We start from the raw sequence: 112,763 nt of genomic DNA on the forward strand, positions 1-112,763 counted from the left end.
ACCAGATCATGCGCAATCCGAAGTCGCTGACTGGCAAATACCTCACCGGCGAACTCTCGGTCGCGATCCCGGAGCGGCGGCCGCCGAACCATCGCCGCACGCTGAAGGTCATCAACGCCCGCGGCAACAATCTGAAGAACGTCTCGGCCGAGATCCCGCTCGGCCTGTTCACCTGCGTGACCGGCGTTTCCGGCGGCGGCAAGTCGACACTCTTGATCGACACGCTCTACAAGGCGATCGCCCGCAAACTCAACAACGCCAGTGACGGCGCCGCGCCGCACGACCGCATCGATGGCCTCGAGCATATCGACAAGATCATCGACATCGACCAGTCGCCGATCGGCCGCACGCCGCGCTCGAACCCCGCGACCTATACCGGCGCGTTCACGCCGATCCGCGAATGGTTCGCCGGCCTGCCCGAAGCCAAGGCGCGCGGCTACGAGCCCGGGCGCTTCTCCTTTAACGTCAAGGGCGGCCGCTGCGAGGCCTGCCAGGGCGACGGCGTCATCAAGATCGAGATGCACTTTCTGCCGGACGTCTACGTCACCTGCGATACCTGCAAGGGCAAGCGCTACAACCGCGAGACGCTCGAAGTCCTGTTCAAGGGCAAGAGCATCGCCGATGTGCTCGACATGACCGTCGAGGAAGCCGCCGACTTCTTCAAGGCCGTCCCGCGCGTCCGCGAGACCTTCAAGACCCTGCACCGCGTCGGCCTCGACTACATCCATGTCGGCCAGCAGGCCACCACGCTGTCCGGCGGCGAAGCCCAGCGCGTTAAACTGGCCAAGGAATTGTCAAAGCGCGCCACCGGCCGCACGCTCTACATCCTGGACGAGCCGACCACCGGACTACATTTTCACGACGTCGCCAAACTGCTCGAGGTGCTGCACGAGCTGGTTGCCCAGGGCAACACGGTCGTGGTGATCGAGCACAATCTCGAAGTCATCAAGACGGCAGACTGGGTGATCGACCTCGGCCCCGAAGGCGGCGACGGCGGCGGCGAAATCGTCGCCTGGGGCCCGCCGGAGGATATCGTCAAGGCGCCGCGGAGCTATACGGGCAAGTTTTTAGCGCCGGTGCTGAAGAAGGCGAACAGCAAGCCAAGGAAGAGTGGCACGGCGAGTGAGGCGGCGGAGTAGTCTAGCAATGACGTGGGACGGGTGAGAGAGCTGTCAATATCCCTACCACGATCAGTTGACCGGGGCGCCGCGGACTTCACGATTTGGCGAGCAGGTCGATCTTGTTTAGAGCGGATTCGACGACCGATGCAGTCTGCTCCAAGGTCTCAATAACTGGACGACCCGTCACCGATGACTGTGGCCCAAACCGCGCGTTGATGATTGTCCGGAATTGCGAACCAAAGCTGATCGGCCCGGGGGCGCTGATCATGTTCATCGGGCGCGTCGCATCACCGCCGAACATGCAATTCTCCATAAACATCCCGCCGACCTGCCCATTAAAATTCTCAATCCTCACCATTGCAAGGGTTGGTATGAAGTCGGCGTGCTTGTTTTGATTGTTTGCTTTTCCAATCAACCCCCATAGCGCTTCATTTGGATCTTCCGCCGGCCGAATCTCGTTGAACAAGAGGTTCTTGAAACCCGGCAGCGCGCCTTCGATCGCCGGCAAGCTCTTAAAGCTAGGCAGATCCTTTCGCGGCGCAACAGGGAAATAGACGGACTCGCTTCCCCCCACGATGCGAGCAGCGACGTAGTCCAAGGCACTCCTGAGATTGCCCAGCGCATCGCCGACGATGTTAGCAAGGGGCTCGGCTATTGGCCCTTTAGGCTGATAGACAAGTTGGTAGCTCTGGCCTGTTTTGATCGCGGATAGGTCGTATAATGACCGGTCTAGTGGGACCGTTTTCTGCTTGAAACGTTCGATGTGCTCGCGCGCTCCGGCGAGCTTAATCCGAGAGGGGCCTAGATCCAGGGGCATCATGAAAAATCCAGTTTGGTGGCACCTTTAGCAACGACCGTTGGCAGGCTGAAATCGCGATAGTAGCACTATTCAGCTCGTAGGGCGGATTAGCAAAGCGTAATCCGCCACTGCTTTTGGTGCCAGCTGCTTTTCTCGCCGACCCCGGCGGGTTACGCTACGCTAACCCGCCCTACGCTTCGTTCGTCGCGTTAGCAGCGTGATCCAATCCTGAACGCGATCGGTAGACGATATAATGCCCCTCTCAGAGGCCGCCCGCCTGAATCTCCTGTCCCCACCCACCGGTCGCGTCCGCGTCGTTCTCGACACCGACACCTACAACGAAATCGACGACCAGTTCGCGATCGTCCAGATGCTGCTGTCGCCGGATCGCTTCGACGTCGAGGCGATATACGCTGCGCCGTTCTTCAACGTGCGCTCGGACGGTCCGGGCCACGGCATGGAGCTGAGCTACCAGGAGATCCTGCGGCTGCTGGCGCGCTTGGACATCTCGCCCGACGGCCTGGTTCATCGCGGCGTCACCGACTATGTCGGGCCCGAGAAGCAGGCGCGCGAGGCGCCCGCGGTCGATGATTTGATCGCACGCGCTCGCGCCGGATCGCCGGACAATCCGCTCTACATCGTCGCCATCGCCGCGATCAGCAACGTCGCCTCGGCGCTGCTCAGGGCGCCTGACATCATCGATCGCGTCGTCGTGGTGTGGCTCGGCGGCCATGCGCTGGAATGGCCTGACACGGCCGAGTTCAATCTCAGGCAGGATGTCGGCGGCGCGCAGGTGCTGCTCGACAGCGGCGTGCCGCTGGTTCTGGTGCCGTGCCGCGGCGTGACCTCACACCTTCACTCGACGGTGCCGGAGATCGAGCGTTACGTCGAACCGCACGGCAGCATCGGCGCGTTCCTAGCCATGCGCTTCAAGGAATATTCAGCCGATCATCTCGGCTGGGCCAAGGAAATCTGGGACATGGCACCGGTCGGCTGGCTGCTCAATCCACTGTGGGCACCGAGCGTGATCGTGCCGGCGCCCATCCTGACCGATCAGATGATTTGGAGCATCGATCGCCGGCGGCATGCGATGCGCTACGTGACATCAATGAACCGAAACGCGATCCTAAAGGATTTCTTCCTGAAGCTCGCGGCCTTCGCCGGGTCGAACTAGACTACACACCGTCATGGCCGGGCTTGTCCCGGCCATCCACGCCCACGCAAAAGACGTGGATGCCCGGGGCAAGCCCGGGCATGACGAACTGGGTTGCTTCAGCCTCATGTCATCGATCGTTTTCGATCAATCCTTGACCAGCCCAGCCACCGCTTCTTCGATCCCGATCTGCCCTTTGCGGACGATGGTGCCCGGCCGCCCGAAGGCGATCCAGCCCTCGTTGAAGCCATCGATCATCTGCATCCGCGGCAGCGGGTTGGTCATGCCCTGGCTGCGGAATATCTGCTCCCACTCGGCGCGGGGCACGACGTCGGCGCGCACCGGTCTGCCGAGCGCCTTCCCAAAGGCTGCGGCGATGTCATTCGGACTGACGCCGCCGGCATCGAGCTCGACCACGCGAACGCCCTCCCAGCTTTCCGTCAGCAGCGCGGCCACGGTGCGGCCGACGTCTTCCGCTGAGATCATCGACACCGGCCGGTCGAGCGGCTGCAGATAGCTCTGGATCACGCCAGTCTCTTTTGCAGCGGCGATATCGAGCGCGGCGTTTTGCATGAACCAGGCCGCCCGCAGGAAGGTGACCGGCAAGTCCAGCGTCGACAGCGCCTGCTCCAGCAGGCCGAGCTGGTTCAACAGGTTCGGCCGGGTCGCTTCGGCACCGATGGTGGAGAGCGCCACCACGCGCTTCGGCCGCGCGCTCTCCAGTGCCTTCAGCAATGTCGCGATCATCGCCCTCGCCTCGCGGAGATCCGGTGATGGATCGAACGCTGGCGGCAGCATCACGAATGCGGCTTCGCAGTCTTGCAAGGCGCTCGTCAGCGCGGCCGGATTATCGAGATCGGCAATCGCGGGCGCGCAGCCCCGCTCCGCCCATGGCTTGCCCTTCGCAGCGTCACGAACCAGCACGCGCAACGGCTTGCCCTCCGCCAGCAATGCGCGCGCTGCCGCGCCGCCGACTTTTCCGGTCACACCCATGATTGCGTACATCTGATCTCTCCATCTCTGTTTGATTGTCGGTGGCGTCGAGCAAGTCGCCGCTGTGGGTGGTCACCAGGGCAAGGTTTTGCCGTGGCGATCGATGAATCGAAGACCCGGTCTGCCGGCCCGGGCCTCGACCGCGGCGACCACGTGCGGGATGCTCTCCTCGATCGACAGCGCCGCCGCGTCCGTGCCCATCTCGGTGCGCACCCAGCCGGGCGCGACCAGCAGCAACGCGCGGCTGTCGCCGGCGTGGCGCTTCGAAAAGCACGCCATCAGCATGTTGAGTGCGGCCTTGCTCGAACTGTAGAGTTCCCAGGCGCCCCGATTGTGGGCAATGCTGCCGAGCTCTGACGACATCACCGCGATGACGCCGTTGCGCGACACCTGGTGCTCGAACAGCTCGACCACACGCATCGGGCCCAGCGCATTGGTCAGCATCATCGCGAGAAAATCCTGCTCGCGGACGTCCTTCGGCGTGTCGTCGCGCGCCAGGCAAATGCCGGCGTTGACGAACAGGGTATCGAGCGTCCGGCCCGCCAAGCGCTGCCTGAGCGCTTCGACCGATCTCACGTCGGTGATATCTGCAGTTTCAATCGTGAGGCTGGCCGGAAATCGTGCGGCAATCCGGTCGAGCGCCGCTGACGGCGAGCGCACCGTCGCAATGACGTGAAAGTCGCGCGCGCAATATTCCTCGGCCAACGCGAGCCCCAGCCCGCGCGAGGCCCCGACGATAAGCACGATGTTCCGCGTGGCCATGGAGAGCGCCTTCGCTGCGTTTGGTCCGACCCACAGAACGTCCCACGCCGGCTCTCATGACTGAAGCGCGCTTATGTCACCGTACTATTGACGAAACAGCATGAATTAGCGATGCGTCGCCGGTTCGCGGATCGCCTTCGAGACGAAGTCGACGAAGGCCCGGACCTTCGCCGGCTGGTGGTTGCGCGAGGGATACAGCGCGTAGAGCGGATAGGTCTCGCCGGACCAGTCCGGGAACAGATCGATCAACCGGCCGGACTCCAGCAGCGGCTGGATCCGGATCGCGAGCACCTGCGCGATTCCGGTGCCCGCCAGGCACTCGTTGACCATGGTGCCAACATCGCTGACATGGAGGCGGCTGGAGGTCGCCACGGGAACCACCTTGCGGCCGCGGTGAAACTCCCACTCGAACGGCCGCCGCGTCACCGGATCGAAGAACTGGATGCAGTGATGCCCGGCGATGTCGGACGGATGTGCAGGCCGTCCGTGCTTTTTCAGATAGCCTGGCGACGCGACCGTGAGCACCCGTGTCTCCATGAGCTTGCGCGCGATGGCGCTGGCCACGGTCGGCTCGCCGAACCTGACAGCGACATCGATCCCGTCGGTCACGAGGTCGCCGACATGATCGCGCGTCACCAACTCCAGCGTCAGCTCGGGATGCGCCCGCAGAAATCCGCCCAGCCGCCCCGAAAGCTGGCTGCGCAGGAAGTAAGGGTCGATGTCGACCCGCAATCGGCCGCGCGCGACGCCGCCGGCCCCCGACGCCGAGACCGCCGCCTCCTCGATGCCGACCAGCAACGGCGCGACCTGCTCGTAGAACAGCCGGCCCTCGTCGGTCAGCACCATCGACCGCGTGGTGCGGTCGAGCAGCCGCACGCCGACCCGATCCTCCAGCCGGGCAATCGCGCGGCTGACGCCCGAGGCCGTGATCCCCAGCACCTCGGCTGCGCGCGCAAAGTTGCGCGACTGGACCACCGCCGCCAGCACGCTGATTCCCGAAAGCAGCCGACCATCGAACGACATCGCAGAACTCCTGAGCCAATGTCGGGAATGATGGGAGATTGATGTCATTAGCGCAAGTATGTAGCGAAGCGGCTACTCCGTCCGCCTGAGAAACGCGCCGAACGCGCGCGGGCCGTCGCCGACCTTGATTTCGCCGACGACCTTCATCTCGACGGCGTCGATCAAATTGACCGTATTGCTCTCCCAGTTCGCGACCACGACACGCCGCCCGTCCGCCGTCGCCTCGATGCCTTCCGGATAGTCGCCGACCTTGATCCGCTTCAGCGGTTGCAAGGTTGCGAGATCGAACACGCTGACGGTGCCGTCATATTGGTCGGTGACAAAACCGCGGCCCTGCGCCAGCGCCACCGCATAGGGGCGCAACCCGACATGGACGCGGCCGATTTCGCGGGCGCTGGCGATGTCGATCACGGAGACGTCGTTCGAGCCGACATTGGCGGTGTAGGCGCGCTTGCCTTCGCCGTCGATGGTGACGCCGAACGGACGCGTTCCGACCTTCACCATCCCCTTCCGCTCGCGCGCCGATGTGTCCACGATCGACACGCTGTCGTCGTCGCGGTCCGCCGAGAGCAGCAGCCGCCCGTCCGGCGTCACCGCGAGCCCGGACGGCGATGCGCCTACCTTGATACTGGCGACGACACGCTGCGCTCTCGCGTCGATCACCCGCACCGCGGCAGCGTACCAGTCGGCGACATAGACCGTCGCCCCGTCGGGAGCGACGGCGATGCCGAGCGGACCGCCGCCGACATCGATCCGGCCAACGATTTTTCGCGCCGTTGCATCGACCACGGTCAACGCCTTGGCATCGGGGCTGGTCACATAGGCAAAGCGGCCATCCGGTGTGACGGCAACGCCCGCCGGCTTTCCGCCGATCGCAATCGTCGCGACCGCCTTCGATGTCGCGAGATCGACAATCATGAGATCATCGCTGAGCTGGTTGGTGACGAACGCCTCTTCGGCATGGGCGCCTGTGAGGCTGGCCAGCAGCGCCACCAGTGCGATTGCCTTCACGCTCTAGCTGCCGCTCTCGATCTTCTTCTTCAGCGCCTCAAGCCCGGCGCGATAGAGCCCACTCACCGCCTTGGTCGCGGCTTCGTCGTTCAGCTCCGGCGGCGGGTCGTTGTTGGGAAAACCGCGGTAGAACGCGCCGGCCCATTCCAGCTTCGCCTTGCCGTCCGGCGCCGGCGACACCGTCAGCGTCGAGGAATAATTGGTGACCGGCAGCACCTTCACGTCGACCGCCGTGATCCGGTACGAATAGCTCAACATCTCCGGTTCGTACTTGTAGAGCTCCTCGTCGATGGTCGCGCCGTCCGCCAGCGTCAACCGCCTGGTGGCGCCGATCTCGTTGCCCTTCTCGCCCTCGGTCTTGCTGACACCTGGCAGCCAGCTCATGTCCTGGAAATTGCCGATCGCCGCCCACACCTTGGCCTGCGGCGCGTCGATTTCGATCGATTCCCGCACCTTCTGGCGGGTCGGCCCGTGGGCCCAGGCGGCTCCCAAAACTGCCAACGCCGCCACCACGACGCCAGCCTTCGCGATCGTACCCCTCATGCCGTCTCCCCGACGTTGTGTTCGGTCTGCGCCACATCGCGTGCCGAAGCTTATGGTCGATATTCTGGACCAGATCGGGACCGGTTTCTTGCACCAGAGCGAAGTACCGGCCGTCGTCTTCCTCGGGAGGCAAGCCTGCGAGGCAACGGACCTCACTCCTCGATCGCGGCCTCGACGAACCCCCGCGGGTCATCACAGAACTCGCGCATGACCTTGTAGTGATCGGTATCCTTCAGATTCACCGGCTCGAGCCCATATTTCGTCAGCCGCAGCAGCGTCGCGTTCGGATAGGCCATCAGCATTGGAGCGTGGGTTGCCATGATGACCTGGCAGTGGCCTGACACCTCCATTCGGTTCAGCAGTTTCAGGAATTCGATCTGGCGCGCGGGCGACAGCGCCGATTCCGGCTCGTCGAAGATGAAGATGCCCTGCCTCTCGCAACGCTCGTTGAAGAAGCGCAGGAAACCTTCACCGTGGGAATAGGAGAGGAAATCTGGCGGCAGCGCTCCAACGTCTACCGCCGCCTCGTCGAGATATCTCGCGACCGAAAAGAAGCTCTCCGCGCGGAAAAACCAGCCACTTGTGATCCTGGGCAGCCAGCTTGCGCGCAGCGCCATCGCAAGCGACCCGCCCATCGTCTCCACGGCCGTGGAATGGTCAACCGGCATGTACCCCTTGCCACCGCCGGCTTCGTCATAGCCGGCCATCGCGGCGATGCCTTCCAGCAGCGTCGACTTGCCAGTGCCGTTCTCGCCGACGATGATGGTGATCGCCTTGTCGAAGCTGAGCTCGAAATCGTCGCGCAGCAGCGGTAGCACGAACGGATAGGCGTCGCGGTTGGCGATGCGGGCGGGGTCGAGCCAGACACGCCGGAGGTACGGCGCGGGCATGTTGATTGGGCGATTTCGTCTGGCCATCAGGACGGATCCGGGGGAAACAACAGGCAGCGCCCGTTGTTATACTGGAGCCGGCCGCAATCCTAGATGGCAGAGCGTCCATGCCCAGCGCCTCCTACGCCCTCTTCCGAACGGCCATCCTGACCGAGCAGCAGGTCGTCTGCATCTACGACGACCGGCCGCGCGAGCTCTGCCCGCACATCATCGGCCGCAACAAGAGTGGCGAACAGGTCGTGCTGGCCTGGCAGTTCGCCGGCGAGAGCTCGGGCCGCCTGCCGCAATGGCGCTGCCTGCGGCTCGCCCATGTCAGCGATGTCGAACTGCGCAAGGGCCGCTGGCACGAGGGCGGCTCGCACCGCTCTCAGCAGACCTGCGTCAGCGAGATCGACCTCGATATCAACATCCATGTGCGCAAGCGGCGGTGATCCGCCCCCTACATCTGAGTTGCCCGACGGCGCAAGCCCTCGCGATAAAAATATTTCGCTTTATCAGAAGCGCAACTCAGTGTATGAATCTGCCCGTCCCACCCGAACGAGGGGCGAGCGCACGTCACGAACGCGCGGTGGGATGCGGTGGACGCCGAGCGTGCGACTGACGAGAGCATGCAAGGCGGACGGTGAAGTCGTGCAGGCCTGACGCCCCAGTGGTAGGTGTCCTGTCCGCAAGAGACCAACGTCTCTCGCGGATGGCGGTGACAAGCAAACCTAGTCTCGCCGGGGAGAGCACGTATAAGCCGTAAAGCCATCGCGCAGGGAAAGCCGGAGTGCCTCCGCTGAACCTGTATGCTCGTGTGCGATTTGTTTTCTACCTTTGCACACGAGACCGCGGGTGCAGCGTGCACCCGGCTTTCCCTGCGCCCTCTGTTTCGCGAGGGCGGAACGAGATGCAAAGCTCGGGCAGATCATGTCGCGAGAACGCGAACGTATGACTCACAAGCCGCGCAACAAATTCGGTGTCGTCCCGGGCTTGACCCGGGACCCATAACCACAAATACCAATTGCTGCGCGACGCTGTGGCCCCAGCTCATCTCACAACACAACCCTGTGGTTATGGGTCCCGGCCTTCGCCGGGACGACGGTGGGGAGAGATTGTGCGTTGGCCCTACGGCCGCTCCGCCTCTTCCAGCACCTCCAGCACCAACTCCATCGTCATCAGCACCGGATTGTCGCCGCGCACCAGCCGGCCCTCGGCGAGGCCGCCGAGATAGTCGACCAGCGCGACGTCGAGGGTGGCGCGCACCCGACCATTGGCATCGGGGGCGATGCTGCCCGCCGTCACCGCAAGCTCGGTTGCAAACGGCACCACGCTGCTTCCGTCAGTGAAACGGGCGCCGATGGTCGAGCCGACACCGCCATGCAGGCGGGCGCGCAGGATGCCGTGCTGGCGGCAAAAGCCTTCCAGCGCGCCGGCAAAATCCTGGTTCGGCCGCAGCCGCAGCGCAAAGGCCCGGCTCGTCGTCTTCGCACCGGTCGGCGCGATTGCGACGGGGCCGAACAGCTTGAAATTGGTCTCGCTGTCGGGCTCGGCCAGGAACGTCGCACCGTCGATCCCGAAGGCATCGACCTCGAAGGGTTCGGCGACGACAGTCTCTTCCGGCAGCATGTGGCCGCCATTGACGCGGCCGCCCGCCTCGGTCCACAGCCCGTGGCAATGGAAGAACGGCGCGCCGTCGCGCTCACCGAAGGTCAGCGCCGCGAGCTTGAGCTGCGTCATGCCGACAGGACGAAAGGTGTCGCTATAGAACGCGGCGTTGCGGCCATCCCTGGACAGCGCCGGCATCACGTAAGCAAACGGCCCGAGCGCCCCACCTTTGGCGCTGAGCACGCCGTCCGAAAATCCTTCCGCCGCAAAGCCGCGGCGCACGGCTTCGAGCAAGGGAATGCCTGCTACCAGCACGAATGAAAAGGCACGGCCACGCGCCGCGACCGATTGGATGCGCTCGGGGATCGGAGCGCCGGGTTGAGCGATGCTGCGCATCGCGCTAGTTGCCCGTCGACTTGGCGATCACTTCGAGCAGGCCGCGCGCCTCGAGCTCGTCGCGGACCATTCGCTTCGGCACCTTGCCGTAGCCGGACTTCGGCAGCGCCTCCCAGAAGAAGAAGCGCTTCGGCATCTTGTAGCGCGGCAATTTCGGCGTGAGATACGCCGCCAGCTCCGCCTCACCGACCGGCTGCGCGCCTTCGCATGCGACGCAGACGGCGATGCCGACCTCGCCCCAGAAGGGATCGGGCACGCCGAGGACAGCGACCTCGCCCACCGCGGGATGGGTCAGGATCTTCTCCTCGATCTCGCGCGGATAGATGTTGGAGCCGCCGGAGATGTACATGTCGGAGGCGCGGCCGGTGATGTAGACAAAGCCCTCCTCGTCGATGTGGCCGAGGTCGCCGGTGCGGAACCAGCCGTCGCGAAACGCCTTCGCATTGGCCTCGGGGTTGTCGTAATAACCGGCGAACACGCCGGGACCGATCACGCAGATCTCGCCGGTCTCGTGCGGCTTCAGCTCGCGGCCGTCGTCTCCCTGGATCGAGACCTGCATGCCGGTGCGCTCGAAACCGCAGGTGCCGATCCGCGCATGCGGGCCATCCTCGGGATCGTGCAGGCCGGGCGGCAGCACGGTGATGTTGCCGGTGACCTCGCCAAGCCCGAAATACTGCACCAGCACGCCGCCGAGCTTGGCCAACGCCGCCTTCTGGTCCTCGCGATACATCGGCGCGCCGGCATAGATGATGTAGCGCAGCGAGGAGTGATCGTGCTGGTCGGCGGCGGGATGCTCGACCATCATCTTCAGGATCGTCGGCACCGTGAACATGTTGCTGACGCGGTATCGCGCGATCAGCCGGAACGCCTCCGCGATGTCGAACTTCTCCGACGGCAGCAAAATGGTCGGCACGCCACGCGCGGTCTGCACCAGCTGGTGGACGCCGGCGCCGTGCGACAGCGGCGCCACCACCAGCGAGGCATCCTGCTCGGTGGTGCCGGGCATCAAATCGGCGAGATGGTTTGTTATCACGAAGGCCATCTGGCCATGGGTCAGCACCGCAGCCTTGGAGCGGCCGGTGGTGCCGGAGGTGAAGAAGAACCAGCAGGGATCATCATAGTCGACGGCGGTGTTCTCGACCGCGGCACCGGCATGTTTGGCGATGACGTCACCGACAACAGCCTCGCCGAACGTGCCCTCCTCGCCGATCCGCCAGGTGAATTCGAGCGCGGGATTGGCCGCCGCTTTGGCATGGTCCGGGAAATCGCCGTGGCAAAGAAACGCCTTGGCGCCCGAGGCCGCCGCGAGATAGGCGACCTCGTCGGGCATCAGGCGGAAATTGGTCGGCACCCAGACCGCGCCGAGCCGGAACGCCGCGAACATCGACCAGAACATCTCGTCGCAGTTCTTGGAATGCACCAGGATGCGGTCGCCCTTGACGATGCCGCGGGCCGCGAGCGCCGCCGCCAGCGCCGAGACGTTCTGGTCGATATGGCGCCACGACCAGGCCTTCTCGGCCCAGATGAAACCGGGGCGATCGCCGTGCCGGCGGGCGTTCTGGGTCAGGATGTAGGCGAGGTTCATCACCCGGCGCGACACCCGCGCGATCCCGCCGCGCGGCGCAGTGCTCGCCACTTCGCTCATCGCCGGCCCACCAGCAGGACGACGCCAAGCAAGGTCAGGACGAGCTTCATCGATGTTTCCCCGGCTGCATCAGTTTTTTTGGTCGCGCCCGCGACGTTGATCCCTGCCGGTTTATCGTCATCGCGCGGGGTTCGGCAAGAGCTGCCGTATCAAGACCTGCCGTATCAGGCCTATCCCGGCTCAAACGGCGCGGTCGCGATCGACGGTCCCGGCATCAGGACGGTGCCGTTAGCGCACGCCCGTCCCCTTGCAACGCTGGCACTTCACCACCTTGTCGCCCTTCTTCAAAAGGCCCTTGCCCTCGCAATTCTTGCATTTCTGCTTCTTCTTGACGTTGGGGCCTTTTTCATTGGGCATGCTTTCCTCCAGGCAATGTTGCCGCTGGGTTCACCATGCGGCAGCCACGCAACCCCGTCTATAAGCACCGCACCTGATTTGGAAGAGCGGGATCGCCTGGAGTTTTGCCGGCTAGCGCGACGCCCCGAGGCGTTCCAGCGCTTCTTGCGCGGTCTGCAGGTCCGGGTGCAGTTCGAGCGCCTTGCGGAAATCGGCCGCCGCGCCCTGCTTGTCGCCAAGCTGCATCTTGGCCAGGCCGCGGTTGCTCCAGGAATAAGCGTCGCTCGGGTCGTATTGCAGCGCCTTGTCGTAATCGGCGACGCCGCCCTTGGCATCGTCCAGAAAAAGGCGGATCAGCCCGCGGTTGCGCCAGCCGCGCGGGTCCGTCGGCGCGATCTTCGCCGCCTCGCCATAGTCGGCCGCCGCGCGGTCGAACTGCTTGATGTCACGGTAAGCGTTGCCGCGGTTGATGTAGGCGAGCACATCGGGTCGGAGCTGGATCTGCGTCGTGTAGTCGGCGATCGCATGCGTCACGTCACGCTTGCGGAAATAGGTGAAGCCGCGATTGCCGTAGGCCGACGAAAGCTTCGGATTATGCTCGATCGCCAGGCTGAAATCGGCCAGCGCACGGTCGAGATCACCCTTGCTGAGCCAGGCATCGCCGCGATTGTTGTAGGCGAGCGCGAAGGTCGGGTCGACGCGGATCGCCTCGTCATAGTCGGCGAGCGCATGATCGAAATCCCTCCTGCTGGCCGAGATGCGGCCGCGATTGGTGTAGGCGCAGGCGTTAGCAGGATTGAGGTTGATGGCTTCGTTGAGATCGGCGAGCGCGGCATCGATCTCACGCGTCTCGGTCAGCCCGTACCCGCGGGCGCAATAGGCCGCGGCGAGCCGGCGGCCGGTCTCGGTCTTGCCATCGATCACGGCTTTGCAGGCGGTGACGCGATCGGCCGGCGCGGTCGCGTTGCCGATGCAGGCTTGCCAGTTCGGATCATCAGCAGCGGACGCGCGCGGGACCTGCGCCGCCGCAAAGGCCGCGCTGAGCAGAATACCGGTCAGACAGGCCGAAAGGCGCATCTCGTCAATCCACAAATGCCGATTTGTGGGTTGGTCGCGCCTTTGCACGGACCGGTTCACGGGCTTACATCAGTGCCCGTCAACCAATCGGGAATTTGCGATGGCCGCCGTCCGCGACAACAAAGCCCAAAACCGCTTCGAGCTCGATACCGACGGCGGCATGGCCTTTGCCAACTACCGGCTGACGCCATCAGCCGTCATCATCACCCATACCGAGACACCGCGGGCGCTGCGCGGCCGCGGCATCGCGTCAGAGCTGGTCAAGGGGGCGCTGGACCTGATCCGCGCCGACGGCCACAAGGTGATCGCCGGCTGCGGTTTCGTGGTGGACTACCTCGACAAGCATCCGGAATACGCGGATCTCGCGGGGTAGACTTTCGTTTTGACGCGTTTTGCTTACGCGAACCGGTATCCACTTCGCTTCAAAACGCTACAGTACCGCATCCGTCAGACGATCTTGATCGACATCTCGGGCAGGCCCTCGAGCTTGCAGAGCAGCACGTCGCCCTTGACCACCGCGCCGACATTTTCAGGCGTGCCGGAATAGATGATATCGCCGGCCTTGAGCTCGAACGCCTCGGAGAGCTTTGCGATCTGCTCGGCAACGCTCCAGATCATGTTCTTCAGGTCGGAGCTCTGCCGCACCGTGCCGTTGACCGCGAGCGAGATCGCGCCCGCCTTGAAATGGCCGGTCTTATCAGCCGGATGGATCGGGCCGAGCACCGCGGCGTGATCAAAACTCTTGCCGATCTCCCACGGCTTCTTCTCGGCGGCCATGCCGTTCTGCAAATCGCGCCGCGTCATGTCGAGACCGAGCGCGTAGCCATAGACGTGATCGAGCGCCGTCTCGGCCGGAATATTGGCGCCGCCGGATTTCAGCGCCGCCACCAATTCAACCTCGTGGTGATAGTTCTTGGTCAGCGACGGATAGGGATGATCGGCGACGGCGCCGACCGCGACATTCTGGATCGCATCGGTCGGCTTCTGGAAGAAGAACGGCGGCTCGCGGGTCGGATCGGAGCCGCGCTCGATCGCATGGGCTGCGTAGTTGCGGCCGATGCAGTAGATGCGGCGAACCTGGAACACCTCGCTCTCGCCGACGATCGGGATCGTGACAGCCGGTACCGGAAACATCGCCTTCGGCCCGGCTTGCGCCGATGCCGGCGCGGATTGCGCGGCGGTGCCGGCCAGCGCCAAGGCACTGGTCGTCAGCATGGTCCGGCGGTCGAGATCGGTCATGGGTACTCTCCTGGGCGTTCCCCTCGTTATTCCCCGATCTATAGATGTTCGCCGATCCATAAAAAAGGGCCCGCGCTAGCGCGGGCCCTGATCCGATCTGTGGGCGTTCCGTCAGTGCTTGATATCAGGGGGGAGCTTGCCGCCGTTGGCGGCGAGCTTGGCCATCACCTGCTTGTGCAGCCAGATGTTCATGCTGGCGGAATCGTTGGTGTCGCCGGTGTAGCCGAGCTCATGGGCGAGCTCCTTGCGCGCACTGAGGCTGGAATCGATGTCGAGCGCCTTCATCAGGTCAACGATCGAGGTTCGCCACTCCAGCTTCTCCCCCTTCGCGGCAACCGCCTTGTCGAGGATGGGAGCCACGTCGACGGTCTGCGCGGGCGCCGCAGCAGGCGCGGCGGCCGGAGACGACGACGATGCGCTGGCGGAGGACGATCCGCCGGCGGGAGCTGTGCTCGTGGCCGCTCCGCCAGCAGGCGTGGCGCTGGCGCTGCTGCCGAAGATCGCGCTCATGATTTTTCCGAAAATGCTCATCGTTCGCTCCCACAGGACTTGAGAAGGTGTGAAGGCCTGATGGCGCTGGGGCGCCCGGCCGCGGTCGCAGTTCAAGTGTATAGCCCCCTCCATAGCTTGCCAATGCGACATTCACTTAAGCGTGAGTGCGTGCTTTCGACGCGGTTTGGGAGTACCTTGATTACTCAGTTCGCGACACGGCCAGTTCCCTGCTCTGTCTTTCGCGTCTGGCCTTGCTTGTGATCGCTTCGAGAAGCGGCACGTTTGTGCCCGAACGCCGGGCGCAAAAATGCGGCCGTCCAGAGGGAGACAACGACCATGGCCACTCCATATCAAGGCAATGTCACATCTGTGACGCCGGGCGGACAAGGCACCGCGTCGGCGCCTGTGATCCGCACCATCGGCCTGTCCGATTTGCACCAAGCGCTGCGTCTCGGCTGGGAAGACTTCAAGGCGGTACCAAGCCACGCCATCGTCCTGTGCCTGATCTATCCCGTGCTCGGCCTCGTGCTCGCGCGCACGGTGCACGGCTATTCCGTGCTGCCCCTGCTGTTTCCGTTGGCCGCGGGCTTTGCCCTGCTCGGCCCGTTTGCCGCAATCGGCCTCTACGAGATGAGCCGCCGCCGCGAGAACGGCGGCGAACCGTCAGCATTGGATGCCTTGCAGGTGTTCCGCTCACCGTCCTTCGGCGCCATGCTCGGGGTCGGCACGCTGTTGTTCGCGTTGTTCGTGACCTGGATCGCGACCGCGCAGACCGTCTACACGGCAGTGTTCGGCTACGAGACCGCCGCCAACATCCCCGATTTCGCAGAGCGCATCCTGACCACCCAGCAAGGCTGGTGGCTGATCGTGGCCGGCTGCGGTATCGGCTTCCTGTTCGCGCTGGTGGCACTCTGCATCAGCGTGGTCGCATTCCCGATGATGCTTGATCGGCAGGCGAGTGCCGGCGAAGCGATGGTGACCTCGATACGCGCAGTTGCGCAGAATCCGGTGCCGATGCTGGCTTGGGGTCTCATCGTCGCGGCGCTGCTGGTGCTCGGCACGCTTCCGTTCTTCCTCGGCCTCGCCGTCGTGATCCCGCTATTGGGTCACGCCACCTGGCATCTTTATCGGGAGGTCATCGTCAAGGATCCCAATGCGCAGCCGGTCATTCCACAACCGCGCGAGCGCAAACCTGCCGCCGATTTCCCGGCCAACCTGTTCCCCTGGCGGCGCAGCGATCGCGGATAGATACCACCACGATCTCGAGCAATTCCGACGATGAGACAAACCGCCGGCTGATCCCCAGCCGGCGGTTTGCCATGCTGTCAGCAAAATCTGGCCACCAACGGATGCGTCGGTGCGGCATTTGCGTCAGTATTGGGCGAATCGATCGGTCGATCACCAGCCATGTTTTGGCCGCTGTTGCCACGAACATGTCAGCCGGGTTCCGCGACCAATGTCGATGACATCGCAGGCTCCGGAGTGAACTTCCATATGACTTCTCGCTTGACCTATCGCACGCTCGCCCTCGGCGCGTGGCTGCTGACATCGACGTTACCGGCGCTGGCCGCCCCCTGCGGCACGGGGACGTTCGAGGCCTGGCTCGACGATTTCAAGAAGGAGGCCGCCACCAAGGGCATTTCGCAAAACGCGATCCAGGCCGGCCTGACCGGCGTTACCGTCGACAAGGCGATCCTGGCGCGCGACCACTCGCAGCAGGTCTTCAGCCAGACCTTCGAGCAGTTCTCTGGCCGTATGGTGCCGCCACGTATGACTCGCGGCTCCAACATGATGAAGCAATACGGCTCGGTGCTGTCGCGGATCGAGGAGGCCTACGGCGTACCCGGAGAGATCCTCGTGGCCATCTGGGGGCTGGAGACCGATTTCGGCGTCAACACCGGCAAGTTTGCGACCATGCGGTCGCTGGCGACGCTCGCCTATGATTGCCGGCGCTCCGACATGTTCAAGGCCGAGATGATGGATGCACTACGCGTCATCGAGCGCGGCGATCTTGCGCCACAGGAGATGCGCGGTGCCTGGGCCGGCGAGATCGGCCAGACCCAATTCATGCCGTCGTCCTACATCAAGTTCGCCGTCGACTTCGACGGCAATGGCAAGCGCGACCTCTTGCACAATGTGCCCGACGTGCTGGCCTCCACCGCGAACTTCCTGAAGAGTTATGGCTGGAAGAAGGGCAAGGATTGGGAGCCGGGCAGCGAGAACTTTGCGGTGATCCAGCAGTGGAACAAGAGCGAGGTCTACGCGAAGACCATTGGCTATTTCGCCACGCAGCTCGCTCACGCCCCATAGATAGACATGTCAAAGGGCCGATCGCCCCAGGCGACCGGCCGCTATCGCCATGAGCAATGGCTTACTTCGCCATGCTTTCGTGCGCAGCCTTGCTGAGATGCATACCGCACGTACCCATCTTGCCGTTCAGCATCGCGTCCTGGGCGAGCGAGATTTCCTTCTCCGCCGCAAATTTGACTTCAGTGTCAGCCATAGCTTCGACTGCAGCTTCGGTCTTGCCGAGGTTGGCGCCGCTGCAGCCCATGCCCATATGGGCGGCCTGCGCGGGAACGACGGCGTAAGCAACCGCAGCCATGGCGGCTGCGCCGATCAATGTTTTGATCATGGGATTTTCCATCTTTTGTTCTTAGACAGATGCCAGCGTGATTGCGGAATCTGCAAAACGATTATTCGCTGTTCCTGTCTGCACTCAGAATGAAATTCGCGCGATGCGAATGTGATCGACGCTGCGCGCAAGTCGCACATGCGTTGCGTCGCATTTTCATTACGCGTTGGTAAAGAATCCATCCGCATCGACAGTTGATGCTGCAGCGCCACTTCGATTTAGTGGAAATTTGTTCGCAGTTGCAGCATTTGACAATGCACCTTGGGCGTTCAGCCGATCCGCAGCGCTCGAGCGATGCGGCTTCGACCTCATGCCGGTTCGTTCTGCACGAGCGATGCGAATTTCTCTCCTGCTCCGGAGGTAATCTCCACCACCGCGGCAGCTGAGATCGACGACGCTGCGGCTCGGTCGATCCAATGGGATCAAGACCCCGCGTTCCTCGCCACAAGTCCATCGACATATTGGAAACGAATCGGTCGACCATATAGTGAACTTAAAATCATTATTAGAACAAGCTTTGCATGCGAATGACGCATGGAAGACGATCGTGGCTGTTGCGTCGTAACGCGACAGTCCGACCTTGATTTCCCGGTCTCCAGTTACCAGCCACGACCTTGAAGAAGATCAGATTATGTCTATGTCAAGACAATGATATTACGTGATTTATTGCCTGAATTTGGACGAACCTGGAACCCGCTTCAGAGGGCGTCTTCAGGGCGTGCGAAAAGGTTAATCAGACCTTACCTGCGCTATGCGTCTTGAGATTAGCTGCATCGCAATATCGGAACTTCTGCACTGCACCATCTCATCTATATTCAGTTCAACGATGAGGCTCTAGGAAGAGCTGAATCAGAACTACTAGGAGACTACCAATGCTGCTCTCGCTCATCCGCATGATCCAGGCCTTCCGGGACTATCAGCGCAATGTTAGCGAACTGTCCCAGCTCAGCGATCGCGAATTGGCCGATATTGGCCTTGATCGCTCGGACATTCCGCGCGTTGCAGCCGGCACCTACAACGGCTGATCGCTCGTCGGCCATCTGATCGACGGATAACGCCCGCTCCTGAAGCGGGCGTTGTCGTTTCCGGCTCAGTTTCAGATGCATACGGCATCGAAACGCGCTAACGCTGCGCGATGACACCTCATCTTTCCTCTTCCCAACCCGTGCACATCGTGGGCGCGGGTCTCGCCGGCTCGGAAGCCGCCTGGCAGGTCGCCAATTCCGGCATCCGCGTGGTCCTGCACGAGATGCGCCCGGTCCGGATGACCGAGGCGCACCGGACCGAGGGCTGCGCCGAACTGGTCTGCTCGAACTCCTTTCGCTCCGATGATGCCGCCAACAACGCGGTCGGGCTGCTGCACGCCGAAATGCGGCGCCTGGGCTCGCTGATCATGCGCTCGGCCGATGCCAACCAGGTGCCCGCCGGTGGCGCGCTGGCGGTCGACCGCGACGGCTTCTCGGCCGCCGTCACCAAGGCGCTGCACGACCATCCGCTGATCGAGATCAGCCGCGAGGAGATCGCCGGCCTGCCGCCCGCCGATTGGAACAACGTGATCGTCGCGACCGGTCCCCTCACCTCGACGCCGCTGGCCGATGCGATCAGGCAGCTGACGGATGAGAGCGCGCTGGCGTTCTTCGATGCGATCGCGCCGATCGTGCACCGGGATTCGATCGACATGTCGGTCGCCTGGTTCCAGTCGCGCTATGACAAGGTCGGCCCCGGTGGGACCGGCGCCGACTACATCAACTGCCCGATGACCAAGGAGCAGTATGAGGCCTTCGTCGCGGCGCTGCTCGACGGAGAGAAGGTCGACTTCAAGGACTGGGAGACCAACACACCCTATTTCGACGGCTGCCTGCCGGTCGAGGTGATGGCCGAGCGTGGTCCGGAAACGCTACGGCACGGGCCGATGAAGCCGGTGGGATTGACCAACCCGCACAATCCGACGGTGAAGGCCTATGCGATCGTCCAGCTCCGCCAGGACAACAAACTCGGCACGCTCTACAACATCGTCGGTTTCCAGACCAAGCTGAAGCATGGCGCCCAGCAACGCGTGTTCCGCACCATCCCCGGCCTCGAGACGGCGGAATTCGCCCGCCTCGGCGGCCTGCACCGCAATACCTTCCTGAATTCGCCAAAGCTGCTCGATGCCCAACTGCGCCTGCGCGCGCAGCCGCGGCTGCGCTTCGCCGGGCAGATGACGGGCTGCGAGGGGTATGTCGAATCCGCCAGCGTCGGCCTGATCGCGGGGCTCTGCGCCGCCGCCGACGCGCACGGCCTTTCGCTGACACAGCCGCCCGCCACGACCGCGCTGGGCGCGCTGCTCGGCCATATCACCGGCGGTCACATCGAGACGATCGAGGCCGGGCCGCGCTCGTTCCAGCCGATGAACATCAATTTCGGCCTGTTCCCGCCGCTCGCCAATCCGCCGACCAAGAAACCCGACGGCTCACGGCTGCGCGGCAATGAAAAGACGATTGCCAAGCGGCAGGCGATCAGCGCCCGGGCGCTCACCGATCTCGACCACTGGATCGCAGAGCACCTGCGCGTCGCGGCCGCGGCCTGACCGTCATGAGCTTGCCGAAAGACGACGCTGCCATCCTGTCGGCGCGATGGAGCCAAGGCGCCCTGCTCAAGCGTGATGTGTTCTCGACCGTCGAGCGCGGTCGCTTCCGCGATGAAGATGGCGAGGTCGACGGCGTGCTGCGCCGGCTCGATCAGGTGCCGTTCTGGTCATTCGGAGTTGCGCTGCATCTGTTTTCGCGCGAGCGCCACGCGCTGACGCTCGCGCGCGATCTCGACGTCGGCCCAAAATTGCTCTGGGCCGGCAGGCGCGCGCTGGTGCGCGGCTTCATCGACGGCGCGGCGCTGCATCTGGCCAAGCCGCATGGCGACGTCGCCTATTTCCGCTCGGCCAAATCAGCGCTGCGCAAGCTGCACCGCGCCGGAATCTGCCACAACGATCTCGCCAAGGAACAGAACTGGCTGGTCGGCCGCGATGGACGCGCCTATGTCACCGACTTCCAGCTCGCCGCCTGCTTCAAGACCCGAAGCCGGCTGTTCCGCATCGCGGCCTATGAGGATCTGCGACATCTACTGAAGCACAAGCGCAGCTACGCCCCGGACGCGCTGACGCCGAAGGAGCGCAAGGTGCTCGCCAAGAAGTCGGCGTTCGCCAGCATCTGGCTCAAGACCGGCAAGAAGGTCTATCAGGGGATCACGCGCGGCATCTTCAATTTCACCGACCGCGAAGGCGGCGGCCGGCGGCTGGTCAACGATGCACCGGTGCTGGTCGACCTGATCCGCAGGAACCCTGATGTGCGCGACACCGCAATCGTCGCCTTTGCAGACCGTCGCGTCGGCGTCGGGCTTTACGCCTTCGTCGAGGCGGACCAGGCCGCACTGGAGACGACGCTGCGCAGCGAGCTTGCCGCGGCCAAAGGCGTCAAGCCGCCCGAACACATCCAGGTCGTGCACGCATTGCCGCGCGACGCGGCCGGCAAACCCCGCACCGAAATCCTGCAGCTTGTCGCCATGAACCAGATCGACCTGCTCGAGCCGATGATGCGCAGCGACGCCGACCGCGAATTCCTCAAGGACATCCTGGAGCAGCGCAAGAATCTGCGCGACCGTTTCAATTTCGAAGTGGCCGAGTTGGACCGTCCGTCACACTAAAGCGCCATGATTGCGCTTTGGAACGGCGACGTCGCGGCTCTCGACAAACGCGCCTCCAGGCTTCAATCTTGCGACGGGGAGCGCGCTCAAGGGACTAAGTTGATGCCACTAACTCGTGGCCGTATCGGGGGATACGATTCCGAACGGATGGCGTTCGGATTCACCATGCTGAACGGCGACCAGACGGTCGAATGCCAGATCAGCGATGCCGCAATGGACGAATTGGCGGGCACGCGGGGAACGCCGAGCATTGCGCGCCAGGGGCAGTTCGTCGCGCTGCGCGACGTCATCGAGCAGATCGCATCCGGCATCTTTGACAGCGGACCGCTGGTCAAGGGTGCGACGATCCGGATTTTCACCAAGCACATTCCGAAGCAGCGGAGCTAGAGCAGCGGAGCTAGCCGCCGAATTCTCTCGCGCGCGAGGCACGCCACAACGTCCACAGAATACGCAGGCGCGATGATGTTTTCGGGAGGAGCGGATCGATGTCGGACCGCGTCATCAGGTTCAGTTCGCGCCTGATATAAGCGAGCGGCAAAAAGATCGGCCTCACCTCGGACGGGACGTCCGCAAGCAGCGTGAAGGCCGTCTTGAGGTGTTCTTGCGCCTCACCCGTGAGTTGGTCGATGGCGGCACGGATATTCGGTGTCAGCTTGCCGGCATACACCTCCTCCTTGCTGCTGCCGTGCTGCTGAAGGAGTTGCAGCGGCAGGAAGAGCTGCTGCCGCGAGGCATCCCGCCCAAGCGTCGCAATCACCCGCGCCATCCCCTGCGCCAGGCCGGCATGTCGCGCCACGTGCTCGATCTCCTCCGACGGACGCGCCACCACCCGCGCGGCAAGCGAGAACAGCGCCGAAGCCGTGTCGTTGAGGTAGCCCTCGAGCGCAGCCATCGACGGCATCGGATCATTGTACAGATCGAACTGGTGTTCCTCGATCAGGCGCGACAGCGTCTCGGCCGGCAGGCGGTGCTTGCTGATCGTCTGCAGCAGTTCTGCCGCGACCGGATTGCCTTCGACACTGCCGTGCCCCGCCCCGGCCAGCATGTCGGTCCACCATTGCAGCCGCAACTCGCCGGGCAGCGGCTGGCTGACCTGCTCATGGACTCGGGAGATCTCGACGTTGAAGGCATAGATCGACAGCAGCGCCCGGCGTTCCGGGCCGGGCATGAACAGGGTCGAGGCGTAGCGCAGGAAATCGTGGGTTCGCACCAGATCGGCGCAGAAGGCCGCGCCGTCCTTCGGCCCATCCATGGTGCTCATGGCACCGCGATCAGCGCCGCCGCAACGCGCCGCCGCTCGCCCAGCATGACGTTATAGGTGCGGATCGCAGGGCCGGTCTGCATCGGATCCAGCACCACCTTCACCGCCCGCAAGGCCTCCCGTAGCGTTCTCGGCGGCACCCAGACCTCGGTACCGGTGCCAACGATCAGCGTGTCGATTGCATTCGCGGCCGCGAACACCCGTTCCAGTGAATATTGGTCGATCTCTTGCGGCCTCGTCACCGGCCAGGCCCAGATCGCATCCGGCAGGCACAGCAGCGAGCCGCGATGCGACATATCGGCAAACGCGAAGCCTCCCTTGCCGTAGGCTTCGATCGGCGCCGACCTCGGAAGATGGGGAGCGTCCGAGGGATTGGACATGGTCGACTACTTCTTGGCTGCCGCGTCCGGCTTCTTGGCGGACGCTTCCTGTGCCTCGCCCCGGGTGGTGTGAACGCCGAGATAGATCAGGATCGGCGCCGCGATGAAGATCGAGGTGTAAGTGCCGACCAGCACCACGCCGAACATCATCACCGCGGTGAAGCTGTGGATCGCGTTGCCGCCAAACAAGAGCAGCGCCAGCAGCGCCAGCGTCACGGTGACGTGGGTGATGATGGAGCGCGACAGCGTCGAGTTGATTGACTCGTTCAGCAGTTGCGGCATCGGCATCTTCTTGTAGCGCCGCAGCATTTCGCGGATACGGTCGTAGATGACGACGGTATCGTTGAGCGAATAGCCGAGAATCGTCAGCAGCGCCGCGATACTGGTCAGATCGAAATCCACTTGCGTGACCGACATGAAACCGATCGTCAGCACGATGTCGTGGACGTTGGCGATCATCGCGCCGAGCGCGAACTGCCATTCGAAGCGGAACCAGAGATAGATCAGGATCGACACGATCGCGAGCATCAGGCCGATCATGCCGTAGGCGAGTAATTCGCCGGAAACGCGCGGGCCGACCACCTCGACACGGCGATAGTCGACGGACTCACCGAGCGCGCCGCGGACCTTGCCTACGGCGTCCTGCTGCGCCTTATCGCCGCCGGGCTGTTCGGCAACGCGGATCAGCACTTCAGACGGACCGCCGAATTGCTGCAACTGCACGTCGCCGAGGCCGAGGCCGTTCAGGGTCGTACGCATCGCAGCGATATCGGCGGTGCCGGACTTGGCCCGCACTTCCAGGAGCGTTCCGCCCTTGAAGTCGATGCCGAAATTCAGGCCGTGGGTGAAGAACAGCGTGATCGCGACGATCGAGAGCAGCGCCGAGATCGGGAAGCTGATGCGGCGGAAGCGGGTGAAGTCGAAATGCGTATCGTCGGGCACGAGGCGCAGCGACGGCAGCAGGCCGAACACCGAGACCACGGTTAACACGGCAATCAGGATGCCCAGGCCGATGAGAACGAGATGAGTCACAATGGGCCTCTCAGATCGGCACGGTTTGCGGCCGCTTCCAGCGCACCCACCCGGCGACGATCAAGCGCGTCATGGTGAAGGCGGTGAACACCGTGGTGATGATGCCGATGCCGAGCGTCACGGCGAAGCCGCGCACCGGACCGGTGCCGATATAGAACAGCACCGCGGCAGCGATGAAGGTGGTGATGTTGGAGTCGAGGATGGTCGCCAGCGCCCGCTTGAAGCCAGCGTCGATCGCCGAGATCGCATTGCGGCCGCCGCGCAGTTCTTCGCGGATGCGCTCATAGATCAGCACGTTGGAGTCGACCGCGATGCCTACCGTCAGCACGATGCCGGCGATGCCGGGCAGCGTCAGCGTGGCGTTGAGCAGCGACAACAGGCCGAAGATCATCGCAACGTTGATCGCAACAGCGATATTGGCGAACACGCCAAACAGGCGGTAAGTGATCAGCATGAACACGATGACCAGGATCGAGCCGACATAGGCGGCGAGCTCGCCCTTCGCGATCGAGTCCTGGCCGAGGCCGGGACCGACCGTGCGCTCTTCGACGACCGTCAACGGTGCCGGCAGTGCGCCGGCGCGCATCAGAATCGCCAGATCGTTGGCAGACTGCACGTTAAAGCTGCCGGAAATCTGCCCCTGTCCCCCAGTGATCGGCTCGCGGATGACCGGCGCGGAGAGCACCTTGCCGTCAAGCACGATAGCGAAGGGCTGGCCGACATTCTCGCTCGTCGCCTGGGCGAATTTGCGCGCACCGGCCGAGTTGAATTTGAAGCTCACGATCGCCTCACCGTTGCGCTGGTCGAAACCGGGCTGCGCGTCGGACAACTCGCTGCCGGAAACCAGAACCTGCTTCTTGACGACAGTGGGAGGATTCGGCGGCGACGCGCTCGGGAGCAGCTCGGAATCCGGTGGCACCGCGCCTTGCAGGGCCTGGTCGGACGATACCGTGGTATCGACCATCCGGAATTCCATTTTCGCCGTCTTGCCGAGCAGTTCCTTCAACCGCGTCGGGTCCTGGAGGCCGGGGACCTGTACCAAGATACGGTCTGTGCCCTGCCGCTGGATCAACGGCTCGACGGTGCCGAGTTCGTTGACGCGTTTTTCGACGATCTGGATGGATTGCTCGATCGTCTTGCGCAGGCGATCGAGCGTCGCCGCCGGAGGCACGCTTAGGCGGATCACCCCACCGCTGGCGTCCGCGACATCGAGGTCACGTTGTCCGCTCGATCCCATGAGCCCGCCGATCGGTTGCGCGAGGTCGCGCAACTTGGACAGCGCCTGCGCCACATCGGCGTCCTTGGAGATGCGAACCTCAACGGCATCGTTGCGCGTTGCAAGGCCGGTATAGACGATCTTGGCCTCGCGCAGCACACGCCGCACGTCGTCGCGAATCGCCTCCAGCCTCTCCTTCTTCACATAATTCGAGTCGACCTCGAGCAGCAGGTAGGAGCCGCCCTGCAAATCGAGGCCAAGCACCATGCGCCGCTGCGCCCAGGCGGGCCAGCTCTTGACCTGCGCTTCCGGGAAGAAGTTCGGAACGGCGCACAGGCAGACCACCAGCGCCGTCAGAACGATCGCCAGCACCTTCCACCGCGTGAAATACAGCATCGAGTTACCCGTCAGATTCCCAAAAAGGCGGCGCGGCGATCAGTTCGCGGCCGCCTCGTCCTTGGCATCGCCCTTCGCCGGCTCGCCCTTGGCGCGCACGCCCGAAATCATCTGCCGCATCTGCCGCACGCGGACGCCGTCCGAAATCTCGAACTCGATCTGGTCGTCGTCGACGACCTTGGTGACCTTGCCGACCAGGCCGCCGGTGGTGACGACGGTGTCGCCGCGACGGATGTTCTTCACCAGTTCGGCGTGATCCTTCACCTTCTTCTGCTGCGGGCGCAGGATCAGGAAGTACATGATGACGAAGATCAGCGCGAACGGCAGCAGCGACATCAACATGCTGTTGGCATCGCCGCCGGCTCCAGCCTGGGCAAACGCAGGAGTAATCAGCATTCGAACAATCCTCGGGTAAGACGGGGAAGAACCGGCAGTGCCTGGGTGGCCCCTCAGGCGGTATGGCGGTCCGGACAAATTCGCGCGGACTATAGCGGCCGCGGTCCCAATTGCAACGTTAACGGACCCTCATTTAGGGCGCTTGCGGGAGGAGCGCCAGCCCGATAAGGCTGCGCCGTCAGGAACCGGAAAAATGCCGAAAAAAGCCAAGAAAAAAGCCGAGAAAACCGCCAGCAAAACCGCGTCCAAAGCAGCCGCCAAGACGCCGGCCAAGGCCGCGACAAAACGACCGGCGAAGGCACTCGACCGCGATACCGCCGAGCGGATCGCCGCCGCCCTGGAGACCATCGCCAGCAAGCTTGCAGCCGCCGCCCCGGCCCCGAATCCTGCCAAGTCGTTCGGCACGGCCGACGCCTTTGTCTGGCATCCGGATGGGCGGCTCGCACCCGTTCCGCATGTCAGCCGCGTCGAGATCGGCCTGCTCAAGGGCGTCGACCGGATGCGTGACATCCTGATGGAGAACACCGAGCGCTTCACCAATGGCCTTCCCGCCAACAACGCGCTGCTCTGGGGCGCGCGCGGCATGGGCAAGTCCTCGTTGGTAAAGGCCGCTCACGCCAGCATCAATGTCGACCGCAAGCCGGCCGATCGGCTGAAGCTGATCGAGATCCACCGCGAGGACATCGAGAGCCTGCCCGGCCTGATGGAGCTTTTGCGCAGCTCCTCATTCCGCTTCATCGTGTTCTGCGACGACCTCTCCTTCGACGGCAACGACGCGTCCTACAAGTCGCTGAAGGCGGTGCTGGAGGGCGGCATCGAGGGGCGCCCCGACAACGTCATCCTCTATGCGACATCGAATCGGCGGCATCTGCTGGCGCGCGAGATGATCGAGAACGAGCGCTCGACCGCGATCAATCCCGGCGAAGCGGTCGAGGAAAAGGTCTCGCTGTCGGATCGCTTCGGCCTCTGGCTCGGCTTCCATCGCTGCAGCCAGGACGAGTACCTGGCGATGGTGAAGGGCTATTGCGACCATTTCGGCATCAAGCTTGCCGACGAAGCGCTCGAGCGCGAGGCGCTGGAATGGTCGACCACCCGCGGCTCCCGCTCCGGCCGCGTCGCCTGGCAATTCACGCAGGAACTGGCGGGCCGGCTCGGCGTGCGGCTGGGCGGGAAGTAGCACGCGCGTACCGATGTCATCCTCCGCGAAAGCGGAGGATCCAGTACGCCGAGGCGTCTCGGGTCAAATGAAGGTCTCTGGAATACTGGGTCGTCCGGACAAGCCGGACGACGACAGCCTTGAACTCACGCGCCGTTGAGGAATTGCAGCGGATCAAGCGGCGACGAGCCCTTGCGGATCTCGAAGTGGAGCTGCGGCGAGCCGACCTCGCCTGATTGACCCGACTTGGCAATCACCTGGCCACGCTTGATGGTGTCGCCACGCTTCACCAAGAGCTCACTCGTGTGGGCATAAGCGGTGACATAGCCGTTGGGGTGGCGAACCAGCACGAGGTTGCCATAACCCTTCAGCTCGTTGCCCGAATAGGCAACGACGCCGTCTTCGGCAGCTTTCACCGGCGTGCCCTCGGGCACCGCGACATTGATGCCGTCATTGACCTTGCCGTTGGTCTTGGAGCCGTAGGCGGTGATGACCTTGCCGCGCACCGGCCAACGGAAGGTCGGCAGCGCGCCGGTTGCATCGCCCGACTTGACCGCCGGCGTATCCACCGCGGCAGCCACCGGCTGTTCGACACTCGCGGTCGGCTGGACCAGCCGCGCGCTCTGCTGCGGCAGCGCGGTTGCGACCACCTTCGGGGTGGGTGCGGCCGCCACAGCGGCAGGCGCAGGAGCAACGACCGGCGCAACCGCAGCGGCTTTCGCGCCGGGCACAGTGAGCTTCATGCCAAGGCTGAGCTTGGCCGACGGTTCGAGATTGTTGGCGTGAGCGAGCTCGGCCACGGAGATGTGGTGCTGGTGCGCGATGCTGTGCAGCGTGTCGCCGCGATTGACAAAGTGGACGCCAGCAGGAGCGACAGGCGCGGCGGCCACGGCAACCGGCTTGACGACCGGCGCCGCCACCGCGGGAGCGGCGGCCGTTGCGGTCGGGCGAGGAATGATCAGCTGCTGCCCCGGCGAAAGCGCGCGCGGCCCCTTGTAACCGTTGGCGCGCAGGATATCGGCCGTCGACACGTTGTAGCGCCTGGACAGCAATTCCAGCGTATCGCTGGTACCGACGATGATGGTGATGCCGCTGCGGGCCGCGGCGACCGAATGCGGAACGGTGCCGGTGGATTCAAGCTGCGGGCGCGCCGGCGGCGGAGCGTAGGACGCAAGCCCGCGCCCTCCTCCGGAGACGCCGCCACCCGAGACCGGATAGGACTGCGGCGCCGATACCGGCGGCGGCAACGGCTGCGATTGATACTGCGGGTTCTGCGAATATTGCTGCTGCGGCCGCGCATATTGCGGCAGCTCACGACGCTCCGGCGGCTGCTGCACCGCACCAGTCGGCTGCGGATCAAGCGCGAACGGATTCTGCGAGTAGGAATTTTGGGAGAAGCGGGACGACATGTCGCCGCTGCAGCCGGCAAAAGCAACTGACATCAGCGCCAGCACCGCCACTTGCGGCACGCGACGCGAGCGAAGCAACTCGACAATACCTGACATGGTTACTCACTCGTACGCAACAAAAGACCGTTTTGAGTAAACACGTGTCGAGTAAATAAGCGCTTAACCCTGGGAATAAGACGTTGGCGGCAAGCCGCAATCGGCGATCCTAAAGCTCGCGCGCAATTCCTGGCAGCGCCGGCACGAAGCGCACATCGACCAAATTCTTGCGCTCGAATCCGCTCTCGGTCCTGACCACGCGGACGAGCGTCTGGGCGCCCTGATGCGGCCCGACCGGCGCAATCAGAACACCGCCCGGCTCAAGCCGCTGCGTGAGCTTGTCCGGGATCTGTTCCATCGCCGCAGTGACGATGATGCGATCGAAATCGCCCGCACCGGCCGGCACATCGTAGCCGTCCCCGAGCAACACCTCGACATTGAAATAGCCGAGCTTTTCAAGCCGCTTGCCGGCGCTGTCGGCGAGCGTCCGGTAGCGCTCGATGGTCAGTACCTGCTTGCACAGCCGGGACAGGATCGCGGCCTGATAGCCGGAGCCGGTCCCGATCTCGAGCACGCGGTGCCCCTTCTGAAGCTGCAACTGCTCCGTCATGTAGGCGACCACAAAGGGCTGGCTGATGGTCTGCCCGCAGGCAATCGGCAGCGCGCTGTCGCGATAGGCATAAGCGCGGTCATGCGCCTCGACGAAAACCTCGCGCGGCACCTCCTCCATGGTCCGCAGCACGGCCTGGTCGCTGATCCCCCGCCGCCGCAGGGCGAGCTGAAACATCATTTTCTCGGGCGGATCTGGGTTCACGGCCATGCTCATCAGCGTCTCTGGAGCGTTTTCGAGCGAAGTGGATACCGGTTCGCAAATACAGGTGTCTCAGGCAGCTTCATGCCACTTGAATTCGAAATGTCGCGTTAAGGAAAAATTTCCCGTCGCTTTTGTTCCGAGTTCGGAACCGGAGCCCTGCTTCTCGTTGCCGCCGGGGCGACCGCCCCCCATATCATCGGGTGCGGCGCGCGATCAAAAGCACCGAGCACGACATCGGCCCGGGGCCCGGGCTGGCATAGAGACCGCGACTGGCTGTCGAGCAGAACCAAGCTCAACGAGGCCAACTCGGCGATAGAACGATTCGCGGTTACGCGCTTGGAAGTGCGGCAAATCTCCAACGTTTGCATTGCGCCTTTTGGTGTTATTTGCGAGCTTGGTTCCGGGACGGGCAAGGATTCCATCATGCTAGCGACACGGCCGGCGGGCTGTTCAGTTTTCCTCGTGGAAGACGAGGTCATGATCCGGATGATGGTTGCCGACATGCTCGAAGAGCTCGGCCACAGCGTCGCGGCCGAAGCCGGCGAAATCGGCGAAGCGGTCAAGCTTGCGCAATCCACCGATTTCGACCTCGCGATCCTGGACGTCAACGTCAATGGCAAGGTGATCACTCCGGTCGCCGAGCTGATCAACGCGCGCAACCGCCCCTTCATTTTCGCGACCGGCTACGGCTCCTCCGGCCTGCCTCCTGAATATCGCGACCGTCCGGCGTTGCAGAAGCCGTTCCAGCTGGAAACGCTGGCGCAGGTGATTGCCAGCGTGATGAAGCGCGCGCCGGTTTAGCTACCGAGATATGTAGCCCGGATGGAGCGCAGCGCAATCCGGGAATCCCAACGCGCTGAAAGTGCCCCGGATTGCGCTTCGCTTCATCCGGGCTACAAGTTCACTTCAGCGTCGCGGTCAGCGCTTCCGAAAACACCTCATCGGTCCGGTCGAGCCGCAGCGGCGTCACCGAGACGTAGCGCGCGGCGAGCGCGGCGAGATCGGTGCCCTCCGCCGGCGTATCCAGCATCGCGGCGCGCTCGAAGCCGATCCAGAAATACGGGTTGCCGCGGCCGTCGTGGCGGCGGTCGATCTTCAGGAAGCCGAGATTGCGCTTGCCCTGCCGCGTGACCCGGATGCCCTTGACCTCGTCGGGCATGCAGGACGGGAAGTTGACGTTGACGACCGTGTTCTTCGGGATGCCGGCATCGAGCGCCTTGCGCAGGATGTCGGGGCCGAATTTCAGCGCGGTCTCCCACAGCGGCTTGTCGCGCGTCTCCAGGCTGAACTCCTGGGAGAGCGCGAATGACGGGAAGCCCAGGATCGTGCCTTCCAGCGCGCCGGCGATGGTGCCGGAATAGACGACGTCCTCGGCGACGTTGCGACCCTTGTTGACGCCACTCAGCACCAGATCTGGCAGCTTCTCGCCGAGGATGTGGCGCGCGCCCATGATCACGCAGTCGGTCGGCGTGCCGCGCACCGCGAAATGCCGCGGGCCGACCTCGCGCAGGCGCAATGGATCGTTCAGCGACAGCGAGTGCGAGACGCCCGACTGGTCGAGCTCGGGCGCGACGATCCAGACGTCATCGGACAAGGCCCGCGCGATCTGCTCGACGACCTTCAGGCCCGGAGCATGGATGCCGTCATCATTGGTGCAGAGAATTCGCATCCGTCAAAGTGCCTTTTGTTCTGGTTCGGCGCGGTTTCGAGGTGGCCTCCCTGAGGCTCGCAAGCCGTCTTAACCGGCTAGGAGCGCGGAGGCAAACCCGGCAGATCCCCGCGCCAGCGCGTCAACCTGGCCCGCCACGGCTGGACGAATCTGCCTTTGCCGGCGATCTTGTGGCCGACCGCCGGCCAGAGCGGCTTGGGCCGTACGAGGGGTGCCGGATCGGCCGGCTGAACCACTGGTGTCGCAGGTGGCGGCGGCTCGGGCGGCTCAGATTCGGCCAATGCGGGCTTTGCCGGTTCGGCTTCCGGCGGAGCGGCTACAACCGCCTCGACTGGCTTTGCTGCTGGCGCGACCTCAGCCGTCTTCGACTTCAGCTTGGCCAGCAACTCCTCGAGCGCGGGCACCGCCAATGGCTCAAGAGCGCGCTTCACGGGCGGCACTGCGCTGGCTATGGCCGCAGTCGCCTCCGGTTCGAGCGGCACCGGCGTGCCTGGAGGCGCCGCATCGAAAAAACGCGCTCGCGCCAATTCGAGCGCCTTGTCAAAATCGGGCCTGTCGATCCACGCCTTGCCCTGCATCGACTGGATCAGGCCGGCTTCCCACAATCTGGAAACCGCGATGTCGTAATAGCCCATCTGCTTCTGATTGATCAGCTGCAGCCCGTGCCCCGTGACGGCCCATTGCCGACCAAGCCAGTGGATGTCACGGTGGAGTGGCATCACACTGGCCCCGCCTTACATGCCGTGCTCGATGACCTTGAGCCCGCCCATATAGGGCTGCAGCACATCGGGCACCGCGATCGAACCATCCTGTTGCTGATAGGTCTCCATGACTGCAATTAAGGCGCGCCCGACCGCCGTGCCGGAGCCGTTCAGCGTGTGCACGAAACGCGGCTTGCCGTCGGGGCCGCGATAGCGTGCGTCCATGCGGCGCGCCTGGAAATCGCCGCACACCGAGCAGCTCGAGATCTCGCGATAGGCGCCGCCATCGCCCTGCCCCGGCATCCAGACCTCGATGTCGTAAGTCTTCTGCGCGGAAAAGCCCATGTCGCCGGCACACAGCGTCATCACGCGGTAGTGCAAATCGAGACGGCGCAGCACCTCCTCGGCGCAAGCCAGCATGCGCTCATGCTCGTCCTTGCTGGTTTCGGGCGTCGTGATCGAGACCAGTTCGACCTTGTTGAACTGATGTTGGCGGATCATGCCGCGGGTATCGCGTCCCGCAGCCCCCGCCTCCGCACGGAAGCACGGCGTCAGCGCCGTGAGCCGCATCGGCAGCTCCTTGTCGTCGAGAATGGATTCGCGCGCGAGATTGGTGAGCGAGACCTCGGCGGTCGGGATGAGCCAAAAATCTTCCTTCGTAGGAGTCTTTTCTAGAAGCTCATCCACCAGCCCCTTAACAGAGCCCTTGCGCCCGCGCGCCTCGAACTCGGCGTCGATGTTCTGAAGAGCTTCTGAAAGCAAATCTGTTCGCACTGATATTCGAGAGGCAACAAACTGATCGTACTGGAACTTCGGCAATTGCCCCGTCCCAAACATGACTTCGTCGCGCACCAGAAGCGGCGGATTGATCTCGGTGTAGCCGTGCTCATTGGTGTGCAGATCGAGCATGAACTGCCCGATCGCGCGCTCGAGCCGCGCCAGACCCTTCTTGAGCACAACGAAGCGCGCGCCGGACAATTTCGCCGCCGCCTCGAAATCCATGTCGCCGAGTGCGGTGCCGAGATCGTCATGTAGCTTGGGCACGAAGCCGTAGTCGCGCCTCTTGCCGAAGACGTGACGCTGGACATTGCCATGCTCGTCAGTGCCATCAGGCACTTCGTCGAGCGGCAGATTGGGAATCGCGGCCAATTCCGTCGTCAGCTCTTCGTCGGCCGTTTTCGCGGTCGTCTCGAGCTGCGGCATCGTGGTCTTCAGCTCGGCAACTTCAGCCATCAGCTTCGCCGCGCGCGCTTCGTCCTTGGCCTTCTTGGCGTCGCCGATTTCCTTCGACGCCGCATTGCGGCGCGCCTGCGCCTGCTCGGACGCCAGGATCGCGGCACGGCGCCGCTCGTCGATCGCGAGCAGCGACGGCGACAACGGGCCCAGTCCGCGGCGCTTCAGGCCGGCGTCAAAGGCTTCTGGGTTGTCGCGGATCGCTTTGATGTCGTGCATGGGTCATTTTCCCGTCATGGCCGGGTTTATCCCGGCCATCCACGTCTTGCTGCCATGGTCTGTAAAAGACGTGGATGCCCGGGACAAGCCCGGGCATGACGGATAATCCCTATTCCGCGGGATCGGCCGCCGGCGGGGCGCCCGACGCGGCAGAAGCGGCGGCGGCCTTCTTCTCCACCATCCGCACCGCGATGATGGAGCCCTCGTAGAGCAAAAGCAGCGGGATCGCGAGCGAGGCCTGGCTCAGGACATCGGGCGGCGTCAGGACGGCGGCGATGATGAACGCGACGACGATGAAATAGCGCCGCTTCTCCTTGAGCATCTTCGAGGTGACGATGCCGATCCGCCCCAGTAGCGTCAGGATCACCGGAAGCTGGAACGCGATGCCGAAGGCGAAGATCAGCGACATCGTCAGGGACAGATATTCACCGACCTTGGGCAGCAGCTGGATTTGCGCGGTTTCTGCGCCGGCCGTCTGCTGCATGCCGAGCGAGAATCGAACCAGCATCGGCAGCACCACGAAATACACCAGCATCGAACCGAGCACGAAGAAGAACGGGGTCGCGATCAGATACGGCAAGAACGCGCCGCGCTCGTGCTTGTAGAGGCCGGGCGCCACGAACTTGTAGATCTGGGTCGCCACGATCGGAAACGAAATGAATCCGGCGCCGAACAGCGAAAGCTTCAATTTGGTGATGAAATATTCCAGCAGCGCCGTGTAGATGAACTTCGAATTCTCAGGTCCCGCCACCCAGACGAACGGCCAGACCAGGATGTTGTAGATCTGCGTTGCGAAGAAGAAGCAGAAGATGAAGGCCACGCCAAAGCCAAGCAGCGCCTTGATCAGCCGCGAGCGCAGCTCGATCAAATGATCCATCAAGGGGGCCTTGCTGGCCTCGATGTCTTCGGCGCTCATGACGCTCTCGCGTCCTTCAGCACTTCCGGCTGGGCGGGCGTGATCTCCTCAGGCGCCGATTGCGGCTGCGCTTCCTGGGTGATCGCGAGCGGTTCGCTGGTCGCAACGTGGGTCTCGGCCTCGACGAAGGTTTCCGGCGTCGGTGCGGCCGGTGTCGTGGGCGTGACCGGTGCATCGCTTGGCGATGTCACGGGTGCATCGATGGCGGACGCCACCTGCGCATCGACGGGCTTGTCGATCTGCAGGGAGTCAGTGACGTCCTTCTGCAGCGAAGTCATGATGTTGCCGCTGGTGAAGCCGGTGGCGGCTTCCTTGACCTCGTCGAAGCTCTTCTTGAGGTCGGCCATTTCGGCCTCGCGCATGGCCTCCTGGAACTGGCCCTGGAATTCGGAGGCCATCTTGCGGGCCTTGCCCATCCATTGCCCGACCATGCGCAGCACGCCGGGCAGTTCTTTCGGGCCGATGGCGATCAGCGCGACGACCGCGATGACAACCAGTTCACTCCACCCGATATCGAACATGAAATCTTCCGCTTAAAGCGCGCCACAATGACCCCAATCCTCCTAACAGGATTTGGGGCTGCCGACGCTTTTTCCCAATCGGCGTCCATAGCGCTTTCGAGCGACGGCGTCACCGTTCCGCACAAAGAAAGACGTCGAAATGGGCGTCAGTGCAACAGCCTCAGACGGCCTTGCTGCCGACATCCTGGCGCGCGGCCGACGGCGCGGCATTGTGATCGAGCGCCTTGGCGGGCTCGGACTTGTCGGCGACCTTGTCGTCGTCCTGCATGCCCTTTTTGAAGGCCTTGATGCCTTGGGCGACGTCACCCATGAGGTCCGAAATCTTGCCGCGCCCGAACAGCAGCAGGACCACTGCGATCACGACGATCCAGTGCCAAATGCTAAGCGAACCCATCCTGCAAACCTCCAGAAATGGCCGGCGAACCGACCTGAACTTTGTCGGAAGGTAGGCCCGCGGGGTGTCAAAAACAAGGACTTCAGCCGCGGCAAATCGCTGTCGCAGCTACGTAATATTGCTAGCCTTAACCGGGAATATTTCGGGCTATTCGCCCTTCTCCTCAGGCCCCGTGTCGCCACCCTCGTCGGCGCCGCTGGCTTCGGGCTCGGAGGCGTCCGGTGCGGAGGCTTCTGGCTCGAAGGCTTCTGGCTCGGAGGCCTCCGGTTCGACAGCTTCCGGTTCGGCCGCAGGCGCGAGCAGCAGTTCCAGCGTGTCGCCGGGCTCGAGCGGCTCCTCGTCCTCGCGCAGCGTCACATCGTCAGATGGCGAGGGAACGCTGAAGCCGGTCGGCAGACGCGAGTCGAGCAGTCCGGTGCCCTTCAACTCGTCGAGTCCCGGCAGGTCGCCGAGCGCCTCCAGGCTGAACTGCGACAGGAACCCGTCGGTGGTCCCGAATGTCAGCGGACGACCCGGCGTCTTGCGGCGGCCGCGCGGCCTGATCCAGCCGGTCTCCAGCAGCACGTCGATTGTTCCCTTCGACGTGATGACGCCGCGGATCTCCTCGATCTCGGCGCGGGTCACCGGCTGGTGGTAGGCGATGATCGCAAGCACCTCGATCGCGGCGCGCGACAGCTTGCGGGTCTCGGTGCTCTCCCGCGTCATCAGCCACGACAGATCGCCGGCGGTGCGGAACGTCCACTTGTTGGCAACGCGAACCAGATTGACACCACGCGGGGCGTATTCCGCCTGCAACTGCGCAAGCGCCACCTTGATGTCGACGCCGTCGGGCATCCGCTTGGCCAGCGTCGCCTGATCGATCGGCTCGGCCGAGGCGAACAGCAAGGCTTCCAGGAGCCGCAATTCTTCGGGACGCGCCATCGAATCCGCCGGAGCAACCTCCTCGGTCTCTTCTACGCGCTTTTCCGCCAGGCTTGCCATGGCTTGCTCTCCTTCTTCCACTTACTCAACCGAGAGATCCGGAGCAGCCATCGCGGCTTGCGCTGGACGCTTTCGGAAATAGATCGGCGCGAACGCCTGCTTCTGATTGATCTCCATCCCACCTTCGCGAACCAGCTCGAGGGCCGCGGCGAAGGTCGATGCGAAGACCGTCGCCTTCTGCGTGGGATCGGCGACGAATTTCAGCAAATACTCATCGAGGCAGCTCCAGTCCTCGGCGATGCCGACCAGCCGCTCCAGCGACGCGCGCGCCTCAGCCAGCGACCAAACGGTCCGCTTGGCCAGATGCACCGTGGTCAGAACGCGCGACTGGCGCTGCGTGGCATAGGCCGACAGCAGGTCGTACAGCGTCGCCGTGAATTTGGGATGGCGGATTTCCGCAATCGATTCCGGATTGCCGCGGGGGAAAATATCGCGCTGGAACTGCTGCCGGTTCATCAGCCGGTTCGCCGCCTCGCGGATCGCCTCCAGCCGGCGCAGCCGGTTGGCAAGCGCGGTCGCCATTTCCTCGGCGCTCGGCCCCTCCGCGCTCGGCGGTTCCGGCAGCAGCAGCCGCGACTTCAGGTACGCAAGCCACGCCGCCATGACCAGGTAGTCGGCCGCCAGTTCGAGGCGGATCTTGCGGGCGGCCTCGATGAACGAGAGATATTGATCGGCGAGCGCGAGGATCGAGATCTTTGACAGGTCGACCTTCTGCTGCCGCGCCAGCGTCAACAACAGGTCGAGCGGCCCCTCATATCCCTCGACGTCGACCACGAGCGACGGCTCGCCTTCCGCGAGATCGGCCGGCCGCCCGGTTTCGAACGATAGAATTTCAGCGGTCATGCCGTCCCTACCCGATCCATCAACGCATCCAGTTCCGCGCGTGCCGCCTGCCGGTCGAGCGGCTGCGGTGGCTTTCGCGCGGCCAGTGCCCGGTTGGCGCGCTCAAGCGCCGTGCCGGTCAATTCCGGCGTCTCGCGCACAACCTCGCGCATTTCGTCGATATTGCCGTTGCAGTGCAGGACCATGTCGCAACCGGCAGTAACGATGGCCCGGGTTCGCTCGGCGATCGATCCGGCCAACGCATTCATCGACACGTCATCACTCATCAACAAACCTTGGAACCCAATCACGCCGCGAATCACCTGCTCGATGATTGTCGCAGAAGTCGTCGCCGGTTGGGCGGGGTCCAGCGCGCTAAACACAACATGTGCGGTCATCGCCATCGGCAGGTCTGCAAGTGGTTGGAATGCGGCAAAATCGGTCAATTCCAGCTCGGATCTGGCCGTATCGACCGTCGGAAGCCGAAAATGACTGTCCGCCGTGGCCCTTCCATGACCGGGGATATGCTTGAGAACCGGAAGCACACCGCCCTGCTCCAGCCCCTCGGTGACGGCACGGCCGATGGCGGCGACCTTGCCCGGCTCGGTTCCGTAGGCCCGGTTCCCGATCACCGCATCGGCCCCGGCGATCGGAACGTCAGCCAAAGGCAGGCAATCGACGGTAATTCCGAGGTCGATCAGGTCGGCCGCGATCAGGCGGGAACTCAGCCTGGCCGCTGCCAGACCGAGCTTCGGATCGATGTCAAAGAGCTCGCTGAAGCTCGCGCCGGGCGGATAGACCGGCCAATGCGGCGGGCCCAGCCGCTGCACCCGACCACCTTCCTGGTCGATTAGGACCGGTGCATCGGCATCGCCAGTCGTATTCCTGAATTCTCGAACCAACGCAGCGACTTGCGCCGGGGTCTCGATGTTGCGCTTGAACAGGATAAAGCCCCATGGCCGCTCGGCGCGAAGGAATTCGCGTTCAGCGTCGGTGAGGACCAGTCCAGATACGCCCGTGATGAATGCGCGGTTCGCCATGCGGCCGATTAGGCCGCATGCGGTGCACGGGTCAAGGAAACGGCCGTTAATTCCGTTGGATTACGCACTGCGGCCCGCCGGCCGCCATCAAGCTCTTGCACAGTTGGGACGCTTCTTCCGAGGAAGCGAGCGGACCCGCAAGGGCGCGATAGAACACACCCTTCTCGCCGAGATCGACACGTTTCACCACCAGCGGCTGCGAGCCGAGCACGCTCCGATACTTGCCCTGCAGGGTCCGGTATGACGCTTGGGCATCGGCCTCGTTCCTCTGCGAGGACACCTGAACCAGATATCCGCCGCTGCTGACCGGGGCCGAAGCAGGCGTCGTCGACGCGATCCGGGTCGGCGGCGCGGCCGGAGCCGGATCAGGTTGAGCACCGGGAGCCAGCGACATCGGCGCATTGGCGCTCGCATTGGCCGAGGCCGGGTTGCCGCGCGAGACCGGAGGCTTTGCCCCGGGCTTGGCCGGCGCAGGGGCTGCGGCAGTCGCCGCCGGTGTGCCATCGGGCATATCGCCCTTGACCGACAGGGTTCGGATCTTGCGCGGCTCGCTGTTCGACAGCGCCCCGTTAGGTACGACCGGCGGGGGTGGCGCGGCCGGCGCAACGCTGGCGACCGGCGGCGGATTCGCATTCGCGTTCAGCGGCACGACACGGGGTCCGCCAGCCTTGGCGTTGACGTCAACAGGCGTTTCCTCGCGCGACACGATCTTCTCGGTGCCGTCACCCGCGGCCATCCGGTCCAGGGTCTTGGCCGGCGCATCGGCCGGGGCCGGGATCACCTTGGTCGGGGTGTTGTCGGCCTTGATGATCGGCGGGNCACTGCGGGGCGAGCCGACATAGGTGCGGTATGCGAACGCACCGCCGGTCCCGATCACCGCAAGCGCCAGCACCGCGGCAACCGTGATCAGGCCGCTCGAGCGCCTGCGCGGTTCGGGCTCGTCCTCGTAGCCCTGATAGGCATAGGGATCGTCAGGATAGGCCGGGTCGCGCTGGAGGTCCTGCTCGCCCGCTTCCAATTGGCCATACAACGCGTCGTCGTAGCGCGACGGATCGGCGTCGTGGTCGGCAGCCTGGTACTGCGGCTCTTCCTGATAGGTCTCAACCGGCTGATAGGTCTGGACCGGCTCGGGCGCCGACGGCACCTGCGGGGGCGCGTAGCGGTGCAAGGGATGCACAGCGCTCGGCTGATAATCCGGCTCAGGCTCTTCGTAGTCGATCTCTGGTGACGGCGGCGGGGCGGGCACGACAGCTTCCTGACGCGCGCGCTGCATCCAGGGCGGCGGGCCCGCGGGCGGCACATCTTCGTCTTCCACCGACGACTGAGAGGGCTGCGCCCGGACATTGGCGCGCGACTGCAGCGGGTGCGGCAGCGGCTTGTTGGCCGTGCCGAACGCGTCGGTCTGGCCGATCAGCCGGGCCAATTCGGCGAGCGGGTCGCTATCGGCCTTCGGCGCCGCATCGGGATGACCACGATCGTAGTCATCAGCGGCGGAAAAAGGTCGGTCCTGATATCGATCAGCCATCGTGTTGATGCATCCCCTTCGGGACAGCGCCAAATCGCCGGTACAGCCGGTACAAACGAATTGGCCCCTGCCAGATACCCCCACGAATCCCCACTCGTGAGAGCCAAATGCCCCTGCCTACCGCATCTCGGTTGGAGCCTGGACGCCTAGTACAGCTAAGCCCGATGCCAGAACCGAGACGACGCCCTGAACCATTGCCAGTCGCGCCCCCGTGATCTCTGCATCATTATTGATAATGAAGCGTAAATAGGGCAAATCGCGCCCCCTAGTCCAAAGCGCATGAAATTCGCTGGCTAAATCATACAGATAAAAAGCGATTCGGTGGGGCTCATGTGCGACCGCCGCCGCCTCGACCATCCGCGGATAGAGCGCCAGCTGCTTCAGGAGCTGGAGTTCGGCCGGGTCGGTCAGCCGGTCGACGGCCGCGTTCCGTAGGTAGACCAGCCGGGCATCGTCACCCTCGGGCAGATCCGGAACCGCCTCCTCCCGCGCGTTGCGGAAGATCGAATGGCCGCGGGCGTGGCCGTACTGGACGTAGAAGACGGCGTTGTCTTTGGACTGCTCGATCACCTTGGCGAGGTCGAAATCGAGCACCGCGTCGTTCTTGCGGAACAGCATCATGAACCTGACGGCGTCGGAACCGACTTCGTCGACGACCTCACGCAGCGTGACGAATTCGCCGGAGCGCTTCGACATCTTCACCGGCTCGCCATCGCGCAGCAGCTTCACGAGCTGGACGACCTTGACGTCGAGCGACGCCTTGCCTTCGCTCACCGCCTTCACCGCGGCCTGCATGCGCTTGATGTAGCCGCCGTGATCGGCGCCGAACACGTCGATCAGGTTGGTGAATCCGCGCTCGAACTTGTTCCTGTGGTTGGCAATGTCGGACGCGAAGTAGGTGTAGGAGCCGTCCGATTTGATCAGCGGACGATCGACGTCGTCGCCATAGGCAGTGGCGCGGAACAGCCACTGTTCGCGGTCCTCGTAATCCTCGACCGGCTTGCCCTTCGGCGGCGGCAGGCGGCCCTCGTAGATGTCGCCCTTGGCGCGCAGGAAATCGATGGTCTCGGCAACCTTGTTGTTGCCCGACGTGATCAGCGACCGTTCGGAGAAGAACACGTCGTGATGAATGTTGAGCGCGGCGAGATCGCCCTTGATCATCTCCATCATGTCGGCGATCGCCTTGTCGCGCACGATCGGCAGCCACGCGGCTTCCGGCATCGCCAGCAGCTTGTCGCCGTATTCCTTCGCCAGCGCTTCTCCGACCGGCTTCAGATAGTCGCCCGGATAGAGCCCTTCCGGAATTGCGCCGATGTCCTCGCCGAGCGCCTCGCGGTAACGCAGGAAAGCCGAGCGCGCGAGCACGTCAACCTGGGCGCCGGCGTCGTTGATGTAATATTCGCGGCAGACGTCGAAGCCGGCAAATTGCAACAGGCTGCACAGCGCGTCGCCGAACACGGCGCCACGGCAATGGCCGACATGCATCGGCCCGGTCGGATTGGCAGAGACGTATTCGACGTTGACCTTCTCATCCCTGCCGATACCGCTCTGCCCGTAGGCCGAACCGGCGGCCAGCACGGCGCGCAGCGCGTCGGCCCAGACCTGTGGCTTCAGCGTGAGATTGATGAAGCCGGGTCCGGCGACATCGACTGACGCCACCAGCGCGTCGGCGCGCAGCCGCTCCGCGATCTTGTCGGCGAGCTCGCGCGGCTTGGCCTTGGCATCCTTGGCAAGCACCATCGCGGCATTGGTCGCCATGTCGCCATGGCTGGGATCGCGCGGCGGCTCGACCACGACGCGGGCGAGATCGATGCCCGCCGGCCAGTTGTCCTCGGCGGCAACAGCGCCACAAACGGCGTGCACGCGCGCCAGCACGTCGGCGAAAAGATGTGATGAAGCAGTGGTATCGGCCATGGGGGGCGCCTAACGCAAATCCGGGGTCGAGTCAAAAAGCCTCTGGTGCTCGATCAGGGCGAAACGGTCGGTCATTCCAGCGATGAAATTGCCGATCCGCCTGCTCCGCGCGCCCTCGGTCTCCTGCCCGCTGCCCTCGATCCATTCGCCCGGCAGGTCGGCGGGCGATCGCCGGTAGCGTTCGAACAGGTCGCGCACCACCTGTTCCGCCTCCCCCATGACCTGCATCACCCTGACATGACGATACATCCGCCGGTACAGGAACGCCTTGATCGCCGCCTCCTGCTCGGCCACGTCAGGTGGAAACGCGATCAGCGGTGCGTGGTGATGGCGCACGTCGTGGGCGGACTGCGGCCGGGCGGCCTCAAGGCGCGTGCTCGCCTCGGCGAAGACAGCGCCGATGAAGTGGGAGATCAGCTCGCGCACCAGCTCGGCGCCCCGCCTGACCTCGTCGAGCCCAGGATAATGCCGGTCGATCTCGCCGATGATCTTGGCGGCCAGCGGCATCTCCTTGAGGTCGTCGACGGCGAACAGCCCGGCGCGCAACCCATCATCGATGTCATGGGCGTCATAAGCGATGTCGTCGGCGAAGGCCGCAACCTGCGCCTCGAGCGAGGCGTAGCTCCAGAGCTCCAAATCGTAGGTCCTGTTGTAGTCGGCAATCCCGACCGGAATGCCGGTTTCGACGTAGCGCCCGGCCGGCGCGCCGCTGCGCTCGGTCAGCGGACCGTTGTGCTTGACGATGCCCTCGAGCGATTCCCAGGTCAGGTTCAGCCCGCCGAATTCGGGATAGCGATGCTCCAGCGAGGTCACGACGCGCAGCGTCTGCGCGTTGTGGTCGAAGCCGCCATGGCCCTTCAGGCACTCGTCGAGCGCCCGCTCCCCGGCATGGCCGAACGGCGGATGGCCGAGGTCATGCGCCAGCGCCAGCGTCTCGGTCAGGTCCTCGTCGAGCCCAAGCTGCCGGGCCAGCGCGCGGGCAACCTGCGCCACCTCCAGCGAATGGGTCAGCCTGGTGCGGTAGTGATCGCCCTCGTGAAAGACGAAGACCTGAGTCTTGTGCTTGAGGCGGCGGAACGCGGTAGAATGGATCACCCGGTCGCAATCACGCCGGAACGGGCTCCGGGTCCGGCTTGGCGGCTCCGCGAACAGCCTGCCGCGGCTGCGATCAGGGTCGCAGGCATAAAGCGCGCGGGGGGCAGCCATTCCGACCGACACGGTATTTTAGTCCTTATCCATTTGATTCCATGGCCCGACGCACTTAACTATGTGGGGTGCGGGATACCAAGTGAATTGGGTATGACGCCTTCTACCGGAGACCGACCATGACCTCTGCCATCACCGTCAGCGAGCGGGCTGCCCGCCGCATCGGGCAAATCCTCAGCAAAGAGGGCGACGGCGCCAAGCTGCGCATTTCGGTCGAGGGTGGCGGCTGCTCCGGTTTCCAATACAAATTCGACGTCGAGCGCACCCAGGCCGTTGATGACCTCGTGATCGAGCGCGACAACGCCGTGGTGCTTGTCGACCCCGCCTCGGTCCCGTTCCTCGCAGGCTCGGAAGTCGACTTTGTCGACGATTTGATCGGTGCCTCGTTCCGCGTCGTCAATCCGAACGCCACCGCCTCCTGCGGCTGCGGCACCAGCTTCTCGATCTAACTTTTTGCACGGATAGGGCCTGCTCCGTCGCGACCACCTCGCGCAGCTGCACCGCGCGTGGTAAGCCGCGCGTGAAATTTTGCGGCTTCGATCCGGGTCCTTCGCATGCGCATTGCTACATGGAACGTCAATTCGGTCCGGCAACGGCTCGAACATCTCGTGAGTTGGCTGAAGGAATGTTCTCCGGACATCGTCTGCCTGCAGGAGATCAAATGCGTCGACGAGGCGTTTCCCCGTCTCGAAATCGAAGCGCTCGGCTACAACGTCGTCACCCACGGCCAGAAGACCTTCAACGGCGTGGCGCTGCTGTCGAAATTGCCGTTCGACGAGACCAAATCGGGGCTGGCTGGTGACGACGAGGACGCCCACGCCAGATTCCTCGAGGGCGTCGTCACGCTGAAGCAGGGCGTGGTCCGGATCGCCTGCCTCTATCTGCCCAACGGCAACCCGGCGAATACCGATAAATATCCCTACAAACTCAAATGGATGTCGCGGCTTCTTGAATACTCGAAGGAGCGGCTTAAGACCGAGGAGCCGCTGATCCTAGCCGGCGACTTCAACGTGATCCCAGCCGCCCGCGACGTCTACAATCCGGCCGCCTGGACGGACGACGCGCTGTTCCGCCCCGCGACCCGGGAAGCCTTCCAGTCGCTGCTCGGCCTCGGACTGACCGACGCGCTGCGCGCGGTCAACGACGACCCCGGCCAGTACACCTTCTGGGATTATCAGGCCGGCGCCTGGCAGAAGAACTGGGGCATCCGGATCGATCACCTGCTGATGTCTCCGCAAGCCAGCGACCGGCTGATCGATGTCGGCATCGACAGCTATGTCCGCGCCTGGGAGAAGCCGTCCGACCACGTCCCGGTCTGGGCCGATCTGGATTTCGAGACGGCGTGATCCTGTTAGAAGGTCAGCTGGACCTTCATCGAGCGCGAGCGGTCACTGGCGAGTTCGAAGGCATCGACCGCCGATTCGAACGGAACTGACGCCGACACCAACGGCTTCAGGTCGACCAGCCCCTCGCCCATCAGCCGCAGCGCCAGCTCGAATTCAGGATCGAACCGGAAGGTGCCGCGGAGCTGCAGCTCCTTGGCGACGATGGTGTTGATCGGCAGCGTCATCTCACCGCCGAGCCCGACCTGGACGATGACACCGCCCGGCCGCAACAGGTCGAGCGCGGACCGCAGCGCTGCCTGATTGCCGGAGGCCTCGAACAGCACATCGAGCTGGCCCTTGCCGGCTTTGTAAGGGTCGAGCGCGGCAGCATCCGTGGCGCTGTTGATCGCCAAGGTCGCCCCGAGCTTGCGCGCGATCGCAAGCGGCGCCTCGGCGATATCGGTCGCAATGATCTCGGATGCTCCACCATAGCGCGCGACGACCACCATCAGCGCGCCGATCGGACCACAACCCGTCACCAGCACCCGCTTGCCGAGCAGGCTGCCGGCCTGATGTCCGGCGTGAAGGCAGACCGCGAACGGCTCGGCCATTGCCGCTTCCGCGAACGACAGACGGTCCGCGATCGGGTTCGCCTGTGAGCCGTCGACCGTCACGAACTCACGAAAGCCGCCCTGCACGTGGGGAAAGCGCATCGCACTGCCGAGGAAGCGCATGTCGGTGCATTGGTTACGCATGCCCTCGCGGCAATAGGAGCACTGCCCGCAAGGCAGGCTCGGATTGACCGCGACCCGCATGCCGGGACGGAGGTGGGAAACACCTGCGCCGATATCGGCGATCGTTCCGGAGATCTCGTGCCCCAGCGCCATCGGCTCTCGAATCCGCACCGTGCCGAAACCGCCGTGATAGTAGTAATGCAGGTCGGACCCGCAGATGCCGCCGGCCGCGATCTTGACGCGCACCTGATGCGGCGCCGGCGCGGGATTCTCGAAACTGTCGATCCGCAAATCGTGGGGAGCGTGGATGACGACGGCGCGCATGGGCTACTCTCTCGATTGATGTCCGGCCGGATTGTCGCGGTCACATCGCCGCGAGCATTCCGCCGTCGACATAGATGATCTGTCCGTTCACGTAACTGGAAGCCTCCGACGCCAGGAAGATGGCGGCGCCGACCAGTTCGTCCGGCTTGCCCCAGCGCTTGGCGGGGACGCGCGACATCAGCCAATTGTTGAACTCGGGATTCGACATCAGCGCCTCGTTCATGTCGGTCAGCATGTAGCCCGGCCCGATCGCATTGGCCTGGATGCCGCTCACCGCCCACTCGACCGCCATCGCACGCGTCAGGTTGCGGATGCCGCCTTTCGCCGCCGTGTAGGGGGCGATCGTCGGCCGCGCCAGTTCGCTGCCGAGCGATCCGATATTGATGATCTTGCCGCGCTTGCGCGGGATCATCCGCTTGGCCGCCTCGCGCCCGATCACGAAGGCGCTGGTCAGATTGGTCTCGATCACCTTGCGCCACTCATCGGTCGTGAATTCGACCAGCGGCTTGCGATGCTGGATACCGGCATTGTTGACGAGGATGTCGACCGCGATGCCCTCGCGGTCGAAACGTTCGAAGGCGCCGACGACCGCCGGCTCGTCGGTGACGTCGAAGGCTGCGCCCTCAGCCTTGTGTCCGGCGGCACGGAACTCGGCAACCGCTGTTTCGACCCGTGCGGGGTCGACGCCGTTGATGATCAGTCGCGCGCCGGCCGCAGCCATGCCCTCGGCAATGGCGCGACCGAGGCCGCGGGAGGAGCCGGTGACAAGCGCCGTGCGGCCGGAGAGATCGAACAAAGCGGTGCTCATTTAGAATCCTCAAGCGTTGGAACGGCGCACGGTCAGGTCGGAACGGTCGTAGACGGCCGGAAGCAGATCGACGCCGAGCCCTGGCCCTTCCATCGGGTAGACATAGCCATCCTTGATCACAGGCATGGTGGTGACAAGCTCGTTGTACCAGCCCCTGTAGAACGCGCGCACCGATTCCTGGATCAGGGTGTTCGGTTGGCTGAACGACATGTGGATCGCCGCGATGAAGCCGATCGGGCCGATGCAATCATGCGGCGCGAACGGCCGATGATACGTCTCGGCCATCGCCGCGATCTTGCGACCCTCGGTGAGGCCGCCGGTCCAGCAGAGGTCCGCCATCACCACATGCATGGCATCGCGGTCGAGCATGTCCTTGTAGGGGAAGCGCGAGCCGAGCGTCTCACTGGCGCAGACCCAAACGTCGGTCGAGCGCGCGTATTCGGCCAGCGCCTGCGGCGAGTTCATGCGGATCGGGTCCTCGTACCAGGTCGGCTTGTAGGGTTCGATCGCGCGCGCGATCTGCTTTGCGGCCGGCAGATTCCACAGCGAATGGAGTTCGACCATGATCTCCATTTTGTCGCCGACGGCCTTGCGGATCTTTTCGAACGGCTCGAGCGCCTGCTTCATCTGGGCGGCCGTGATGTAGAGGCCGTTGTTCTCCTGCGCGGGCGGATCGAACGGCCAAATCTTCATCGCCGAGATGCCACTCTCGAGCAGGCTTTCGGCGAGTGCGTCGGCGCGGGTCATGAATCCATCGAGGTCTTCGTATGGACCCGCCGCCTCGCCGAGGTTCCAGTTCGACACTGGACGGATGTTGGTGGAGCGGACATATTTGGTGCCGGCGCAGGTGTTGTAGATGCGCTGCTTGTCGCGGCAGAGACCACCGAGCATCTGGTGCACCGGCTGGCCGCAGACCTTTCCGAACAGATCCCACAGCGCGATGTCGATGGCCGATGCCGCGCGATACTCGACACCGGTCGACGACTGCGCCATCGGCAGATTGAGCATGTCGCGGTGGATCGCCTCGATGTGCAGCGGGTTGCGCCCGAGCAGCCGCCCGGCAAACGTATCGTGGATCTGCGCTTCGACCGCACCGGCGCCGTAGAAGGTCTCGCCGAGACCGATCAGTCCGGTGTCGGTGTGGACGCGGACCCAGATCACATTGGCGAACTCTTCCGTGCGCAACGTCTCGATCGAGGTGATCTTCATCGTGATGTCCTCCCGGGGCACCGCTTCGCGCGGGGCCATGTTCTTGATTGCGCAGATTCTTGATTGCAAGTGCGCCCCCTCTGGCGGACGCCCTTTGGCTCGATTGATACGACCGCTTGTAATATTTCACAACATGTTTTAAGTGACGATCAGCAGGATCGGTCCGCGCGATGAACGCAGGCCGGCGGGAGGAAGCAAATGGTACGGCGCAAACGCGCGCTTGAAGTTGTGCGTCCCGACGACCGGGACGCGACACAAGGCCGGCGCAACCGCATCAATTTTTTCGAGCTCGCCTATCAGCGGATCGAGGAACTGCTGGTCAATTGCGCGCTCAGGCCGGGCCACTCCCTCACCGTGCAGGACCTGCAGGACCTCACCGGCTTCGGCCGCACGCCGGTGCACCATGCCGTCAACACGCTGGCCGCCGACACGCTGATCATCATCCGCCCCCGCCACGGCCTGCAGATCGCGCCGATCGATCTGGCACGCGAGCGTATGCTGCTGGCGCTGCGGCGTGACATCGAGCGCTTCGTCATTCGGCTGGCCGCCGAGCGCGCCAGCCTCTCGCACCGTAATCAGGCGCTGCACATCGAGCGGGTGATGAAGGACAAGCGGGCGACGCTGACGCTCGACGAGTTCAATCATCTCGACCGCCGCATCGACAGCCTGATCCTGGGCGCCGCCGGCGAGCCGTTCCTCGCCCACACGCTGCGGCCGCTCCACACCATCTATCGCCGCATCGGCTTCATCCATCACCGCCACATGCCCGGACAGGCCGACATGTCCGGGACCATCGACAACCATCTCGCCATCCTCAATGCGGTCGCCAACCGCCGCGTCGATCGCGCGATGGCGGCGAGCGATGCGCTGATCGATTACATGGACACGATGTTCGACGGCATGGAAGCCGGCATCGATCCGCGGCTGCTCGATTGCAGCATCGAGCCGCTGCTCGGGGCGTAACAAATCACAGGACACTTGTTTACAGGACACTTGTTTAAAGAACACTTGGGAGCAACGGCGATGTCGACAATGGCAATTCCACAGCAGCAGGCGGCGATCAACGGCGCGGTCCGCCACCTCGTCACCAATTACAGCCCCAAGGGCAACAAGGTCGGCTGGCTGATGATGGCCTCGATCCTGGTCGAGGCCTGGGATCTCTACTCGATCGCCTTCGTGCTGATCTTCATCAAGGAGCAGTACAATCCGGATCCGCTGATGCTCGGGCTCGCCGCGGCCGGTACGCAAGGCGGCGCCCTGATCGGTGCGCTGATCGGCGGCTGGCTGTCCGACAAGATCGGCCGCCGCGTGATGTTCATCGCGACCATGATCATGTTCATCGTGCTGGCGCTGGCGCAGGCCTTCGTGCCCAACGTGACCTGGCTGATCGTGATCCGCTTCCTGCTCGGCATTCCGCTCGGCAGCGATATCTCGACCGGCTACACCTACATCATGGAATCCATGGCCAAGGGCGAGCGCGAGGTCATGGGCAATCGCTGGCAGTTCATGTTCGCGGTCGGCGAAGTCCTGACGATCGGCGTCATCATCCTGTTCCTGCTCGCCGACATCAACCACGAGACGCTGTGGCGCGTTACGCTCGGCCTCGGCGCCCTGCCCGCGCTGATCATCCTGATCATGCGCCATGACGTGCCGGAAACGGCGGTGTGGCTGGTGCAGCAGGGCCGTTTCCGCGAGGCCAAGCAGGTGGCGCGGCAGATGTACAACGACGATCTCGCAATGCTGCCCGACCAGGACGCAGTGGTGCCGAAGCCGCGCACGACCGCCTTCATCGCCGACCTGCGCAAGGATCCGATCCGCTGGCGCGCCACGATCTACGGCTGGATCGCCTGCTTCGCCCAGGCGAGCGAATTCTCCACCTTCGCGTTCTATTTGCCGGTGCTGTTCGCGATGGTCGGGGTCTCGACGATCCTCGGCAACAACCTCGTGACCATGGCGCTGTTCGCGTTCGCCGCGGTGTCCGGCTGGGTCGGGCCGCTGCTGACGCCGAAGATCGGCCACCGCGGCATCAGCATCGCCGGCTTTTCGATCGTGCTGGTGTCGCTGCTGGTCGCGGCGGGTGCGCTCTACACCGACCACAAATACGTCCTGCCGTTCGCCGCCGCCGCCATGCTGTGGGGCCACTATTGGGACGCCTCGAACTGCATGACGATCCCGACCATGGTCGCCAGGCCGCAGTACCGCGGCACCGCGTCGGGCTTTGCCTACATGTTCGTGAAGCTGCCGTCGTTCCTGGCGATCTTCCTGTTCCCGTCGCTGTTCGCCGCGATCGGCCAGGCCAACGCGACGCTGTTCGTCGCGATCTTCCCGCTGATCGGGCTGCTCGCCGCAATCTTCATCCTGCCGGAGGTCTACGGCTACGAGCAGGACTGACGGGGATTAGTCACGACGGCCCTGCACCCAGTGCTCGAGCATCTGCAGCGCCATGGCGCGGTCGTCCTCGGAGGCCTTGGCCATCGCGCGGTTGTAGCCGTCCTTGATCCAGGCCTCGTCGGCCGTGGCGCTGTCGCGCGCCAGGGCGAGCCACATCAGGCCGCGCGCCCGCTGCGGCGGCACGCGGTCGCCATTGAACAGCATCTGGCCGAGCAGTGCCTGCGCCTGATGCTGGCCCTTCTGCGCGGCGAGACCAAGCCAGCGGGCGCCGTAGCGGAAATCATCCCGCGAGGCGTCTGGCGTCTTCAGGTACAGCCTGGCCAAATCGTACTGGGCATCGGCGTTGCCGAAATAGGAGGCAGCGTAGGAGAACATCTCCCGCGCGCGTTCGGTGTCCGGCTTGATCTTGGAATTGGGAATGCCGCTCAGATAGTAGCGGCCGAGCGCCACGAAGGCATTGGCCACGATCGAGGCCTGCGGCGCCGACGGCGAGTCCTCGGCATGCGCGTTGGCGATCCGGCTGAAATATTCGAACGCGCGCATGTCGTCCTGGGCGACGCCGTCGCCCTCGGCGTACATCTTGCCGAGCTTCCACTGCGCCACGGGATGGCCGGCCTCGGCCAGCGACATGACGCTCGAATTTGGCAGATCCGTTGGCGTGACGGGGGTCGCGGCCCGCTTCAGGGCTGCGGTCCCCGGCTGCGGGGCAACCACGGGAAGAGCGGTGTCTTGCGGGTTGACCGGGGCTCCGTCGAATCCGAATCCGGGTCCTGCGACCGGAATGGCCGCCAACGCAAATGCCAATATGGTACGCTTAAACGTCCGCATAACACTGTTTCTCGTACGCGCCACCCGGATGGGTGACTGCACCATCCACCGCCGGCCCCACTTGCTCGGCGTATTTCCACAGCGCACCAGATGTATGGTTGGTCGCGCGAGGGGCCCATTTGGTCTTACGATTTGCGAGCTCGGCGTCGCTCAATTTTACGTTAAGAATGCCGACGTCAGCGTCGATCTCGATGATGTCACCGTCCTGCAACAGGGCGATCGGCCCGCCGATAGCCGCCTCGGGCCCAACATGGCCGATGCAGAAGCCGCGGGTGGCGCCGGAAAACCGGCCGTCAGTGATCAGCGCAATCTTGCCGCCCATGCCCTGCCCGGTCAGCGCCGCCGTGGTCGACAGCATCTCCCGCATGCCCGGACCACCCTTCGGCCCCTCATAGCGGATGACGATGACTTCGCCTTCCTTGTAGGTGCGATTCTTGACGGCCTCGAAGGCGTCTTCCTCACGGTCGAAGCACCGGGCCGGCCCGGTGAACTTCAGATTGGACATGCCCGCGACCTTCACGATCGCACCCTCCGGAGCGAGATTACCCTTCAGCCCGACAACGCCACCCGTAACGGTGATCGGCTTGTCGGCGGGNGGGCCGCACCACATCCTGGTGCGGATTCCATTTCACGCCTTTGAGGTTTTCAGCGATCGTTCGGCCCGTGACGGTTAAGCAATCCCCGTGCAGGTGGCCATTGTCGAGCAGCGTCTTCATCAACAGCGGAATGCCGCCAACCTCGAACATGTCTTTGGCAACATAACGGCCGCCCGGCTTCAAATCCGCGACGTAAGGAGTCTTTTTGAAGATTTCCGCAACGTCGAACAAATTGAACTTGATTCCGCACTCATGCGCGATCGCCGGTAGGTGCAGTGCAGCATTGGTCGAACCACCTGAGGCTGCAACGACCGCGGCCGCATTCTCCAGGGATTTCAACGTGACGATGTCGCGCGGCCGGATGTTTTTCGCGATCAGCTCCATCACCTTCTCGCCGGCGGCGGTGCAGAAGGCGTCACGGATCTCGTAAGGCGCCGGAGCCCCGGCAGAATACGGGAGTGCGAGCCCGATCGCCTCGGAGACGGTCGCCATGGTGTTGGCGGTGAACTGGGCGCCGCAGGCGCCGGCCGAGGGGCACGCCACCCGCTCGATTTCGTCCAGGTCCGCGTCCGACATTTCGCCGACCGAGTGCTTGCCGACCGCTTCGAACATGTCCTGCACGGTGACCGGCTGTCCGCGGAAATTGCCGGGCAGGATCGAGCCGCCATAGATGAAGATCGAGGGCACGTTGAGCCGGACCATGGCCATCATCATGCCCGGCAGCGACTTGTCGCAGCCGGCGAGCCCGACCAGCGCGTCGTAGGCGTGGCCCCGGATCGTCAGCTCGACCGAGTCGGCGATGCATTCGCGGGACGGCAGCGACGAGCGCATGCCATCATGGCCCATGGCGATGCCGTCGGTGACGGTGATGGTGCAGAATTCGCGCGGCGTGCCGCCGGCCGAGGCGACGCCCTTCTTCACCGCCTGCGCCTGGCGCATTAACGAGATGTTGCAGGGGGCGGCTTCATTCCAGCATGAAGCAACGCCGACAAATGGTTGATGAATCTGGGTTGTCGTCAGCCCCATCGCATAGAGATAGGAGCGATGCGGCGCGCGTTCGGGCCCCTCCGTCACGTGACGGCTCGGCAGCCTGCCCTTGATGTTCGTCTTGGCGTCCATCGCAACCCTGCCCCAGCTGTCTCTCTCCCTCAACGTCCGGAGGCCTCAAAGGTCTCCCGTCGTCGCGAGCGCTGGCTCATTCAGATTTATGAACATGGTTTCATGGAGGGGTGTGGCTAAAAAGCGGCGCGAGTGCGAACCGGCTGCTCATAAGGTTAAATGTTCAGGAACTGTTGCGATAACGCAACAATCGTGGCCGCAGTGCAACCATCTATTATCGGTCCTTATGGGAACCTGACGGAACCCCGACCGAGACAGACAATAAATTGCAATCTCGCGACGGAACTCGCCCGAGTTGTGAGATCGATGGTGCCCTCTCTTTGACCAGAGGGCGCAGGGAAAGCCGGGTGCCGATCGCACCCATGGGCCCGGTGCAACAAAAAGCACCGGGGTAGGACCACAGGTGTAACCGGGAACGCCGGCTTTCCCTGCGCGATGGGTTACGGCTTATACGTGCTCTCCCCGGCGAGACTAGGCTTGCTTGTCACCGTCGTCCGCGAGAGACCTTCGCCTCTTGCGGACAAGACACCTACCACTGGGGCGTCAGGCCTGCACGACTTCACCGTCCGCGTCATGCGCACTCGTCTGTTGCGCAATCCGCGTCCACCGCATCCCACCGCGCGTTCGTGACGTGCGCACGCCCCTCAATCGGGTGGGACGCGCATATCTATACACTGAGTTGCCCTTCTGATAAAGCGAAATATTTTTGCCGTGAGACCTTGCGCCGTCGGGCAACTCAGCGCTAACGGCCCGACCGCGGACCGCGCCACATCCCGCGTCTCATTGCAGGGCGCGGTCTAACAACGCGGTTGGAGAGATAGCGACGCAAACCGCTGTGAAGCTCGGCTGTGGGTACAACAAGACGGCAGTATTCAAAGAAGAAATGGTCCCGCTGAAATCAGCATAGCGGCGACGATTGTTTTTGTAAGCACGGCGTCCCATGGTCGAGCTGCGGGCGCGATGGACGTATCGACATCGATCCACGGATTGCAAATAGAGGATCAGAAGGAGAGAATTCCAGTGAGACATATATTCCTGCCGATCGTCGCGTCTATTCTCGTCACGTCGATCATGCCGGGAGCGAGTGCCCAACAACTTCCCGAGCGCATTCAAAAGGCAGGCAAGGTGATCGTAGCCAACCAGCCGATCTACCCGCCGATGGAATTCAAGGATCCCAAGACAAACCAATTCACCGGTTTTGATGTTGATCTGGCGAATGCCCTGGCCAAGCAACTCGGCATCGTCGTTGAATGGTCGGAGACCTCCTTCGAGCAGATGACCAACTCGCTGAAGAGCGGCCGCGTCGACATAATCCAAAGCGCCATGTCCGATCTCCCTTCCCGACGTGAGGCCTTCGATTTTCTCGACTATGTAAAATCGGGCCCCCAGTTCTTCACGCTGTTCGAGCGTCGAAATGAATTCCAATCGATGGACGATCTCTGTGGGAAAAAGCTCGGAATGAGCCGCGTGACCTCCTTTCCGGCGGAGACCGCGCGGTGGAGCAAGGTCAACTGCGAGGAAAAAGGCAAGCCGGCCATCACAATCCTCGGCACCGAAGGTTCGGCCGACGCGCGCAATCAGCTCAGACAGCACCGCGTTGATGCCGCAGTACAGGGAGTCGAGACACTCCCCTACCTGATGAAGCAAGAGCCAGACACCTACTTTCTGATTGGTCCGCCATTTGCGACCGTCTATCAGGGCATTGCGTTCGACAAGGCGCACACTCAGCTACGCGACGCATATGCGACCGCGCTTAAAACCCTCATCGACTCCGGGACGTACAAGTCGATCCTTGAAAAGTGGGACCTCGGTTCCAATGCCCTTGATGGAGTCTACATCAACGGCGAGCCGGTGAAGTAGCCGATCCATGATGGACAGCTGTCGATCTCCACTCCGGAAGCGTCACGTCAATGAATCAAACTTCTCGTCAAAGTGAGACAATTCGCATTCTGGTCGCAGGAACCGGAGGTACGATCGCCTCTTCAGGCGAAGGTGAGACGGATGTTCACAACTATAAGCTTGCTTTAACCGCACAGCAGATATTGGCCGCAGTGCCAAGCGTGACGTCGTTAGCCGACATTGAGTGCGCCCAAATCGTCAATACCGATAGCTTCCGAGTCGACAATGCGACGCTTTTGACGATCGGCCGCAAGGTTGCGGCGTTTCTCGAGCGGAAGGATATCGGAGGGATTGTCGTGACACACGGCACCGATACTCTCGAGGAAACTGCTTACTTTCTGCACTTGACGATGCGCACCGAGAAACCTGTCGTTGTGGTTGGCGCAATGCGGCCATCTACAGCGTTGAGCGCCGATGGCCCTCTCAACCTTTACAATGCTGTGCTCACAGCGGCGCATGGAACATCTCCAGGGAAAGGTGTCCTCGTGGTTGCCAACCACCGCGTCTTCTCCGCCAGGGACGTTTCCAAATCGCATACCAGCGCAATCGATGCCTTTCGTGCGCCCGAAGTTGGAATTCTCGGAGAGATATCTGGAGACTATCTCAGATACTTTCACGCCCCAGTTTGTCGTCACACCCTCATGTCTGAATTCGATATTTCCCGAATCCAAGCTCTTCCGCATGTCGACATTCTGTTTGATCACCAATCTGCGGGAAGCCACCTTTACCGCGCCGCAATCGAGGCCGGCGCGAAGGGAATAGTCGTTGCAGGCGTTGGCAATGGCAGCTTGTCGCCCGGCGCTCGTGAGGGGGCCGCAATGGCTTGGGAAGCCGGCGTCGCCTTCGTGCGTTCAAGCCGGACGGCTTCTGGCACAGTTGCACCGCTGCACACGGACGCAAGCCTCGGGATTTTGACGTCTGGTTCTCTTAACCCGCAAAAGGCGCGCATCGTCGCGATGCTTGCACTTGCGAGCAATATGACTCCGACCGGAATGCAAGAGGCATTGCTTCAGTACTGAGCGATTGCGCCAGGGACCGACCGGATTGCGGTGACAGTCATGGACTGCACCCCATAAGTGAGACACGGTAATTTCGGAGCAAGCGATCAAGCCGCTTCGCGCTCCCTCTCCGACAGAGCCTTCTCGATTTGACGTCTGACAGCCGTGGTCGGACGCCCTGCTCGCTCAAGCTGGCGAAGCCGGTTCCACAATCTGATGATGCCCCGGTCTTTCTCGGCGTCCATGGCGACCTCTCGGAAGGTCCGCAAAATGAACGAAACGAGAACAAAATGCAAGCCGCCCGAGTGAAGGCTTCGCGCCTGGAACCACACAAGGGCCTCAAGATTGGTGTTCCATGAAGATGGCCAAGGCGATTCGACGGCAGGCGCTGACCGCGGAGCGGGTCGCAGCGACGACGGCCGACACCATTGTCGCCGGCGAGATGCGCTCGCTCGCCGAGGCGTTCAGGAGTCAGGCCGACATCCTGAAACGAAAGAAAAAGACGAAGAAAAAATGAGCTTCACCGTGAAGGCAAGATCCAAGCAAGGAGACATCGTCCATCGCCGCAGCACCTCGGATGCAGCCCTTCGAAAAGCCAGGGAGCTAGCGAGGGCGCATTGCTATGACATCCACATCGTGACGCCGGAGGGACGCGATTACGCCGCGTCCGAGTTCGGGGATCTGCCACGGACGCCGCGCATGCCAGTCACAGCGCGACCTATTCAGAAGACCGTTTAATCGATTTTGGGCTCGCGTCGTGCGGGCCCCGGAGCGACGTAACCGAGCGAGCGCTCGGGCAGACGCACGATGGAACCTCGGATTCCCTGAGTTCCACACCCTGTGTTCTACATTTCGCCGCCTTTTCCCTGTTGAGTTGCGCCGCCTTAACGCTTGCGAATCAAGGGTGTGATAATCTGCGGCCCGTTGTGCCGCGTATGACGTGATCTGTTTGTGCCTGATGGTTTCGCAGGGGGGGACCAGGGAATGAACCGTAGCCTACGTCTGCTGGCGTGCTTTGCCACTGTCGCCGCGCTCGCTTTGCTTCCGGTCCAGGCGGCCGCGAAGTCGCATCGCCTCGCTAAGGACCATGTCAAGGCCGCGCATGCGGCGGACAGCAAGGCGCATGGCGCCAAAGCGACGCGCGAGGCAGCATCTGGAAAGCGCCGGCATGCCAGGCGCGGCGCCGACGAGCACAAGTCCGCGAAGGCCAAATCGACCGAATCCAAATCAGCGGACTCCAGTAAGCATCCCGCAGCAGACGAGGCCTCCGGCCCGCAACTCACCGGCGATCTCGCCACGGTGAGGGATGCGATCCTCGCCGTACGCAGGGGCAAGACCAGCGACGCGACCGATATCCAAAACAAGATCACCGACCCGGTCGGCCGCAAGCTCGTCGAATGGTACCTGCTGCGCCACTCCGAGTCGGAGGCGAATTTCAGTCGCTTTGCCGCGTTCATATCAGCCAATCCGGACTGGCCGAGCATCACGCAGTTGCGCCGGCGGGCCGAGGCACGACTGTGGCAGGAGCGCAGCGACGCCGCCACGGTGCACGGCTTCACCCTCGATCAGCCGCTCAGTGCCAAGGGCAAGTTCGCGCTCGCCCGCGCGCTGCTCACCGAGGGCGACCGCGACGGCGCCACGCGGCTGGTGCGCGACGCCTGGCAATCGGAGGAACTGTCCGATCGCACCGAGAGCGACGCCTATGATGCGTTCAAGGACCTGCTGACCCGCGACGATCATCGCGCACGGATGGACAAGCGGATCGGCGCCAAGGACCTCGCCGGTGCCCGGCGCGCCGCCAAGCTGCTCGGCAGCGACGGGCTGGCGATCGTGAAAGCCTGCGGCGCGGTCCGCGGGCAATCGAACAAGGCGCAGGACGCGCTCGGCGATGTCCCGGCCGACGCGCGCGGCGATCTCGGCTACACGCTCTGCCGTATCCAGGGGCTGATGGCGCAGAACAAGATCGACGACGCGGCCCGCGTGACTATCGCCGCCGCCCCGGAGACGATGGCGCAGCAGGACACGGACGCGTGGTGGCGCGAGCGGCGCCTGCTGGCGCGCAAGCTGCTCGACCAGGGCAAGGTCCAAGCCGCCTATGACGTGGTCCGCCCGGCGGCGCTGCCGGACAATCCGTATTACCGCTCCGACCTGCATTTCATGAGCGGCTGGATCGCGCTGCGCTATCTCGACGACGCCAAGACAGCGGCGGCGCATTTCGCGCGGATCGACGAAGGCCAGAGCAATCCGACCGTGCTGGCACGCGCCGCCTATTGGCGCGGCCGCGCCGCCGAGGCGCTCGGCAACACCGTGGGGATGCGGGCCGATTACGAGGCCGCCGCACGCTATCCGACCGCCTATTACGGTCAGCTGGCGCTGGCAAAGCTGGGGCGTGACGGCGTCGACCTGCACGCGCCCTCTCCGGCCGCAATCGCCGGCAATGGGGCGGCGGACGAGCGGGTGCGCGCCGCCGACATGCTCTATGCGATCGGCGAGCCCGACGTCGTGCTCTATTTCGCCGCCGACCTCGCCGAGGAGAGTTCCGATGTCGCCATGCTGGAAGCGCTCGGCGAGCTCACCGGCCGCCACAACGACGCCCGCGCCATGCTGCAGATCGGCAAGATCGCGCTGGCGCGCGGCTTTGCGTTCGACCACTACGCCTTCCCGGTCATCGGCATCCCCAGGCACTCACCGATCGCCCCCGATATCGGGCGCAGCATGACCTATTCGATCGTGCGCACCGAAAGCGCGTTCGACCAGCGCGACAAATCATCCGCCAATGCGGTCGGCCTGATGCAGGTGACGCCCGAGGCCGGACGCGACACGGCGAAGCGTTTCGGTGTCAGTTACGACTGGGACAAGATGGTCTCCGATCCCGTCTACAACACCCAGATGGGCGCGGCCGAGCTCAGCGCGCTGCTATCAGAATATCGCGGCTGCCACATCATGACCTTCGCCGGCTACAACGCCGGCCGCGGCCGCGTCCGCGACTGGATCAAGGCCTATGGCGACCCGCGCGATCCCAAGGTCGATCCGGTCGACTGGGTGGAACGGATCCCGCTGTCCGAGACCCGCAACTACGTGCAGCGCGTGATGGAGAATTTCACGGTCTACCGCGCGCGGTTCGAAGGCAGCGACACTGCGCTGGTGGCGAAGAACGGCGAGCGTGTCGTGACGCAGGAGACGAATGCGGCGCCAATGGTAACGCTGCCGTCGCAGTAAGCGATGTCGCAGCGAGATAGGCTGTCGTCCCGGCGAAGGCCGGGACCCATAACCACCGATGGTTGTTGGTAGAAAGTCGTGGGCCGCGTGCCCTTTACGACGGCCGCGGCATATGGGTCCCGGCCTTCGCCGGGACGACGCCAATCAATCCACCTTCACGTTCGCGGCCTTGATCATCGGCCACCACTTTGCGATCTCGGCCTTCTGCCAGACCCCGAGCGCTTCCGGCGTGAGCTGGTCCTTCGGCGGCATCTGCAAGCCCAAATTTTCGAGCTGCTTGATCACGGCCGGATCGTTCAGCGCCGCGACCGCCGCCGCGTTGAGCTTGGCCACGATCTCCTTCGGCGTGCCCTTCGGCACCCAGAGGCCCGACCAGAGCGTCATGTGGAAGCCCGGCAGGCCGGCTTCGTCAACGGTCGGGATCTCAGGGGCGTTCTCGACACGTTTGGAATCGGTGACCGCATAGGCGCGGATGTTGCCGCCGCGGACCTGGTTGATCGAGTTCGAAGTCTGGTCGACGATGATGTCGATCTGGCCCGCGACGAGATCGTTCAGCGCGGGACCAGTGCCGCGATACGGCACGTATTGCAGCTTGATGCCGGAGACGCTCTCGAAATAGAGCCCGGCAATGTGGCTGCCCGATCCGGCACCGGCGGTGCCCGCGGTCGGCGGCGACGGGCGCGACTTCAACCAGTCCAAAAGCTCCTTCAGCGATTTCGCCGGCACGGCGTTCTTGCTGACGATGATCATCGGATTGCTCGGCAGCAGCACCACCGGCTCGAGATCGTCGACCAAATCGTAGCCGAGCTTGTAAATCGCGCCGTTGGCGACATGGGTGCCGAGATGACCGAACGAGATGGTGTAGCCATCAGGCGCCGCGCGCACCGCGCGGCCGACGCCGAGCGAGCCGCCGGCGCCCGTGACATTCTCGATCAGCAGCACCTCGCCGAGCGACTGCTTCATGCGCTCGCCGAGAACCCGCATCATCGCATCCGACGGCCCGCCGGCGGAGAACGGCACGATGATGGTGATGGGATGCGAGGGGTAGGTTTCGGCCAACGCGATGCCGGTGAAGGCGAGCATCGCCAGCACGGCGAGAAACAGCTTCCGCATCACGTCCTCCCGAAACGATCTCACCCTCGTCATTGCGAGGAGCGAAGCGACGAAGCAATCCATGCTTCCGCGGATGCGGCGCGATGGATTGCTTCGCTTCGCTCGCAATGACGATCTAGAATTGCGAATAGTCGATCGGCTTGTGACGATCCAGCGCGCGCGTCACCGGCGGCAACGGGTATTTCAGCCCGCTGGCGCAGTTGAACAGCATCACGCGCTCGTTCTTGGTGACGCGGCCGTCGGCGAGGCTTTGCTTGTAGGCGGCATAGGTCGCCGCACCTTCGGGGCACAGCAACAGGCCCTCCTCGCGCGCGACCTCGTTGAGCGCAGCCGATATCTTGTCGTCGTCGACAGCAATGGCAAATCCCTTGCTCGCGCGCACCGCGCGCAGGATCAAGAAGTCGCCGATCGCCTGCGGCACGCGAATGCCGGACGCAATGGTGTGGGCGTCTTCCCAGCGCGTCGCGTGCTCGGTGCCGGCGTCATAGGCCCGCACCATCGGCGCGCAGCCGGACGCCTGCACCGCGACCATGCGTGGGCGTTTTGAGCCGATGAAGCCGATTGTCTCGAGCTCGTCGAACGCCTTCCACATGCCGATCAGGCCGGTGCCGCCGCCGGTCGGATAGAAGATCACGTCGGGCACCTCCCAGCCGAGCTGTTCGGCAAGTTCGAGGCCCATCGTCTTCTTGCCTTCGATCCGGTACGGCTCCTTCAGCGTCGAGGTATCGAACCAGCCGACTTTTGCTTTCCCTTCGCCGACGATCTTGCCGCAGTCATCGATATAGCCGTTGACGCGGTAGACGGTCGCGCCCTGCAGCTCGATCTCGCTGACGTTCACCTCCGGCGTATCGGCCGGGCAGAAGATCGTGGTCTTGATACCGCAGGAGGTGGCGTAGGCCGCCAGCGCCGCGCCGGCATTGCCGTTGGTCGGCATCGCCATGTGCTTGATGCCGAGCGCCTTGCCCATCGACACCGCCATGACGAGGCCGCGTGCCTTGAACGAGCCGGTCGGCAGCCGCCCTTCATCCTTCACGATGATCTCGCCGCCGCCGAGTTTGTGCGAGAGCTTCGGCAGCTGGATCAGCGGCGTCGTGACCTCGCCGAGGCTGACGATGTCCCTGCATTTGCGCACCGGCAACAGCTCGCGGTAGCGCCACATGTCGGCCGGTCGCTGCGCCAGCGCCTCCTTGGTCAGCGCCTTCTTAACGCCTGCGAGATCGTAACGCACCAGCAGCGGCTTGCCGGCCTTGGAGAGGTTGTGCACCTGGTCGGCCGGATAATGATCGCCCTCCATTGCGCATTCGAGATGGGTCACGAAGGTCGGGCGTTCGAGGGTGAGGTTGTCGTTGTCTTTCACGAGGTGCGCTCTTTCTTTTTCTTGGATTCACCAATATCAAACCCGTCACCCTGAGGAGCGCGGCACGCGCGTCTCGAAGGGCGACAGGCCCCGCTACTCGATCCGGACCGTGCATCCTTCGAGGCTCGCTCCGCTCGCGCCTCAGGATGACGGGACTGCTATGCGCGGCTTTCCAGGCACCGCCAGTCAGATATTCAACACCCGCCCATACGCATCGAGCACCGCTTCCTTCATCATCTCCGACAGTGTCGGATGCGGGAATACGGTGTGCATCAATTCCTCTTCCGTGGTCTCCAGGTTCATCGCGACGACGTAGCCCTGGATCAGTTCGGTGACCTCGGCGCCGATCATGTGCGCGCCGAGCAATTGCCCGGTCTTCTTGTCGAAGATCACCTTGACCAGGCCCTGGTCCTCGCCGAGCGCAATCGCCTTGCCGTTGCCGACGAACGGGAAACGGCCGACGCGGACCTCGCGGCCGCCTTCTTTGGCCTTGGCCTCGGTGAGGCCGACGGAGGCAACTTGCGGGTTGCAATAGGTGCAGCCGGGAATCAGGTTCTTGTCCATCGCATGCGGATGCAGGCCCTTGATCGCCTCGATGCAGATCACGCCCTCATGCTCGGCCTTGTGCGCCAGCATCGGGGGGCCGGCGACGTCGCCGATCGCGTAGATGCCGGGGACGTTGGTCTTGCCGTAGCCGTCGATCACGATGCAGCCGCGGTCGGTCTTGACGCCGAGCTTCTCCAGCCCGAGATTCTCGATATTGCCGACCACGCCGACCGCCGAGATCACGCGATCGAACTCGACGCTCTCCGGCTTGCCCTTGCCGTCGTCGATGGTCGCAACCACGCTGTCGGCTTTCTTCTCGAGCTTCGTCACCTTGGTCGACGAGCGAATCTTGATGCCCATCTTCTCGAAACGTTTTCGCGCGAGCCCTGCGATCTCCGCGTCTTCGACAGGCAGGATCTGCGGCAGCACCTCGACCACGGTGACGTCGGCACCCATGGTGTGGAAGAACGACGCGAATTCGATGCCGATCGCGCCGGAGCCGACCACCAGCAGCGATTTCGGCATCCGCTCCGGCACCATCGCCTCGAAGTAGGTCCAGACCAGCTTCTTGTCGGGTTCGAGCCCCGGCAGCACGCGCGGTCGCGCGCCGGTCGCGACGATGATGTGTTTTGCCTGATAGGCTCCCTCGCCGAGCGTACCCTTGGGGCCCTCGACGTCAGACTTCGTCACGGTGATCTTGCCGGGCGCATCGATCGAGGCCGCCCCCCAGATGATCGAGACCTTGTTCTTTTTCATCAGGAAGCCGACGCCGTCATTGAGGCGCTTCGAGACCCCGCGCGAGCGCTGCACCACGGCTTTCGGATCGAACGAGACGTTGTCCGCCGACAGCCCGTAATCCTTGGCGTGCTGCATGTAGTGGTAGATTTCCGCCGAGCGTAAGAGCGCCTTGGTCGGGATGCAGCCCCAGTTCAGGCAGATGCCGCCGAGATAGGATTTCTCGACGATCGCGGTCTTGAAGCCGAGCTGGGCGGCGCGGATCGCGGTGACATAGCCGCCGGGCCCGGAGCCAACGATGATGACGTCGAAGGATGTGTCGGCCATTATCTATACTCCAGCCAAATTCCGCCCAGGATCGCAGTCCAAACCAGCGCCAGCGCGCCGGCGCCGATGATCATGATCCTGCACTGGGTCGTGGATACGAGGTCACGATTGAAGGCAAACAACGAGGCGATGACGACGGCAACGAGCAGGATGTACGGACCCGAGATCGCGTACATGGCCACTGCTCATCACACCATCATCATCACGGGATTCTCGATCAGCTGCTTGAACGCCCCGATCAGCTCGGCGCCAAGCGCGCCGTCGATCGCGCGGTGATCGCACGACAACGTCACGCTCATCATCTGCGCGATCTCGATCTTGCCGCCGCGCACCACCGGGCGCTCCTCCGAGGTGCCGACCGCGAGGATCGAGGCATGCGGCGGGTTGATCACGGCGGTGAAGTGGTTGATGCCGTACATGCCGAGGTTGGACACCGCCGTGGTGCCGCCCTGATACTCCTCGGGCTTCAGCTTGCGGGCACGCGCGCGGGCGGCAAAATCCTTCATCTCGCTGGAGATGGTGGACAGCGTCTTGGTCTCGGCCTTGCGGATGATCGGCGTGATCAGGCCGCCCGGCATCGCCACCGCGACGCCGACGTCGGAATGCTTGTGCTTGAGCATGCCGCCCTCGGTCCAGCTGACGTTGCAGTTCGGAATCCTCTGCAGCGCGACCGCCATCGCCTTGATGACGAAGTCGTTGACCGAGATCTTGTAGAGCGGCTTCTTTTCCTTGTCCTTTGGCGCCGATGCGTTGATCTCCTCGCGCGCGGCGAGCAGCTTGCCGATGTCGCAGTCGATGGTCAGGTAGAAGTGCGGAATGGTCTGCACCGACGCCGTCAGGCGCTGTGCGATGGTGCGGCGCATGCCGTCATGCGGCACGACCTCGTAACTGCCCGGCTCGAACAGCGCCAAAATCTGCTTGTCCGACAGCGACGGTGCGACGCTCGGCCCGGCTGCGGCGGGTGCTGCCGCCGGCGCCTTCAGGCCCTTGCCGGACTTGGCCTCCGCGACGTCGTGCGCGATGACGCGGCCGTGCGGGCCGGTGCCGGTGATGCGGGCGAGGTCGATGCCAGCTTCCTTGGCGAGACGGCGCGCCAGCGGCGACGAGAAGATACGGGCGTGGCCGTTGGCCTGCGCGGCCGGAGCCGCGGCAGCCTGCGGCGCCGACGCGGTGGCCGGTTTGGGCACAGGCGCAGCCGCAGCTACGGGAGCTGCCGCTGGCGCGGCAGCGGCGGGCTTCGGTGCCTCGGCTGGCTTTGGCGCCGCCGCAGCACCCGCGCCTGCTCCAGCGCTCGCCGCCTTCACATCCTCGCCGTCGCCGGCGAGGACAGCGATGATGTCGTTGACCGGCACGTCCTGGGTGCCCTCAGGCACCAGGATCTTTGCGATCGTGCCTTCATCGACGGCTTCGACTTCCATCGTCGCCTTGTCGGTCTCGATCTCGGCGATCACGTCGCCGGACTTGACCTTGTCGCCCTCTTTCTTGAGCCACTTGGCGAGGTTGCCCTTCTCCATCGTGGGCGACAGCGCGGGCATGAGAATGTTGATCGGCATGTCAGTGACCTTGTTGCGACCGCGGCATGGTTTTGCCCGTGTCGGTCGGCCGGGCGATTTCGGCTTCAAACATCTCGACGATGCGCGCAAGCGCCTCGTCCTCGGTGTATTCACTCTCGCGCGAATAAGCACGTGCAGCGTGGCGGGCGATGTCGACGAGCAGCAGCCCCCACATGTCCGGCTCCTCGAAAGCGCGCTGGAACGCGATCGACAACCCGCCATCGACGACGAAGGCGCGCAGCACCTCGATGGCGTCATCGCGGGCCATCACGTCGGGCGGCAGCGGCTGCTCCTTGGGACCGGCCATGACGTTACCGATAGGAAACGGCCTTGGCGGCAGCGACCACCTCGGCGACGGACGGCAAAGCGAGCTTTTCCAGATTGGCGGCGTAGGGCATCGGGACGTCCTTGCCCGACACGCGCGCCACCGGTGCATCCAGATAATCGAAGGCGTGCTCCATGATCCGCGACGCGACCTCGGCGCCGACGCCGCTCTGCTGCCAGCCCTCCTCCACCGTCACCGCACGGCCGGTCTTCTTGACCGATGCGATGATGGTCTCGGTGTCCATCGGGCGGATGGTGCGGAGATCGATGACCTCGGCCTCGATGCCTTCCTTGGCGAGCTCGTCGGCGGCCTTCAGCGCATAGGACATGCCCATCGACCACGAGATGATGGTGACGTCCTTGCCGGATCGCGCCACACGCGCCTTGCCGATCGGCACCACGAAATCGTCGAGCTTCGGCACCTCACCGGTGTGGCCGTACAGCATCTCGTTCTCGAGGAAGATCACCGGATTGGGATCGCGGATCGCGGCTTTCAGCAGCCCCTTGTAGTCGGCGGCCGAATACGGCGCGACCACCTTCAGCCCCGGCACCTGGGAATACCAGGCGGCGTAATCCTGGCTGTGCTGGGCGCCGACGCGCGCCGCGGCGCCGTTGGGGCCGCGGAACACGATCGAGCAGCCCATCTGACCACCGGACATGTACAGCGTCTTGGCGGCGGAGTTGATGATCTGGTCGATCGCCTGCATGGCGAAGTTGAAAGTCATGAACTCGACGATCGGCTTCAGGCCCGTCATCGCTGCGCCGACGCCGATGCCGGCAAAGCCGTGCTCGGTGATCGGGGTGTCGATCACCCGCCGTTCGCCGAATTCCTGCAGCAGGCCCTGCGTGATCTTGTAGGCGCCCTGATATTCCGCGACTTCCTCGCCCATGATGAAGACGTCGGGGTCGCGCCGCATTTCCTCGGCCATCGCGTCGCGCAAGGCTTCGCGGATAGTCTGGGTGACCATCTCGGTGCCCGCAGGGATTTCGGGATCCGGCGGGGCAACCGCGGCGGGCGCAGCCGGCGCGTGCGCGTCGGACTTGGCTTCGGGCTTGGGCGCCGGTGCTTCGGCCTTGGCGGGAGCGGCTTCGGCTTTGGCCGGCGCGGCCGGCGCCTTGTCGAGATCGGCGGCGCTTTCGCCGTCGGCCAGGATGGTCGCGATCGGGGTATTCACCGCGACATCGGCGGTGCCTTCCGGAACCAGTATCTTGCCGAGCGTGCCCTCATCGGTCGCCTCGACCTCCATCGTCGCCTTGTCGGTCTCGATCTCGGCGATTACATCGCCGGACTTGATGGTCTCGCCTTCCTTTTTCAGCCACTTGGAAAGGTTGCCCTTCTCCATGGTGGGTGACAGCGCAGGCATCAGCACTTGAATGGGCATATCAGCTCCCGAAAATCGGTCTTGAAATTTCTTCTGCGCGGGGTGAGGTCAGCGGTAGATGTCGGTGTAGAGCTCGGACGGATCGGGCTCCGGATCGTGCTGGGCGAAGTCGGCCGCGGCGTTGACGATCTCGCGCACTTCGGCGTCGATCGCCTTCAGCTCCTGCTCGGTCACCTTCTGCTCCAGCAGACGGTTGCGGACCTGCTCGATCGGATCCTGGTCGTGGCGGACCTTCTCGACCTCCTCGCGGGTGCGGTACTTCGCCGGGTCGGACATCGAATGACCGCGGTAGCGATAGGTCTGCATCTCCAGGATCATCGGCCCCTTGCCAGCGCGGCACCAGGCCGCAGCCTCGTCGCCGGCGGCCTTCACGGCGCGGACGTCCATGCCATCGACCTGCATGCCGGGGATGTTGAAGGAGGCGCCGCGCTTGGAAAAATCCTGCTGGGCGGAGGCGCGCGATACCGAGGTGCCCATAGCGTAACGGTTGTTCTCGATGACGTAGATCACCGGCAGCTTCCACAACTCCGCCATGTTGAAGCTCTCATAGACCTGGCCCTGGTTGGCCGCGCCATCGCCGAAATAGGTCACGCTCACGGCGTCGTTGCCACGATAGCGGTTGGCAAAAGCAAGGCCGGTCCCGAGCGACACCTGGGCGCCGACGATGCCGTGGCCGCCGAAGAAGTTCTTCTCCTTGCTGAACATATGCATGGAGCCGCCCTTGCCCCTGGAGTAGCCGCCGCGGCGTCCGGTGAGCTCGGCCATCACGCCCTTGGGGTCCATGTCACAGGCCAGCATGTGGCCGTGGTCCCGGTATCCGGTTATGACCTCATCGCCCGGCTTCAAGGCCATCTGCATGCCGACGACGACCGCCTCCTGGCCGATATAAAGATGGCAGAAGCCGCCGATCGCACCCATGCCGTAGAGCTGGCCGGCCTTCTCCTCGAAGCGCCGGATCAGGAGCATGTCGCGCAGCGCCTTGAACTCCTGTTCCCTGGTGAATTCCGGCGGGGAGCCAGCCTTCTCCTGCCCTGATTCTTTTGCGACGCTTTTCTTGGGTGCGGCCATGGCAATTCCGGGTGAGAGAAGTCGGAGAACCCTCTCTAACCCAACTCAAATCACCTTGGAAGGATTGCGTTCGCTGAATGGAATATTGCTATGCCGCACTGCAACGCGGCGCGACATTATTGTGATGACACGCGACAAATTTTGAAATTTGAGAACGCGTCAGTTCGCCTTGTTGATCCGAACCAGGTCCCGCGGATTGACGTAGTCGAGCTGGAAGCGTGCGCGCTCATCCAGCATATCAGGATCGACGCGATCCGAGCGCAACAACGACACCCGCTGTTCGCCCTCGGCCCGCTCCTGCTTCAGCCGTGCCAATTCCGAGGTCAGCGCGATGATCTCCTGATCGAGCTCCTGTCGCGCGTTGAGGCCGTATTTGCCGGTATAGGCATTGACGCCGAAATAGCCGACCATCATCGCCGCCATCGTATAGAGGGCGAGCCCGGTCAGGATCGATTTGAGACGGGTGCGGGAAACCATGGCCGCGAGCATGCGGCCATGGAGTTAATGGAAAGCTAAAATTGATTTAGCGGTTCTGCTTTTCGATAAAGGCGGCGAAGGCGTCGAGATACTGCACCAACACGGCCTTGAGCGACTCCTTGGTCAACTCGCCCTTGTCGTCGAAGCCGTCGCCGCAGCCGTTGAGGTAGGTTTCCGGTTGGCCAAGGATCGGGCCAGAGATGCCCGGCAGGATGTTCTGCAGGTGTTTTGCGGCGCTGACGCCGCCGAGCGGGCCCGGCGAGTTGGAGATAATGCCGGTCGGCTTTCCGAGGAACGAGCTCTTGCCATAAGGCCGCGAGCCAACGTCGATGGCGTTCTTCAGCACGCCCGGGATCGAGCGGTTGTATTCGGGGGTCACGAACAGCACGCCATTCGACTTCTGCAGCTTCTCGCGGAACGCCAGCCAGTCCGCCGGCGGGGCCGCCTCGAGATCCTGGTTGAAGAAGGAAATCCCGTTGAGCGTCGTGACGTCGAGCTTCAGCGACGCCGGCGCAAGCTTGGCCAGCGCATTGGCGATCTTGAGCGAGAAGCTCTCCTTGCGGAGGCTGCCGACAATGGTGACGATGTTATAGGCCATAGCAATTTTCCTCGCGGGGTTTGCTGGTGAAGCTAAACTGGCTGCCCTCACCTACCGGTGCACCGATAAAGATGCAAGTGCATGGACCGTCCAGTTCCGGAAACCCAGCGTTCGCGGATATTCCCTTGACCGCTCGATCGGGCTGCCGGGCGGCCCGATCGACCCGCGCGTCAAATCGTCGGATTCCAGGCCGACGGGATCAGACGATACTTCGAGCCGTCCTTCTCGACATGGCCGATCGAGGGGAAGGTGAAGTGGAAGCCGACCACGGTCGCCTTCTCTGCGGCCGCCATGTCGTAGAATTTGTGGCGCGTCTCTTGTGCCACCGCCGGATCGACGTCGAACAGGACATGCCAGTCCGGATTGCGCAGGAAGAACTCCGGAATATTGGTGACATCGGACTGGATCAGCACCTTGGAATTTCCTGACGCGACGGCAAAGGACGAATGTCCCGGCGTGTGCCCGGGTGTCGAGATCGAGGTGATGCCGGGTGCCACTTCCTTGCCCCAGTCATAGCGCGTCACCTTGGTCTCGATGCCGGCAAAGGTCTTCTTCACATTGGCGAAGTAGTTCTTCATCATCGGGTTCGACTGGGCCTTGGCCGCGTTCTCGTCGCTGGTCCAGAACTCCCAATCCTTGGCCGGCACCATGATCTCGGCATTGGGAAACGCGATCGAGCCATCGGCCGCGCGGATGCCGTTGGTATGATCGGGATGCAGATGCGACAGCAGCACAATGTCGATCGCCTTGGCATCGACGCCGGCGGCGGCGAGGTTCTGCAACGTGCGGCCGACGGCGCCCTTGCTCGGTTCGAGGTTCGCAACCCCGTTGCCGGTATCGATCAGGATCAGCTTGCTGCCGGTGTTGATGAGCTGCGGATTGAACGGGACCGTGACCATGCCCTTGGGCATGTAGGCGGCTTCGGCGGCGGCAAGCGCCTGCTCCTTCGGCAGGTTCTTCACAAAGCCATCCGGCATCGGGAACGTGTTGGCCCCGTCATTGATCGAGGTGCATTCGTAAGCACCGACCTTGTAGCGATAGAAGCCGGGCGCCTGGGCACCTGCGGTAGGCGCCGCGGCATCCGCGGTCGACATCAGTGGTGAAAGCGTTGCGGCGGCACCGGCAACAGCGGCGCCGGCCAAGAGATCGCGGCGACTTAAGCTCATGGAATCCTCCCCGTTGGCCCGGCGGCACTCCCGTCGCCACGGCGGCGGGAATGTTCTCCCGATGTCGAGAGAAGGCAAGCCGGACGAACGACTGAGCGCCCCGTCAAGTCTAAGGCCAATTCAAGTCTAAGGCCAATTGTCGACATGTTCGTTTCGCTATATTGCACGCAGATTCCTTGCATCATGCGGGCACCTCACGGGAAGCAAGACCATGACGGAGCGCAAGACACGGGTTGCAATCCTGTTCGGCGGGCGTTCTGCCGAGCATGACGTATCGAGGGCGTCCGCGGCAAACGTGCTTCGTTCCCTCGACCCTGACAAATACGACGCCACGCTGATCGGCATCACCCGGGACGGCCGCTGGATGGTTGCCGACACAGGGAACGGTGTCGGCACCGGTGCCGGCGCGCTGACCATTCCAGCCGATGGGCCGCAACTGGCGCTGCTGCCGGGAGGCCAAGGCCGCGCACTGGTTCTGGAAACCCGCGCTGCTGACATCAGGGAATTGCCCGCGTTTGATGTCGTCTTCCCGGTGCTGCATGGCCCGAATGGCGAGGATGGTACGGTCCAGGGTGCGCTTGAACTGTCCGATGTGGCCTATATCGGCTCGCGCGTGATGGGATCGGCCGCCGCGATGGACAAGGACGTCGCCAAGCGGCTGATGCGCGATGCGGGATTGCCTCTCGTCCCCTACGTCGCAATGTCGGCCGCGGCGCCAATCACCTATGACGATGCGGTCAGCGCCGTCGGATCGCCGGAGGTCTTCGTCAAGCCGGCCAATATGGGCTCATCGGTTGGCGTATCGAAGGCGCGAACCGCTGAAGAGTTCGAAACAGCTTGCAGATTGGCGTTTCGCTTCGACACCAAGATATTGATCGAGCGATGCGTCGGGCCGATCAGCGAAGTCGAGTGCGCCGTGCTCGAAGACTGCGATGGGCGCATCCGCGCGTCGCAGCTCGGAGAGATCGTTCCGTCCGACAAGCACGGCTTCTATTCTTACGACGCGAAGTATCTTGATGCGGATGGCGCCCTGCTTCAGGTGCCTGCCAAGGTGCCGCCTGCCCTTGCCGATCAGATCAAGGAGCTGGCCATCAAGACGTTCCGCGTGCTCGGTTGCGAAGGGATGGCGCGCATCGACTTCTTCGTCCACGGCGAGCAGGCGTTCGTGAACGAGGCCAACACCCTTCCCGGCTTCACTGATATCAGCATGTACCCACGGCTGTGGGAGGCCAGCGGATTGCCTCAATCCGAGCTGATGAATGTCTTGATCGGCCACGCATTGGCGCGTCACAAGCGTTCCAGGAGCCTGGTTTTTGATCGCGAGTGATTGGTCCGCCTCACCCTCGCCGCCCGGTTCAATGGTCCGGCTCAATGGTGGTGTCCCGCCGCCATCGGCGGCGGGAGCGTCTTGCCAGAGCGGACGCCGGTTCAGACCGGCGGATGTTCGCCCTTACCCTGCCTTGTTCGGATCTATCAGGAATTTCTCGCCGGTCGCGCGCTTGCCGTAGACCGCGATGTTGTCTGGTCGCAACGCCTCCTGCAGCGACACCACCCTGGTGTAGTGGCTGGCGAAGGTGGTCTTCAGCTCCGCCACCACGCGCTGGCGCAGCTTGTTGCCCGCCTCCGGACCGATCTTCATCAGGAACGGAAACAGCAGCCAGCCGCCGATGCCCCAGGCCATGCCGAAGCCGCGCGGCAACTCGATCTCCCTCGTGTCGAGGCCGCCATAGACATAGACCTGCTTGTGCACGTTCGAGCCGTAGCGGCTGTAGGCCTTGGCTGATTTGTTGATGGCGGTCTCCATCGCCACCAGTATCTGGCCCGCGAGCTTGCCGCCACCGATCGCATCGAAGGCGATGGTGGCACCGGTCTCGACCAGCGCATTGGTGAGATCATCCATGAAGCCGGGCGCGCTGGAATCGACGACATGTTTGGCGCCGATCTGGTGCAGGATCCCGGCCTGCTCCTTGTTGCGCACGATATTGACGAGACCAATGCCGTCCTTGAGGCAGATCCTGTTGAGCATCTGGCCAAGATTGGATGCCGCCGCCGTATGCGCCAGCGCCTTGTGACCTTCGCGCCGCATCGTCTCGGTCATGCCGAGCGCGGTCAGGGGGTTGACGAAGCAGGACGCCCCCTCCGCCGCCGTGGTGCCTTCAGGCAGTGGCAGGCATTCATTGACCCGCAGCGTGCGATATTGCGCATACATCGCACCGCCGATCATCGCGACCGTCCGGCCCAGCAGCGCCTTGGCGGCCTCCGAGGACCCGGTCCTGATCACGACGCCGGCGCCCTCATTGCCAACGGGCATGGATTCATCGAGCCGCGCGGCCATGGCGCCCATCGCCGCCTCTGGAACCCGGGCGGTGATGACCGGTAACTCCCTGGAACCGGAGACTTTCGCCGTCGACATGTCGGCCGGACCAATCAGCAAGCCGAGGTCGGACGGATTGATCGGCGCCCCTCCGACGCGGACCACGACCTCATCGGGGCCGGGCTCAGGCGTCGGGACGTTGACCAGCGATATCTCCAGTTCGCCGCTCTTCTTGAGCAGCGATCGCAGCTGCAGCCCATTTTTGCCGTCGCTCATCGCATGTCCTCCCTCGACTTCCCTTGTACTGCCCTGTGCATACTGCATGCCCGCGGGATTGCCGGAGCGCCCAAGGCCCTTGCCGATATGGGCCGGCTCGGCAATGATGTCCAGCCATCCGGCGATTTCAAAAAAAGACCGTTTCAAGAAAAGCTGCATTCCCGCAGACATTAGAAACAACAATTGCACATGCCGTCACTTGTCTTGGGGCTTCCCGGCCGGGATTCCCGTGCGGCCCGCCTCGTGTCATTGATCGCGATTGTCGGCGGTCTCGCCGTCCTGCGCGGGATCTTCGCTGCGATCGTCGATCTGCGGGTCGACGAAGCCTATTATTGGACCTGGTCGAAGGAGAACGTGATCTCCTATCTCGACCACCCGCCGCTGATCGCCTGGTGTATTCGCGCCACCACATTCGTGTTCGGCGACACCAATTTCGGCGTCCGATTCAGCGGCCTCGCCGCGATGCTGATCATGCAGCTGCTGTCTGCCGACATCGTGCGCCGCCTGGTGGACGACAGCCGTTACGTCGTCCTCGCCGTGCTGCTGCCGGAGGCCTCGCTCGACTACGGGCTCACGATGGCCAAGATCACGCCAGATATCGCGCTGATCCCCTGCGAGCTTGCGATGATCTGGGCGCTGGTGCGGCTGTGGCAATCGAACGATTTGCGCTGGTGGCTGGCGGCCGGACTGTTCGGCGGCCTGGCGCTGATGTCGAAATACACCGCCATCCTGCTGCTGCCGGCGGTGCTCGCCTTTGCACTCGTCCCGAGCTGGCGCAGGCGACAGCTCGCGAGCCCGTGGTTCTGGACCTCTGCCCTTATCGTCCTGATCGTGATCTCGCCGCTGCTGTACTGGAACGCGGTCCACGACTGGGCTTCATTCCGGTTCCAGCTCGACCGCGCGCCGCAGGCGGACGGCGTTTCGGGGCGCTTCCTCGGCGATTTCCTCGGTCTGCAATTCGTGATGGTCGGCATCTTGCTGCTGCCGATCACCTTGATCGGAACCGTGATGATGGCCGTCCGCGGCTATCGCACACGGGCCCCGGTTCCGATCCTGCTCTCGACAGCCATGATCGTTCCGTTCGGATTTTTCCTCGAGCATGGCCTCGACGCCCGGGTCGGCGACAGCTGGCTGTTGTTCGCGTGGCCGATTGGATTCATCTGCGCAACGGTCAACCTGAAACTCTGGCACACGGAGTCCCGCTCGCGACTGGCGCTGTCAGCACCGAACGTGATGATCTTCGCGATCGCCTCGGGCGTGGCCACCGTCGTCGCGGCCGGACTCTACTATGTCGTCGGAACCGCCAATTATTTGGGAAAGGACGATCCGATCGGCAAGGAAGCCGGCTTCGCCAGCGTCGTCGCCGCCGCCGAAGCCGAGCGCATCGCGTCCGGCGCGACCTGGTTCGTCACCACCGACTACCGGATGTATTCGATGCTGCGATGGCACCTGGACGACAAGGTGCCGGTCGCGCAGATCAACGAACGGACCCGCTATATCGGATTTCGCGACCCCGCCCTCGATGGCCCGGTCGGGCTGTACGTTGCCCCGAAGGTCGATCGCCGGCGCGCGCTCTTGGACAACACCGGCGCGGTGCTGCAAACCGTCGGCGAAGCCGACCTGACGTGGCGCGGCTTCCGTTACGATGTCTACGCGTTGCAAAGGCTGACCGGCTGGAAGCCCGTGCTATCGCCCCCGGCCGGCGACGCGTTCTACGTCGCCAGCCCCAACTAGAGCGTTTTCGAGCGAAGTGGACGTCGGTTCGCGTGAAGAAAACGCGTCAAAACGAGAGTCCAGAGATTCGGGCTCTGATTTAATCAGAGCCCGAATCTCTGAGGGCCTACGCCAGCGCCTTCAAGGCCGACCGGCCGGCATACTTCGCCTGGTCGCCGAGCTGCTGCTCGATGCGCAACAGCTGGTTGAACTTGGCGGTGCGGTCGGAACGCGACAGCGAACCGGTCTTGATCTGCCCGCAATTGGTGGCAACGGCGAGGTCGGCGATGGTCGAATCTTCGGTCTCGCCGGAGCGGTGCGACATCACGGAGGTGTAGCCGTATTTGTGGGCGAGCTCGACGGCTGCGAGCGTTTCGGTCAGCGTGCCGATCTGGTTGACCTTGATCAGGATCGAATTGGCGCGGCCGTTCTTGATGCCGTCGGCAAGGCGGGTGACGTTGGTGACGAACAGATCGTCGCCGACCAGCTGGCACTTGCTGCCGATCGCGTCGGTCAGCTCCTTCCAGCCCTCCATGTCGTCCTCGGACATGCCGTCCTCGATGCTGACGATCGGATAGCGGGAGACGAGATCGGCAAGGTACTTGACCTGCTCTGACCGCGAGCGCGTCTTGTTCTCACCGCCATAGACGTAGGCGCCTTCCCTGAAGAATTCGGTGGACGCGCAGTCGAGGCCGAGCATGACGTCGCCTCCCGCCTTGTAGCCGGCCTTGCCGATCGCGGTCATGACGAACTCGAGCGCAGCATCGGCCGACGGCAGGTTCGGCGCGAAACCGCCCTCGTCGCCGACATTGGTGTTGTGGCCGGCCTTCTTCAATTCGCCGCGCAGCGTGTGGAAGATTTCAGAGCCGCAGCGCAGCGCCTCGGCGAAGCTGGTCGCGCCGACCGGCAGGATCATGAATTCCTGGAAATCGATCGGATTGTCGGCGTGCACGCCGCCATTGATGATGTTCATCATCGGCACCGGCAGCGTCCGCGCCGAGGTGCCGCCGACGTAACGGTACAGCGGCATGTCGAACGATTCGGCGGCCGCCTTGGCGCAGGCCAGCGAGACGCCGAGGATGGCGTTGGCGCCGAGCCGGCTCTTGTTCGGTGTGCCGTCGAGATCGATCATGATCTGGTCGATCGCGACCTGGTCCTCGACGGAGTAGTCGTTGAGCGCTTCGAATATCTCGCCGTTGACGGCCGCGACCGCCTTCTGCACGCCCTTGCCGAGATAGCGCGATTTGTCGCCGTCGCGCAGTTCGACCGCCTCATGCGCGCCGGTCGAGGCGCCTGACGGCACCGCCGCACGGCCGATCGACCCATCCTCCAGCACCACATCGACCTCGACCGTGGGATTGCCGCGGCTATCCAGGATTTCGCGGCCGATGATGTCGATAATGGCAGTCATGAGAACCTCTTTTGACAGGGAGGGGGTCGGATGGCGGTGCTTCTACCGCAATGCATCGGAACGGAAAAGGCCGGGTGACGGCGGGCGCGACGAATTCGGAGCCCATTATTTCGACACCGCACGGCCGGCTGGCTGCATCAGATCGCGATGCCGGTCGCTGCAGGCCCATCTTCATGGCCGATATTTAATCCGCGGAATCCGAACCGGGGCGACGGCCCGCCGCGACGGACGAGCAGACCGCCGCAAGGCAAACCACACAACATGCGGGTCCGCGAAATGCCGTCATTCAACTTCGAGTCGATCGATGTCCCCGCCGCAGCGGGAACTTATACCTATATCGGCGTGACCGGCGTCGATGCTGCCGGCGATGCCGTCGGCTATTACGGCTATGTCGACGGCGACGACGACGCATATTGGCACGGCTTTATCGCCGCAACCCCCAACGGGGTCACCTTCGATCCCCCCGGCTCCACCAGTACAGACGTTAACGGCGTCACGCCCGGCGGCGAAATCTTCGGCGACTACACCTACCTCAACAAGGAGCATGGCTACGTCGACAACAACGGCGTCGTCACGACCGTCGACATATTTCTCGCCAACAGCACGACGGTCACCGGCATCACCGTATCAGGGGAGATTTACGGAAACTTTGCCGGCACCAGTGCAGTTTCCGGCTTCATCGACAACAATGGTAACTATTCCGTCGTCCAAGTTGCCGGGGCCGCCGCCACGACCGTGGCCGCCATCAACGCCGCGGGCGAGATCGTCGGGACCTATAGCGACTCGAACTATATCTCGCACGGCTTTGCCAGGGTCGGCAGCGTCACCACGACAATCAACGCCCCCAACGCATACTCGACCAGCGTGGTCGGCGTCAGCGGCAACGGCACCGTGGTCGGAAACTTCCAGGACCTATCGAACAACCAGCACGCCTTCATCGACAGCAACGGCGTCGTCACGCAGTTCGATATCGCCGGATCCACCGAAACTCAAATCAACGCCATCACCGACAGCGGCGAAATCGTCGGTTGGTACCTCGACGCATCAGCACATGTTCACGGCTTCACCGACCAAGGCGGAACCATCACGACGGTCGACGTTCCCGGATCAACCCAGACCAACATCACGGGCGTCAATTCCGACGGCGAAATCTTCGGGTATTACGACGATGCCAGCTTCCAGCAGCATGGCTTCGTCGGCAATCCGGTGCCGACTGTCATCGAAGCACTTGGGTCGACCAGCCTGGTCCAGGCTGGAAATGTCTATGATCTCGATCCCGTCGCCGGCGGCACCGGACCGACGCTGAAGTACCAGGGATCGGCGATCACGGTCGGCGAGTTCGCGGGTTGGTCGCCGATCGGCGCCGAAGCGACGTCAACTGGGTATGATGCGGCCTGGAAGCTCGCCGGCGCCGATGAGTATACGGTCTGGGCCACCGACGCCAACGGCAACGATACCGTCCAATTGCTCAATTCCGTCTCCGGCAGCAGCGCAGCGCTGGAAGCACTGGAGACGACCTTCCATCAGGATCTCAATGGCGATGGTGTGATCGGCATTCCCTCGACGACGATCGAGTCGCAGGGATCGACGAGTCTCGTCCAGTCCGCGAATGTCTATGATCTCGATCCTGTCGCCGGCGGCACCGGACCGACGCTGAAATACCAGGGATCAGCGATCACGGTCGGCGAGTTCGGGGGCTGGTCGCCGATCGGCGCTGAGGCAACCTCAACCGGATATGATGTGGCCTGGAAGCTTGCCGGCGCCGATGAGTATACGGTCTGGGCCACCGACGCCAATGGCAATGACACCGTCCAATTGCTCAATTCCGTCTCCGGCAGCAGCGCAGCGCTGGAAACACTGGAGACGACCTTCCATCAGGATCTCAACGGCGATGGTGTGATCGGCATTCCCTCGACGACGATCGAGTCGTTCGGATCGACGAGTCTCGTCCAGTCCGCGAATGTCTATGATCTCGATCCTGTCGCCGGCGGCACCGGACCGACGCTGAAGTACCAGGGGTCGGCGATCACGGTCGGCGAGTTTCCCGGCTGGTCGCCGATCGGCGCTGAGGCAACCTCAACCGGATATGATGCGGCCTGGAAGCTCGCCGGAGCCGATGAGTATACGGTCTGGGCCACCGACGCCAATGGCAATGACACCGTCCAACTGCTCAATTCCGTCTCCGGCAGCAACGCAGCGCTGGAAACGCTGGAGACGAGCTTCCACCAGGATATCAATGGCGACGGCGTGATCGGCGCAGCCGCGACCATCAACTCCGGTGCGACGCTCGAGATCACGGCTGCCAGCTCGGTATCGATCACATTTGGTGGCACAACAGGAAAATTGACCCTCGATCACGCCACGACATTCACCGGCGAGATCATCAGTCTCACCGGGACCGGCAATTTGGCGAGTTCAGACCAGATCGATCTCAAGGATATCGTGTTCGGCGCCGGAACGGTTGAATCGTATAGCGGCAATTCCGCCGGTGGCACCCTCACCGTCAGTGACAGTCAGCATGACACCGCCAAAATTACACTGGTGGGAAACTATACCGCTTCGACATTCACGCTCTCCAACGACGGTACCGGCGGCACGATGGTGATCGATCCGCCCAAGACGACCGCGAGTGGCGCCGCTCCCGCAGGCGGACAGCAGCAGGCGGACAGCTTCAATTTCAATTCCAGCCCCGCTCCTCAAACCGCGGCTCCGTCGCCCTCCGTGACGGTCGGAGGATCGGCCAGCGATCACTTCGTGTTTCAGCCCGGCAGTGGCGTGGACCATTCCGGAAATGCTCTCGCGTTCACCGACTTCTCTTCGGCGCCCGCCAACGAGCATCTCGCGGCACTTCAGCATGACGCGTTCGGGGGCGACCCGGGCAATTTCGTCGAGTTCGGCGATCACACCGACCTGACGGCACACCTGAGCGATCTCTCCAGCCACAACTTCTTTCACTAGTTTCTCACAGCCCGATCGCGTAAGAGCCAAAGTTGTCGTTCGCGACCGGTTTGCGAACGACAGCTTCGAATGTCATAATTCGCGCTCCACGGCCCAAGCCGGTGAGACACGTCGGACTCTGAGAGATCGCTGAAACGATGAAACGCCCCCTGCAGCTCGGCCGCGCGGTCGAATGGCCGCAAAGCCCCGAGAAAGCGACGCTTGATCGCGTGCCCAATCCGCAAGCCGGGACCGATTATCTGGTGCGTTTTGCGATTCCGGAATTCACCTCGATCTGCCCGGTGACGGGACAGCCGGATTTTGCGCATCTGGTGATCGACTACGTGCCGGGCCGCTTTCTGCTCGAATCCAAATCGCTGAAGCTCTACGCCGCGAGTTTCCGCAACCATGGTGCGTTCCACGAGGACTGCACCGTGATGATCGGCAAACGTATCGCAGGCGAGATCAAGCCGAAATGGCTACGCATCGGCGGCTACTGGTATCCGCGCGGCGGCATCCCGATCGACGTGTTCTTCCAGACCGGCCGGCTGCCGAAGGGCCTCTGGGTCCCCGACCAGGGCGTCGCGCCGTACCGCGGGCGGGGCTAGAAAGCGTTTTCGAGCGAAGTGGACACCGGTTCGCGTGAAGAAAACGCGTCCATTCGCCTAAGGCTTCACATCCGGCCGCGCGGCGGCATCGGCCGGCAGCCGCTGCTTGAGGAATTTGGCGCAGACGAAGCCGAGCACAATGATCACGGCCGCCGCGCACGTCAGCGTCGCCGACTTGCCGACATGCTGCAGGCCAAACCCAAAGGCGATCGGGCCGACGGTCTGGCCCATGAAAAAGAAGAACGAATGCAGCGACAGCGCGGTCGCGCGCGCTTCGACGGATAGCTCGCTGGCGAACACCTGCAGGCAGCCGTGGATCATGTAGAAGCCCCAGCCCATCACCAGCAGGCTCAGCATCTGCGGCTTCCAGGTCAGGCCGAACGCGACCGCGCCGAGTTGCATCCCGACCAGCGTGGCGCCGACGATCATCATGCCGCGCATCCCGAGCCATGGCAGCAGGCGCGCCACCGTCAGCGTGTAGAACAGCCCGCCGATGGCAAAGCCCGCGATGACGATGCCGGCGATCGACAGCGAGGTTTCGCCGAGTTCGAACAGGAACGCGGCGATGAAGGGAAACAGCCCGAGCACGCAGCAGCCCTCGATGAAGACCGCCGAATAGCAGATCCGCGCATTGGGGTTGGTGAAGATGGTGCGGTAGCCGTGCCGGAGCGCGGTGAGACTGGTCCGCGGCGGATGCGCCAGCGCTGCGCCGCGAAAGCCAGCCGCCACCGCAAGTGCTACGATGATCACGAGGCCGCCGAGCACCGCGAGCACACCGCGCCAGCCAAGCAGATCGCCGATCAGCCCCGAGGCCGTGGCGCCGAGCAGGTTGCCAGTCATCGAGCCGGCCAGCGTCCGGCCGATCGCAAGCTGCCGCTTGTCGGGTCCGACCAGATCAGAGGTCAGCGACAGCGCCACCGGAAACACGCCGCCCGAGCCGATGCCGGCGAGAATGCGGGTCACGAACAGCATCGGGAACGAGGTCGAGAGCGCGCCGAGGATGTTGGCGACGCCGAGCAGCACGAGGCAGATCGTCATCAGCCGTGCCTTGCCGAACAGGTCGGCGGCAGCGCCGATCGCCGGCTGGATGATCGCGAAGGTAAAGGCGAACACCGCGGCAAAGCTCGCGGCGGTCGCGATGTTGATGCCAAAGTCCTCCGCGACATGCGGCAGCACCGGATCGAGCGCACGCACCGACAGGCTCGCCGCGAACGTCGCCAGCGTGATGATGTTGAGGACCGGCGGCATGCCGCTCTTTGCGGTCACGTCGGCATCCGCCCCGTCAGGCCGCGGACTTGGCGAGCGCGTCGAATTCCATCAGCCGCCGGACCAGGGCTTCGAAGTCGCGCAGCGGCACCATGTTCGGGCCATCAGATGGCGCACGATCGGGATCGGGATGGGTTTCGATGAACACGCCGGCGACGCCGACCGCGACCGCCGCGCGCGCCAGCACGGGGACGAATTCGCGCTCGCCGCCCGACGACGCCCCCTTGCCGCCCGGCTGCTGCACCGAATGGGTGGCGTCGAAGATCACGGGGGCGCCGGTGGTGCGCGCCAGGATCGGCAGCGCACGCATGTCCGAGACCAGCGTGTTGTAGCCGAACGACGCGCCGCGCTCGGTGACGAGCACATTGGCGTTGCCGGCACTGGTGATCTTTGTGACGACATTGGCCATGTCCCACGGCGCCAGGAACTGGCCCTTCTTGACGTTGACGACCTTGCCGGTCGCAGCCGCCGCCAGCAGCAGATCGGTCTGCCGGCACAGGAAGGCCGGGATCTGCAGCACGTCGACCGCCTGCGCCACCTCGGCGCATTGGCTGGCCTCATGCACGTCGGTCAGCACCGGCAGCCCCACCGAGGCGCGGATCTCGGCAAAAATCGGCAACGCCTGCGCCAGGCCGATGCCGCGCGCGGCTGATCCGCTGGTACGGTTGGCCTTGTCGAATGAGGTCTTGTAGACCAGCCCGATCCCGAGCCTGACCGCGATCTCCTTCAGCGCGGTGGCGACTTCAAGCGCGTGCGCGCGGCTCTCGAGCTGGCAGGGACCTGCGATGATCTGTAGCGGCAGCGCATTGCCAAATTTGACCGACCCGGCGGCAACGACGGGTGCGGCGGCTTGCGCGGAAACGTGACTGGTCAAAATGCTGCTTCCTTTTGCCGGCGACCATGCAACCCCGTTGGTGATGGATCAAGCCATCTCGCGAAATACCGGGGTACGCCGACGCCGTGGGGTCTCTATGGCATCACATTCATGCCATAACCACCCTTATACGCTGCCCCGGAATGGTGGCAGGAGGGCTCAATGCGCATACCGCTAGTGATCGGAGCTGTTGTTGCCTTTTCCGCGATTTCGGGTCTGGCGCATGGTCAGAACGCCAGCCGACCCGGCGTCGTCACCGGTGGCGCCTCCGGCGTGATCGTCGATGGCAAGCCGGCCGCACGCAGCGGCGACACCACCAGCAATGGCGGTCCGCTCGTCGAAGGCGTGCCCAACGTCCTGATCAACGGCAAGCCGGCTGCGGTCGTCGGGGACCGTACGCATTGCGGTGGCAAGACTGTCACGGGCAGCCACGGCGTCTTCATCAACGGCAAACCGATGGTCCGCGAAGGCGATCAGACCGCAGGCTGCGCAAATGAGTAGCGCGATGCGATCGGATTCGGATCGTCATCGCGCCTTGATCGCGCCTTGGCGCCGCGTCACTTCACCGATGAGAACGCGGTCGGCACCAACAGCTGGTTGACGATGTTGAGAACGATCTGGCCGTCCTCCTCGGTCTTGGCGCGCGCGGTGATCCATTCCGGATCGGACGCGAACGCAGCCCACTTTTTGTCGCGATCGGCAAGCGATTCCCAGGCCAGCAGATAGGTCAGCTCCTGGTTGGATTCACCGACCAGCGTCGTGAAGAAGCCGGCCTGCTTGATGCCATGCTTTTCCCAAAGCTTCAGCGTGATGGTCTCGAAGCGCTTCAGCAGCGCCGGCAACCGGCCCGGCAGGCAGCGATAGACGCGGCTTTCGTAGATCATTGGTGGTTCTCCCTTGAGTGTTGTGCGGGGGCGGTTATAGCGAGCGGGTTCCGCACTGTCTTGAGGGGACGGCAACATGGCACCCTTGCTCGCCCGGCGGCGCCCCTGCTCGCCCGGCGGCAGCCTTGCTCGCTCCGCCGGGACGGTATCCCGCAATGCTGCCGCAATGTTACTGGCCCTAGAACGGACCGTTTCCGGAGCTGGATCTGACGACATGCGGATATTGCTGGTTGAAGACGAAGCCGAGATGGCGGCGGCGCTGTCGCAGGCGTTGAAGGGTTACGACATGGTGGTCGACCATGTGCCGACGCTTGCCGAGGCCGAAGAGGCGATCTCCGCGGACGTGCATGGCGCGGTGTTGCTCGACCGCCAGCTCCCCGATGGCGACGGGCTCACATTGATCCCGAAGCTGCGGGCCCGGGCCGAAGGCGTGCCGATCATCGTGCTGACGGCGCGCGGCGAGCTTGCGGATCGTGTCGCCGGCCTCGACAGCGGCGCGGACGATTATCTGGCAAAGCCCTTCGCCGTGGAAGAGCTGTTGGCGCGGCTGCGCGCGGTGCTGCGGCGTCCCGCCGGCCTGCAGCTCGAGAGCATCAAGGCCGGCCGCCTCGCCTTCGATTGCAGCCATCGCGAGGTGAGCGTCGACGGCCGCCCGCTCGACCTGCCACGCCGCGAGCTATTGGTGCTGGAAGCGTTGCTGCGGCGCATGGGCCGCACCGTGCTGCGCTCGGCGCTGGAAGAGGCGGTCTACAATTTCGACGACGAGATCCAGTCGAACGCGCTTGACACCCACGTCTCGCGTCTGCGGCGCAAGCTTGCCGAGGCCGAGGCCGGCGTCGAGATCCACAGCATCCGCGGCGTCGGCTATCTGCTGAAGCAGGTCCAATGAGCGCGCACGCCGAACCGTATTGCCTGCGATCGCGGCTGAGCTGGCGGCTGATTTCGCTGCAGGCCGGACTCCTGGTCGCGCTGGCCGCGCTCGTGATCGGCGCGGTGTGGAGTTCTGGCCTGCCGGTCATCGAACGCGACGAGGATCGCGTCATCGACGTCGTGCAATGGGCGCTCGAGCGGGACGCCCAGGGCAGCCTGTTCCTGCGTCCGACCGCGGATCTGAAGCAACTGCGGGAGGACTCGCCCGACCTCTGGTTCCTGGTGCGCGACCGGCAGGGCCACACGCTCTCCGAAGGCGCGGTGCCGGATGAATTCACCGCGATCGGCGACGCGCTCGACCACATCAGCCAAGCCCGGCTCGGCTGGCAGATGTTCGAGGACGATCCACGCAAGCCGCCGGTGCGGATGAAGCGCGTCAACACCGATGCCGGCAATTTGCAGATCATGACGGCCACGCAGGGACGAATGTCCGGCGCCAAGGCATTGTTCGGGACCTCGCTGACGTTACTCGCTATCGCCCTGCCCGGCCTGCTGCTGATGGCCGCCGCGACGCTGGTGGCGACGCCGATGGTGGTGCGGCGCGCCTTCGCCGGGCTCGATACGACCGCGGACCAGGCCCGCGCGATCGATTTCCGCCAGCGCGGCAGCCGGCTGTCCGCCGACCACCTTCCCCGTGAGGTCGCGCCGCTGGTTGCCGCCATCAACGATGCGCTGAAGCGGCTCGATGACGGCTATTCGCGCCATCAGCGCTTCGTCGCCGACGCGGCGCACGAATTGCGCACACCGATCGCGATCCTCAACACGCGGCTGGAATCGTTGGCCGACGGGCCGGAGAAGACGCGGCTGCTCGAGGACTCCGCCCGGCTCGCGACACTGGCCGAGCAATTGCTCGACATCCAGCGCGTCGACCAGTGCCGCAATCCGTTTACCCGCGTCGACCTCATTGCGATCGCACGCAGCGTCGCGGCGGACCTCGCGCCGCTTGCAATCGCCGCCGGCTATGAGTTGTCGCTGGAGACCGTGACCGAACGCGTCGAGACATCAGGCGACCGCGTCGCGCTCGAGCGCGCGCTGACCAATCTGGTGCAGAACGCGATCCAGCACGGCGGCCGACGCGGCACGATCACGATCCATGTTGGCCGGGCCGCGACGATTGACGTCACTGACGAAGGCGACGGCATTCCGCCCGACCAGCGTGCGCTGATCTTCGATCCGTTCTACCGGCTGGCGCCGCTCGATCGCGGCGCCGGTCTCGGACTCAACATGGTGCGCGAGATCGCGCGGCTGCATGGCGGTCATGTCGCTGTTCTCGACGGGCCGAACGGCGGTGCGTGCTTTCGATTGACGCTGCCCCCTGCTCCGCTTGTCGATTGATTCCGTCAGCAACCACGCAATGCTGTCGCAATGCTGACCCTGCAAAAGGGATCACGCCTCAGAGTCGGGGCGCGATCAAACTCTTTGCCGGGAATGCCAATGTCACACGACTTCCTCTCCTTCTTCACCGCCTGGATGGCGGCACCTGGCCGCGTCGGTGCGATCGCACCCTCGGGCGCAGCCCTCGCCGAATTGATCACGCGAGACATCACGGCCAACACCGGACCGGTCCTCGAGCTCGGTCCGGGAACGGGCGCGTTCACCTATCAATTGCTGAAGCGCGGGCTACGCCAGCAGGATCTCACGCTGGTCGAGTACGGCTCCGATTTCATGCGGCTGTTGCAGCTCCGCTTTCCCGGCGCGCGCGTGCTCTGGATGGACGCAGGCCGCCTGGCATCGGAACGGCTGTTCGAGGGCGCGCCGGTCGGCGCCGTCGTCAGCGGGCTGCCGCTGCTCAACATGTCGCCGCGCAAGGTGATCTCGATCGTCGGCGGCGCGTTTAGCTATCTCAGGCCCGGCGGGGCGTTCTATCAGTTCACCTACGGCATGCGCTGCCCGGTGCGGCGGCCGATCCTCGACCGGCTCGGCCTGCGCGCCACGCTGGTCGATCGCGCGATCCTCAACATGCCGCCGGCCGCGGTCTACCGGCTGACGCGGCGGCCGCAATCGCGGCTGGTCGGGTGGAACGCAGCGTCACAGCCTCCGGACCGGATCGGAGATCAGGCGGTCGAGACGCGACCGCGGAGTGCCGTCCCCGCCTGACATGGCCTTTGAGCCTTATTCGGGCGCCGGCGTGTCCTGACCTGCCGCGGCGGCAAGTTCGAGAATCCTGCGGCCATGGCGCTCGATCTCGTCGAGCGCGATCTGGACGTCGAGCTCGAGCTTCGCGTCCGCCACGAATTTGGGCCGATTCACCTCGCCGCAATGCGGGCAATGGCGTTCGCCGAGCGACATGTACTCGTAGCACGATTGGCACAGGCCCAGCCGCCCCCGCTTGCGCGGCTTGTCGTCCAGGCCGAGCGAGCGCGGCGCGCGCGACCCGTCCTCATGCTCCAGCCTGACTTCGAAACGGCCGACCGCGAATGGTTCGTCCGGCGCGTCCGCGACCTTCACGATTGTCTCGCGCAACCCGCGCCGCGCCAGCGTGGTCGCGCGGTAATAGCAATAGGGATTGTCGCCGCGGCGCCCTTCGAGGACGTGCGACACCCAGGTGCAGCCACCCCGGCACACATTCCAGTAGTAGCAGGAACCGCAGAAGCTTCGGCCGCGATTGCCATCGCGCCTGACGTTCCGCGACTCCAGCGCCTTGAGGGCTTCCTCGATCGTGCTGGTCCGCGTCTCGCCGCCCGCGAAATGCGATTTTGGCAGCGAAGGACAGCTCTTGATGGTGCCGTCGGCCTCCAGCCCCAACGTCGTCTCGCCGGCCGTGCAGCCGCCCCAATGGGTGACATCGTCGGTCAGCGACCGCCAGTAGGCTTCGTGCCGTCCGAAATACCCGATGCTGTTGCCGGGCAGCAGGCGGAGACCGACGTCGCGGCCCCGATGATAGAGCTCGGCGAGCTTGTCGACGACGTCGACGATCTGATGCGGCTGCAGCAGGATCTGGCTGTTGTCGACCGCGTTGCCCATCGCGACCGTGAGCTGGACCTGCCAGTATTTCGCACCGGCGGCGACGATCTCGTCGAAGATGCCGTCCAGTTCCGGCATCGAACGGAGATTGATCTGGCTGTTGACGCCGGGCTCGATGCCGACCTCGCTGACCCATTTGATCGCCTGGATCGCCTGGTCGTGACTGCCCTTCACGCCCCGCAGCTCGTCATGCAGGTCGCGAAGCCCGTCGACCGAAATGCCGATCGCACGGACTCCCGCTGCGTAGGCGGCAGCGATGCGTTCCCGGGTCAGCCCGCGCGCTCCGGTCTGCAATCCGCAATGCAGGCCGAGCCTTGCAATTTCGGCTGCGATCTCCAGCCAGTCCTTGCGCAGATAGGCTTCGCCACCGATCAATGTGATTTCGCGCGTTCCCGCCGCGGCGAGTTGCCTGACGACGTCGAGGCATTCGGCCGTCGAAAGCTCGTTCGCGCGCCGCTTTCCGGCGCGCGAACCGCAATGTCCGCATTTGAGATTGCAGGCGAGCGTGATTTCCCAGACCACATGGACCGGAACATGGGTCTTCCGATCGCGCGCGGATCGCACGCGAAGCGAGTGCGGGGCCGGCCTTTCGGCTGGCTCGGCGGCGACGCCGTTCGGATCGCGCATTCTCGCGCGCTACTTCTTTTTCTTGGCCTTCGCCTTGAGGTCGCGCTCGCGCCCCTTGATCTCTTTTTCCAGCGTCCGCAGCGAGCCCTTGAGATCGCCCTGCGACTGCAGCAGCGCGTGCGCGTGGTCGCGGAGAACCTTGAGGTCCTCAAGCTTGGTCCGCGGATTCTTCAGCGCCTGATTGATGGCGGTACCATAGGCAACAATGATCATGGCAATTCCTCCAAACATTTACAGGTTGTATAATTATCGTATGATTGCATAAGTTGAGAAGAGTGTCCAGCGAACGCGGATGACCCATCACCTTCCCGGAATCGTGCGAGCCTTTCACGAGGGAACCGAGGAACTCTCCGAGGCAGCGATCGAGCGCGCGCTGAGAATTGCGCGCGCGGGGCAACAGCCGGGCGGGCTCACCAGCCTGCTGCGTCGCTTTGGAAACCAGAATTTTTCGTTTGCCGGCACCTCGTTTCGCGAAATCCGCGAAATCGTCCGCTGTGTCGCACCTGAGCCCGGCAAGTTATTCTGCGATGCCGGCGCGGGCTACGGCCACGTGGTGTTCTACCTCGCCTGCGTCACCGACTGCCGCGTTCGCGCGATCGAGATTGTCCCGCAACGTTGCGCCGCGATGCTGCGAACGCAACGCCAGCTCGGCCTCACCGATGTCGATGTCGTCCACGGCGACGCACTCGCGGCGAGCTATCAGGACGTCAGCTATTTGTTTCTGAACAATCCCTTCTTCCCCGACCTCGCCCGGCAATTCGTGCGCAAGCTGGTCGTGTCGGGGGCGGCAGGGCTGACCGTGATCGCCATCAACAACATCGTCGATGTGCTGCGCGACCACACGGCGTTCACCGAGCTCAAAGTCGACGCCGATATTCCGAATTATCGGTTCGGCGTCTTTCGCCTCCGGCACCTTGCGCAGGCCAAGGCGCGGACCAGAGCCGCTACACCAGCCGCGACTGCACCACGGCAGCCTGAATGAACGAGGCGAACAGCGGGTGCGGCTCGAACGGCCGCGACTTCAGCTCGGGATGGAACTGGACGCCGATGAACCAGGGATGGTCCTCATACTCGACGATCTCCGGCAGCACCCCGTCGGGCGAGAGCCCTGAGAAGCGCAGGCCGTGCTGTTCGAGCCGGTCCTTGTAGGCGGTGTTGACCTCGTAGCGATGGCGGTGCCGCTCGGAAATCTCGGTCGCGCCACCATAGACCTGCGAGACGCGGCTGCCGCGGGTCAGGGCCGCCGGATAGGCGCCGAGCCGCATGGTGCCGCCGAGATCGCCGGCCTTGGAACGCTTCTCCAGCTCGTTGCCGCGTAGCCATTCCGTCATCAGGCCGACCAGCGGCTCCTTGGTCGGGCCGAACTCGGTCGAGTTGGCGTCCTCGATGCCGACCAGATTGCGCGCCGCCTCGATGACAGCCATCTGCATGCCGAAGCAGATGCCGAAATACGGCACGTCGCGCTCGCGCGCGAACTGCGCCGCACGGATCTTGCCCTCGGCGCCGCGCTGGCCGAAGCCGCCGGGCACCAGGATGCCGTTGACGTGCTCCAGGAACGGCGCCGGGTCCTCGTTCTCGAACACCTCGCTCTCGATCCAGTCGAGATTGACCTTCACCTTGTTGGCGATGCCGCCATGCGACAGCGCCTCGATCAGCGATTTGTAGGCGTCCTTCATGCCAGTGTATTTGCCGACGATCGCGATCGTCACCGCGCCTTCCGGATTGCGGACGCGCTCGTTGATGACGTTCCAGCTCTGCAGCGCCGGCGGGATTTTTGCGGTGATGCCGAATGCGGCCAGCACCTCGTCGTCGAGCCCTGCGGCATGATAGGCCTCCGGGACGGCGTAGATGTTGTCGACGTCGCGCGCCTCGATCACGGCGCTTTCGCGCACGTTGCAGAACAGGCCGAGCTTGCGGCGCTCCTCCTTGGGGATTTCGCGGTCGCTGCGGCACAGCAGGATGTCCGGCTGGATGCCGATCGAGCGCAGCTCCTTGACCGAATGCTGGGTCGGCTTTGTCTTGAGTTCTCCGGCACTTGGAATGTACGGCAAAAGCGTCAGATGAATGTAGACTGCGTGGTCGCGCGGCAATTCGGTCTGGAGTTGGCGAATCGCCTCGAAGAACGGCAAGCCCTCGATGTCGCCGACAGTGCCGCCGATCTCCACCAGCACGAAGTCGTACTCGTCATTGCCCGACAGCACGAACTCCTTGATCGCGTTGGTGACATGCGGGACCACCTGGATGGTGGCGCCGAGATAGTCGCCGCGGCGTTCCTTGGTGATGATGTCCTGGTAGATGCGCCCGGTCGTGATGTTGTCGGCCTTGGTGGCCGGCCGCCCGGTGAAACGCTCGTAGTGGCCGAGATCGAGATCGGTCTCGGCGCCATCGTCGGTCACGAACACTTCGCCGTGCTGATACGGCGACATCGTTCCGGGATCGAGGTTGAGATAGGGGTCGAGCTTGCGGAGGCGGACCTTGTACCCGCGAGCCTGCAGCAGCGCGCCAAGTGCCGCCGATGCCAGACCCTTTCCGAGCGAAGAAACCACGCCGCCGGTGATGAAGATATACCGCGCCATGGGGCTTAACCTTTAATCCGACTGCCGCGATTCGCAAAACGAATCGCGATCCCCCGGCAAGCAATCTGCCGGGCTGTGGGTGACGTTAAATTGAGAGCGATTTCAGAGAAGTAATGGGGGTTTCTGATGCAGGATGCGAGAGGTGCGTCCTGCATGGCCACCCTGCTTTATTGCGACCGCGGCGCCTGCGGGCCGCCAGGGGCCTGCGGAGGCTGCTGTTCGTCGGACTTCTTCAGCGAATCGAGGATGCCGCCCGAGGTCGGCGCACTGATCGGAGCAGACGGTCCGGCTGGCTGCGACTGCGCCGGCGCACCGGTGCCGATGATCGAGCTCGGCTGACGATTGTAGCCCGCGTACCAGGACAGGAACAGGCTGGTCACGAAGAAGCCTGCCGCCAGCACGGCGGTCGTCCGCGTCAACAGGTTCGCGGTGCCGCGGCTCGACATGAAGCCGGCGCCGCCACCCATGCCGAGGCCACCGCCTTCGGACTTCTGCAGCAGCACGGAGCCGATCAGAACGGTGACGATCATGAGATGAATAACAATAACGACAGTCTGCATCGCAAGCCTTCCGTCACAAGCCGCCAAGCGGCCAGACAAACGGCGCTATCGGCTTTGCGGGTTTCGTGAAGTCGCGCCCTGTTACACGATTGGACCGGGCGTTGTCACCCCCGAGATAGTCGCAGTGTTGACGATGGCAAGCAGCTCCGGCTGCTGACCATCCACACCTTGATCTTGGGCGTCGATTTCTATTATAATTGACAAATGGATGCTTTAGTAGACGACCTCAGCCAACGGCTGGCGCAGCGAATCAGGCTGGAACGCGACGGCAGGGGCTGGTCATTGGCTGATCTCGCCGAACATTCCGGCGTCTCCAAGGCCACGATCAGCAAGATCGAGCGCGCCGAGGTCAGCCCCACCGCGGTCGTGCTGGTGCGGCTCGCCTCTGCCTTCGACCTCACCTTGGCCGGGCTGATGCTGCGCGCCGAAGGTCAGGGCGAGCGGCTGTCACGGGCCACGCAGCAGCCGCTCTGGCGCGATCCCCAGACAGGGTATCTGCGCAAGCAGGTGTTCAGCCGTCCCGACCATCCGGTCGAACTGGTGCGGGTCGAACTGCCCCCGAAGCAGCGCGTGACCCTGCCCGCGTCGTCCTACGCCCATATCCGCCAATTGGTCTGGGTCTTGAGCGGCAGCCTCGTCATCACCGAAGGCGGCACGCGCCATGCGCTTGCGGCCGGCGATTGCCTTGGCTTCGGTCCGCCCGCGGAGACCACCTTTGCCAACGAAACCAATGCCGCCTGCACCTATGTCGTCGCACTGGCCCGGAGCTGATGTATGCCCTCTTTTGTGATCAAGCCGCTGCAAGACCTGCCGCAGATCCGTAACGCGCTCGGCGAATTGCTGGTCGAGACCGTCGCCAGCGGCGGCTCGGTCAGCTTCATGCATCCGCTGCCGCTGGATGACGCCCATGCGTTCTGGCAGGGCTCACTCGGTGCGGCCGCGCGCGGCGACCGCGTCGTGCTCGGCGCGTTCGACGGCGATGATCTGATCGGCACCGTGACGCTGCTGTTGAAGCTGCCGCCGAACCAGCCGCATCGTGCCGAGATCGCCAAGATGATGACACGCATCGCGTACCGCAAGCGCGGCGTGGCGACCGCGCTGATGCAGGCGGCCGAGCGGCTCGCGATCGACCACGGGCGCACGCTGCTGGTGCTCGACACCGCCGTCGACGACGGCGCCGCCCCGCTTTATGAAAGGCTTGGTTTCCAGCTCTCAGGGATCATCCCGGACTACGCGCTGAAGCCGCATGGCGGCCTTACCGGCACGATGATCTACTGGAAACGAATCGGCGCGGCTGCCTAACAGCCCGCCGCGATTGCCAGGAAGTCGACGGCCTTCAGGCTGGCGCCGCCGACCAGCGCGCCGTTGACATTGGCGACGCCCATCAGCTCGGCTGCGTTCGACGGCTTGACCGATCCGCCATAGAGAATGCGCATCTTGGCGCCCTCCCCGTTGAAGCGATCGGTGAGCACACCCCGGATAAACCGATGAACATCCTCGACATCTTTCGCGGTCGGGGTGAGACCCGTGCCGATCGCCCAGACCGGCTCATAGGCCACCACCAGATTGGCCGCGGTCGAGCCGTCGGGCAGCGAGCCCTTGAGCTGGCTGCCGCAGAGATCGAGGGTCTTGCCGGCATCGCGCTGCTCGCGCGTTTCGCCGATGCAGACGATCGCCGTCAGGCCTGCCCGCCAGACCGCCTCCGCCTTCTGCCGGACCAAGGCATCGGTTTCGCCATGGTCGGCACGGCGCTCGGAATGGCCGACAATGATGGCAGCCGCCCCCAGATCGGCGAACATCTCCGCAGACAGGTCGCCAGTGTGGGCGCCCGATGCCTTGGGATGGCAATCCTGGGCTCCGACCGCGACCTTGCTGCCGCGCGCCTTGTCGGCAAAGGCCCCGATCAGCGTCGCCGGCGGGCAGACCAGCAGATCGGCCTTCCCGGCCACGGCGGCAGCCCCCGCCAGCATCGCCTCGAACTCGGCCATGGCGGATTTCAGGCCGTTCATCTTCCAATTGCCGGCAATCAGTGGCCGAATAGCGTCGGTCATGTCAGGATTCCCATCGATCAAGCGTGCTCCATGCGCTAGCAGAGGTGAGCCTTGACTTCCAGAGACCGGCCCTGCATTGGCCGGGCGACTATTAACCGCTTCAATCCGTCCGCGGCCCCAGGTTGCGGGCGAACCGCCACCACTTTATGATGGCTTTTCAATTCGGTGACGCCCTGCTGCGGGACTTCAGTTTCCGCCTTGGGCACGACCCGGTTCCCCTCCTGTAAAACAAGTTGGACCCATGCTTCGAGGAATGCGGAAAGCCTCATCAAACTGGCTCGGCAAGACGATTATGGCCGTGGTGATGGGCGTTTTGATCGTCAGTTTCGGTGTTTGGGGCATTGCCGACATCTTCAAGGGCTTTGGCCAGTCGACGCTGGCCAAGATCGGCAGCACCGAGATTTCGGCTGAGCAGTTCCGCCAGATCTACACCGACCGCCTGCAGCAGCTCGGTCGCCAGTTCGGCAAACCCCTGAGCCCCGACCAGGCGCGGGCCTTCGGGCTTGACCGGCAGGTGCTGCAACAGACCCTGGCCGAAGCCGCGATGGACGAGGAGGCGCGCCGCATGGGCCTCAACCAGTCCAACGAAGAGGTGCTGCGCACGATCTACAACGATCCGAACTTCAAGGGGCTCAACGGCCAGTTCGATGCGCAACGCTTCCAGTCGGTGATCCGCAACTTCGGCTTCACGGAAGGCCGCTACATCGCCGAGCAGCGTCGCGTCGGCCTGCGGCGGCAGATCGCCAGCACCATCTCGTCCGGGGTCGAGCCGTCAAAGTCGATGATCGAGGCGCTGACGCGCTTCCAGAACGAACAGCGCTCGATCGACTACGTTAAGCTCGACGCCGCCCAGGCCGGCACGATCGAGACGCCCTCGCCCGAGGCGCTCGCGGCCTATTTCGAGGATCACAAGGTCCAGTTCCGCGCGCCCGAATACCGCAAGATTGCCTTCGTCGCGATCACGCCCGAAGCGATCGGCAAATGGGAAACCGTCTCCGACGACGACGCCAGGAAGCTGTTCGAGCAGCGCCGCGACCAGATCAGCACGCCGGAGAAGCGCGAGGTCTCGCAGATCGTGTTCCCGAACGTCGACGAGGCGCAGGCGGCGCGCACCCGCATGACGTCCGGCACCTCGTTCGACGACATCGCCAATGAACGCAAGCTCAATGTGTCCGACGTCAATCTCGGCCTGGTGACAAAATCGGCGATCCTCGATCCGGCCGTTGGCGATGCCGCCTTCGCGCTGCCATCGGGCGACATCAGCCAACCGGTGCAGGGACGCTTCGGCGTGGCGCTGGTCAAGGTCGGCAAGATCGAGCCCGGCGTGACGCCGAGCTATGAAAGCTTCGCCCAGCAGATCAAGAACCAGATCGCCAGCGAGCGCGCCCGCACCAAGGTCGCCGAGCTGCGCGACAAGATGGAAGACGAGCGCGGCGGCGGCGCCGGCGTGCTCGAGGCTGCCCAGAAGCTCGGGCTGACGCCTGTTACAATCGACGCGGTCGACCGTTCGGGCCGGCTGCCGGACGGCCAGCTCGCGCCGATCCCGCCCAAACTCGAATTGGTGTCGCAGGCCTTCAACAGCGACGTCGGCGTCGACAATGACCCGATCCAGTTCAATGCCGGCTATGTCTGGTACGACGTGCTTGGCGTTACGCCGTCGCGCGAGCGCAACCTCGACGAGGTCCGTCCCCAGGTCGAGGCGAAATGGCGCGAGGACCAGATCTCGACCAAGCTGCGCGCCAAGGCGACCGAGATCGTCCAGAAGCTCGACACCGGCGGCAAGCTCGCCGACGAGGCGACTGCTGTCGGCGCCAAGGTCGAGACATCAGCCAACTTCCAGCGCGACGCGTCGCTGCCTGGCGTGCCGGCCGCCGTGGTCACCGCGGCGTTCCGCACCGCCAAGGACAGTGACGGACAGACGCCTGCCGCGGGTGGCAGCGAATGGATCGTATTCCGCGTCACCGACGTCACGGTGCCGCCGGTCGACTTCGCCTCCAACGAGGTCAAGAAGCTCCAGGAAGCCGTGCGGCGCTCGTTGAGCGACGAGCAGGTCGCGCAATACGTCACGAAAATCGAGGCCGACATCGGCATGACCGTCAACGAGGCCGCCTTCGCACAGGTGACAGGCGCAAACAGCAATTGAGCATGCTCTCCGCGCAAACGCGTTCCGCGTTTGTCGCGCGAAGCATGCCCCAGCAACAGACCTGAGCCAGCGAATGGACGACCTGAAATCGATCATTGGAAAAGTCGCCACCGGCGCCACGCTGACGCGTGACGAGGCGGCGTCGGCCTTCAACAGCATGATGTCGGGCGAAGCCACGCCCTCGCAGATGGGCGGGCTCTTGATGGCGCTGCGCGTGCGTGGCGAAACCGTCGACGAGATCACCGGCGCCGTTGCGGCGATGCGCGGCAAGATGCTGCGGGTCGAGGCGCCGGCGGACGCCGTCGATATCGTCGGCACCGGCGGCGACGGTTCCGGCTCGGTCAACGTCTCCACCTGCGCCTCCTTCATCGTTGCCGGCGCCGGCGTATCAGTTGCAAAGCACGGCAATCGCGCGCTGTCGTCGCGTTCGGGTTCAGCCGATGTGCTGGCCTCGCTCGGCGTCAAGCTCGACCTCACGCCGGAGCGCGTCGGGCGCTGCATCTCGGAGGCCGGAATCGGCTTCATGTTCGCGCCCGCGCATCATCCCGCGATGAAGAATGTCGGCCCGACCCGGGTCGAGCTCGCTACCCGCACCATCTTCAATCTGCTCGGTCCGCTGTCGAACCCGGCCGGCGTCAGGCGGCAGATGGTCGGCGTGTTCTCGCGGCAATGGGTGCAGCCGCTCGCCCAGGTTCTGAAGAATCTCGGCGCCGACAAGGTCTGGGTCGTGCACGGCTCTGACGGACTCGACGAGATCACCCTCACCGGCCCGACCTTCGTCGCCAGTCTCGAGAATGGCGAGATCAGGACCTTCGAGGTGACGCCTGACGATGCCGGCCTCGGCCGCGTCGGCGGCGAGGCGCTGAAGGGCGGCGATGCCGATGCCAACGCGATCGCGCTCGCAAGCGTACTTCAGGGCAAGCCGAGCGCCTTTCGCGATGTCGCGCTGTTGAACGCCGCCGCCGCGTTGATCGTGGCCGGCCGCGCCAAGGATTTGAAGGAAGGCGTCGCGATCGGCGTGCAGTCGCTCGACAGCGGCGCGGCGGCGGCGCGGCTCAAGCATCTGGTCGCGGTTTCCAACAGCTAGGCATGATCCGATGTCTGACATCCTGAGCAAGATCGAGACCTATAAGCGCGAGGAGATCGCCGCCGCCAAGCGCGCGCGTCCGCTCGCCGAGGTCGAGGCGCTGGCGAAATCGGCCTCAGCCCCGCGCGGCTTCTTGCGTGCGATCAGAGACAAGCATGCCAACGGCGACTATGCGCTGATTGCGGAGGTGAAGAAGGCCTCGCCCTCGAAGGGGCTGATCCGGGCCGACTTCGATCCGCCTCTGCTCGCGAAGGCCTACCAGGCCGGCGGCGCGGCGTGCCTCTCGGTGCTGACGGATGCGCCGTCGTTCCAGGGCCATCTCGACTTCATGGTTGCGGCGCGCGCGGCGACCGATCTGCCGGTGCTGCGCAAGGATTTCATGTTCGACACCTATCAGGTGGCGGAAGCCCGCGCCCATGGTGCCGACTGCATCCTGATCATCATGGCCGCGCTCGACGATGCGGCGGCCAGGGATCTCGAGGACGCCGCGATCGCGCATGGCATGGACGTGCTGATCGAGATCCACGACCGCGACGAGCTCGCGCGCGCCTTAAAACTCCGCTCGCCGATGATCGGCGTCAACAACCGCAACCTCCGCACCTTCGAGACCACGCTCGCCACCAGCGAGGCGCTGGCGCCGCTGATCCCGCGCGACCGCCTGATGGTCGGCGAGAGCGGCATCTTCACGCCGGACGATCTCAGCCGCCTCGAGCGCGTCGGGATGTCGACCTTCCTGGTCGGCGAAAGCCTGATGCGGCAGCAGGACGTCGCTGCCGCCACGCGCGCGCTGCTGACACGGCCGGATACGCCGCGCGCGACCGGCACGCGCTGACGCGATGCCGCGGACCACCAGGCCCAAATCGTCAAAGACCAGCGCCGCCCTCACCCATATCGACGCCAGGGGCGAGGCGCGGATGGTCGACGTCTCGGCCAAGTCGGCGACCGAACGCACGGCGGTCGCCGAGGGCCGCGTCGTGATGAGCAAGGCAACGCTTACGCTGATCGAAACAGGCCAGGCGAAGAAGGGCGACGTGCTGGCGACGGCGCGGATCGCCGGCATCATGGCGGCAAAGCGGACCTCCGAGCTGATCCCGCTGTGCCATCCGCTCGCACTCACAAAAGTCACGATCGACATCGCAACCGACGCGAAACTACCGGGCTGCATTGTCCGCGCCACCGTGAAGGTGACCGGGCCGACCGGCGTCGAGATGGAGGCGCTGACCGCAGTGACGGTCGCGTGCCTGACGATCTATGACATGATCAAGGCCGTCGAGCGCGGCGTGCGCATCGAGGGCATCCATCTCATTGAAAAGATCGGCGGCAAGTCCGGGCATTATCGCGCGGGCGAATGATCGTTCGCATGGGCGCGCCGGGTTACTTCAGCGACGTGCTGATGTTGGTGAAGGTGGTGGAGAGCTTGGTGCCCACGCCCTTCACCGCGGTGATGATGGCGATCGCAATGCCGGTTGCAATCAACCCGTATTCGATTGCGGTGGCTCCGGTCTCGTCGGCGCAAAAATCGTGCAACAATCTTTTCATGTTTGACCCACACGTACTAAACCAACTCGGCGCGACGACACGCAAGTTGCTTGCCTTCGATCACATTGAATGAGGTCATAAGCGTAGATCGTAAAGCATTGATTGCACTGATCCGCGACACGGCAAACCTTGCCGCGCGACAGATCAACGCGGCAAATCTTGCAGTTCCCCACCAGGAACCATGTGTGCGAACTTAAAACAGCCCGCGTTGCCAGCACCGTTGCTGCGACCGTCGTCGCCGCGATCTTCGCTGTCGTTCGGCCGCGGAGGCGGACGTTTGCGCGCCGCGCAGCGTTTTCGCCACCACCAATAACCCTTCATTAACCAGCCTTGCTAACTGCAACTCCATTTCATTTCGGTACGACTTTCGCGGGCCGGAGGTGCACGAAACCTACCTCCGGGTGAGATGCCTGGAAGTGGTCGTATCAGATGAATTCAAGCGGCAGCGCCTCATTCAACATCACGTCGGTCCTGCGCAGCGGCCCGATCCGCTGGCTTGTCGTCGGCGGTGGGCTGTTGATGGCGGCGATCGCGATCGGCGCGACGCTGATGGCCGGCAATTTCCGCGAGCGCGCCCTGCAGAGCAGCGAGCGCGAGCTCCATAACGCCGTCCTGCTGCTGGCGCGGCATTTCGACCAGCAGCTTGAGGATTTCGAGGTCGTCCAGAACGACCTGATCGCATTCATCCGCGAGCGGGGAGCAACGACGCCGGAGAGCTACAAGCGGCTGATGTCGGGTGCGGACATCCATGCCATGCTCAAGTCCAAGATGGACGCGCTGTCCTATGTCGGCGGCCTGAACGTGTTCGACGCCGACGGCACGCTGATCAACAGCTCGAGCGCGTGGCCGCTGCCGCAGGCCAGCATCGCCGATCGCAACTATTTCCAGATCTTCAAATCGAGCCCCTATTCGCCCGACATGCAGGTCGCGCCGGTGTTCAGCCGCGTCACCGGGGTCTGGACCACCGTCATCGCCCGCAAGGTCACCGGTCCGAACGGCGAGTTCCTCGGCATGGTCGGCCGCGGCATCGAGCCTGCCAGCTTCGAGAAGTTCTTCGCCACCGTGGCGCTCGGCGAGGGCGCCGCGATCGCGATGCATCACCGCGACGGCACGCTGCTGGCGCGCTATCCCCATGCCGAGGAGCTGATCGGGAAGAATTTCCGCAGCGGCCCGGCGGTCCAGCAGCAGGTGTTCGAATTGCCGCAGACCACGTCGCGGCTGACGAGCCCCCTCGACGGCAAGGACCGCGTGGTATCGTCACGGGCGCTGGAGAAATTCCCCATCGTCATCGTGGCGGCAACGACCACGGCGGCAGCGCTGGCCAACTGGCGCGAGCAGATCAGTATCCTGATCGCGGTGACCGGCCTGTCGGTGCTTGCGATCGCCACCCTGCTGACGCTCGTGGTGCGCAAGCTGCTGCTGCAATACTGGGCACAACAGCAGCGCCTGACGCTGGAGAAGCTGCGGCTCGACACCGCCGTCAACAACATGACGCAGGGCTTGCTGCTGTTCGATTCGTCGCAGCGCCTGGTGGTCTGCAACAAGCGCTATATCGAGATGTACGCGCTGTCGGCGGACGTCATCAAGCCGGGCTGCAGCTTCCACGACGTCATCGCGCACCGCCGGCAGACCGGCTCGTTCAACGGCGACGTCGAGCGCTACGTCAACCTCGTGCTGCGCGACGTCGGCGTGCGCAACATGATGGTGATCGCAACGCCCGACGCCCGCTCGATCCAGGTCGTCAACGAGCCGCTGGCCGATGGCGGCTGGGTCGCGACCCATGAAGACATCACCGAGCGCCGCCGCGCCGAGGAGCGCATCACGCATCTTGCCCACTACGATGCTCTCACCGACCTGCCGAACCGCACCCTGTTCCATGAGGAGATCAGGCGCGAGCTCGCGCATGCGGCGCCCGACAGCCAGCTCGCGGTGCTCTATATCGACATCGACGAGTTCAAGGGCGTCAACGATTCGCTCGGCCACATGGTCGGCGACGAGCTGCTGAAATCCGTTTCCCGAAGCCTGAGCGGCGTGATCCGCAAAGAGGATTTCGTCGCCCGCCTCGGCGGCGACGAGTTTGCGATCGTCCAGACCGGCATCAAGGACACCGAGCAAGTCACCAACCTCGTGGCACGCATCTACGAGGCGATCCGTCCGCCCTATCAATGCCTCGGCCACCAGGTCACCACCGACGCCAGCATCGGGATTGCGCTCGCGCCGAAGGACGGCACCGATCTCGACCAGATCCTCAAGAATGCCGATCTCGCGATGTATGCGGCGAAGTCGGCCGGCCGCCGCACCTGGCGCTTCTTCGAGCCGACGATGGACGCCGAGGCCCGCGCCCGCCGCGGCCTCGAGGTGGATCTGCGAAAGACGATCGCCGCAGGCACCGGACTGGAAGTGTATTACCAGCCCTGCCTCGACCTGCAGACCAACGAGATCAACGGTTGCGAGGCGCTGGTGCGCTGGCGCCATCCCGAGCGCGGCATGATCTCGCCGGTCGATTTCATCCCGATCGCCGAGGAAAGCGGGCTGATCAACCAGCTCGGCGAATGGGTGCTGGCGACGGCCTGCAAGGAAGCCATGAGCTGGCCCGATCACATCAGTCTGGCGGTCAACGTCTCGCCGGTGCAGTTTCGGAGCGGTACGCTGGCGCTCAAGGTGATCGCGGCGCTGGCCGCGTCCGGCCTGCCCGCGAGCCGGCTCGAGCTCGAGATCACGGAAGCGGTGCTGATCCGCGACGACGAAGCGGCGCTGGCGGTGCTGCACCAGCTCCGCACCATCGGCGTGCGGATCGCGCTCGACGATTTCGGCACCGGCTATTCATCGCTGAGCTATCTGAAGCGTTTCCCGTTCGACAAGATCAAGATCGACCGCTGCTTCATCACCGATATCGCCGACCCGCAAGGATCGGCCGGCATCGTGGAAGCGGTCGTCAACATCGCCGCCGAGCGCCGCATGACGACGACGGCGGAAGGCGTCGAGACCGCGCAGCAGCAGCAATTGCTGCGCGAGCTCGGCTGCTCGGAAATGCAGGGCTATTTGTTCAGCCCGCCGAAGCCGGCGGCCGACATCAGGCAGTTGCTGATCGCGCACCGGCAGGGTCCGCTCGCAGCTGGGTCTGGCCGTCCCCGCAAGCGCAAGCCGATCGCACGCTCGGCGTAAAGGCAAGACCGCGCCTTCCCAAAACAGCCAGCCGAAACACGGTAGCGCGCGGGAGCTATTCGCCCTCGGATAAGGACAGCACGCCCCAACCGTGAGCCGGCACTTTGGCACATGCTGACGATGTGCCGGCATCACTGATGGAAACGGACCCAGCCAGTAGCCCCCAGGCGCCGGGCGCTGGCAGTATGGCTTCGCGATCATCGAGGTTGAGCGCGACGGCAAGGCTCTTCCCGTCGGCTTCCAGCTTCATGACCATGTGCCGGCTCTTGAGATGAACGATGCGAGTGCAAGCGCGGACGAGCCACGAATGACGCCGCCGCAACCCGATCAGGTCTTGATGGAGGCGGTAGATGCTCCAGCCGTCCGAAGGCAGGTCCTCGGCGCTTGCCGGAAAAGCGGGGCGAATAGCATCGTCGCCGCCTGCACGGTGCTCCTTGATGCCGCGAAATGCCTGTTCGTCTCCCGCATAGATACAAGGTGTCCCGCCAACGGTGAGAAGGATCGCCAAGGCATGGGCAATGTGCCGTTCGTCGTCGAGCTTGCTTGCCAGCCGCGTCACGTCATGATTGCCGACAAAGGTCAGCGGCGCGAATGTCTCAAGGTATCGGTTGTGGCGATCGAGCGCCCATGCCAATTCGAAAAGATTGCGATCGTTGAGGGCGCTCCAGATCGCCTTCCAAAGCTCATACTGCGTGACGGCATCGACGCCGGACTCGCGAACAAATGCTGCATAGTCGCCATGAATCACTTCGCCGAAGACGTAGGCGTGCGGGTGCCGGCTCTTCACTTTCGCCAGCACAGTGGCCCAAAATCTGCGGGGCATGGCGTAGGCCGCATCGAGCCGCCACCCCGAGATTCCGCGATCCAGCCAATGGTCCATCACCCGGATCACATATTCGGATACTTCGGGATTATCGTGGTTGAGGGTGATCAATCCCGGATGCCCTTCGAAAGTGGCGAAGGCCGGTTCGCCTGAACTGTCTGTTCCCTGAAGGGGGCAAAACCATGCGGCTTCCGGGGAATTGGCCCCCTTCGCAAGGGCGGCGCGAAAAGCAGGAAAGTCCCGCCCGACATGATTGAAAACGCCATCAAGCACGACATGCAGACCGCGTCGTCGAGCCTCCGCGACTAGCTCCTCGAAACCAGCCTCATTGCCCAGGCGCGGATCAATCCTGAAATAGTCGATCGTGTCGTAGCCATGTGTCGACGATGCGAAGATAGGTCCGAGCAGCAGGCCCGATGCTCCGAGCTGGACCGCATAGTCCAGCCAATCGACAATGTGATCGAGCCGGTGACGAACCTGATCGTCCGAGATCGCGGAGTGTTCTGCCCCGACAAAGCCCAGCGGATAAATCTGCCAGAACAGAGCGTGGTCGATCCAGGTGCTCGCGCGCCCCGTCATTCGGTTGCGTCTCTCTCCCGTCAGCGCCGTGGCGACGCTAGGCTCCGGCGGCGAACGAGGCTGCCGGCTTTCTGATTATTGGTCACTAGCGGAGAGCGCTGGACGTCGGTGCTCAGTCTCGCCTTGGGTGTCGGTCGCGGTCAAACGGGCATGTCCCGGCCGTCCACGTCTTTGTTCACGCAGATGCCACGAACTTGGATCCCAAAACGTGGATGCCCGGCACAAGGCCGGGCATGACGAGTTTGTGGCAGACAGGCCGACGCGCGTCCCGATCTAGTTCGGCACGGGTCGCTTCGCCGCCGCCTTGCTATCCGTCGTCTTGGCGTCCGCGTTCTTGGCGTCGGCGTTGACGGTGATGCCGCGGAGCTGGTTGAAGGCCGCGGACAGCGCCTTGTCGTTCTTCTCGTCTGGCGGAACGTAGGACTGCGAGCCGGTCTGTTCGGTGCTTTCGGCCGCGAGGTGGCCGCGCATCGAGGCCTCGCCCTTGATCTCCGAGCGGGTCTTGAACTCGTCAGGCACGTCCTGCAGCACCTCGATGTCGGGCTTGATGCCCAGCGCCTGGATCGAATGGCCCGACGGCGTGAAGTAGCGCGCCGTGGTCAGCGCCAGCGCGCCGTTGCCGGCGCCGAGCGGAATGATCGTCTGCACCGAGCCCTTGCCGAACGAGCGGGTGCCAATGATGGTCGCGCGCTTGTGGTCGTGCAGCGCGCCGGCCACGATCTCGGAGGCCGATGCCGAGCCGCCGTTGATCAGCACCACGAGCGGTTTGCCCTTGGTCATGTCGCCGCCATGCGCGGTGAAGCGCTGGGTCTCCTCGGGATTGCGGCCGCGGGTCGAGACGACCTCGCCGCGCTGCATCAGCGTCGAGGTGACCGAGACCGCCTGGTCGAGCAGGCCGCCCGGATTGTTACGGAGGTCGACCACATAGCCAGCGAGCTTGTCCTGCGGGATCTCCTTCTGGATCGCGGTGATCGCCTTCTGCAGGCCCTCGGTGGTCTGCTCGTTGAACGAGGTGATCCTGATGTAGCCGATGTCGCCGCCTTCGGCGTGGAACTTGACCGGGCGGACGCGGATGATCTCGCGATTGAGCGTGAGCTCGATCGGCTTGTCGGCATCCTTGCGGACGATCTTCAGCCGGATCGCGCTGTTGGGCGAGCCCTTCATCTTGTTGACGGCCTGATCCAGCGTCATGCCCTGGATCGTTTCGTCGTCGATCGTGGTGATCACATCGCCGGACATGATGCCGGCGCGCGAGGCCGGCGTGTCGTCGATCGGCGCCACCACCTTGATGAAGCCGTCCTCCATCGTGACCTCGATGCCGAGCCCGCCGAACTCGCCATGCGTGGTCTCCTGCATGTCGCCCCAGCCCTTCTCGTTCATGTAACGAGAGTGCGGATCGAGCGAGGAGATCATGCCGTTGATCGCACCCTCGACCAGCTTGGAGTCCTCGGGCTTCTCGACATAGTCGGTCCGGACCCGCTCGAACACTTCGCCGAACAAATTGAGCTGCGAATAGGTGTTATCGGAGCGCGCCGCCGCCTTGGCGATCTCGATCAGATGCATTCCCCCCTGAGGCGCAGTCACGAGAAGGGTGAGACACGCCCCCGCAACGGTACCGAGGAAAAAGCCAACGTTCTTGCGCATCATCCGCGATCCCTTTTTTCGCTATGGCCGGCAATGTCTCGCAACATTCGACCGCCTCACCCCGACGGGGGCACAACACAATGGCTTTTTGGTCGGATCAAGGCCACCGCCTTACCGGACCCTTACCAAGAGCATGATCCAGACCAACTCCGGCGGATCTCCGCAAAACACCACGGTCGAACAAGGAAATGGGATCAGGTTGCGATTCCGTCCAGTCGCAGCTTGATTCTAAATCCCTTTTTCGGCCTCCTCGAGCCCGTTCTGCCAGGTTGACGGCCGGGTCCCGAACCCGCGCTTGGCCCGTGTGCCCAACCAATAGCCAAATTGCGGCGGAACGTTCCGGAACGGGCCCTCCACACCAAGCTTTAGCGCGGCATCCATCGGCCAGTTCGGGTTATTGAGGATTTCCCGGCCGACCGCGATCAAATCTGCTTGTTTATCGCGCAGGATCTGCTCGGCCTGGTCACCATGGATGATCAGGCCGACCGCCATGGTCATGATATCGGCCTGCTGCCTGACATATTCCGAGAGCGGCACCTGATAGCTGTATTTGATCTCCTTGCCCAGAATCGGCGCCGTCTCGCTGATTCCGCCTGACGAGCAGTCGATCACGTCGACGCCCTTGCCCTTCAGGATTTTGGCCAGCCGGGCGCTCTGTTCCGGCCCCCAGCCGGCATTGTCCTCGACCGAAAGCCGCACGAACAACGGTTTGTGATCGGGCCAATGTGCCCGCACGGCCTCGGTCACCTCGATGAGGAAGCGCATCCGGTTTGATTCGGAGCCGCCATAGTCGTCGCGGCGCTGGTTGGCGCGCTCGGAAAGGAACTCGTGCACGAGATAGCCATGGGCACCGTGCAGCTCGAGCACGTCGAAACCGGCCTCGTCGGCGCGCCGCGCCGCCTGCCCCCAGGCCTGCACCAGGTCCTTCACCTCATGCGTCTCCAGCGCCCGCGGCACCGGCCAGCGCTCGCTATGCGCAATCGCGCTCGGCGCCACCGGCGTCCAGGCGTCCCAATCCTCGATCTCGGGCGTGCGCTGCAGCGGACGATCGCCCTCCCATGGGCGGCTCGCGCGCGCCTTGCGGCCGGAATGACCGAGCTGGATGCCGGCCACCGCGTTCTGCTGCTTGATGAAGCTGACGAGACGGCCGAGCGGCGCCACGAAGGCGTCATCCCAGATGCCGAGGTCACCGACCGTGCCGCAGCCGCGCCGCTCCACCTTGGTCGATTCGACGATCACGAGCCCGGCGCCGCCGGCGGCGAACTTGCCGGCATTCATCAGGTGCCAGTCGGTCGGAAAGCCCTTCACGGCCGAATACTGGTGCATCGGCGGCACCACGATGCGGTTCTTCAGCGTGACGCCGCGAATCGTCTTCGGCGAAAACAGCAGCGTTTCGGACATGGCTTCCTCGCACCCGGTCGTTACCCCGCACGGGTCGGGCCGATCTTCTGTTGCCGCAGACGATATACGCACCGCGTCATGGCCGATAGAGGCCCATGGCAGGTCTGCCGTGAGCAAGCTCGGGCCTGGCCGGCTCGGCTTCTTCGAGGTACCCGGCAATTGGGGTAGATTTAGCCTGACTCGCCACCTGGAAAGCCGGAGTTCCAGTTCGACAGCTGCGGTGAAAATGGGAGAGCAAACATGTTGGGCTTACTCAAGCACACGGGCTCGGCACCTTCGCGGGGTGCCATACCGGCCACACTTCTTGCAGCTTTAGGTTTGTGGGCGGTGATTGGAATCTGCGTTGAGCCGAGCCGCGCCGAAGTGCCGGTCAGTACCGATCGAGCGACAGTCCAACTCGCACAAGCGGCTCCGTCCGCCGGCACGTCCGTCAGCGAGACGGACGCCATTGATGCCGTTGTTAGCGGATACTACGAGTCCTTTGGACGGGACTCCGCGGCAGCGTCAGCATTGTATGGCGAACCAACTCTGGTCATTACGCCAAATCAAATTGTCTTGCTGAGCACCCGCACGGACGTCGAGGCCTTCTTTGATAAAGTTGTGGCAGGTCTTAAACGTGGTGGATTCTCACATTCCACATTAAGCGATCGCCGCATCAAACTATTGACTTCGACAACGGCATTGTGCGGCGGAGTCGCAATTCGCATGAAAACGGATGGCACAGAGATGCAGCGGGCCGGCTTCACGTATCTGCTTCAAAAAAGCAGTGTCCGATGGCGCATTCACGAAATTATCGCCACCGACTTCGACAAGCTGATCAGTGCCGATTGAGCGGGACTTTGGTCGCGAATGCCGGTCAGCGCGACGGCGGGACCCGCATGCCGGAGTGGAAATCCCCGGACGGCTTCGCTACGCTACCGGTCTCGCCTCGCCCGCCGGCCTTCATCCATGACCACAAACCGCGCCAGTCCCGGCTTCTTCGAAGTGCCTCATGCAGCGGTCTACGCGCTGATGACGGCGACAGTGCTTGCATCCGGGTTTTGCTTCATCCAGGCCGGCGGATCGTCGGCGCCATCAGAGCTGTTGTTCCGCTATGGCGGAATGTATTCGGCCGCGCTGGCGCGGCATGAATATTGGCGGCTGATCGCCTATGGCTTCCTGCACGTCAATTTCATCCACCTCACCACCAACATGCTATGTCTCGTGCTGTGGGGCGGGCATCTCGAGCGGCGGGTCGGACCGGCCTACTTCGTCATCATCTATTTCTGCGCGATGGCGTTCGGCGCCATCATCGGCAACGCGATCCATGCGACGCCATACCTCACGGTCGGCGCCTCCGGCGCCACCTCGGGCATCCTCGGCGCGCTGTTGTGCCTGTGGATCCCCGGCAAGCTCGATGTCCGCTTCGATTTCTTCGCCATCAACATCGGGCTGAACGCAGCCTTTGCGATCAGCAATTCGCGGATCGATTGGGCCTTGCATCTCGGCGGCTTTGCGGCCGGCCTGATCGCCTGCGCGGTGCTCGACCTGGTCGAGAAGGTGACGCCCTATGCGCTTCGCTGCAAATTCCCCGAAACCGTGAAGGTCAATCTCGTCCTGCTCGGCTGCGCAGCCGCACTTTGGCTTTGGACCAACCAGACCCAGGCCTTGCTGGCTGGCGCTGCGGGATGGATCGCGGCCGCAGGTTTTGCCCTCGCGTGTTGCACCGTCGTCAAGCTGATCGATCTGGCGCTGTCGATCAAGAAGGGCCTCGCGATCGTCGTCGCAGCACTTGCTGTCGCAAACGCAGCCGGTGTGGTGCTTGGCGTCCAGGCTGTGGCGGCGTCGGCCTGCGTCGCGCGCTGGCCGCGGGCTCCGCAGGAGAACCTGCTCGGCACGTTCTGTTCGAATTCGATGCTTGTGGCCGGATTGACCGCGGTCGGCGCGGTCGCACTGACGTTGTTGGCTTGTTCAAGGGAAATTTACCGCGGAATCGAGGACGTCGGCTTTGTCGGCGCCTCGCTCCGCGCCGAACGCAACCGCCGTCACGGGCTGTGATCCGGCCAGGCCGAAGCACCACAAGCCACATGTCCGATTTGTAACCGGCCGGCCTCGAACCCCCGGGTCATCCCGCAGCGTCCCATCAGCAAGGACCATTTGGTCCGCAGAGATGGAGGCGTCAGATGAAGGATAAACTCCTCGCGACCGCGCTGAGTGCGACGATGCTGTTTGCAGCCTCGTTGCGCACGGCAAACGCCGAGACCTGGGTTTCCAAGGACATGTTGCGTCCGCACGGCAACGACCGGTCGACGACCGCGCGCGCGGGCGAGGATGTCATCCTCGCTGTCCGCAACGCGCACCGCGGCTTCCGCAAACGGGTGGGATAAATCCCCCCGACGGCTTGTCGTCAAAGCGTCGCGAGCCTGGCCGCGCCCTTGGCGATGGCGTCGTTAAAGCTGGTATCCCAGAATTTTCCGACCTCGGCCCTGGCGTCGAGGACGCCAAGCTTGAGGAACGTATCGGCGACGCCCTGATGGGTCACCGGCACGTCAGGTGTCACGCCGGCGAGCGAGAAATCGGCGCTGCGGCGGGCGAACTGGTCGAGGATGTCCTGCAGCGGCAGATGGGTTTCCGCGACCTGGGCTGCGGCATAGACCGGGAAATTCTTGTTGGCGAAGGCATAGGCGCGCTGGATCCGCAGCAGCAGGTCGGTCAGCGCCGCGTGCCGCAGTGGGTCGTCGATGGCCTTCGGATTGGCGTAGATCGGAAAATTCCCCGACAGATAGCCGACGCCGGTCTTGAGCAGGCGCGCGCCGTGCTTGGCGATGGCGAGCTGGCCATTGTAGCCGTAGATCGCCCAGGCATCGAGTTGGCCGGAGGCGAAAGCCGAATAGCCGTCCGACGGCGTCAGGTTGACGGCGTCGATGTCAGCGAACGACAGGCCGGCCTCCTCGAGCTGCTTGGCGAGGAAATAATGCGCGGTCGTCGCGCGCACATAGCCCACCCGCTTGCCCCGGAGATCGGCGATCGCATGGATCGGCGCGTCCTTTGCCGCGACCGTGACCTGGATGTTGAGGTCTTCGTGGGTGACGGCGATGAAGCGCACCTTCGCATTCTGGCGCGCGGCGAACATCGCCGGGATCTCGCTGCCCGATCCGAGGTCGAGCGCGTCGCCGTTCAGCGCCTCGATGTGGAGCACGCCATTGTTGAGTTCCTTCCACTCGATCCTGTAGGGCGTCTTGTCCTCGGACGCGGCCTGCAGCAGCGGCCGCCAGCCGCCCTTGTAATAGGCGACACGAAGCGTGACGCCGCTGAGATCGGGGCCCGCGCCCTGCCCGGTTTCGGCGCGTGCGCTGCCCGCGATCAAACTTCCGGCGAGAACGCCGAGCGCGGAACGTCGGGACAGGGAAAGTGGAATCGTCACGGGCAGAGCTCCTGAAGAACAGTCACAAGAGCCTGAGCTTTAAGGAAAGAACGGCAGATGTATATAAGAGGGAATTTCGTTTTTTGCGCCGCTTGCGAAAGGCCGTTCCACGGACGGCTCTCATCGCGCATTGATCTCTTTCCCGGCTCGATTTCGCAGCGCTACTTCGCGACGTCGTAGACGTCGGGATCGAAGCTCGAACTCGGATTGCTGAACGCATGCCGGAGCGCCGGCGAGATCGGGACGTTGTAGTTGATCCCGTTCGGCGGCGTCGGCGATTCCAGCCACCTCTTGTACATCACCTCGATCTCCGGGCTCCGATAGAGTTCAGCCGTCGCGCGGTCGGCAAGCGCCTTGAACGGCACGTCCTCCCGGCGCAGCATGATGCCAAACGGCTCCGGTTTCGAGAATGTCTCCGCGCTGATCATGTAGAGCGCGGGCTCCTTCGAGCGCGCGATGGCGACGGCGAGCTGCACGTCATCGAGCGCATAGGCCTGGGCGCGATCGGTCTCCAGCATCAGAAACGCCTCGGCCTGGTCGGTTGCGGGGAGAATCTTGACGCCCAGTTTACGCTCGGCATTGACCTTGATCAGCTGGGCCAGATTGACCGATCCCGCCACCGCCGTGACCGATGCTCCCTTCAGATCATCGATCGTGTTGATGTTGACGGCCTTCTTGGCGGCAAATCGCGTTGCACTCAAGAAATGCGTATTGGTGAACGCCACCTGCTTCTGGCGATCGGCGTTGTTGGTGGTCGCCGAACAATGCAAATCGATCGTGCCGTTGACCATCAAGGGAATGCGATTTGACGACGTCACGGGCAGGAAATCGACTGATATGTCGGGCATGCCGAGCTGGCTCTTCACGGCATCGACGATTCTGAGGCAGACATCGAGGGCAAAGCCGACGGGCCGCTGGTTGCCGTCGAGATAGCTGAAGGGAACGGAGGCCTCTTGGTAGCCGAGCGTGATCTTCCTGGTTTCCTTGACCTTCTGGAGCGTACCTGACAGCTCTTCGGCGGCAACGGGGCCCGCGGCAAGCATGAAGGCCAAAACAACGGCGGGCAAACGCATCGACTGCTCCTGTGCGGTCATCAATTGCTGGGTTTTTGTGCCCGAACCATGTGGATGGCCCGAGCCGAGACGCGATCATTGCGGTGATAAACCACGCCGGGCCCGGAAGATAGATGAGGATGTCTCTACCAGATATCGCGCATTGATATACTCCACCGTGCAGCTGACCAGATCCTGGCTGCTCAACGATTGCGGGCCGCGATGCGCGCAGAGCTCGCATACACGTGACCGTCGAACAGACGCCGCTGCGTCCGGTAGAACGCGCCCTGCTCGGCGATCCATTCGCCGGCACGGCCCTTGACCGTTGCCGCGACCGTCAGCACGCCTGATGGCATGGCGATGCGGATCGGCGCTTCGGCATCGCTGGTCTTTCGCGTCACCTCGTGCACCACACTGCCCTCGAGCCGCGCCGCCACCGCCATGCAAAGCGATGCGGTGAGCGGCAGCGCCCGATGCGGCTGCCCGTTTGAAATCACCCGTCCCGTGACATCAGCCTCGGCGGCTGCGACGCGTTCACCGGTGAGGGTCGATGCGTCAAGCGGTCCGGCAACGAAGCCGATGAACGGAACCTGGCTCTTGGCGATGGCCTCCTCGCGCGTGGACGCAATGCCCATGGCGACGGACGCCGCACACCTGATCGCCTGCAACCGGTCGAGCAACACGGCATCCGCGTCAAGCACATCGGGCAATTCGGTGCCGATCTTGCCGAGGTCCTCGGCACGCACGAAGCAGCACGCATTCGCCGCATCCACCATGGATACGGTGAAGCTGCCGTGACCGGGGACATCGAGCGTCTCTGCAACCTTGCCGGTCGGCAGCAGCCTGCCCGTGGTCGCACCGCCGGGATCGCGGAACTCCAGCCGCACCGGCGCGCCGGTGCCGGCCACTCCCGGGATCGCGAGATCCCCGTCCACGGCGGCAAGTCCGTCGTCGAGCCCGAATCGCGACCAGATGATCTTCTGCGTATTGGTGTTGTGGATGCGCACCAGGGCCTGGTCCCCGGAGATCTTGACCAGCCCCTCGTCGACCGCGAACGGCCCCATCGCGGAGGACATGTTGCCGCAATTGCCGCTGTAATCCACCCGCGCGTCCTTCACCGACACCTGCGCAAAGGTGTAATCGATGTCAGCGTCCGGGCGCGTGGGCGGCCCAACGATGCAAACCTTGGACAACGAGGAGACGCCGCCGCCCATGCCGTCGAGCTGCCGGCCATAGGGATCGGGAGCTCCGATCGCGGCGAGAAAGATCTCGTCCCACGCGCGCTTGTCACGCGGCAGATCTTGCTCGTGAAACACGATTGCCTTGCTGGTGCCGTCGCGCATGAAGACGGCCCGAATCCTGGTCTGCGGCATGCTGTCACCTCCCGACCGGACGGGTTTCGTCCGGGCGCAATCATCGCAGTGATAACCCACGTCGGGCTCAGGAGATAGCCGAGGATGCTTCTATCAGCCATCCCGCCTGGTCCACTTCTTTCAATCGCGTTTTGATCCATCATGGCGCCTCATTCCAATCGGTGAGACGCAGAATGAAGCGACGCGACGTCCTAGGATTGCTGACGACGGGCGCAATCGGCATTGCGCTGCCGCCTCCCCGCGTCTATGCGCAGGCCGCAGGGCCGCAGATGGCCGCGCTCAGTAACTACATGAGCGCCGCATCGCAACAGAGCCTTCCCGCCGACGTCGCCGGGAATGCCAAGCACCATGTGCTCGACACGCTCGCGGCGATGATCTCGGGATCGCGGCTGGCGCCGGGCCAGGCGGCGCAGCGCTACATCCGGGACGTTGCCACCAAGGGTGACGTCAAGGGTGACGTCACGATCGCGGCGAGCAACCTGAGGGCGCCGCCGATCGATGCGGCGCTCGCCAACGGCGTGATGGCCCATGCCGACGAGACCGACGACTCGCACAACGCATCGCGCTCGCATCCCGGCTGCTCGGTGGTTCCGGCAGCACTGGCGCTGGGCGAGCGGCTCAGTGTCAGCGGCGAGCATTTCCTTCGCGCCGTGACCCTCGGCTACGACGTCGGAACGCGCGTGGTGCTGGCGATGGGCGGCGCCAAATTCAGCTACGAGAATGTCATGGACACCCACAGCGTCGCCGGAACGTTCGGCGCGTCGGCCGCGGCCGCCTGCACCGCCGGCCTCGACGCACAGCGGATGCGTTGGGTGCTCGACTATGCCGCGCAGCAAGCGTCCGGCTACATCGTCTGGCGACGCGACGTCGACCACATCGAGAAAGGCTTTGTCTTCGCCGGCATGCCGGCGCGCAACGGCGTCACCGCGGCGCTCCTGGTGCGATCGGGCTGGACCGGAATCGACGATGTGTTCTCGGGTCCGGACAATTTCTTCCTGGCCTATGCGCCGAAGGCTGACCCCGGGCAGCTCACCGACAAGCTCGGCGAACGCTACGAGATCGCGCTGACCGACATCAAGAAGTGGACCGTGGGCTCACCGATCCAGGCCCCGCTCGACGGGGTCGCGGCGATCCGCGGCAAGCACCCGTTCCGCGCCGATCAGGTCCAGCGCCTGAAAGTGCGCGTCGCGCCGTCGGTCGCCGCGGTCGTCGACAACAGGGACAATCCGGACATCAGCCTGCAGCACATGATCGCCGTGATGCTGCTCGACAAGACCGTGTCGTTCCAGGCGGCGCACGACAAGGCGCGGATGAAGGATGAAGCGGTCCTGCGGCAGCGCGCGAAGGTGAACCTCGTCGGGGATGAGGACCTCGCCAAACTTCTGCCCGCGCGCGTCACTGTCGTTGAGATTGATCTGACCGACGGCACGCATCTGTCCGAACGCGTTACCGACATTCGCGGCACAGTCGCAAATCCAATGACCCGCGCAGAGGTGACCGACAAGGCACGAAGTCTGATTGGGCCGGTGCTGGGTCGTGACACATCCGAACGGCTGATCGAGACCGTCTACGCAATCGAGACCGTGAAGAACATCCGCGATCTGGGTCAGCTGCTCCGCCGCCGATGATCTCCGGCGGCCGCGGTCAAGCCGGGAAACTGTCGCCGAACATCGGCAGGCCGCTGCGCGATTGCTCGCGCGTCGCCTCGTCCTGGATGACGTCCCAGTGCTCGGCGAGCACGCCGTCCGCCATGCGCACGATGTCGGCGACCACCCACGCCGCCGGCAGGCCGTGACCGCTGAACCGGCCATGGAGGATGACGAAATCACCGCTCGCCGCCGCGACGTGGTTCTCGTAGCGCAGCGTCGCGGGCAAGCCCTTGACCAACTCGAACAGCCCGTCCCGGCCGGGCGCAATATGCGCGCTGTGCTGGATGTAACGCGGCGACCAGAAGCGTTCGGCGGACGCGTAGTCGCGCTTGTTGAACAGCGTATCGAAGGCATCAAGGACGATCCGGACTTGTCCGTCTTCATTGGATGTGATCATGGCCGTGCTCCCTCATCATGGCTTGCTGGTGTCGGAATATCCCAGGCTGCCGACGATCGATGCCCGGCGGGACAGCTCGATCCAGTTGCCGTCGGGATCGAGGATCATCGAGATCCGCGCGACGTCGCCGAGCGTGATCGGTGCAAGGCCCTCGCGCACGCCCTTAGCTCGCAGCTCGTCATGCACGGCATCGATATCTGCAACCTGCAGGGTGATGTAGCGCCAGCCACGAGCCTGGCGAACCGGATCGACGGTCGCGGCGCGGTCTTCCCTGAGAAGAACGAGGCTGTCTCCCAACCGAAAGGCCGCACCGCCCGACCAGGGTTGTTCGGCAAAGCCGAGGATGTCGCGATAGAACCTGCGGTGTTCGCTCAGCGACCGCACCGCCATGGCGACGGCGATCTGGGTGATGCCATCATGCCCCGGCGGTACCAGACTGATACGATTGCCATCGGGATCGGACATGGCGCGCGGTTCTCCGACGCCCGCTCTCGCAACCATCAGCTCACGGTAGCCGCTCGGCCCTGAATCCGGCAGCGGCTCCAAATGGTGGTTGAGCTTGATCACCGATCCGTCGGCATCGTGCCGGTACTGTTTCTGCCCGCGGCGAACCGGCAGCACATGATCAAGGCGCAAACCGACGTCCTGCTGCCAGAACCGCAGCATCGGCTCCAGATTGTTTGTCGAAAGTCCGACGTCGATGACCCTCTTCGCCAGTTGCATCCGCCGCACCCTTGCTCGAACGACGTAGTCTATCGCTTCACAAACCCAAAGCTACTTCCGGACCAGCGGGATCTGCAAATTGGTCGGGCGGTTCTGCTCGGTGTCGAAACCGCGGCCGTCGACGTTGCGTGCGCCCCAGAACAGCAGGTCGCCCCTGAGATAGACCAGGTCGTATTCCATGAAGTTGGTCCCTTCCTTGAGACCGAACGGGACAAACGACTTTCCGAAGATGCTCTGGGGCGCATTGACCGCCCATGGCACGTATCCGGCTGTTGCGACCTTGTTGAGGATGTCGGCAAAGCCCTGCACCAGCGGCGTCACCTCGTAGCTCTCATCGGCAACGAAGTCGACCTTCTGCGCGCCCTGGGCGATCGGATGGGCCCCCTGCCACAGCATGTGCCCGCCGATCTTGATCCGCGCCAGCGGCACGGCGCCGTTGGGGTCAGCGAAGTTGACGACATCGAGTTCGAAGCGATCGGACGGCAGATATTTGAAGGCGCGCTTGAGATAGAACGGCTTGAGCGAGCCGTCCGGGTTCTTGCTCGGCCTGATCTCGGGCGTGATGCTCTCCCAGTTTCCGAGCAGCGCCTGCTTGATCTTCGTGACGTCCGTTTCCATGCCACCTCTCCCCGGTTGATTGTTCGGCGACTGCGCCGCGGCTGTGCCAAGTCCTGTGCCAAGTCCCGTCATCACCAGAAAGAGCAACAGCGACGCTCTCAAACCCCAGCACATGCGCACACTCCCGTGCCTGCCAGGCAGGCCGTCCGTATCAGGCGCCTGTGTCTATAGAGAGCGCTGGCGAGCCCTAGAAAGACTTTGTAAGCTGGGCCCATGCCTGCGAGATATGGCCACGAGACATTGGGAGATTGTGATGGAGCTTCGGCATCTCCGCTACTTCGTCGCCGTCGCCGATGCAGGCAGCTTGACGGTCGCTGCCGAGCAAAAGCTGCACACCTCCCAGCCCTCCCTCAGCCGGCAGATCCGCGACCTCGAAGCGGAGGTCGGCGTTCCCCTGATCACCCGCAGCGCGCACGGCATTGAGCTGACGGCGGCCGGCAAGGCGTTTCTGGATCACGCCCGC

At 63.9% G+C, this 112,763-nt stretch carries 109 protein-coding genes and 3 pseudogenes (2 of these 112 cut by a window edge); 41 read left to right on the plus strand and 71 right to left on the minus strand.

Going from position 1 to position 112,763, the window contains the following annotated elements; all coding sequences use genetic code 11:
- On the plus strand, positions 1-1,139 hold the 3' portion of the coding sequence (gene uvrA / locus UP09_RS31710; protein ID WP_044542248.1) for an excinuclease ABC subunit UvrA. The gene continues 1,843 nt to the left of window position 1, outside the view; 1,139 of the gene's 2,982 nt are visible here — the last part of the coding sequence; its start codon lies off the left edge, out of view; it ends in the stop codon at positions 1,137-1,139.
- A gap of 76 nt (positions 1,140-1,215) precedes the next feature.
- Here uvrA and UP09_RS31715 read toward each other — a convergent pair whose 3' ends face one another.
- Entirely contained in the window at positions 1,216-1,941 is a 726-nt protein-coding gene (locus UP09_RS31715) for a hypothetical protein (RefSeq protein WP_044542249.1), read from the minus strand.
- Positions 1,942-2,173: 232 nt separating this feature from the next.
- On the opposite strand from UP09_RS31715, the gene UP09_RS31720 reads away from it, so the two are divergent.
- Positions 2,174-3,094, plus strand: coding sequence for a nucleoside hydrolase (locus UP09_RS31720; protein WP_044542250.1), 921 nt, complete (start codon positions 2,174-2,176; stop codon positions 3,092-3,094).
- Between the two features lie 126 nt (positions 3,095-3,220).
- Here UP09_RS31720 and UP09_RS31725 read toward each other — a convergent pair whose 3' ends face one another.
- The 7 genes and pseudogenes from UP09_RS31725 to UP09_RS39090 all read right to left on the minus strand — a co-directional run.
- Positions 3,221-4,078 (minus strand): NmrA family NAD(P)-binding protein, encoded by an 858-nt coding sequence (locus UP09_RS31725; RefSeq protein ID WP_044542251.1) that lies wholly within the window; start codon positions 4,076-4,078, stop codon positions 3,221-3,223.
- Between the two features lie 60 nt (positions 4,079-4,138).
- Positions 4,139-4,828, minus strand: a complete 690-nt coding sequence (locus UP09_RS31730; protein ID WP_044542252.1) for an SDR family NAD(P)-dependent oxidoreductase — start codon at positions 4,826-4,828, stop codon at positions 4,139-4,141.
- Positions 4,829-4,933: 105 nt separating this feature from the next.
- Positions 4,934-5,851 carry a LysR family transcriptional regulator gene (locus UP09_RS31735; RefSeq protein WP_044542253.1) on the minus strand — a complete coding sequence of 306 codons (918 nt, stop codon included), beginning with the start codon at positions 5,849-5,851 and terminating at the stop codon, positions 4,934-4,936.
- A 72-nt stretch (positions 5,852-5,923) separates the two neighbouring features.
- Positions 5,924-6,862, minus strand: a complete 939-nt coding sequence (locus UP09_RS31740) for a YVTN family beta-propeller repeat protein (protein WP_044542254.1) — start codon at positions 6,860-6,862, stop codon at positions 5,924-5,926.
- A 3-nt stretch (positions 6,863-6,865) separates the two neighbouring features.
- Positions 6,866-7,405, minus strand: a complete 540-nt coding sequence (locus tag UP09_RS31745) for an SRPBCC family protein (RefSeq protein WP_044542255.1) — start codon at positions 7,403-7,405, stop codon at positions 6,866-6,868.
- A gap of 152 nt (positions 7,406-7,557) precedes the next feature.
- On the minus strand, positions 7,558-8,112 hold the full coding sequence (locus tag UP09_RS31750; protein WP_502689108.1) for an AAA family ATPase: 555 nt from the start codon (positions 8,110-8,112) through the stop codon (positions 7,558-7,560).
- Positions 8,113-8,214, minus strand: a pseudogene (locus UP09_RS39090) (AAA family ATPase); the annotation flags it as partial.
- Positions 8,215-8,402: 188 nt separating this feature from the next.
- On the opposite strand from UP09_RS39090, the gene UP09_RS31755 reads away from it, so the two are divergent.
- On the plus strand, positions 8,403-8,726 hold the full coding sequence (locus UP09_RS31755) for a hypothetical protein (protein WP_044542257.1): 324 nt from the start codon (positions 8,403-8,405) through the stop codon (positions 8,724-8,726).
- Between the two features lie 676 nt (positions 8,727-9,402).
- Here the strand turns inward: UP09_RS31755 and UP09_RS31760 are convergent.
- The 4 genes from UP09_RS31760 to UP09_RS31770 form a co-directional block, all read right to left on the minus strand.
- Positions 9,403-10,278 carry a PCC domain-containing protein gene (locus tag UP09_RS31760; protein WP_044542258.1) on the minus strand — a complete coding sequence of 292 codons (876 nt, stop codon included), beginning with the start codon at positions 10,276-10,278 and terminating at the stop codon, positions 9,403-9,405.
- Positions 10,279-10,282: 4 nt separating this feature from the next.
- A complete protein-coding gene (locus UP09_RS31765; protein WP_044542260.1) occupies positions 10,283-11,923 on the minus strand; it encodes an acyl-CoA synthetase in 1,641 nt (546 codons plus the stop codon).
- A 228-nt stretch (positions 11,924-12,151) separates the two neighbouring features.
- Positions 12,152-12,280 carry a hypothetical protein gene (locus UP09_RS38770; RefSeq protein ID WP_283806030.1) on the minus strand — a complete coding sequence of 43 codons (129 nt, stop codon included), beginning with the start codon at positions 12,278-12,280 and terminating at the stop codon, positions 12,152-12,154.
- 111 nt (positions 12,281-12,391) lie between these two features.
- Positions 12,392-13,336: a tetratricopeptide repeat protein gene (locus UP09_RS31770; RefSeq protein WP_044542702.1), complete on the minus strand. Its 945-nt coding sequence runs from the start codon at positions 13,334-13,336 to the stop codon at positions 12,392-12,394.
- A 100-nt stretch (positions 13,337-13,436) separates the two neighbouring features.
- Here UP09_RS31770 and UP09_RS31775 point away from each other — a divergent pair, with 100 nt between their 5' ends.
- A complete protein-coding gene (locus UP09_RS31775) occupies positions 13,437-13,709 on the plus strand; it encodes a GNAT family N-acetyltransferase (protein WP_044542261.1) in 273 nt (90 codons plus the stop codon).
- A gap of 74 nt (positions 13,710-13,783) precedes the next feature.
- On the opposite strand, the gene UP09_RS31780 is transcribed toward UP09_RS31775, so the two are convergent.
- Positions 13,784-14,575: a fumarylacetoacetate hydrolase family protein gene (locus UP09_RS31780; protein WP_044542262.1), complete on the minus strand. Its 792-nt coding sequence runs from the start codon at positions 14,573-14,575 to the stop codon at positions 13,784-13,786.
- Positions 14,576-14,686: 111 nt separating this feature from the next.
- Positions 14,687-15,106 carry a DUF3597 domain-containing protein gene (locus UP09_RS31785; protein WP_044542263.1) on the minus strand — a complete coding sequence of 140 codons (420 nt, stop codon included), beginning with the start codon at positions 15,104-15,106 and terminating at the stop codon, positions 14,687-14,689.
- A 297-nt stretch (positions 15,107-15,403) separates the two neighbouring features.
- On the opposite strand from UP09_RS31785, the gene UP09_RS31790 reads away from it, so the two are divergent.
- Entirely contained in the window at positions 15,404-16,315 is a 912-nt protein-coding gene (locus tag UP09_RS31790) for a DUF2189 domain-containing protein (protein WP_044542265.1), read from the plus strand.
- 246 nt (positions 16,316-16,561) lie between these two features.
- Positions 16,562-17,377 (plus strand): lytic murein transglycosylase, encoded by an 816-nt coding sequence (locus UP09_RS31795; protein ID WP_044542703.1) that lies wholly within the window; start codon positions 16,562-16,564, stop codon positions 17,375-17,377.
- Between the two features lie 61 nt (positions 17,378-17,438).
- Here the strand turns inward: UP09_RS31795 and UP09_RS31800 are convergent, their stop codons facing one another.
- Positions 17,439-17,702 carry a hypothetical protein gene (locus tag UP09_RS31800; protein WP_245302297.1) on the minus strand — a complete coding sequence of 88 codons (264 nt, stop codon included), beginning with the start codon at positions 17,700-17,702 and terminating at the stop codon, positions 17,439-17,441.
- Positions 17,703-18,574: 872 nt separating this feature from the next.
- Here UP09_RS31800 and UP09_RS37220 point away from each other — a divergent pair.
- The 4 genes from UP09_RS37220 (at position 18,575) to UP09_RS31815 (ending at position 21,767) form a co-directional block, all read left to right on the plus strand.
- Positions 18,575-18,727, plus strand: coding sequence for a DUF1127 domain-containing protein (locus UP09_RS37220; protein WP_016846063.1), 153 nt, complete (start codon positions 18,575-18,577; stop codon positions 18,725-18,727).
- 110 nt (positions 18,728-18,837) lie between these two features.
- Positions 18,838-20,271 (plus strand): methylenetetrahydrofolate--tRNA-(uracil(54)-C(5))-methyltransferase (FADH(2)-oxidizing) TrmFO, encoded by a 1,434-nt coding sequence (gene trmFO, locus UP09_RS31805; RefSeq protein ID WP_044542267.1) that lies wholly within the window; start codon positions 18,838-18,840, stop codon positions 20,269-20,271.
- 5 nt (positions 20,272-20,276) lie between these two features.
- Positions 20,277-21,380, plus strand: coding sequence for a serine/threonine protein kinase (locus UP09_RS31810; protein WP_044542268.1), 1,104 nt, complete (start codon positions 20,277-20,279; stop codon positions 21,378-21,380).
- Between the two features lie 102 nt (positions 21,381-21,482).
- Entirely contained in the window at positions 21,483-21,767 is a 285-nt protein-coding gene (locus UP09_RS31815; RefSeq protein ID WP_044542269.1) for a DUF1488 family protein, read from the plus strand.
- A gap of 10 nt (positions 21,768-21,777) precedes the next feature.
- On the opposite strand, the gene UP09_RS31820 is transcribed toward UP09_RS31815, so the two are convergent.
- The 5 genes from UP09_RS31820 to yajC are packed head-to-tail and all read right to left on the minus strand — an operon-like array spanning position 21,778 to position 26,061.
- On the minus strand, positions 21,778-22,641 hold the full coding sequence (locus tag UP09_RS31820) for a phytoene/squalene synthase family protein (protein WP_044542270.1): 864 nt from the start codon (positions 22,639-22,641) through the stop codon (positions 21,778-21,780).
- A complete protein-coding gene (locus UP09_RS31825; protein ID WP_044542271.1) occupies positions 22,638-23,021 on the minus strand; it encodes an Mth938-like domain-containing protein in 384 nt (127 codons plus the stop codon). Before UP09_RS31825 ends, UP09_RS31820 begins: the two co-directional genes overlap by 4 nt.
- A gap of 6 nt (positions 23,022-23,027) precedes the next feature.
- On the minus strand, positions 23,028-24,053 hold the full coding sequence (gene secF / locus UP09_RS31830; RefSeq protein WP_044542272.1) for a protein translocase subunit SecF: 1,026 nt from the start codon (positions 24,051-24,053) through the stop codon (positions 23,028-23,030).
- Between the two features lie 10 nt (positions 24,054-24,063).
- The gene (secD, locus tag UP09_RS31835) at positions 24,064-25,665 is read right to left on the minus strand and encodes a protein translocase subunit SecD (protein WP_044542273.1); all 1,602 of its coding nucleotides are present in this window, start codon (positions 25,663-25,665) and stop codon (positions 24,064-24,066) included.
- 39 nt (positions 25,666-25,704) lie between these two features.
- A complete protein-coding gene (gene yajC, locus UP09_RS31840) occupies positions 25,705-26,061 on the minus strand; it encodes a preprotein translocase subunit YajC (RefSeq protein ID WP_044542274.1) in 357 nt (118 codons plus the stop codon).
- Positions 26,062-26,254: 193 nt separating this feature from the next.
- Here yajC and UP09_RS31845 point away from each other — a divergent pair, with 193 nt between their 5' ends.
- Positions 26,255-27,238 carry an ATP-binding protein gene (locus UP09_RS31845; RefSeq protein WP_044542275.1) on the plus strand — a complete coding sequence of 328 codons (984 nt, stop codon included), beginning with the start codon at positions 26,255-26,257 and terminating at the stop codon, positions 27,236-27,238.
- 125 nt (positions 27,239-27,363) lie between these two features.
- Here UP09_RS31845 and UP09_RS31850 read toward each other — a convergent pair whose 3' ends face one another.
- Together UP09_RS31850 and UP09_RS31855 are read right to left on the minus strand one after the other, a co-directional pair.
- Positions 27,364-28,722, minus strand: coding sequence for a LysM peptidoglycan-binding domain-containing M23 family metallopeptidase (locus UP09_RS31850; RefSeq protein ID WP_044542276.1), 1,359 nt, complete (start codon positions 28,720-28,722; stop codon positions 27,364-27,366).
- Between the two features lie 109 nt (positions 28,723-28,831).
- Positions 28,832-29,488, minus strand: a complete 657-nt coding sequence (locus tag UP09_RS31855) for a protein-L-isoaspartate(D-aspartate) O-methyltransferase (protein WP_044542277.1) — start codon at positions 29,486-29,488, stop codon at positions 28,832-28,834.
- 411 nt (positions 29,489-29,899) lie between these two features.
- On the opposite strand from UP09_RS31855, the gene UP09_RS31860 reads away from it, so the two are divergent.
- Positions 29,900-30,277, plus strand: a complete 378-nt coding sequence (locus UP09_RS31860) for a response regulator (RefSeq protein ID WP_082070363.1) — start codon at positions 29,900-29,902, stop codon at positions 30,275-30,277.
- A gap of 100 nt (positions 30,278-30,377) precedes the next feature.
- Here the strand turns inward: UP09_RS31860 and surE are convergent, their stop codons facing one another.
- The 12 genes from surE to UP09_RS31920 form a co-directional block, all read right to left on the minus strand.
- Complete coding sequence (gene surE / locus UP09_RS31865; protein WP_044542279.1) at positions 30,378-31,145, minus strand: 5'/3'-nucleotidase SurE; 768 nt, start codon at positions 31,143-31,145, stop codon at positions 30,378-30,380.
- 77 nt (positions 31,146-31,222) lie between these two features.
- On the minus strand, positions 31,223-31,864 hold the full coding sequence (locus UP09_RS36500; protein WP_052833269.1) for a hypothetical protein: 642 nt from the start codon (positions 31,862-31,864) through the stop codon (positions 31,223-31,225).
- Between the two features lie 15 nt (positions 31,865-31,879).
- Entirely contained in the window at positions 31,880-33,298 is a 1,419-nt protein-coding gene (serS, locus tag UP09_RS31875) for a serine--tRNA ligase (RefSeq protein ID WP_044542280.1), read from the minus strand.
- Between the two features lie 109 nt (positions 33,299-33,407).
- Complete coding sequence (gene tatC, locus UP09_RS31880; RefSeq protein ID WP_044542281.1) at positions 33,408-34,214, minus strand: twin-arginine translocase subunit TatC; 807 nt, start codon at positions 34,212-34,214, stop codon at positions 33,408-33,410.
- A complete protein-coding gene (gene tatB, locus UP09_RS31885; protein WP_044542282.1) occupies positions 34,211-34,735 on the minus strand; it encodes a Sec-independent protein translocase protein TatB in 525 nt (174 codons plus the stop codon). Before tatB ends, tatC begins: the two co-directional genes overlap by 4 nt.
- A 160-nt stretch (positions 34,736-34,895) precedes the next feature.
- On the minus strand, positions 34,896-35,129 hold the full coding sequence (locus UP09_RS31890) for a twin-arginine translocase TatA/TatE family subunit (RefSeq protein ID WP_044542283.1): 234 nt from the start codon (positions 35,127-35,129) through the stop codon (positions 34,896-34,898).
- Positions 35,130-35,276: 147 nt separating this feature from the next.
- Positions 35,277-36,110, minus strand: coding sequence for an SMC-Scp complex subunit ScpB (scpB, locus tag UP09_RS31895; RefSeq protein ID WP_044542284.1), 834 nt, complete (start codon positions 36,108-36,110; stop codon positions 35,277-35,279).
- Positions 36,111-36,131: 21 nt separating this feature from the next.
- Complete coding sequence (locus UP09_RS31900; RefSeq protein WP_044542285.1) at positions 36,132-36,953, minus strand: segregation and condensation protein A; 822 nt, start codon at positions 36,951-36,953, stop codon at positions 36,132-36,134.
- Positions 36,950-37,972, minus strand: a complete 1,023-nt coding sequence (gene nagZ, locus UP09_RS31905; protein ID WP_044542286.1) for a beta-N-acetylhexosaminidase — start codon at positions 37,970-37,972, stop codon at positions 36,950-36,952. Before nagZ ends, UP09_RS31900 begins: the two co-directional genes overlap by 4 nt.
- A gap of 46 nt (positions 37,973-38,018) precedes the next feature.
- A partial coding sequence (locus UP09_RS38650; RefSeq protein ID WP_245302300.1) for an SPOR domain-containing protein occupies positions 38,019-38,790 on the minus strand: 772 nt, incomplete at its 5' end.
- Between the two features lie 824 nt (positions 38,791-39,614).
- Positions 39,615-41,411, minus strand: coding sequence for an arginine--tRNA ligase (gene argS, locus UP09_RS31915; RefSeq protein ID WP_044542288.1), 1,797 nt, complete (start codon positions 41,409-41,411; stop codon positions 39,615-39,617).
- Between the two features lie 9 nt (positions 41,412-41,420).
- On the minus strand, positions 41,421-42,629 hold the full coding sequence (locus UP09_RS31920) for a deoxyguanosinetriphosphate triphosphohydrolase (protein ID WP_156164873.1): 1,209 nt from the start codon (positions 42,627-42,629) through the stop codon (positions 41,421-41,423).
- 107 nt (positions 42,630-42,736) lie between these two features.
- Between UP09_RS31920 and erpA the strand changes: the two genes are divergently transcribed.
- Together erpA and xth are read left to right on the plus strand one after the other, a co-directional pair.
- Positions 42,737-43,066 (plus strand): iron-sulfur cluster insertion protein ErpA, encoded by a 330-nt coding sequence (erpA, locus tag UP09_RS31925; RefSeq protein ID WP_044542290.1) that lies wholly within the window; start codon positions 42,737-42,739, stop codon positions 43,064-43,066.
- Between the two features lie 105 nt (positions 43,067-43,171).
- Complete coding sequence (gene xth / locus UP09_RS31930; protein WP_044542291.1) at positions 43,172-43,963, plus strand: exodeoxyribonuclease III; 792 nt, start codon at positions 43,172-43,174, stop codon at positions 43,961-43,963.
- Positions 43,964-43,968: 5 nt separating this feature from the next.
- Here the strand turns inward: xth and UP09_RS31935 are convergent, their stop codons facing one another.
- Genes UP09_RS31935 through UP09_RS31945 form a run of 3 tightly spaced genes read right to left on the minus strand, consistent with a single transcriptional unit; the run spans position 43,969 to position 47,017 of the window.
- On the minus strand, positions 43,969-45,000 hold the full coding sequence (locus UP09_RS31935; RefSeq protein WP_044542292.1) for an L-idonate 5-dehydrogenase: 1,032 nt from the start codon (positions 44,998-45,000) through the stop codon (positions 43,969-43,971).
- 40 nt (positions 45,001-45,040) lie between these two features.
- Entirely contained in the window at positions 45,041-45,808 is a 768-nt protein-coding gene (locus UP09_RS31940; protein ID WP_044542293.1) for a glucose 1-dehydrogenase, read from the minus strand.
- Positions 45,809-45,817: 9 nt separating this feature from the next.
- Complete coding sequence (locus UP09_RS31945) at positions 45,818-47,017, minus strand: mandelate racemase/muconate lactonizing enzyme family protein (RefSeq protein ID WP_044542705.1); 1,200 nt, start codon at positions 47,015-47,017, stop codon at positions 45,818-45,820.
- 198 nt (positions 47,018-47,215) lie between these two features.
- Here UP09_RS31945 and UP09_RS31950 point away from each other — a divergent pair, with 198 nt between their 5' ends.
- Positions 47,216-47,980, plus strand: a complete 765-nt coding sequence (locus UP09_RS31950) for a GntR family transcriptional regulator (protein ID WP_044542294.1) — start codon at positions 47,216-47,218, stop codon at positions 47,978-47,980.
- Positions 47,981-48,040: 60 nt separating this feature from the next.
- Positions 48,041-49,408, plus strand: a complete 1,368-nt coding sequence (locus UP09_RS31955; protein WP_044542295.1) for an MFS transporter — start codon at positions 48,041-48,043, stop codon at positions 49,406-49,408.
- Positions 49,409-49,414: 6 nt separating this feature from the next.
- Here the strand turns inward: UP09_RS31955 and UP09_RS31960 are convergent, their stop codons facing one another.
- From UP09_RS31960 to UP09_RS38665, 3 genes and pseudogenes are all read right to left on the minus strand, one after another.
- Positions 49,415-50,236 (minus strand): tetratricopeptide repeat protein, encoded by an 822-nt coding sequence (locus tag UP09_RS31960; protein WP_044542296.1) that lies wholly within the window; start codon positions 50,234-50,236, stop codon positions 49,415-49,417.
- Positions 50,223-50,831: pseudogene (locus tag UP09_RS38660) on the minus strand (dihydroxy-acid dehydratase); the annotation flags it as partial. The gene UP09_RS31960 and the pseudogene UP09_RS38660, both read right to left, overlap by 14 nt.
- A gap of 1 nt (position 50,832) precedes the next feature.
- Positions 50,833-51,951: pseudogene (locus UP09_RS38665) on the minus strand (dihydroxy-acid dehydratase domain-containing protein); the annotation flags it as partial.
- A gap of 1,071 nt (positions 51,952-53,022) precedes the next feature.
- On the opposite strand from UP09_RS38665, the gene UP09_RS31970 reads away from it, so the two are divergent.
- The 4 genes from UP09_RS31970 (at position 53,023) to UP09_RS31990 (ending at position 58,067) form a co-directional block, all read left to right on the plus strand.
- Positions 53,023-53,811 (plus strand): ABC transporter substrate-binding protein, encoded by a 789-nt coding sequence (locus UP09_RS31970; protein ID WP_052833293.1) that lies wholly within the window; start codon positions 53,023-53,025, stop codon positions 53,809-53,811.
- A 50-nt stretch (positions 53,812-53,861) separates the two neighbouring features.
- Positions 53,862-54,869 (plus strand): asparaginase, encoded by a 1,008-nt coding sequence (locus tag UP09_RS31975; protein WP_044542298.1) that lies wholly within the window; start codon positions 53,862-53,864, stop codon positions 54,867-54,869.
- A 334-nt stretch (positions 54,870-55,203) separates the two neighbouring features.
- Positions 55,204-55,365 carry a hypothetical protein gene (locus tag UP09_RS37910; protein ID WP_156164874.1) on the plus strand — a complete coding sequence of 54 codons (162 nt, stop codon included), beginning with the start codon at positions 55,204-55,206 and terminating at the stop codon, positions 55,363-55,365.
- A gap of 467 nt (positions 55,366-55,832) precedes the next feature.
- Positions 55,833-58,067, plus strand: coding sequence for a lytic transglycosylase domain-containing protein (locus tag UP09_RS31990; RefSeq protein WP_044542300.1), 2,235 nt, complete (start codon positions 55,833-55,835; stop codon positions 58,065-58,067).
- A gap of 144 nt (positions 58,068-58,211) precedes the next feature.
- Here UP09_RS31990 and UP09_RS31995 read toward each other — a convergent pair whose 3' ends face one another.
- The 11 genes from UP09_RS31995 to UP09_RS32040 form a co-directional block, all read right to left on the minus strand.
- Positions 58,212-59,180 (minus strand): tripartite tricarboxylate transporter substrate binding protein BugD, encoded by a 969-nt coding sequence (locus UP09_RS31995; RefSeq protein WP_044542301.1) that lies wholly within the window; start codon positions 59,178-59,180, stop codon positions 58,212-58,214.
- Positions 59,181-59,295: 115 nt separating this feature from the next.
- The gene (locus UP09_RS32000; protein WP_044542302.1) at positions 59,296-60,537 is read right to left on the minus strand and encodes a threonine synthase; all 1,242 of its coding nucleotides are present in this window, start codon (positions 60,535-60,537) and stop codon (positions 59,296-59,298) included.
- Between the two features lie 186 nt (positions 60,538-60,723).
- Positions 60,724-62,145, minus strand: a complete 1,422-nt coding sequence (gene lpdA / locus UP09_RS32005; protein WP_044542303.1) for a dihydrolipoyl dehydrogenase — start codon at positions 62,143-62,145, stop codon at positions 60,724-60,726.
- Positions 62,145-62,321 carry a hypothetical protein gene (locus UP09_RS38280; RefSeq protein WP_197082776.1) on the minus strand — a complete coding sequence of 59 codons (177 nt, stop codon included), beginning with the start codon at positions 62,319-62,321 and terminating at the stop codon, positions 62,145-62,147. Before UP09_RS38280 ends, lpdA begins: the two co-directional genes overlap by 1 nt.
- A 12-nt stretch (positions 62,322-62,333) precedes the next feature.
- On the minus strand, positions 62,334-63,698 hold the full coding sequence (locus UP09_RS32010; protein ID WP_044542304.1) for a pyruvate dehydrogenase complex dihydrolipoamide acetyltransferase: 1,365 nt from the start codon (positions 63,696-63,698) through the stop codon (positions 62,334-62,336).
- Between the two features lies 1 nt (position 63,699).
- Positions 63,700-64,005, minus strand: coding sequence for a DUF5076 domain-containing protein (locus UP09_RS32015; RefSeq protein ID WP_044542305.1), 306 nt, complete (start codon positions 64,003-64,005; stop codon positions 63,700-63,702).
- A gap of 4 nt (positions 64,006-64,009) precedes the next feature.
- Positions 64,010-65,404 carry a pyruvate dehydrogenase complex E1 component subunit beta gene (locus UP09_RS32020; RefSeq protein WP_044542306.1) on the minus strand — a complete coding sequence of 465 codons (1,395 nt, stop codon included), beginning with the start codon at positions 65,402-65,404 and terminating at the stop codon, positions 64,010-64,012.
- A gap of 48 nt (positions 65,405-65,452) precedes the next feature.
- Positions 65,453-66,472 carry a pyruvate dehydrogenase (acetyl-transferring) E1 component subunit alpha gene (gene pdhA, locus UP09_RS32025; protein WP_044542307.1) on the minus strand — a complete coding sequence of 340 codons (1,020 nt, stop codon included), beginning with the start codon at positions 66,470-66,472 and terminating at the stop codon, positions 65,453-65,455.
- A 159-nt stretch (positions 66,473-66,631) separates the two neighbouring features.
- Positions 66,632-66,949 (minus strand): FtsB family cell division protein, encoded by a 318-nt coding sequence (locus tag UP09_RS32030; RefSeq protein ID WP_044542706.1) that lies wholly within the window; start codon positions 66,947-66,949, stop codon positions 66,632-66,634.
- 46 nt (positions 66,950-66,995) lie between these two features.
- Complete coding sequence (locus UP09_RS32035) at positions 66,996-67,547, minus strand: NADPH-dependent FMN reductase (RefSeq protein ID WP_044542308.1); 552 nt, start codon at positions 67,545-67,547, stop codon at positions 66,996-66,998.
- A 170-nt stretch (positions 67,548-67,717) separates the two neighbouring features.
- Positions 67,718-68,713: an MBL fold metallo-hydrolase gene (locus tag UP09_RS32040; protein ID WP_044542309.1), complete on the minus strand. Its 996-nt coding sequence runs from the start codon at positions 68,711-68,713 to the stop codon at positions 67,718-67,720.
- A 211-nt stretch (positions 68,714-68,924) separates the two neighbouring features.
- Between UP09_RS32040 and UP09_RS32045 the strand changes: the two genes are divergently transcribed.
- The gene (locus UP09_RS32045; RefSeq protein ID WP_044542310.1) at positions 68,925-70,040 is read left to right on the plus strand and encodes a D-alanine--D-alanine ligase family protein; all 1,116 of its coding nucleotides are present in this window, start codon (positions 68,925-68,927) and stop codon (positions 70,038-70,040) included.
- Between the two features lie 123 nt (positions 70,041-70,163).
- Here UP09_RS32045 and UP09_RS32050 read toward each other — a convergent pair whose 3' ends face one another.
- Positions 70,164-71,303, minus strand: coding sequence for a zinc-binding dehydrogenase (locus UP09_RS32050; RefSeq protein WP_044542707.1), 1,140 nt, complete (start codon positions 71,301-71,303; stop codon positions 70,164-70,166).
- A gap of 189 nt (positions 71,304-71,492) precedes the next feature.
- On the opposite strand from UP09_RS32050, the gene UP09_RS32055 reads away from it, so the two are divergent.
- Positions 71,493-73,037, plus strand: coding sequence for a glycosyltransferase family 39 protein (locus tag UP09_RS32055; protein ID WP_044542311.1), 1,545 nt, complete (start codon positions 71,493-71,495; stop codon positions 73,035-73,037).
- A gap of 106 nt (positions 73,038-73,143) precedes the next feature.
- On the opposite strand, the gene eno is transcribed toward UP09_RS32055, so the two are convergent.
- Positions 73,144-74,427: a phosphopyruvate hydratase gene (gene eno, locus UP09_RS32060; protein WP_044542312.1), complete on the minus strand. Its 1,284-nt coding sequence runs from the start codon at positions 74,425-74,427 to the stop codon at positions 73,144-73,146.
- Between the two features lie 276 nt (positions 74,428-74,703).
- Between eno and UP09_RS36505 the strand changes: the two genes are divergently transcribed.
- Together UP09_RS36505 and queF are read left to right on the plus strand one after the other, a co-directional pair.
- A complete protein-coding gene (locus tag UP09_RS36505; protein WP_197082777.1) occupies positions 74,704-77,385 on the plus strand; it encodes a hypothetical protein in 2,682 nt (893 codons plus the stop codon).
- Positions 77,386-77,522: 137 nt separating this feature from the next.
- Positions 77,523-77,972, plus strand: a complete 450-nt coding sequence (queF, locus tag UP09_RS32070; RefSeq protein ID WP_156164875.1) for a preQ(1) synthase — start codon at positions 77,523-77,525, stop codon at positions 77,970-77,972.
- A gap of 57 nt (positions 77,973-78,029) precedes the next feature.
- On the opposite strand, the gene UP09_RS32075 is transcribed toward queF, so the two are convergent.
- Positions 78,030-79,220, minus strand: a complete 1,191-nt coding sequence (locus tag UP09_RS32075; RefSeq protein WP_044542709.1) for an MFS transporter — start codon at positions 79,218-79,220, stop codon at positions 78,030-78,032.
- Between the two features lie 34 nt (positions 79,221-79,254).
- Entirely contained in the window at positions 79,255-80,112 is an 858-nt protein-coding gene (gene kdsA / locus UP09_RS32080; protein ID WP_044542314.1) for a 3-deoxy-8-phosphooctulonate synthase, read from the minus strand.
- Positions 80,113-80,274: 162 nt separating this feature from the next.
- Between kdsA and UP09_RS32085 the strand changes: the two genes are divergently transcribed.
- Positions 80,275-80,613 carry a PAAR domain-containing protein gene (locus tag UP09_RS32085; protein WP_044542315.1) on the plus strand — a complete coding sequence of 113 codons (339 nt, stop codon included), beginning with the start codon at positions 80,275-80,277 and terminating at the stop codon, positions 80,611-80,613.
- A 56-nt stretch (positions 80,614-80,669) separates the two neighbouring features.
- Here the strand turns inward: UP09_RS32085 and UP09_RS32090 are convergent, their stop codons facing one another.
- On the minus strand, positions 80,670-80,996 hold the full coding sequence (locus UP09_RS32090) for an NIPSNAP family protein (RefSeq protein ID WP_044542316.1): 327 nt from the start codon (positions 80,994-80,996) through the stop codon (positions 80,670-80,672).
- 214 nt (positions 80,997-81,210) lie between these two features.
- Between UP09_RS32090 and UP09_RS32095 the strand changes: the two genes are divergently transcribed.
- From UP09_RS32095 to UP09_RS32105, 3 genes are all read left to right on the plus strand, one after another.
- Positions 81,211-81,885, plus strand: coding sequence for a response regulator (locus tag UP09_RS32095; protein ID WP_044542317.1), 675 nt, complete (start codon positions 81,211-81,213; stop codon positions 81,883-81,885).
- Positions 81,882-83,261 (plus strand): sensor histidine kinase, encoded by a 1,380-nt coding sequence (locus UP09_RS32100; RefSeq protein WP_044542318.1) that lies wholly within the window; start codon positions 81,882-81,884, stop codon positions 83,259-83,261. Before UP09_RS32095 ends, UP09_RS32100 begins: the two co-directional genes overlap by 4 nt.
- Positions 83,262-83,360: 99 nt before the next feature.
- Entirely contained in the window at positions 83,361-84,023 is a 663-nt protein-coding gene (locus tag UP09_RS32105; RefSeq protein ID WP_082070366.1) for a class I SAM-dependent methyltransferase, read from the plus strand.
- A gap of 15 nt (positions 84,024-84,038) precedes the next feature.
- Here UP09_RS32105 and UP09_RS32110 read toward each other — a convergent pair whose 3' ends face one another.
- Both UP09_RS32110 and UP09_RS32115 read right to left on the minus strand, forming a co-directional pair.
- Positions 84,039-85,517: a radical SAM/SPASM domain-containing protein gene (locus UP09_RS32110; protein WP_052833272.1), complete on the minus strand. Its 1,479-nt coding sequence runs from the start codon at positions 85,515-85,517 to the stop codon at positions 84,039-84,041.
- A 9-nt stretch (positions 85,518-85,526) separates the two neighbouring features.
- On the minus strand, positions 85,527-85,730 hold the full coding sequence (locus UP09_RS32115) for a DUF1843 domain-containing protein (protein ID WP_044542320.1): 204 nt from the start codon (positions 85,728-85,730) through the stop codon (positions 85,527-85,529).
- Positions 85,731-85,809: 79 nt separating this feature from the next.
- On the opposite strand from UP09_RS32115, the gene UP09_RS32120 reads away from it, so the two are divergent.
- Positions 85,810-86,499, plus strand: coding sequence for an SAM-dependent methyltransferase (locus UP09_RS32120; RefSeq protein WP_044542321.1), 690 nt, complete (start codon positions 85,810-85,812; stop codon positions 86,497-86,499).
- On the opposite strand, the gene pyrG is transcribed toward UP09_RS32120, so the two are convergent.
- Complete coding sequence (pyrG, locus tag UP09_RS32125; protein ID WP_044542322.1) at positions 86,462-88,093, minus strand: CTP synthase; 1,632 nt, start codon at positions 88,091-88,093, stop codon at positions 86,462-86,464. The two genes, UP09_RS32120 and pyrG, sit on opposite strands and share 38 nt — an antisense overlap.
- Positions 88,094-88,260: 167 nt before the next feature.
- Complete coding sequence (secG, locus tag UP09_RS32130; RefSeq protein WP_044542323.1) at positions 88,261-88,653, minus strand: preprotein translocase subunit SecG; 393 nt, start codon at positions 88,651-88,653, stop codon at positions 88,261-88,263.
- A 204-nt stretch (positions 88,654-88,857) separates the two neighbouring features.
- On the opposite strand from secG, the gene UP09_RS32135 reads away from it, so the two are divergent.
- Together UP09_RS32135 and UP09_RS32140 are read left to right on the plus strand one after the other, a co-directional pair.
- Positions 88,858-89,424: a helix-turn-helix domain-containing protein gene (locus UP09_RS32135; RefSeq protein ID WP_044542324.1), complete on the plus strand. Its 567-nt coding sequence runs from the start codon at positions 88,858-88,860 to the stop codon at positions 89,422-89,424.
- A 3-nt stretch (positions 89,425-89,427) separates the two neighbouring features.
- Entirely contained in the window at positions 89,428-89,955 is a 528-nt protein-coding gene (locus UP09_RS32140) for a GNAT family N-acetyltransferase (RefSeq protein WP_044542325.1), read from the plus strand.
- Here UP09_RS32140 and tpiA read toward each other — a convergent pair.
- The gene (tpiA, locus tag UP09_RS32145) at positions 89,952-90,704 is read right to left on the minus strand and encodes a triose-phosphate isomerase (RefSeq protein ID WP_044542326.1); all 753 of its coding nucleotides are present in this window, start codon (positions 90,702-90,704) and stop codon (positions 89,952-89,954) included. The two genes, UP09_RS32140 and tpiA, sit on opposite strands and share 4 nt — an antisense overlap.
- Before the next feature lie 241 nt (positions 90,705-90,945).
- Between tpiA and UP09_RS32150 the strand changes: the two genes are divergently transcribed.
- The 4 genes from UP09_RS32150 to moaC all read left to right on the plus strand — a co-directional run bounded on the left by UP09_RS32150 (position 90,946) and on the right by moaC (position 95,286).
- Positions 90,946-92,847 carry a peptidylprolyl isomerase gene (locus UP09_RS32150; RefSeq protein ID WP_044542327.1) on the plus strand — a complete coding sequence of 634 codons (1,902 nt, stop codon included), beginning with the start codon at positions 90,946-90,948 and terminating at the stop codon, positions 92,845-92,847.
- A 73-nt stretch (positions 92,848-92,920) separates the two neighbouring features.
- Positions 92,921-93,934 carry an anthranilate phosphoribosyltransferase gene (trpD, locus tag UP09_RS32155; protein ID WP_044542328.1) on the plus strand — a complete coding sequence of 338 codons (1,014 nt, stop codon included), beginning with the start codon at positions 92,921-92,923 and terminating at the stop codon, positions 93,932-93,934.
- A gap of 10 nt (positions 93,935-93,944) precedes the next feature.
- On the plus strand, positions 93,945-94,766 hold the full coding sequence (gene trpC, locus UP09_RS32160) for an indole-3-glycerol phosphate synthase TrpC (RefSeq protein WP_044542329.1): 822 nt from the start codon (positions 93,945-93,947) through the stop codon (positions 94,764-94,766).
- A gap of 4 nt (positions 94,767-94,770) precedes the next feature.
- Positions 94,771-95,286 (plus strand): cyclic pyranopterin monophosphate synthase MoaC, encoded by a 516-nt coding sequence (gene moaC, locus UP09_RS32165; protein ID WP_044542330.1) that lies wholly within the window; start codon positions 94,771-94,773, stop codon positions 95,284-95,286.
- Positions 95,287-95,308: 22 nt separating this feature from the next.
- Here moaC and UP09_RS32170 read toward each other — a convergent pair whose 3' ends face one another.
- On the minus strand, positions 95,309-95,473 hold the full coding sequence (locus UP09_RS32170) for a Flp family type IVb pilin (RefSeq protein ID WP_044542331.1): 165 nt from the start codon (positions 95,471-95,473) through the stop codon (positions 95,309-95,311).
- Between the two features lie 429 nt (positions 95,474-95,902).
- On the opposite strand from UP09_RS32170, the gene UP09_RS32175 reads away from it, so the two are divergent.
- Positions 95,903-98,638, plus strand: coding sequence for a bifunctional diguanylate cyclase/phosphodiesterase (locus tag UP09_RS32175; protein ID WP_044542332.1), 2,736 nt, complete (start codon positions 95,903-95,905; stop codon positions 98,636-98,638).
- A 55-nt stretch (positions 98,639-98,693) separates the two neighbouring features.
- Here UP09_RS32175 and UP09_RS32180 read toward each other — a convergent pair whose 3' ends face one another.
- The 3 genes from UP09_RS32180 to UP09_RS32190 all read right to left on the minus strand — a co-directional run bounded on the left by UP09_RS32180 (position 98,694) and on the right by UP09_RS32190 (position 103,085).
- Positions 98,694-100,040 (minus strand): alpha-amylase family protein, encoded by a 1,347-nt coding sequence (locus tag UP09_RS32180; RefSeq protein WP_044542333.1) that lies wholly within the window; start codon positions 100,038-100,040, stop codon positions 98,694-98,696.
- A 273-nt stretch (positions 100,041-100,313) separates the two neighbouring features.
- The gene (locus UP09_RS32185) at positions 100,314-101,684 is read right to left on the minus strand and encodes a S41 family peptidase (RefSeq protein ID WP_044542711.1); all 1,371 of its coding nucleotides are present in this window, start codon (positions 101,682-101,684) and stop codon (positions 100,314-100,316) included.
- Positions 101,685-101,912: 228 nt separating this feature from the next.
- Positions 101,913-103,085 (minus strand): NADH:flavin oxidoreductase/NADH oxidase, encoded by a 1,173-nt coding sequence (locus UP09_RS32190; RefSeq protein WP_044542334.1) that lies wholly within the window; start codon positions 103,083-103,085, stop codon positions 101,913-101,915.
- A 240-nt stretch (positions 103,086-103,325) separates the two neighbouring features.
- Between UP09_RS32190 and UP09_RS32195 the strand changes: the two genes are divergently transcribed.
- From UP09_RS32195 to UP09_RS32205, 3 genes are all read left to right on the plus strand, one after another.
- Positions 103,326-103,916, plus strand: coding sequence for a DUF6841 family protein (locus UP09_RS32195; RefSeq protein WP_044542335.1), 591 nt, complete (start codon positions 103,326-103,328; stop codon positions 103,914-103,916).
- Between the two features lie 117 nt (positions 103,917-104,033).
- On the plus strand, positions 104,034-105,122 hold the full coding sequence (locus UP09_RS32200) for a rhomboid family intramembrane serine protease (protein ID WP_044542336.1): 1,089 nt from the start codon (positions 104,034-104,036) through the stop codon (positions 105,120-105,122).
- A gap of 125 nt (positions 105,123-105,247) precedes the next feature.
- On the plus strand, positions 105,248-105,451 hold the full coding sequence (locus tag UP09_RS32205) for a hypothetical protein (RefSeq protein WP_044542337.1): 204 nt from the start codon (positions 105,248-105,250) through the stop codon (positions 105,449-105,451).
- Between the two features lie 20 nt (positions 105,452-105,471).
- Here UP09_RS32205 and UP09_RS32210 read toward each other — a convergent pair whose 3' ends face one another.
- The 3 genes from UP09_RS32210 to UP09_RS32220 all read right to left on the minus strand — a co-directional run bounded on the left by UP09_RS32210 (position 105,472) and on the right by UP09_RS32220 (position 108,913).
- Positions 105,472-106,488, minus strand: coding sequence for an ABC transporter substrate-binding protein (locus UP09_RS32210; protein ID WP_245302304.1), 1,017 nt, complete (start codon positions 106,486-106,488; stop codon positions 105,472-105,474).
- 161 nt (positions 106,489-106,649) lie between these two features.
- Positions 106,650-107,561, minus strand: a complete 912-nt coding sequence (locus tag UP09_RS32215; RefSeq protein ID WP_044542714.1) for an amino acid ABC transporter substrate-binding protein — start codon at positions 107,559-107,561, stop codon at positions 106,650-106,652.
- 182 nt (positions 107,562-107,743) lie between these two features.
- Positions 107,744-108,913: a 2-methylaconitate cis-trans isomerase PrpF family protein gene (locus UP09_RS32220; protein ID WP_044542338.1), complete on the minus strand. Its 1,170-nt coding sequence runs from the start codon at positions 108,911-108,913 to the stop codon at positions 107,744-107,746.
- Between the two features lie 173 nt (positions 108,914-109,086).
- On the opposite strand from UP09_RS32220, the gene UP09_RS32225 reads away from it, so the two are divergent.
- Positions 109,087-110,541 (plus strand): MmgE/PrpD family protein, encoded by a 1,455-nt coding sequence (locus tag UP09_RS32225; RefSeq protein ID WP_044542339.1) that lies wholly within the window; start codon positions 109,087-109,089, stop codon positions 110,539-110,541.
- Between the two features lie 16 nt (positions 110,542-110,557).
- Here UP09_RS32225 and UP09_RS32230 read toward each other — a convergent pair whose 3' ends face one another.
- From UP09_RS32230 to UP09_RS32240, 3 genes are read right to left on the minus strand one after another with little or no spacing between them, the layout of a single operon-like run.
- The gene (locus tag UP09_RS32230) at positions 110,558-110,959 is read right to left on the minus strand and encodes a nuclear transport factor 2 family protein (RefSeq protein WP_044542340.1); all 402 of its coding nucleotides are present in this window, start codon (positions 110,957-110,959) and stop codon (positions 110,558-110,560) included.
- Positions 110,960-110,974: 15 nt separating this feature from the next.
- Positions 110,975-111,682: a VOC family protein gene (locus tag UP09_RS32235; RefSeq protein ID WP_044542341.1), complete on the minus strand. Its 708-nt coding sequence runs from the start codon at positions 111,680-111,682 to the stop codon at positions 110,975-110,977.
- Positions 111,683-111,733: 51 nt separating this feature from the next.
- Complete coding sequence (locus UP09_RS32240; RefSeq protein ID WP_044542342.1) at positions 111,734-112,300, minus strand: hypothetical protein; 567 nt, start codon at positions 112,298-112,300, stop codon at positions 111,734-111,736.
- Between the two features lie 253 nt (positions 112,301-112,553).
- Between UP09_RS32240 and UP09_RS32245 the strand changes: the two genes are divergently transcribed.
- A protein-coding gene (locus UP09_RS32245; RefSeq protein ID WP_044542343.1) for a LysR family transcriptional regulator crosses the window boundary here: on the plus strand, positions 112,554-112,763 show its beginning. It continues 681 nt past the right edge of the window; the window shows 210 of its 891 coding nt (coding positions 1-210); the start codon lies at positions 112,554-112,556; its stop codon lies beyond the right edge, outside the window.

Origin of the sequence: Bradyrhizobium sp. LTSP885 (assembly GCF_000938305.1) — a bacterium.
Classification (GTDB): domain Bacteria; phylum Pseudomonadota; class Alphaproteobacteria; order Rhizobiales; family Xanthobacteraceae; genus Bradyrhizobium.

Bases quoted from the DNA above. Each gene is read 5' to 3' on its own strand.
- UP09_RS31715 (WP_044542249.1), bottom strand. From the start codon at position 1,941: ATGATGCCCCTGGATCTAGGCCCCTCTCGGATTAAGCTCGCCGGAGCG.
- UP09_RS31720 (WP_044542250.1), top strand. From the start codon at position 2,174: ATGCCCCTCTCAGAGGCCGCCCGCCTGAATCTCCTGTCCCCACCCACC.
- UP09_RS31725 (WP_044542251.1), bottom strand. From the start codon at position 4,078: ATGTACGCAATCATGGGTGTGACCGGAAAAGTCGGCGGCGCGGCAGCG.
- UP09_RS31730 (WP_044542252.1), bottom strand. From the start codon at position 4,828: ATGGCCACGCGGAACATCGTGCTTATCGTCGGGGCCTCGCGCGGGCTG.
- UP09_RS31735 (WP_044542253.1), bottom strand. From the start codon at position 5,851: ATGTCGTTCGATGGTCGGCTGCTTTCGGGAATCAGCGTGCTGGCGGCG.
- UP09_RS31745 (WP_044542255.1), bottom strand. From the start codon at position 7,405: ATGAGGGGTACGATCGCGAAGGCTGGCGTCGTGGTGGCGGCGTTGGCA.
- UP09_RS31750 (WP_502689108.1), bottom strand. From the start codon at position 8,112: ATGGCCGGCTATGACGAAGCCGGCGGTGGCAAGGGGTACATGCCGGTT.
- UP09_RS31755 (WP_044542257.1), top strand. From the start codon at position 8,403: ATGCCCAGCGCCTCCTACGCCCTCTTCCGAACGGCCATCCTGACCGAG.
- UP09_RS31760 (WP_044542258.1), bottom strand. From the start codon at position 10,278: ATGCGCAGCATCGCTCAACCCGGCGCTCCGATCCCCGAGCGCATCCAA.
- UP09_RS31765 (WP_044542260.1), bottom strand. From the start codon at position 11,923: ATGAGCGAAGTGGCGAGCACTGCGCCGCGCGGCGGGATCGCGCGGGTG.
- UP09_RS38770 (WP_283806030.1), bottom strand. From the start codon at position 12,280: ATGCCCAATGAAAAAGGCCCCAACGTCAAGAAGAAGCAGAAATGCAAG.
- UP09_RS31770 (WP_044542702.1), bottom strand. From the start codon at position 13,336: ATGCGCCTTTCGGCCTGTCTGACCGGTATTCTGCTCAGCGCGGCCTTT.
- UP09_RS31775 (WP_044542261.1), top strand. From the start codon at position 13,437: ATGGCCGCCGTCCGCGACAACAAAGCCCAAAACCGCTTCGAGCTCGAT.
- UP09_RS31780 (WP_044542262.1), bottom strand. From the start codon at position 14,575: ATGACCGATCTCGACCGCCGGACCATGCTGACGACCAGTGCCTTGGCG.
- UP09_RS31785 (WP_044542263.1), bottom strand. From the start codon at position 15,106: ATGAGCATTTTCGGAAAAATCATGAGCGCGATCTTCGGCAGCAGCGCC.
- UP09_RS31790 (WP_044542265.1), top strand. From the start codon at position 15,404: ATGGCCACTCCATATCAAGGCAATGTCACATCTGTGACGCCGGGCGGA.
- UP09_RS31795 (WP_044542703.1), top strand. From the start codon at position 16,562: ATGACTTCTCGCTTGACCTATCGCACGCTCGCCCTCGGCGCGTGGCTG.
- UP09_RS31800 (WP_245302297.1), bottom strand. From the start codon at position 17,702: ATGATCAAAACATTGATCGGCGCAGCCGCCATGGCTGCGGTTGCTTAC.
- UP09_RS37220 (WP_016846063.1), top strand. From the start codon at position 18,575: ATGCTGCTCTCGCTCATCCGCATGATCCAGGCCTTCCGGGACTATCAG.
- trmFO (WP_044542267.1), top strand. From the start codon at position 18,838: ATGACACCTCATCTTTCCTCTTCCCAACCCGTGCACATCGTGGGCGCG.
- UP09_RS31810 (WP_044542268.1), top strand. From the start codon at position 20,277: ATGAGCTTGCCGAAAGACGACGCTGCCATCCTGTCGGCGCGATGGAGC.
- UP09_RS31815 (WP_044542269.1), top strand. From the start codon at position 21,483: ATGCCACTAACTCGTGGCCGTATCGGGGGATACGATTCCGAACGGATG.
- UP09_RS31820 (WP_044542270.1), bottom strand. From the start codon at position 22,641: ATGAGCACCATGGATGGGCCGAAGGACGGCGCGGCCTTCTGCGCCGAT.
- UP09_RS31825 (WP_044542271.1), bottom strand. From the start codon at position 23,021: ATGTCCAATCCCTCGGACGCTCCCCATCTTCCGAGGTCGGCGCCGATC.
- secD (WP_044542273.1), bottom strand. From the start codon at position 25,665: ATGCTGTATTTCACGCGGTGGAAGGTGCTGGCGATCGTTCTGACGGCG.
- yajC (WP_044542274.1), bottom strand. From the start codon at position 26,061: ATGCTGATTACTCCTGCGTTTGCCCAGGCTGGAGCCGGCGGCGATGCC.
- UP09_RS31845 (WP_044542275.1), top strand. From the start codon at position 26,255: ATGCCGAAAAAAGCCAAGAAAAAAGCCGAGAAAACCGCCAGCAAAACC.
- UP09_RS31850 (WP_044542276.1), bottom strand. From the start codon at position 28,722: ATGTCAGGTATTGTCGAGTTGCTTCGCTCGCGTCGCGTGCCGCAAGTG.
- UP09_RS31855 (WP_044542277.1), bottom strand. From the start codon at position 29,488: ATGAGCATGGCCGTGAACCCAGATCCGCCCGAGAAAATGATGTTTCAG.
- UP09_RS31860 (WP_082070363.1), top strand. From the start codon at position 29,900: ATGCTAGCGACACGGCCGGCGGGCTGTTCAGTTTTCCTCGTGGAAGAC.
- surE (WP_044542279.1), bottom strand. From the start codon at position 31,145: ATGCGAATTCTCTGCACCAATGATGACGGCATCCATGCTCCGGGCCTG.
- UP09_RS36500 (WP_052833269.1), bottom strand. From the start codon at position 31,864: ATGCCACTCCACCGTGACATCCACTGGCTTGGTCGGCAATGGGCCGTC.
- serS (WP_044542280.1), bottom strand. From the start codon at position 33,298: ATGCACGACATCAAAGCGATCCGCGACAACCCAGAAGCCTTTGACGCC.
- tatC (WP_044542281.1), bottom strand. From the start codon at position 34,214: ATGAGCGCCGAAGACATCGAGGCCAGCAAGGCCCCCTTGATGGATCAT.
- tatB (WP_044542282.1), bottom strand. From the start codon at position 34,735: ATGTTCGATATCGGGTGGAGTGAACTGGTTGTCATCGCGGTCGTCGCG.
- UP09_RS31890 (WP_044542283.1), bottom strand. From the start codon at position 35,129: ATGGGTTCGCTTAGCATTTGGCACTGGATCGTCGTGATCGCAGTGGTC.
- scpB (WP_044542284.1), bottom strand. From the start codon at position 36,110: ATGGCAAGCCTGGCGGAAAAGCGCGTAGAAGAGACCGAGGAGGTTGCT.
- UP09_RS31900 (WP_044542285.1), bottom strand. From the start codon at position 36,953: ATGACCGCTGAAATTCTATCGTTCGAAACCGGGCGGCCGGCCGATCTC.
- nagZ (WP_044542286.1), bottom strand. From the start codon at position 37,972: ATGGCGAACCGCGCATTCATCACGGGCGTATCTGGACTGGTCCTCACC.
- argS (WP_044542288.1), bottom strand. From the start codon at position 41,411: ATGGCCGATACCACTGCTTCATCACATCTTTTCGCCGACGTGCTGGCG.
- erpA (WP_044542290.1), top strand. From the start codon at position 42,737: ATGACCTCTGCCATCACCGTCAGCGAGCGGGCTGCCCGCCGCATCGGG.
- xth (WP_044542291.1), top strand. From the start codon at position 43,172: ATGCGCATTGCTACATGGAACGTCAATTCGGTCCGGCAACGGCTCGAA.
- UP09_RS31935 (WP_044542292.1), bottom strand. From the start codon at position 45,000: ATGCGCGCCGTCGTCATCCACGCTCCCCACGATTTGCGGATCGACAGT.
- UP09_RS31940 (WP_044542293.1), bottom strand. From the start codon at position 45,808: ATGAGCACCGCTTTGTTCGATCTCTCCGGCCGCACGGCGCTTGTCACC.
- UP09_RS31945 (WP_044542705.1), bottom strand. From the start codon at position 47,017: ATGAAGATCACCTCGATCGAGACGTTGCGCACGGAAGAGTTCGCCAAT.
- UP09_RS31950 (WP_044542294.1), top strand. From the start codon at position 47,216: ATGGTACGGCGCAAACGCGCGCTTGAAGTTGTGCGTCCCGACGACCGG.
- UP09_RS31955 (WP_044542295.1), top strand. From the start codon at position 48,041: ATGTCGACAATGGCAATTCCACAGCAGCAGGCGGCGATCAACGGCGCG.
- UP09_RS31960 (WP_044542296.1), bottom strand. From the start codon at position 50,236: ATGCGGACGTTTAAGCGTACCATATTGGCATTTGCGTTGGCGGCCATT.
- UP09_RS31970 (WP_052833293.1), top strand. From the start codon at position 53,023: ATGCCGGGAGCGAGTGCCCAACAACTTCCCGAGCGCATTCAAAAGGCA.
- UP09_RS31975 (WP_044542298.1), top strand. From the start codon at position 53,862: ATGAATCAAACTTCTCGTCAAAGTGAGACAATTCGCATTCTGGTCGCA.
- UP09_RS37910 (WP_156164874.1), top strand. From the start codon at position 55,204: ATGAAGATGGCCAAGGCGATTCGACGGCAGGCGCTGACCGCGGAGCGG.
- UP09_RS31990 (WP_044542300.1), top strand. From the start codon at position 55,833: ATGAACCGTAGCCTACGTCTGCTGGCGTGCTTTGCCACTGTCGCCGCG.
- UP09_RS31995 (WP_044542301.1), bottom strand. From the start codon at position 59,180: ATGCGGAAGCTGTTTCTCGCCGTGCTGGCGATGCTCGCCTTCACCGGC.
- lpdA (WP_044542303.1), bottom strand. From the start codon at position 62,145: ATGGCCGACACATCCTTCGACGTCATCATCGTTGGCTCCGGGCCCGGC.
- UP09_RS38280 (WP_197082776.1), bottom strand. From the start codon at position 62,321: ATGTACGCGATCTCGGGTCCGTACATCCTGCTCGTTGCCGTCGTCATC.
- UP09_RS32010 (WP_044542304.1), bottom strand. From the start codon at position 63,698: ATGCCGATCAACATTCTCATGCCCGCGCTGTCGCCCACGATGGAGAAG.
- UP09_RS32015 (WP_044542305.1), bottom strand. From the start codon at position 64,005: ATGGCCGGTCCCAAGGAGCAGCCGCTGCCGCCCGACGTGATGGCCCGC.
- UP09_RS32020 (WP_044542306.1), bottom strand. From the start codon at position 65,404: ATGCCCATTCAAGTGCTGATGCCTGCGCTGTCACCCACCATGGAGAAG.
- pdhA (WP_044542307.1), bottom strand. From the start codon at position 66,472: ATGGCCGCACCCAAGAAAAGCGTCGCAAAAGAATCAGGGCAGGAGAAG.
- UP09_RS32030 (WP_044542706.1), bottom strand. From the start codon at position 66,949: ATGGTTTCCCGCACCCGTCTCAAATCGATCCTGACCGGGCTCGCCCTC.
- UP09_RS32035 (WP_044542308.1), bottom strand. From the start codon at position 67,547: ATGGCCTATAACATCGTCACCATTGTCGGCAGCCTCCGCAAGGAGAGC.
- UP09_RS32040 (WP_044542309.1), bottom strand. From the start codon at position 68,713: ATGAGCTTAAGTCGCCGCGATCTCTTGGCCGGCGCCGCTGTTGCCGGT.
- UP09_RS32045 (WP_044542310.1), top strand. From the start codon at position 68,925: ATGACGGAGCGCAAGACACGGGTTGCAATCCTGTTCGGCGGGCGTTCT.
- UP09_RS32050 (WP_044542707.1), bottom strand. From the start codon at position 71,303: ATGAGCGACGGCAAAAATGGGCTGCAGCTGCGATCGCTGCTCAAGAAG.
- UP09_RS32055 (WP_044542311.1), top strand. From the start codon at position 71,493: ATGCCGTCACTTGTCTTGGGGCTTCCCGGCCGGGATTCCCGTGCGGCC.
- eno (WP_044542312.1), bottom strand. From the start codon at position 74,427: ATGACTGCCATTATCGACATCATCGGCCGCGAAATCCTGGATAGCCGC.
- UP09_RS36505 (WP_197082777.1), top strand. From the start codon at position 74,704: ATGCCGTCATTCAACTTCGAGTCGATCGATGTCCCCGCCGCAGCGGGA.
- queF (WP_156164875.1), top strand. From the start codon at position 77,523: ATGAAACGCCCCCTGCAGCTCGGCCGCGCGGTCGAATGGCCGCAAAGC.
- UP09_RS32075 (WP_044542709.1), bottom strand. From the start codon at position 79,220: ATGCCGCCGGTCCTCAACATCATCACGCTGGCGACGTTCGCGGCGAGC.
- UP09_RS32085 (WP_044542315.1), top strand. From the start codon at position 80,275: ATGCGCATACCGCTAGTGATCGGAGCTGTTGTTGCCTTTTCCGCGATT.
- UP09_RS32090 (WP_044542316.1), bottom strand. From the start codon at position 80,996: ATGATCTACGAAAGCCGCGTCTATCGCTGCCTGCCGGGCCGGTTGCCG.
- UP09_RS32095 (WP_044542317.1), top strand. From the start codon at position 81,211: ATGCGGATATTGCTGGTTGAAGACGAAGCCGAGATGGCGGCGGCGCTG.
- UP09_RS32100 (WP_044542318.1), top strand. From the start codon at position 81,882: ATGAGCGCGCACGCCGAACCGTATTGCCTGCGATCGCGGCTGAGCTGG.
- UP09_RS32105 (WP_082070366.1), top strand. From the start codon at position 83,361: ATGTCACACGACTTCCTCTCCTTCTTCACCGCCTGGATGGCGGCACCT.
- UP09_RS32110 (WP_052833272.1), bottom strand. From the start codon at position 85,517: ATGCGCGATCCGAACGGCGTCGCCGCCGAGCCAGCCGAAAGGCCGGCC.
- UP09_RS32115 (WP_044542320.1), bottom strand. From the start codon at position 85,730: ATGATCATTGTTGCCTATGGTACCGCCATCAATCAGGCGCTGAAGAAT.
- UP09_RS32120 (WP_044542321.1), top strand. From the start codon at position 85,810: ATGACCCATCACCTTCCCGGAATCGTGCGAGCCTTTCACGAGGGAACC.
- pyrG (WP_044542322.1), bottom strand. From the start codon at position 88,093: ATGGCGCGGTATATCTTCATCACCGGCGGCGTGGTTTCTTCGCTCGGA.
- secG (WP_044542323.1), bottom strand. From the start codon at position 88,653: ATGCAGACTGTCGTTATTGTTATTCATCTCATGATCGTCACCGTTCTG.
- UP09_RS32135 (WP_044542324.1), top strand. From the start codon at position 88,858: ATGGATGCTTTAGTAGACGACCTCAGCCAACGGCTGGCGCAGCGAATC.
- UP09_RS32140 (WP_044542325.1), top strand. From the start codon at position 89,428: ATGCCCTCTTTTGTGATCAAGCCGCTGCAAGACCTGCCGCAGATCCGT.
- tpiA (WP_044542326.1), bottom strand. From the start codon at position 90,704: ATGACCGACGCTATTCGGCCACTGATTGCCGGCAATTGGAAGATGAAC.
- UP09_RS32150 (WP_044542327.1), top strand. From the start codon at position 90,946: ATGCTTCGAGGAATGCGGAAAGCCTCATCAAACTGGCTCGGCAAGACG.
- trpD (WP_044542328.1), top strand. From the start codon at position 92,921: ATGGACGACCTGAAATCGATCATTGGAAAAGTCGCCACCGGCGCCACG.
- trpC (WP_044542329.1), top strand. From the start codon at position 93,945: ATGTCTGACATCCTGAGCAAGATCGAGACCTATAAGCGCGAGGAGATC.
- moaC (WP_044542330.1), top strand. From the start codon at position 94,771: ATGCCGCGGACCACCAGGCCCAAATCGTCAAAGACCAGCGCCGCCCTC.
- UP09_RS32170 (WP_044542331.1), bottom strand. From the start codon at position 95,473: ATGAAAAGATTGTTGCACGATTTTTGCGCCGACGAGACCGGAGCCACC.
- UP09_RS32175 (WP_044542332.1), top strand. From the start codon at position 95,903: ATGAATTCAAGCGGCAGCGCCTCATTCAACATCACGTCGGTCCTGCGC.
- UP09_RS32180 (WP_044542333.1), bottom strand. From the start codon at position 100,040: ATGACGGGGCGCGCGAGCACCTGGATCGACCACGCTCTGTTCTGGCAG.
- UP09_RS32185 (WP_044542711.1), bottom strand. From the start codon at position 101,684: ATGCGCAAGAACGTTGGCTTTTTCCTCGGTACCGTTGCGGGGGCGTGT.
- UP09_RS32190 (WP_044542334.1), bottom strand. From the start codon at position 103,085: ATGTCCGAAACGCTGCTGTTTTCGCCGAAGACGATTCGCGGCGTCACG.
- UP09_RS32195 (WP_044542335.1), top strand. From the start codon at position 103,326: ATGTTGGGCTTACTCAAGCACACGGGCTCGGCACCTTCGCGGGGTGCC.
- UP09_RS32200 (WP_044542336.1), top strand. From the start codon at position 104,034: ATGACCACAAACCGCGCCAGTCCCGGCTTCTTCGAAGTGCCTCATGCA.
- UP09_RS32205 (WP_044542337.1), top strand. From the start codon at position 105,248: ATGAAGGATAAACTCCTCGCGACCGCGCTGAGTGCGACGATGCTGTTT.
- UP09_RS32215 (WP_044542714.1), bottom strand. From the start codon at position 107,561: ATGCGTTTGCCCGCCGTTGTTTTGGCCTTCATGCTTGCCGCGGGCCCC.
- UP09_RS32220 (WP_044542338.1), bottom strand. From the start codon at position 108,913: ATGCCGCAGACCAGGATTCGGGCCGTCTTCATGCGCGACGGCACCAGC.
- UP09_RS32225 (WP_044542339.1), top strand. From the start codon at position 109,087: ATGAAGCGACGCGACGTCCTAGGATTGCTGACGACGGGCGCAATCGGC.
- UP09_RS32230 (WP_044542340.1), bottom strand. From the start codon at position 110,959: ATGATCACATCCAATGAAGACGGACAAGTCCGGATCGTCCTTGATGCC.
- UP09_RS32235 (WP_044542341.1), bottom strand. From the start codon at position 111,682: ATGCAACTGGCGAAGAGGGTCATCGACGTCGGACTTTCGACAAACAAT.
- UP09_RS32240 (WP_044542342.1), bottom strand. From the start codon at position 112,300: ATGGAAACGGACGTCACGAAGATCAAGCAGGCGCTGCTCGGAAACTGG.